Here is a 111987-nt window from a genome sequence, read left to right as displayed (position 1 = left end):
ACCGATGATCACGAGGCGGCTGTAGGGCAGCACCAGGTTGGGCAGTACCTGCAGGCCGCCGGAGAGCCAGGCCGGGTTGGCCACCTCGACGTTCTGCGCGCCGAACAGCAGGCGGATGGCCTGGATCAGGATCAGGCTGATGCCCCAGGTGGCCAGCAGGGTTTCCAGCGGGCGCCCGTACAGGTGGCGGATCACCGTGCGTTCGAGCAGCATGCCGACCCCGGCACTCACACCGAAGGCCACCGGCAGTGCCAGCAGCGGGTAGAAGTCCAGCGCGCCGGGGGCGTAGCGCTGCACCAGCACTTGCACCACGTAGGTGCTGTAGGCGCCGAGCATCAGCATTTCGCCGTGGGCCATGTTGATCACCCCCAGCAGGCCGAAGGTGATCGCCAGGCCCAGGGCTGCCAGCAGCAGGATCGAACCCAGCGACAGCCCGCTGAAGGCCTGGCCGAGCAGCTCGCCGATCAGCAGCTTGCGCTTGACCTGGGCCAGGCTGGTTTCGGCGGCGGTGCGCACCGTGGGGTCGGTTTCCACACTGGGGTCGAGCAGGCTTTCGAGGCGGGTGCGGGCCATCGGGTCGCCGGTTTCGCCCAGCAGGCGCACGGCGGCCAGGCGTACGGCGGGGTCTGTCGCGACCAGTTGCAGGTTGGCCAGGGCCAGGCCCAGGGCTGCGTGCACGGCGGCGTCGGGCTCGCTGGCAAAGCGCCGGTCGAGGAAGGCGACCTGAGCGGGCTGCGCGCTTTTCTGCAGTTGCTGGGCGGCGGCCAGGCGGACCCTGGCGTCATCGCTGAGCAGTTGATGGCTGGCCAGGGCGTTGTCCACCAGGCCGCGCAGGCGGTTGTTCAGGCGCAGCTTGCGGCTGTCGTCCGGGCCCAGGCGGCCTTGCTGCAGCGAACTCAGCAGTTCGAGGCGCGCGGGGTCGGGTTGCGCCGCCCAGCCCTGCAGCAGGCTGGCCTGTTCGTTGGGCTTGGCGGCGATGAAGTAGTCGGCGTCGCCAGCGGCCCGGGCTGCCAGAGGCAGCAGCAGGAGCAAGGCGAGCAACAGTCGGTGGAGGACCTTGGGCATATCGGTGTCCTGGAGTCGGCATTCGCCGGCAAGGCCGGCTCCTACAACGGCAAGGAAGCGCCTTGCCGGCGAATGGGCCGCACGGCGGCCCCCTGCCTCAGTTGCCTTTCACGGCATAATCCGGCCGCTTGTCGTTGCCCGGAATGAACGGGCTCCACGGCTGCGCGCGCAGCGGCTGCTCGGTCTGCCACACCACGCTGAACTGCCCGTCATCCTGGATCTCGCCGATCATCACCGGCTTGTGCAGGTGGTGGTTGGTCTTGTCCATGGTCAGGGTGAAGCCCGACGGCGCCTTGAACGTCTGCCCAGCCAGCGCCTCGCGCACCTTGTCCACATCGGTGCTCTTGGCCTTTTCCACCGCCTGGGCCCACATATGGATGCCCACATAGGTGGCCTCCATCGGGTCGTTGGTCACTGCCTTGTCGGCGCCCGGCAGGTTCTTCGCCTTGGCATAGGCCTTCCAGTCGGCCACGAACTGCGTGTTGACCGGGTTGTCCACCGACTCGAAGTAGTTCCACGCCGCCAGGTGCCCCACCAGCGGCTTGGTATCGATGCCGCGAAGCTCCTCTTCACCCACCGAGAACGCCACCACCGGTACGTCGGTGGCCTTCAGGCCCTGGTTGGCCAGTTCCTTGTAGAACGGCACGTTGGAGTCGCCGTTGACGGTGGAGATCACCGCCGTCTTGCCCCCGGCCGAGAACTTCTTGATGTTGGCCACGATGGTCTGGTAATCGCTGTGGCCGAACGGGGTGTACACCTCCTCGATGTCCTTGTCGGCCACGCCCTTGCTGTGCAGGAACGCACGCAGAATCTTGTTGGTGGTGCGTGGGTAGACGTAGTCGGTGCCCAGCAGGAAGAAGCGCTTGGCCGCGCCACCGTCCTCGCTCATCAGGTATTCCACCGCCGGGATCGCCTGCTGGTTGGGCGCTGCCCCGGTATAGAACACGTTGGGCGACATCTCTTCACCTTCGTACTGCACCGGGTAGAACAGCAGCCCGTTGAGTTCCTCGAACACCGGCAGCACCGACTTGCGCGACACCGAGGTCCAGCAGCCGAACACCACCGCGACCTTGTCCTGGGTCAGCAACTGGCGGCTCTTCTCGGCGAACAGCGGCCAGTTGGAGGCCGGGTCGACCACCACCGGCTCCAGCAGCTTGCCGTTGACCCCGCCCTTGGCGTTGATCTGCTCGATGGTCATCAGGGCCATGTCCTTGAGCGAGGTCTCGGAGATCGCCATGGTGCCCGACAGCGAATGCAGGATGCCGACCTTGATGGTCTCGGCGGCCTGGACCGTCCAGCTCAGGCCCATCGCGGCAATCGACGCGCTGAGGGTGAATGCCTTGATCAGACTGCGACGCTTCATAGTGCTCTCTCCATGGGATCGAATGGTTCTGCTGGGCAGACGGCGACTTTGTGCAGAGAGCTTTAGCAAGGGCTGTGCCGATGTCTTACACAGGCTTGCCAGCGGCGTGTTCACAAGGTGCAGGGCAGGCTGGGTGCACCGGGATGGCGCTTGCCGTGGTGCAGTACGCGCAAGACTGCACAGCAATAGTTCACGGCGATGCCTTATGCTTGCGCCCTCACTTCAACTCGGCTCAAGGATTTTCGCCATGGAAGCGTCATCGCTGTACTTTCGCTGCAACATCACCCCGGCCCAGTACCAGGCCGCGATTACCTCACCTGCGGCGAGCGCTGGCGAGTTTGATGACTGGCAGCAATGGCTGGACGCCGCCGAGGTGCACGGGGTACGTGATCTTGACCAGAAGGCGCCTGAAAATGCGGTGGCGCTGGGCGATTTGCTTCAGGGCTGGGTCGACTGCATGTACGGCAGCCTGATGCAGTACGACGAGGCGTCGCAGGTCTGGCAGTTCGCGTTGGTGGAGTTCACCAACAATTATGGCGAGATGATCCAGCTGCTGGCCCCTCTGCGTCAGATGGCGAAGTACGCCAAGCCGGAGTCGGACAGCTTCCTGCTGGTCTATTCGTATATCTGGGGTGATGGCGACAATGCGTTCCTCACCCTGGGCCAGCAGCGCAGCCAGTTTGCCAGCGGCCCTTCGCCCGAACAGCGGGCCGAGGCCGATGGCGTGCTGGAAGGGCTTGCCCAAGCCCTCCAGCAGCAGGAGTACGACTACGACTGACGCGGCGTGGTAGCGGGCACCGGCACACGCGCCTGGCGCTTGCGGCGCACGGTCTGGTAGGTCACGGCCAGCAGCACGAACCACAGCGGCGTCACCAGCAGGGCCTGGCGGGTATCGCTCTCCAGGCACAGCAACACCAGGATGAAGGCGAAGAACGTCAGGCATACCCAGCACATGAAGCGCCCGCCCGGCATCTTGTACTTCGAGGCCTGGTGCAGCGGCGCACGCTCCTTGCGGTAGGTGAGGTACGACAGCAGGATCAGCGTCCACACGAACATGAACAGGATCGCCGACACCGTGGTCACCAGGGTGAAGGCCTCGATCAGGTCGGGGATCACGTACATCAGGGCCGCGCCCAGCAGCAGGCAGGTGCACGAGAAGTACAGGCCGTTGGCCGGCACCTTGCGGCTGGACAGGGTCTCGAAGCTTTTCGGCGCATCGCCCTGCTGGGCCAGGCCGAACAGCATGCGGCTGGTGGAAAACACCCCGCTGTTGGCCGAGGAGGCCGCCGAGGTCAGCACCACGAAGTTGATGATGCTCGCCGCCGCCGGCAGCCCGGCCAGCACGAACAGCTCGACGAACGGGCTCTTGCCCGGCACCACGTCGCGCCACGGGGTTACGGCCATGATCGCGATCAGCGCCAGCACGTAGAACATGATGATGCGGATCGGGATCGAGTTGATCGCCCGCGGCAGGGTGCGCTCGGGGTTCTTCGCCTCGGCGGCGGTGGTGCCCACCAGTTCGATGCCGACGAAGGCGAACACGGCAATCTGGAAGCCCGCGAAAAAGCCCATCAGGCCATGGGGGAACATGCCCGCGTCATTCCACAGGTTGCTCAGCTGTGCACTGGTGCCGGTGGGTGACTGGAAGCCGACGAACACCATGTACAGGCCGGTGCACACCAGCGCCATGATCGCGATGATCTTGATCAGGGCGAACCAGAACTCGATTTCGCCGAACAGCTTCACCGTGATCAGGTTCAGCGACAGCAGCACGCCGACGCAGGCCAGGGCCGGCGCCCATTGCGGCAGGTCAGGGAACCAGAACTGCGAGTAGGCGGCGATCGCGATCACGTCGGCAATGCCGGTGATGATCCAGCAGAACCAGTAGGTCCAGCCGGTGAAGTAGCCGGCCCAGGGGCCGAGCAGGTCGGCGGAGAAATCGATGAACGACTTGTAGTTGAGGTTCGACAGCAGCAGTTCGCCCATGGCACGCATGACGAAGAACAGCATGAAACCGATGATCATGTAGACGAAGATGATCGACGGGCCAGCCAGGCTGATGGTCTTGCCCGAGCCCATGAACAGGCCGGTGCCGATGGCCCCGCCAATCGCGATGAGCTGGATATGGCGGTTGGTGAGGTTGCGTTGCAGGTCGTGGGCCGGGGTGTCCGGCGGTTGCTGGTTGGTCATGGGTGGCATTCCATTGAGAAGTCAGTCTTCTTGTGCGTGAAGCGCTCGCTAGGCTATCACGGGCTTTTGCCCTGGCGAGGTGGCAATACGTCTCAAGTTGGTACGTTCGCACCGCTTTGTTGATCGCGGTCAAGGCAGGATTTCCGGGCCAGGCAAGGGCTCAGCGCCAGGCAGCAGTTCAGCGCCGGCGCATCATGCCGATGAAGAACAGCCCGCCGATGGCCGCCGTGGCGATGCCGATGGGCAGGTCTTCAGGGGCGATCAGGGTGCGTGCGGCCACATCCACCCAGATCAGGAACAGGCTGCCCAGCAGCAGCGACACCGGCAGCAGCCGGCGGTGCTCGGCGCCCACCAGGCGCCGCGCAATGTGCGGCACCATCAGGCCGACAAAGCCGATGGAGCCGCTGATCGCCACCAGCACGCCAGTCAGCAGCGAGCAGATCAGAAACGCCAGCAGGCGCACCGAGCGTGCGTTCAGGCCCAGGGTCACGGCGGTCTGCTCGCCGGCCATCAGCGCATTGAGCGCGCGTGCCATGCCTAGCAGCAGGCCCAGCCCCAGCAGCACGCTGGCTGCCGGCACCGCCAGCAGCTCCCAGCGCGCCAGGCCCAGGCCGCCGAGCATCCAGAACATCACCGCCGAGCTTGCACGATGATCGCCCATGAACAGCAGCAGGTTGGCCAGCGCCATCATCACGAAGGCCACGGCCACCCCGCACAGCAACAGGCGGTCGCTGTCCAGGCGGCCATGCCGGCTGGCAATCGCCAGCACCAGCAGCATGCTGCACAGCGCGCCGACAAAGGCTGCCAGCGGCAGGGTCAGCACGCCGATCAGTTCACCCACATGCAGCACCACCAGCACCGCACCCAGGGTGGCGCCGGAGGTCACGCCGAGCAGGTGCGGGTCGGCCAGCGGGTTGCGCGTGACCGCCTGCAGCACCGCGCCGATCATCGCCAGGCCGCCGCCCACCAGCGCGCCCAGGAGCATGCGCGGCACCCGGATCAGCCACACGATATGTTCCTGGCCGGCGGTCCAGGCGGGCACCTCGGGGGCAATACCGAACACCTTGAACAGCAGCACCCGGGCGACCACCTCGACCGGCACCGGGGCCGAACCGAACCCCAGCGAGAGCACGCACGACACCAGCAGCAGGCCGCTCAGCGCCAGCAGCATCAGGCGATAGCGAGTGTTCATGCGCCGTGCAGGCCCTTGGCGATGGCCTCGATCGCTTCGACGTTTTCCAGGCTCGGCGTGGCGGCCACATAGGGGATGACCACGAAGCGCCGGTTACGCACCGCGTCGACCGATTGCAGGGCCGGGTGCTGTTCCAGAAACTGCTGCTTCTGCGCGGCGGTGATCTCGCCATAGTCGACGATCACGATCACCTCGGGGTTGCGTTCGACCACGCTTTCCCAGTTCACGCGGGTCCAGCTGGCCTCGATGTCATCGAGGATGTTGCGCCCGCCGGCGGCGTTGATCAGCGCCTCGGGCATGCCCAGGCGCCCGGAGGTCATGGCGCGGTCTTCGCCGCTGTCATACAGGAACACCCGCGGGCGCTGCGCCGGCAGGTGCTGCTGCACGCTGGCCACGCGCTGCTGCATCTGCTCGATCAGCTGGCTGGCGCGGGCCTGCACGTCGAAGATCCGGCCCAGGTTGCGCAGGTCGGTGTAGGTGTCGTCCAGGCTCGCCGGCGGGCGCTTCATCACGAACGCGCACGACTCGGTCAGCTCGTACACCGCGATGCCCAGCGGTGCCAGGCTCTGCGGGGTGAGGTCGCCGCCCACGCGCATGCCGTAGTCCCAGCCGGCGAAGAAGAAGTCGACGTTGGCGTTGAGCAGGGTTTCCACCGAAGGGTACTTGCTGGCCAGCTCCGGCAGGCCGTCGAGTTCCTTGCGCAGCGCCGGGGTCACTGCCTTCCAGCCGCTGACGCCGCTGTAGCCGACCATCTTCGTGCGCAGGCCCAGGGCGAGCATCATCTGGGTCATGTTGATGTCGTGGCTCAGGGCGCGTTCGGGGGCCTTGGCGAAGGTCACCTCGCGGTTGCAGCTGTGCACCGTGAGCGGGTAGCGCGTGGCCTCGGCCAGGGCCGGGCCGGCGACCAGCAGCAGCGCGGCAAGCAGGGCGGATCGAATCATTGGGGGGCTATCCAGGTGATGCGTGGATGGTCGGCCAGCGGGTGGCGGTCGATCAGCGCCTGAACGCCGAACACCTCGCGCAGCAGCTCGGCGGTGAGGACCTGGTGCGGTGTGCCGCTGGCCACGATGCGGCCGTGGTCGAGCACGTACAGGCGGTCGCAGAAGGCGGCGGCCAGGTTCAGGTCGTGGATGCTGGCCAGGGTGGCGATGCGCAGCTGGCGCACCTGGTGCAGCAGGGCCAGTTGGTAACGCGGGTCGAGGTGGTTGGTCGGCTCGTCGAGGATCAGTACGCGCGGTTGCTGCACCAGGGCGCGGGCCAGGATCACGCGCTGCTTTTCACCGCCCGAGAGGGTGGCGAAGGCGTGGTCGTCGAAGCCGTGCAGGCCGACATCGAGCAGCGCCTGCTGCACACGCTGGCGGTCTTGGCGGCTGTCGCCGTCGAACAGGCCCTGGTGCGGAATGCGCCCCATGGCGACCACTTCGGCCACGCTCAGGCCAAACGCGTCGGGAAACTCCTGCAGCACCACCGCGATGCGCTGGGCACACCAGCGCGGCGATTGTTGCCAGAGGTTGTGGTCGTCGAGGGTGATGTGCCCGCGTTCGGGGGCGTTGAAGCGGTAGGCGCACCGCAGCAGGCTGGTCTTGCCGCTGCCGTTGGGGCCAATGAGGCCGACGAATTCGCCGGGGCGCACCTGCAGGTCGACGCCACGCAGCTGGAACTGGTGGTGGCAGTGGCCGTGGCCTTTGGGGGACCAGTGCAGGTTGTGGATGTTCAGGGTGGTCATGTGTCGTCTATTCGGGCCTCTTCGCCGGCAAGGCCGGCTCCTGCAGGACCGGTGTGGTGTGTAGGAGCCGGCCTTGCCGGCGAATGGGGCGACGCGGTCAGAAGGTGTAGTCGGCCGTCACGAAGAACGAGCGCGGCTCACCCAGGATCCATTGCTGGCCGTCATTGTACTGACTTTGCGCGTACCGACGGTCGAACAGGTTGTTCAACTGCAGGCCCAGCGTGGTATCGCTGAGCACCTGCCACGCCACCGAGGCATCCACCACCGTGTAGCTCGGCAGCCGGGTAGTGTTGCCCATGTCGGCATAGCGCCCGTCCACATAGCGCACCCCGGCGCCGGCGCGCAGGCTGTCGGTCAGGCCCTTGCTCAGCCACAGGTTGGCGGTGCGCCCCGGTACGTCGGTGGGGCGGTTGCCGGCCCGCGATACCATCACGCCGTTCACCTCCTGCTCGAATTCGTCATAGCGTGCACGCACGAACGCGGCGTTGGCCTGTACCTGCCAGTCGTGCGGCAGCTGCAGGTCCAGGCTGGCCTCGATGCCGTCGGAAGACTGCTTGCCCACCTGCAGTTGCCGGCCGGTGCCGATCTGCGACGGGTCGTCGGTGAGCAGGTCCTTCTTGACGATGTGGTACGCCGCCAGGGTCCATTCGCCACGCTGCTGCCAGAACTGCTGCTTGACCCCGACCTCGGTCTGGCGCGCCTTGGCCAGGCCGTACTGCTGCTGGTCGGGGCTCAGCGAGATCAAGCCGCCAACGCCATCGGTGCTGGTGGCGTGCTGGGCGTACAGCGACGTTTCGGGGGTGAGGGCGAACACCAGCCCGGCCTTCCAGTTGTTGCCGTCCAGGCTGGTGTCGCTGCGTGTGTTGCCGGTCACTTCGCTGCGCAGGTCGTTGCGGTCCAGGTGCACCACGTCGCGGCGCACGCCCGTCACCAGCGACAGGCGCTCGGTGAGCTGCAGGCGGTTTTCGGCGAACAGCGCGAACTGGTGGGTCAGGCTGTCGAACTGCGGACGGTACGCCGAATCGCTGGCAAAGCCGCTGCGCTGCGGGTGGCGCAGGTCGATCGGCTCGCCGCCGACGATGCTGTCGTTGAACGGCGCGTTGCTGTTGAGCTGGAAGCGGATGCGGTTGTAGTCGGCGCCCACCAGGGTCTGGCTGTCGAGGCCGAACAGGCTGTGCCTGAAGGTGAAGGTCTGGCGATCACCCACCTGCTCCTGCTGGTGCTTGATGCCGAAGTTGCCACTGCGCAGCAGTTGCTGGCTGGCCGCATCCCAGGTGTAGTTCTCGGCGTTCTGCCAGCGGCGGTTGGCCTTGAGGTAGTACAGCTCGTTGGTGGAGCTGACGCTGTCGCTGATCTGCCACTCGGTGGTCAGGCGCGTCCACTGGTCGTTGTAGTGCTGCTTGTCGTTGCTGATGTTGTAGTTCTTGTCGCGCAGGCTCTCGCGCAGGTGGCCGTTGATCAGCGGCGTGCCGAAGTAGTTCATCGGCTTCTGGTCGCCATAGTCGTGCGCCAGGGTGAAGGCCAGGTCGTCATTGGCCTGCCAGCGCAGCGCCGCACTGATGGCGGTGCTGCTGGAGTCGCCGTGGTCGATCCAGCCGTTGCTGCGCAGCTGGTTGATGTTCAGGCGGTAGCTCAGGCTGTCGGTGAGCGAGCCGCCGCTGTCGAGGGCGGTCTGCTGGCTGTCGTGGCTGCCGTAGCCCAGGCGCAGGTGGTTGACGATCTCGCCCTCGAAGGGCTTTTTCGGCACCACGTTGACCACCGCACCGGTGGCGCCTTCGCCATACAGCACCGAGGCCGGGCCGCGCAGAACGTCGATGCGTTCCACCGACCAGGTGTCCACCGGGAAGGTCACGGTGCCCATGCCGGTGTACATGCGGTTGCCGTCGAACAGCTGCATAACCGAGCTCTGCCCGGTGAAGCCGCGGGCCTGCAGCGAGGTGCCGCCATCGCCCGGGGTGCCGGTGCGGCTGATGCCGGTACTGCGCGACACGCCGTCCTGTACGCTGCGATCGCCACGTGCACGTACCTGCTCGCCGCTCAGGCTCTCGACGCTGCCCGGGGTTTGCAGGGCGTTCAGGTTCAGGCGCGAACCGGCGCTGGTCGGGGTATCGAGGCTGACCCGCTGTTCGGCGTCGGCCGTGGCGGTGATGGTGCCGGCTGGCAGGGTCAGGGTGTTGGCCAGGGCGCAATCGCACGCGGCCAGCAGGCTCAGGGAGCCGATCAGGTACTTGTTCATCGGAAGGGGAATCGCTTGTCCATAAGGCCCGGGCGCGTCGGTGCGCCGGGTTCGAGGCGGGTGTTTTCCGGGGCGTATAATGTAACATTTTGCCGATTGGCGGTAGCGCAGCGTGCTCATGTGCTGCATGAGCAGGGCTCAGGTTGGCGCCGCCGGTCTGCCAGAGGGCGCGGCCAGTGGCCGCGCCCGGGTGGTGCATCAGAAGCTCAGGTCGACCTTGGTCCAGAGGGTACGCCCTGGCTCGTTGATCGCCTGCGGATCACTGGCCGGGTAGCCGAAGCCGGCGTTGCCCGCCAGGTTCAGGTGCTCGGCGTAGGCCTTGTCGAACAGGTTGTCGACGCCGGCACTGAGCTTGATGTTCTTGCTCACGCGGTAGGCGCCGTTGAGCGAGAACACGCCGAAGCCTGCGCTTTTCTCGTAGTCCTTGCCCACCACGTTGCCGGAACCCTCGGCGATGCGGTTCTGCGCCGAGACCAGGCGCCACAGCGCACCGGCGCTCCAGGCGTCGCGGCTGTAGGTCAGGCCCAGGCGGCTTTCCAGCGGCGGCATCTGCGGCAGCGCCTTGCCATCGCTGCTGTTCTTGCCCCAGGCGTAGGCCAGGGTGGCGTCGGCTTTCCAGTTGGGCGCGAACTGATAGGCCGCGCCCAGCTCGCCGCCCATGATACGGGCATCGATGTTCTGCGCCTGGGAGCTGAGCATGCCCATCATGCCGGGACGGTAGTCGAACAGGATGTAGTCGCGCACCTGGCCGACATAGCCCGAGGCCCAGGCTTCGAGCTGCTCGGTCTTGTACTGGATGCCCACGTCCAGCTGGGTGGTCTTCTCCGGCTTGATCGAGTCGAACGCATTGAGCGAGCCGGCCGGGCCCGACTTGGGCGAGAACAGCTCCCAGTAGTCGGGGAAGCGCTGGGCATGGCCCAGGCCCACATAGGTGGTGGCCGGGAGGTCGAGCAGGTCGTGCTCGTAGCGCACGAACCCGCTGGGCAGGGTGTCGGCGCGGGTGTTGCCGCGGGTGGCGCTGGCTTCACGAAAATCCTTGGCCGAGGCGCGGTCCAGGCGCGCGCCGCTGACCAGGCGGTCCTGGCTGGAGGTTTCCCAGGTCAGCTCGCCGAACACGCCATAGTTGTGAAAGTCCGCGTCCTTGGTCCAGGGCTCGGCCTTGTGCGCATCCACGCCCATGCCGCCGCGCTGGCGATGTTCGTTGGTCTGCGCATCGACACCGCTGACCAGGGTCACGTCCTCCCAGCGCCAGGTGGCCTTGAGCCGCCCGCCGAGGGTGCGGCGGTCGACGTTGCTGACCATCGGCCCGGCCATCATGCCGCTGGTGGGCGAGGTGCGCAGGCTGTAGTTGTCCATCACGTGGTCGGCGTAGTTGTAGTAGACCTGGGCTTCGAGCTTGTCGAGCACCCCGCCCAGGTTGGATTTCTCAAAGCGCAGGCCCAGGCTTTCGCGCTTGAACTGCGAACCGTCCATGCCGCGCCCGGCATAGCGCGCCTCGCCATCGCCCTTGCCGGCAGTGAGTTCGAGCAGGGTGTCGGCATCCGGGGTCCAGCCCAGGGCCACGTCACCGTTCCACTTGTCCCAGCGCGAGGGCACGGTGTCGCCGTTGCCGTCCTTGTAGTCGTCGGAGCGCGACTGGTTGCCGACAAAGCGTGCATAGCCCTGTGCGTTGCCTGCCGCAGCATCCAGCACCTTGTCGAAGCGCCCGTTGGAGCCGGCCAGCAGGCTTGCGTTGACGCGGCTGCCGAGCTCGCCGAACTGTTCGGGCTCGCGGTCGAAGAGGATGGTGCCGGCCGAGGCGCCGGGGCCCCACTGCACGCTCTGCGGGCCCTTGATCACGGTGAGGCGGTCGTAGGTTTCCGGCGAGATGTACGAGGTGGGTGCGTCCATGCGGTTGGGGCAGGCGCCGAGCATCACGCCGCCGTTGGTAAGGATGTTCAGGCGCGAGCCGAACATGCCGCGCAGCACCGGGTCGCCGTTGGTGCCACCGGCGCGGATGGCCGAGAAGCCCGGGATGGTCTTGAGGTAGTCGGCGCCGTCGCTGGCCGGTACCGGCTGGCGTGGGTCCTTGGGGTTGGTGACGATGGTCAGCGGCGAGCTGGGCGCCACGGCAGTGATCACCGTGGGGCTCAGTTCGGCGTGGTCGTGGCCTTCGTGGCCGCTGTCGGCGGCCAGGGCCACGTGGCTGAACAGGGTGCCGCACAGCAGGGCGATGGTGCCTTGCAGCGACAGGCGCAGGGTAACGGTAGAGCCGGACATAGTATTTCCAACATCGTGTGGTCGTGAGGGTGCGCAAGAGCCTCGGCAGCAAGCCGGGCCCTGGGGCGCATGCAAAGTGGGTTCAGACGACGATGTGGGCAGGTGGCGCGCGGCTGCGGGCGCCGGGGAAGATGGCCTGGCGCGCATGGCCCTGGCGCGGCTGGGCGCGCAGGGTGGTGTGGGGCGAGACGGCCTCGGTGTCGAGCAGGCTGAGCGTCTGCGGCAGCGCCGGGCAGTGGAAGAACAGGCTGCAGTAGCCGCACTTTTCCCAGATGACGTGCAGCGCTGCCGGGTTGTCGGCCGGGCTGCTGGCGTGGCTGCCTGAGTGGCAGTCCATGGCCATGTCCATGCCGGGCATGGAGGCACGGTGATCCATCGGCATCGACTGGGAGACCAGTGGGCCGATGAAGATCATCAACATGGCGAACAGGCTCAGCCAGCTGCCGCGTGCTCGTTGGAGGTCAGCGGGGCGGGCGAGCCTGCTGCGGGGCAGGCGCATGGCGTGCAGCCGTCAGCGAATCAATGGCTGTGGGCGGTGCCCTCGGGGGCCTGTTTCTGCACGGCCACTTCGACCGTGATGTTGCCGGCCTTCTGGAAATGCAGGGTCAGCGGGAAGCGCTTGCCGTCGCTGAGCAGGCTGCGGTCCTTGGGCTGCATCAGCATCACGTGGTAGGCGCCGGGGGCGAACACCAGGTCGGCGCCGGCGGGGATGTCGACACCCTGCACCTGCTGCATCTTCATCAGGCCGTCCTTGTGCACATGCTCGTGCAGTTCGGCGTTGTCGGTGATCGGGCTGTCGACGCCGAGCAGGCGGTCGGCGCTCTTGCCGTTGTTGTGCACGATGAAATAGGCGGCCACGTTGGGGGCGTTGGGCGGCAGCTCCTGCGACCACGGGTGGGCGATATGCAGGTCGCCCACGGTGTATTCATGGGCGTTGGCAAAGGTGGCGGGCAGCAGCAGGGCGGCCAGCAGCAGGGCGTTCTTGAGCATGGTCAATCTCCGTTCGGGTCAGGTTCGCAACTGGTAGCGTAGTGAACTCAGGCCTGGGGGGAGGCACGGGGATTGAGCGCGGGCCATTGCTGGCGTGGCGTGGGGTGGTAGCTGGCGAGTAGCGGTGACGGGGTGTTGAGGGTGTGCTCGGACGTCACCAGCCGTGGCGGGTGGCCGGGCAGGGCCAGCAGCGGGGCAGTGCCGGAGCAGCACCAGCAGTGCTGCATGGTGGAGTGGTCGTCGTTCTGCTGTTGGCCGTCGGGGGCATTCAGCGAGATGGCGATCATCTTGGTCACGCCGCTGGAGCAGAAGGTGCCCCACAGCAGTTGTTCGGGTTGGGCTTTTGCAGCGGCGGCGGACAACGGCATGGCCAGCAGATTGAACAGCACTGCGAAGCAGGCGATCCAGGCGTAGGCGAGCCGGTGTGCGGGCATGGGGAGATCCGGTCAGGAATCGAGTGGGGCTATTTAGCCAGATGTCGAAGTATATGTAAAAAAGCCGGGGTGTGATGGAGTGTCGCAGGTGGGGCGTCAGGGTCAGCCTCGTTGCCCGAGCCAGTCTTCGGTGCGCAGCCCGGGCACACGAGCGAATTCGCGAAGATTGTTGGATACCAGGATCAGGCCGCGTGAGCGGGCATGTCCGGCGATCATCTGGTCATAAGGGCCGATAGGTGTCCCCAGCCTGGCCAGCTCTGCTCGCAGTTGCCCGCAGTGCGCAGCGGCGGGTACGTCGTAGTCGAGTACTTCAAGGCGAGCGGCGAAGCCTTCCACCACGGCGAGGTTCTTTCCGGGAGCGGAGGATTTTTCTGCACCGAACATCAGTTCCATCAGGGTGATCGTGCTGATGCACATTTGCCCATGATGCAGGTTGAAGGCTTCACGTACTTCCTGAGGCTTGTTCTTCAGCGTGAAGATGCAGATGTTGGTGTCGAGCATGTACTTGAGCATCAGAAGTCTTCTCGCTCCTGATCGGCGGGCTGCTCGCGGCCGGCCATGAAGTCGGCGGTGACGCTGTCACCGTCGAACCAGCTGTCCCAGCACTCGCCGGCCGGGGTGATGATTCGAGCCCTGCCCACTGCAACGATATCCACGCGCTTCACCTCTGGTGGCAGAGCGACCGATTTTGGCAGGCGTATGGCCTGGCTGCGGTTGCTCTTGAAAACGGCACCTTGCTCCATGATCCGCCCCTTGTATATGCCAAATGTATATCCAAGTTTAAGCGCGTGGGCAAAGGCGTCAACGGGAATTGGAAGGCTTGGCTTCAGAGCTGTGCCAACAACTCGGCCACCCCCTCGAACTCCCGATCCACCCCCGCCAGCGCCGGCCGCTTCAGGATCAGTACCGGCACACCCCGCTCGCGCGCCACTTCGAGCTTGGGTTCGGTCGCGGCGCTGCCACTGTTCTTGCTGATCAGCACATCCACCCGGCAACGCTCGAACAACGCCCGTTCATCCTCCAGGCGAAACGGCCCTCGCGCGCCGATCACTTCGCATCGCGCATTCCCCTCGCACGCCTCCAGCGCGCGCAAGGTCCAGAACTGCTGCGCAGGTATCTCGTGCAGGTGCTGCAACGGCTCGCGCCCCAGGGTGAACAAGGGCCGGCGAAACGGTTTCAATGCCTCGATCAACTGCGTCCAGTCTGCCACTTCCCGCCAGTCGTCACCGGCCTGCGCCTGCCACGCCGGGCGCCGCAACGCCCAGCATTCAACCCCGGCCAGGCGCGCTGCCTGTGCCGCATTGCGGCTGATCTGCGCCGCATACGGGTGGGTCGCGTCGATCACCAGCCCGATGCCTTCGGCCCGCAGGTAAGCGGCCAGGCCCTCGGCCCCACCATAGCCGCCCACCCGCACCTGGCACGCCAGGTCGCTGGGCACCCGGCCGATACCGGCCAGGCTGTAGACGTGCTGCGGGCCCAGTTGACGGGCTATCAACAGCGCCTCGGTCACGCCGCCCAGCAACAGGATGCGCCGGCTCATCGAACACCCGCCCGGCCGACGATGCCGCCCTGGCGGTCGATGGCGAACACCTCCACCTGTACCTGCGCCGGCACCACGCTGCGGGCGAAAGCCAGCGCGTGCTCGCACACCGCATCCCCCAGCCCGACCCCCGCCGCACTGGCCAGGGCCAACGCCTGCTGGCTGGTGTTGGCGCCGATGATCGCCGCCTGCAACGCGGCGTCGGCACCCACCGCCGCCGCCCAGCCAGCCAGTTGCGGCAGGTCGATGCTCGAATGCCGGCTGTGCAGGTCCATGTGCCCGGCCGCCAGTTTGCTGATCTTGCCAAAGCCGCCGCAGATGCTCAGCTTGCCAACCGGCACCTTGCGCAGGTGCTTGAGCACCGCGCCGACAAAATCGCCCATCTCGATCAGGGCGATGTCGGGAATGCCGTAGACCCGGCGCATGGTGTCTTCGCTGGCATTGCCGGTACACGCGGCAATGTGTTCGTAGCCATTGGTCTTGGCCACGTCGATGCCCTGGTGGATCGAGGCAATGTAGGCCGCGCAGGAAAACGGCCGCACGATGCCGCTGGTGCCCAGTATCGACAGCCCGCCGAGGATGCCCAGGCGCGGGTTCATGGTCTTGAGGGCCAGGCTGTCGCCGTCCTGCACGTTCACGGTGACCTCGAAGCCCCCCGCGTAATCGCACTCCAGGGCCAGACGCTGCAGGTGCTCGGTCATCATGCGCCGCGGCACCGGGTTGATCGCCGGCTCGCCCACCCCCAGCACCAGCCCGGGGCGGGTCACGGTGCCCACGCCGATGCCGGCGACAAAGCGCACGCCCGGCTCGGCCAGCAGCCGCACCTGGCTGTAGAGCAGCGCGCCATGGGTCACGTCGGGGTCGTCGCCGGCATCCTTGAGGGTGCCGGCTTCGGCGCCTGGCCCGGCCAGCCGGCAGAACTCCAGGCGCATCTGCACCTGTCTGCCCTTGGGCAGGGTGATCTGCACCGCGTCGTCGCATTGCCCGCTCAACAGCAGGCGCGCCGCCGCCAGGCTGGTGGCAGTGGCGCAGCTGCCCGTGGTCAGGCCGCTGCGCAGCGGCGCCGGCTGTTCTGCGGTTTCGTCACGCATCGAGGGGCTTTACCACATCAAGCAGGGTGATCGGCAGCGCCTGGCGCCAGGTGTCGAACTCGCCCAGCGGCTGCGCCTGGGCCACATGGATACGGGTGAGCTCGCCGCCATGACGTTCGCGCCAGCTCATCAGCAGGGTCTCGCTCTGCAGGGTCACGGCATTGGCCACCAGTCGGCCACCGGGGCGCAGGTGCGCCCAGCATTCGTCCAGCACGCCCTCGCGGGTCACGCCGCCGCCGATGAAGATCGCGTGGGGCCGCTCCAGGCCCTGCAACGCCTGCGGGGCGCGCCCGCGCACCAGTTGCAGGCCAGGCACGCCCAGGGCGTCGCGGTTGTGTTCGATCAGTTGCTGGCGGCCGGCGTCGGCCTCGATGGCCAGCGCCCGGCAGCTGGGGTGGGCGCGCATCCATTCGATGCCGATCGAGCCGCTGCCGGCGCCCACGTCCCACAGCAGCTCGCCCGGCTGCGGGGCCAGGCGGGCGAGGGTGATGGCGCGCACGTCGCGCTTGGTGATCTGCCCGTCGTGCGCGAAGGCCGAATCGGGCAGGCCGGCCAGCGGCGACAGGCGCGGTGCATCGGCGCCGGCCCGGCAGTCGATGGCCACCAGGTTGAGGTCGGCGAAGTCGGCGTCCTGCCAGCCATCGGCACGGGCATCGATGCGCCGTTCGTCGGCGCCGCCCAGGTGCTCCAGCACGCTCAGGTGGCTGGGGCCGAAGCCGCGCTCGCACAACAGGGCGGCCAGGGCGGCGGGGCTGCTGCGGTCATTGCTCAGCACCAGCAGGCGCTGGCCGCTGTACAGGTGGGCGGCCACGGCGGCGACCGGGCGCGCTACCACCGACAGCGTGACCACGTCCTGCAGGGGCCAGCCCAGGCAGGCGGCGGCCAGCGAGTAGGAGGACGGTGCAGGCAGCACCCGCATGGCCTCGGCCGGCAGCTGGCGCGCCAGGCTGGCGCCTACGCCGTAGAGCATCGGGTCGCCGCTGGCCAGCACGCACACCGGCTCGCCACGTTCGGCCAGCAGTGGCGCCAGGGAAAACGGGCTGGGCCAGGCGACCCGTTCGGCGCGCGAGCAGTGGGGCAGCAGGGCCAGCTGGCGCGGGCTGCCGAACACCTTGGTGGCTCGCAGCAGGGCATGCCGAGCCTGTTTGCCCAGGCCCGTGAAGCCGTCTTCGCCAATACCTACTACCGTCAACCAGGGCGCCATGCCGTTCCTCTTCGCTTGCCTATCCGACCGGCTGGCTTAGCCTGCCGACGGACAAAGCAGGCATAATACCGCGCCTTTGTGCTACCAGCGCCTTTTGACGATTGCCGGGTGATCCCTTGCCGCAACCCCTGCCCACTCCAGCTCTTCGCCCCTCGGCCTGCCCGGGGTTGTGGCGTATCGTGCAGGCGCTGGACGGCGGCATTTCACGCATCAAGCTCGACGCCGGCACCCTGAGCGCGGCCCAGGCACACGCAGTGGCCGACGCAGCCGAGCGCTTTGCCGGCGGCGTGATCGAGGTAACCAACCGCAGCAACCTGCAGATTCGCGGCATCGGTGCCGACCACGCCGGGCTGGTGGCATGCCTGCTCGACGCCGGCCTGGGCCCGCGCCAGGCGGCGGGCGACGATGTGCGCAACCTGATGCTCAGCCCGGCGGCCGGTCTCGACCCGGCCATGCTGTTCGACAGCCGGGCGCTGGCGGGGCAGATCCTCGAATCGCTGCAGACCTGCGAGCGCTTTCATCAGTTGTCTGCCAAGTTCGCCGTGCAACTGGACGCTGGCGAAGACCTGGCCATGCTCACCCACCCCCACGACCTGTGGCTGTCGGCACTGCGCCTGGACGGCGAGGTGTGGCTGGCCTTCGGCCTGGCCGGCTGCCCGGCCGAGGAGGGTGCGCTGGGCGCGGTGCCGCTGGCCGATGGGCACGCGCTGGTGCTGGCGGTGTTGCAGCGGTTTCTCGACCTGGCCACTGCGCAGCAGGCGCGCATGCGCCAGTTGCTGGCCGAATGCGGCAGCGAGGCGTTCGTGCAGGGCCTTGGCGTGGCGCTGCGCCGCGACCACGCGGTGCTGGGCTGGCGCCGGCCGCGACGTGACCAGGCCCGCCATCTGGGTGTCTACCCACAGCGCCAGACGGGCAGGGTCGCGGTGGGCGCCGCCGCACCGCTGGGGCGCCTGAGCGCCGCGCAGTTGCGTGGCGCCGCGCACCTGGCCAGCAGCCTGGGCGACGCCAGCCTGCGCATGACGCCCTGGCAAAGCCTGCTGCTGCCCAATCTTGCCGCCACCGACGCCGAGCTGGCACTGGCCGGGCTGGCAGCGCTGGGCTTGCTGTGCGACCCGGCGCAGCCGCTGGCGCGCATGGTGGCCTGCACCGGTTCGGCCGGCTGCGCCAAGGCCCTGGCCGACACCAAGGCCGACGCCGTGCAGCTGGCGGCGCTGCTGCGCGAGCCGGGCCCGGTGGCCGGCATTCACCTGAGCGGCTGCGCGCGTTCCTGCGCGCTGGCCCACCGTGCACCGGCCACCCTGCTGGCGGTCGGGCCCGGGCATTACGACCTGTATTTTCACGACCCGGCGCAGCCGGGCCTGGGCGCCCCTGGCGGGCGCAACCTGACATTGAAAGAAGCGGGCGCGCAACTCGACGCCCGCCTACGGAGCAACCCCGATGATTGATTACATCCGCGACGGCCAGGAGATCTACCGCAACTCCTTCGCCATCATTCGCCAGGAGGCTCGCCTGGAGCGGATCCCGGCCGACCTGGAAAAACTCGCGGTGCGGGTCATCCATGCCTGCGGCATGGTCGAGGTGGTCGACAAGCTGCGCTTCAGCGAAGGCGCCGGCAAGGCCGGGCGCGAGGCGCTGGCCAACGGTGCGCCGATCCTGTGCGATGCGCGCATGGTCGCCGAAGGCATCACCCGTGCACGCCTGCCGGCCAACAACGAGGTGATCTGCACCCTGCGCGACGACAGCGTGCCGGGCCTGGCCAAGGAGCTGGGCAACACCCGCTCGGCGGTGGCCCTGGAGCTGTGGCGCCCGCACCTGGAAGGCAGCGTGGTGGTGATCGGCAATGCGCCGACCGCATTGTTCTACCTGCTCGAGATGATCGATGCGGGGGCGCCGAAGCCTGCGCTGATCCTCGGCTTCCCGGTCGGTTTCGTCGGTGCGGCCGAGTCCAAGGCGATGCTCGCGGCCGACAGCCGTGGCGTGCCGTTCGTGATCGTCGAGGGCCGCCTGGGCGGCAGCGCGATGGCAGCAGCGGCGGTCAATGCCCTGGCCACGGAGGTCGAATGATGCAGCCACGCGGACGACTGCTTGGCCTGGGCGTGGGCCCCGGCGACCCCGAACTGATCACGGTCAAGGCGCTGCGCCTGCTGCGCGAGGCGCCAGTGGTGGCGTATTTCGTGGCCAAGGGCAAGCGCGGCAATGCCTTCGGCATCATCGAGGCGCACCTGCAGCAGGCGCAGACATTGCTGCCGCTGGTGTACCCGGTGACCACCGAGGCGCTGCCGGCGCCGCTGTCGTATGAGCAGGTGATCAGCGACTTCTACGACGGCGCCAGCCTGGAAGTGGCCGCGCACCTGGATGCCGGCCGCGACGTGGCGGTGATCTGCGAAGGCGACCCGTTCTTCTATGGCTCCTACATGTACCTGCACGACCGCCTGGCCGAGCGCTACGAGGCCCAGGTGATCCCCGGCGTGTGCTCGATGCTCGGTGGCGCCTCGGTACTCGGCGCGCCACTGGTGTACCGCAACCAGAGCCTGTCGGTGCTGTCGGGCGTGCTGCCGGCCGACGAGCTCAAGCGCCGCCTGGCCGATGCCGACGCGGCGGTGATCATGAAGCTGGGGCGCAATTTCCCCAAGGTGCGCCAGGTGCTGGCCGAACTGGGCCTGGCCGAGCGAGCGCTGTACGTGGAGCGCGCGACCATGGCCAACCAGAAGATCGTGGCGCTGGATGCGGTCGACCCGCAGTCCTCGCCATACTTCTCGCTGATCATCGTGCCGGGTGAACGGTGGCAAGGGTGATGACATCTCACGCACCGGCCATCGTGATCCTGGGCAAGGGCAGCCTGGCCACTGCCCGCAGGCTCCAGCAGCTGTACCCCGATGCATTGATCCACGGCCTGGCCGGGCGGGTCGAGGGCACGGACCGCAGCTACCAGGACTTCGGCGCCACCCTGCGCCAGTTGTACCAGCAGGACACACCGATCATTGCCCTGTGCGCCGCCGGCATCGTGATTCGCAGCCTGGCCAGCGTGCTGCTGGAGAAGGGCGCCGAACCGCCGGTACTGGCCGTGGCCGAAGACGGCAGCGCCGTGGTGCCGCTGCTGGGCGGGCTGGGCGGGGTCAACGGGCTGGCCCGCGAGATCGCCGCCGGCCTCGGCGTGGCGCCGGCCATCACCACCAGCGGCGAGCTGCGCTTCGGCACCTGCCTGCTCAACCCGCCCAGTGGTTATGCGCTGGCCGACCTGGAGCTGGGCAAGCGTTTCGTGTCCGACCTGCTGGCCGGTGAAAGCGTGCGCATCGATGGCGCCGCACCGTGGCTCGAACAGGCGCAACTGCCGCAGAGCGAGCAGGCGCAGCTGGCCATTCACGTGGGCTGCGATGCTCGTGAGGCCGACGCCAACGAGCTGGTGATCTACCCGCGCTGCGTGCTGGTGGCCGTGAGTGCCCAGGTGCCGGAGCTGGCTGCAGCGGTGCGTGCGGCGCTGCACCGCGCGAAGATCGCCGAGCCGGCATTGGCCTGCCTGCTGGCGGCCGACAGCGAGATGGCCAGCCCGGCGTTGCACGCGGCAGCAGCCGAGCTGGGCGTGCCGTTGCGCTTCGCCCCGGCCGCCGGCAGCGTTGCCGAGCTGGCCGCGCAGGCCTGGCCGCAGTTGCTGGCGCCGCAGTGCGCAGGCGAGGGCGTGGCGATTGCGGTGGCCGGCCAGCCGATCGACCCGCAACGGATCGGGCGCGCCCGTGGCCGCCTGGCGGTGATCGGCCTGGGCCCGGGCGCCGCCGACCTGATGGTGCCGGCGGTCAAGGCCGAGCTGGCACGCGCCAATGACGTGCTGGGTTATGAAACCTATGTGCGCATGGCCGGCCCGTTCCGCGCCGATCAGGTGCTGCACTGCACCGACAACCGCGAAGAAATGCAGCGCGCACGGCATGCCTTCGAGCTGGCCGCGCAAGGCCGCTCGGTGGTGGTGGTGTCGTCGGGCGACCCGGGCGTGTTCGCCATGGCAGCGGCGGTGCTCGAAGCCTTGCACGAGTCGACGGACCCGCAGTGGCACAGCGTCGAGCTGCAGATGCTGCCGGGCGTCTCGGCCTCGCTGGCCACCGCCGCGCAGGCCGGTGCGCCGCTGGGGCATGACTTCTGCGTGCTGTCGCTGTCGGACAACCTCAAGCCCTGGGACATCATCGAGAAACGCCTGGACCTCGCCTGCCAGGCCGACCTGGCGCTGGCCTTCTACAACCCGATCTCGCGCTCGCGGCCCTGGCAGCTGGGGCGTGCCCTGGAGATCGTGCGCCAGCACCGAACGCCAGCCACCCCGGTGGTGCTGGGCCGTGACATCGGTCGCCCCGGCCAGACCCTGCGCACCCTGACCCTGGGCGAGCTGACGCCAGAGCAGGTGGACATGCGCACCATGGTGCTGGTGGGGTCGTCCACCACCTGCACCTTCGCGCGTGCCGACGGTGGCGAGTGGGTGTACACGCCGCGTTGGTATGGCGCCGGCCGCCCTGGATAGCCACAGGGTGTCGTAGGGAAAAAAAGGTGCGCCTGGAAACGGGCGCACCTTTTTTCATGCAGGCCCGGTGATAGTTTGCAGTGGCCTGGCTGTGCCGCGGCAAACCAAAACTGAACAAGGATGATGTTATGGATAACTCGACTGTGTTTCCCTGCGCGGAAAAAAGCGCTGAATTCTTCAGCAACCTGGAAGTACCGGATCTTCAGCATTCGCCGCTGTCCATGCGCAGGCTGCTGGCCAGTGAAGGGCTCGATGACGAAACGGGCGAAGTGGCACTGATGACCAGCGAAGGCCCGACGATTCTGACCTTTGCCGACAAGCTGTCGGCGGACAAGCGCCAGATGGCCAAGGACGCCACCCTGTTCGCCGAGATGGTGGCCAACACCTCGGGCAGTATCCAGGAGCAGCCCCTGCAATGGCTGGCAGCCTACCGGGAGGCCATGCTGCACGCCGGCTGGTTCATGACCAGTTCGGACCGTCAGAGCTACAACACCAGCAAGCGCGACATCACCATGGACAGCGTGGTGCTGGAAATCGTCGCCTCGGTGGCCGGTGGCAACGCAGCCGCCATGATCCCGCTGGTTTCCAGGGCCCTCGACAAGCTCAAGGGCGACGAGGACATGATCACCCTGTTCAACAACAACAGCACCGGCGCGAGCAAGGACAGTTGCCGCATTCTGCCGTGCCTTGAAACGGATAACGGCGAAGCCGTGACACTGTTCATCGGGCTTGAATACAACAAGCGTACCGACAAGGGCGGCGCACTGTTCTGGAAGTGGGACAACGAAACCATGGACATCACTCAGGTGGCCACCATGGTCAACTGGAACGAACGTGTCTATCAGCGCAACAAAGACGACATCCACGACTACATGGGTATTTCCTCGGATAACTTCTTCAGGAAAATCAAGAAGAAGTAATTCTACCGGCACCGGTGTCAAGGCGCCGGTGCCGCTATCCTCAAGGAGTCGAGGCATGGCAATGCAGTACGAGACATGGGTCAATGGTGCGCAGCTGATTTCATTTCCCGGCGGGTTGAGCGCACCGGACAGGGATGATGTATTGAACTCCCACCTGCTGGCGCAGGTGTCGGCCAACCAGGACGGCCTGGTCACCGCCAACCCCCGGGCCTGGTTCAAGCGCAATGTGGACGGCCTGGGCCAGCTCATGTGGAGCACCCAGACCGTGCAGTCCGATGTGTCCAGGTTCGCCGGCCTGGATGACCTGAGCATCGTCGCGCTGGTGACCAGGCACCTGAAGAAGAAGTTGCCTGCGGCCATCGTGCGGCAGATGACCGACATGCTGGAGCAGATTTGCGAACTGGCCTACGAGCACCCGGCGCGCCAGCTGTTTCGTGCCCAGGTGCTCGCGCACAGCCAGGCCAGCCAGCGCACGGCGATCAACTTCCAGCTCAGTGCGTGTACTGCGCCAGACCAGGTGTTCAGCCTGTTTGTGAGCCTGGCGCTGGTGGTGCCGCTTCAGCAGGACTTTCTGCACCAGACGTTCTGCGGGGTCGACAGCCCGGGCGACGCGCTGTTCTTCTACAGCCACAAGCAGTTGTCGGTTGCGCGCTATGCGCGACTGCGCGACATGACGGTGGCAGCCCTGGAGGACGATGCCGTTGTGCTCAGGCGGGTGGTGCCGCAGGCCAAGGCCAAGGCCGACGGCTCGCTGCAAGGGGGCACCCATGACCTCCACTGAACGTTCGCAGGTGATCGGCGACAACCGGGTGTCGTTCGGTGATGGCATGGACCCTGCCGACATGCAGGACATGATGGACCTGATGGTGTACGCCGAGATGTACGCCAGCAAAGCGGTTGGTCAGCATGCCTCGCCGCAGGCCTGGAATGAGTTCCACCATGCCTGCCTGCTGCGGCATGGTTGCCGTCTGATCAGCTTTCTGTCGTCGGTGTCCACGGCTGCCCACGACCTGGCGCAGGTGCGTGCCTTCGAGGTCACGGTGGTACAGCGGGACGCCGAGGTGCTGTTTCACCAGGTGATCAGCCAGTCGCTGCGCGACCTCGACCTGGAGACCAAGGCCCGACGCCACTTCGAGTCTTCGGCCATGCCCAGGCGCGACGTGGAGAAGGCCATGCACTGCAAGGTCACGCCCTGTTTCACCGATCGACGCAACCAGCCCATGCTGTGTTTCTGCGGGCTGGTGATGCGCTTTGAAGTGGACGTCGAACACGGCTTTCTGACCGATACCTACCGGCGCTACGTGACCCTGACGCCCCATGGTGGCTGCTACCTGTTCGATCGCCAGGCGTACGCGAGCCATCGCACGTTCGTACTGGCCCAGACCCGGGCACTCTCGGAAGGTTTCTTCCAGGACCGGTAGGGGCTAGAGCACCAGGTAGCCCTTGATCCCGGTGAAGATGATCTGCGCCGCCAGGGCGCACACGAACAGGCCCATCAGCCGGCTGACGATCTGCAGGCCCTGGTCGCCAAGCAGCCGTTCGATGCGGTGCGACAGAAACAGCACCAGGCCAACGGTGAAGCTGGCCAGGGCGATACTCACGATGGCCAGCAGCTTGTCGTCCCAGTGCGGCTGGCTGACGCCCATCACCAGCAGCGCACCGATGGTGCCGGGGCCGACGGTCAGCGGGATGGTCAACGGCACGATGGTCACGTCCTGCTGCACGTTGTCGGTGTTGACCGCCGACTTGCCCTGGGCCATGCCCAGCGCCGAGATGAACAGCACGCTGCCGGCGCCGATGCGAAACGCGTCGGGGGTGATGCCGAAGATGCCGAAGATTGCCCGCCCGAACAGGTACAGCAGCACGCTGGCGATCAGTACCGCCAGCGCCACGCGCCAGGCCAGCTGCTTGCGCTCCTTGCTGGAGTGGCCGCGGGTCAGGCTGATGAAGCAGGACAGGACGAAGAACGGGCTGTAGAGCACGAGCATCTTCAGGTAGACGCTGAACAACTCATGGAGCATGGCGTGGGCTCGCGGCAAAGGGGGCGTTGGGCAAGTGTATCAGTGGGGGACGGGCGCGTTGTCGGGCTGCTCGTGGGGCTTGCGGTGGGCCACCCAGTATTCGATCAGTTCGCGCAGTTGCGACAGCTCCACCGGCTTGGCCATGTGCCCGTCCATGCCGGCCTGGCGAGCGCGCTCCTTGTGCTCGGCCAGGATGTGCGCGGTCAGCGCCACCACCGGCGTGCGCGGGCGCAGGCTGACCGCCTCCCAGGCGCGCAGCTGCTGGGTGGCCGAGAAGCCGTCCAGCACCGGCATCTCGCAGTCCATCAGCACCAGGTCGTAGCGCTGCGCCTTCATGGCCTGCAGGGCTTCCTCGCCGTTGCTGGCGGTGTCGGGCTCCAGGTTGAGCTTGCCGAGCATGCCGCGGATCACCTTGGTGGAGATGTTGTTGTCTTCGGCCACCAGGATGCGGAAGTCGGCGGGCACGTCCAGCGGGGTGGCCAGGCTGGGCGGCTGCATGCCGAGCATCTGGCCCTTGCTGCGCTGGGCCAGCTCTTCGGCCAGGGTGGTCTTGAGGGTGTAGCCGGCCACGGGCTTGGCCAGGATGCGCTTGACCCCGGCGTTGCGGGCGATGACCTTGCTCGGCGCATTGGTGATGCCGGTGAGCATGATGATCAGGATGTCGTGGTTCAGGCTCGGATCTTCCTTGATCTTGGCGGCCAGTTGCATGCCGGTCATGCCGGGCATGTTCTGGTCGAGCAGCACGGCATCGAAGTAGTCGCGCAGGTGCGCCTTGGTGCGCAGCAGTGCCAGGGCTTCCTTGCCCGAGGGCACGGCGCTCACGTTCATGCCCCAGGCGCTACACTGCTGCACCAGCACCTTGCGGCAGGTGTCGTTGTCGTCCACCACCAGCACCCGGGCATCGCGCAGCGGGCCGTCGAGGTCGGCGGCGGGCTGTTCGAGGCGCTGCGGGTCCAGCGGCAGGGTCATCCACAGGGTGTTGCCCTGGTTGTGGCTGGTCTTGATGCCGAACTCGCCCTGCATCAGGGCGATCAGTTGCTTGGCGATCACCAGGCCCAGCAGGCCGCCGAGCTTGTTGCTCGACAGCACGTGCTCGCTGTGCAACTCGGCCTGCAGCAGTGCCTCGCGCTCGCTGGGCGGGATCGGTTCGCCGCTGTCCTGCACGGCCAGGCGCAGGCGCGGGCTGCTGCCGCGCTGGTCCAGTGCCACCACCAGCAGGATCTCGCCCTGCTCGGTCTTTTTCAGAGCGTTTTCCAGCAGGCTCAGCAGGGCCTGGCGCAGGCGCGTGGGGTCACCGCTGATGACCCGCGGCACCTGCGGCTGGGTGAAACTGATCAGTTCGATGTTCTGCTGTTCGGCCTTGGCCCTGAAGATGCTCAGGCAGTCCTCGATCAGGGCGTTGAGGTCGAACTGCACGTCATCCAGCTCGATCTGGCCGGACTCGAGCTTGGAGATGTCGAGGATCTCGTTGATCAGGGTCAGCAGCTCGTTGCCGGCACTGTGGATGGTCTGCACGTAGTCGCGCTGCTTGACCGACAGCGGGGTGCCCAGCAGCAGTTCGGTCATGCCCAGCACACCGTTCATCGGGGTGCGGATCTCGTGGCTGATGCGCGCCAGAAACTCTGCCTTGGCGTTGATTTCGGCGGTGCTGGCGGCCAGCTCGCGGCTGGCGCTGAAGCGCGCCTCGCTGATGCTGCGCAGGCGCTCGCCCAGGGCCATGTTGAGCAGAAGGCCGGTGAAGGCGGTGAACCCCAGCAGGATGAACAGCAGCCATTCGGTGGGGGTGCGGGTAAGGCCCAGCAGCGCCGGCAGCACCACCAGGCAGCCCAGGTTGAACACCAGCATGGCCAGGCTGAACAGGCGCGCCGGGGCGAAGCCGCGCACCCAGTGGCAAACGGCCGTGATCAGCATGCTCAGGCTGGCCAGGGCCACCAGCGCGTAGGTGGCCAGGTTCAACGGCAAGGTATCGACGAACAGCAGCAACAGGCCGCCGATGGCGATCAGCAGGATCTCGCCTTGCAGCAGACGGGCCAGGCGCGGCTGCTGCAGGGGGGCGAAGAAGCGCAGGGTGAAGGCCAGCCCGCAGAGGCTGGCGAGCAGGGCGGTGAGGTAGGCGGCCGGGGTCTGCGAGGTCTGCCAGAGGTTCCACGGCCCGCTCAGGTTGAGCAGGATCAGCGCGCTGAGCAGCATCAGGCTGTGGTAGCCGGCCAGCCACAGGCTGCTGGTGGAGCGCGAATAGCCGAAGCGCACCAGGTTGTGCAGGATCAGCATGCCCATGCAGCCGAACAGCAACCCGAACAGCAGTGGCTGGCGCTGGTCGGCGGCGGCGCTCACGGCGGGCATCAGGCTGATGCCGGGCCGCAGCTGGTGCTCGGAGACCAGCCGCAGGTAGAGGTCCTGGGCCTGGTCGCTGCTCGGCACCGCCAGCAGGTGATCGTTGGTGGTCAGGCTCACCGGGCCGTTGGTGTCCGGGCGGCCGTTGTGGGACTGCTCGATCAGCCGGGCGCCGTCGACCACATACAGGTTCAGGTGCGACAGGTCCGGGGCGAACAGGCGCAGTACCTGTTCGGGCTGGTGTGGGGGCAGGTGGTAATGCAGCCAGAGCGCCTGCTGGGGCTCGGCGGCATCGAGCTGGTTGAGCTCGATGGGACTGAACTGGTTACGGTAACGCTCGGAACGGATGTCGCTCAGTTGCAGGTTGGCCTGATCGTCGAGCAATACCGACCACCCACTGCCCGAATCGGCCGTGGCCGGGAACAGGCAGAGCAGAGTCAGCAGGCTGACGGTGAGTCCAATGGCAATCCTGAGCCAACGCACGAGATATCCCTTCCTAGCCAAATGCCGGTTTGCAACTATGCGCGGCGTGCCAAGCCGAAGGCAAGGCCCCTTTGGAGCCTTGCCGTGTCAGCTTACTCCTGGTGCTCGCCACGTTCACGGGCGATGGCGCGGTAGCCGATGTCGGTGCGGTAGAAACTGCCGTCCCACTCGATTTCGGCGGCCAGGCGGTAGGCCTGCTGCTGCGCGGCTTCGACGGTCTCACCCAGGGCAGTGGCACACAGTACGCGGCCACCGCTGGTGACCACCTGGCCGTCCTTGAGGGCGGTACCGGCATGGAACACCTTGCCGGTGAGCTTGGCTGCGGCGTCCAGGCCGCTGATCGGTGCACCCTTGGCGTAGTCGCCCGGGTAGCCGCCGGCGGCCAGTACAACGCCCAGGCTCGGCTGCGGGTTCCACTGCGCTTCGACCTTGTTCAGGGCTTTGGCGAACGCCGCTTCGATCAGCAGCACCAGGCTCGATTCCAGGCGCAGCATCACCGGCTGGGTTTCCGGGTCGCCGAAGCGGCAGTTGAACTCGATGACCTTGGGGTTGCCGGCCTTGTCGATCATCAGCCCGGCATACAGGAAGCCGGTGTACACGTTGCCTTCGGCAGCCATGCCGTTGACGGTCGGCCAGATCACCTGGTCCATCACGCGCTGGTGGACTTCGGCAGTGACCACCGGGGCTGGCGAGTAGGCGCCCATGCCGCCGGTGTTGGGGCCGGTGTCGGCGTTGCCGACGCGCTTGTGGTCCTGGCTGGTGGCCATCGGCAGCACGTTCTGCCCGTCGACCATGACGATGAAGCTGGCTTCCTCGCCGTCGAGGAACTCTTCGATGACCACGCGCGAACCGGCGTCGCCGAAGGCATTGCCGGCGAGCATGTCGCGTACCGCGTCCTCGGCTTCAGCCAGGGTCATGGCGACGATCACGCCCTTGCCCGCGGCCAGGCCGTCGGCCTTGATCACGATCGGTGCGCCTTTTTCGCGCAGGTAGGCCAGGGCCGGCTCCACTTCGGTGAAGTTCTGGTAGTCGGCGGTCGGGATCTTGTGACGGGCCAGAAAGTCCTTGGTGAACGCCTTGGAGCCTTCCAACTGCGCCGCGCCCTTGGTGGGGCCGAAGCAGTCCAGGCCGCGGCTGCGGAACAGGTCGACCACGCCGGCCACCAACGGGCCCTCGGGGCCGACGATGGTCAGGGCGACGTTCTTCTCGGCAAAGTCGGCCAGTTGGTCCAGGGCGGTGACGTCGATGTCGACGTTCTTGCACTTGGCTTCGGTGGCGGTGCCGGCGTTGCCGGGGGCGACGAAGACAGTCTCGACGCGAGGGTCCTGGGCAACTTTCCAGGCCAGGGCGTGTTCGCGGCCGCCGCTACCGATGATCAAAACGTTCATGTCAAAACCTCGATGACGCTAATTCGGAGAGTAACTGTAGGAGCCGGCGTTGCCGGCGAAGGTCGCACCGCGTTGACCGGGCGGGCCCATTCGCCGGCAACGCCGGCTCCTACACGCAGTGGATCAGTGACGGAAGTGGCGCATGCCGGTGAACACCATGGCAATGCCGGCTTCGTCGGCCGCGGCAATCACCTCGGCATCACGCATCGAACCGCCCGGCTGGATCACCGCAGTGATACCCACCTTGGCCGCGTTGTCGATACCGTCGCGGAACGGGAAGAACGCATCCGAGGCCATGACCGCACCCTGTACCTGCAGGCCGGCATGCTCGGCCTTGATCGCGGCGATGCGCGCCGAGTTCACGCGGCTCATCTGGCCGGCGCCGACACCGATGGTCTGGCGGTTCTTGGCGTAGACGATGGCGTTGGACTTGACGTACTTGGCCACTTTCCAGGCGAAGATCAGGTCGTGGATTTCCTGCTCGGTCGGCGCACGCTTGGTCACCACCTTCAGGTCGCCCTCGGTGATCATGCCGATGTCGCGGCTCTGTACCAGCAGGCCGCCGGTGACGCGCTTGTAGTCCCAGGCAGCGGCACGCTCGGCCGACCACTGGCCGCACGCCAGCAGGCGCACGTTGGCCTTGGCGGCCACCACGGCGCGGGCTTCTTCGCTCACGCTCGGGGCGATGATCACTTCGACGAACTGACGCTCGACGATGGCCTTGGCGGTTTCGGCATCCAGCTCGCGGTTGAACGCGATGATGCCGCCGAAGGCTGATTCGGTATCGGTGGCGTAGGCCAGCTCGTAGGCCTGGCGGATGCCGCCCTCGGCGTCCGGGCTGACGGCCACGCCGCACGGGTTGGCGTGCTTGACGATCACGCAGGCCGGCTTGACGAAGCTCTTGACGCATTCCAGCGCGGCGTCGGTGTCGGCCACGTTGTTGTACGACAGCTCCTTGCCCTGCAGCTGGGTGGCGGTGGCGATGCCGGCCTCGCTCGGCTTGGCCTCGACGTAGAACGCCGCGCTCTGGTGCGGGTTCTCGCCGTAGCGCATTTCCTGGGCCTTGATGAACTGGCTGTTGAAGGTGCGCGGGAACTGGCTGCGGTCTTCGGTGCTCAGGGTGTCGGCCGCCTGGTTCACGGTGCCCATGTAGTTGGCGATCATGCCGTCGTAGGCGGCGGTGTGCTCGAACGCCTTGAGCATCAGGTCGAAGCGCTGGGCGTAGGTCAGGCCACCGGCCTTGAGGCTCTCGAGCACCTGGCCGTAGTCGCTGGCGTTGACCACGATGGCCACGTCCTTGTGGTTCTTGGCCGCCGAGCGAACCATGGTCGGGCCGCCGATGTCGATGTTCTCGATGGCGGTCGGCAGGTCGCAGCCCGGCTTGGAGATGGTGGCTTCGAAGGGGTACAGGTTGACGGCGACCAGGTCGATCGGCTTGATCCCGTGCTCGGCCATGATGGCGTCATCGGTGCCGCGACGGCCGAGGATGCCACCGTGGATCTTGGGGTGCAGGGTCTTGACCCGGCCGTCCATCATTTCGGCAAAGCCGGTGTAGTCGGCAACTTCCACCGCGGCGACGCCATTGTCCTGGAGCAACTTGAAGGTGCCACCGGTGGACAGGATCTCGACGCCGAGCTGTTGCAGCTCACGGGCGAATTCGAGGATTCCGGTCTTGTCGGAAACGCTGATCAAGGCGCGGCGGATCGGCAGGCGGGTAGTCTGGTCGGTCATTTCAGATTCCATAACGCGGTGGAGTCAGCAAAAAAGGCGACCTCATCGAATGGGAGCCGCCTTTTCTGGTGTGGATTCGTTGTTACAGCAGATCGTACTGCTTGAGCTTCTTGCGCAAGGTGCCCCGGTTGAGCCCCAGCAGCTCGCTGGCCTTGGTCTGGTTGCCCTTGACGTAGTTCATCACGCTTTCGAGCAAGGGTGCCTCGACTTCAGAGAGCACCAGGTTGTACACGTCCGTGACAGCAGCGCCCTCGAGGTGCGCAAAGTAGTTGTGCAGCGCCTTCTCCACGCTCCCGCGAAGGGTCTGGCCCTCTTCGCTCGGGGTGTTCAGGTGCTGTTTCAGGTTGACGTTGTCGCTCACGGGCGTTGTTCCACTCACTAAAGTCTCGGTCATCATCGTCATGCGGCCACCCCTTGTCCGTCCTCTGTCTCAAGGCTCTGTTCACGTTCGCGGAAAAACTCGCGAACGTCGGCGCACTGCGCGTGTGTTTCTTCCAAACCATTGAAGCGGGCGCGAAACTCCCTGGCGCCCGGTAACGTTGCCAGGTACCAGCCCACATGCTTGCGGGCGATACGCACACCCATCACATCGCCATAGAAGGCGTGCAGCGCGGCCAGGTGCTCCAGCAGAATTCGTTCCACTTCAGCCAACTGCGGTGCCGGCAACAGTTCGCCGGTGCGCAGGTAGTGCTCGACCTCGCGAAAGATCCACGGCCGCCCCTGGGCGGCGCGGCCGATCAGCAGGCCGTCGGCGCCGGTGGCGTCGAGCACCTGTCGGGCCTTTTGCGGCGACGTGATGTCGCCATTGGCAAATACCGGTATCGACACCGCCTGCTTGATGGCGGCGATGGTGTCGTACTCGGCGTCGCCGGTGTACAGGTCGGCACGGGTGCGGCCATGTACGGCCAGTGCCTGAATGCCTGCCTGCTCGGCGATCTTCGCCACGGTCAGGCCATTCTTGTTGTCCCGGTCCCAGCCGGTGCGGATCTTGAGGGTAACGGGTACGTCCACGGCGGCGACCACCGCCTGGAGGATCTCGTTGACCAGCACTTCATCCTTCAATAAAGCAGAGCCTGCAGCTTTGTTGCAGACTTTTTTTGCCGGGCAGCCCATGTTGATATCGATGATCTGCGCGCCGGCCTCGACATTGGCCCGGGCCGCGGCCGCGAGCATCTGCGCGTCACCGCCGGCGATCTGCACCGAGCGGGGCTCGGGATCGCCATCGTGAATCATGCGCAGGCGCGACTTGCGGCTGTTCCACAGGCTCATGTCGCTGCTGACCATTTCGGACACCACCAGGCCTGCGCCCATTCGTCGGCACAGCTGACGAAAAGGCTGGTCCGTGACCCCGGCCATCGGGGCAAGGATCAGGGCGTTCTGCAGTGTGTATGGGCCGATGCGTACCGCCGACATAGGAGTTCCCTGTTGTGGGGGCCGATCTTAGAGTTCGAAAAAGGGTGGGCATGATACCCGCTCTCGGTGACCGGATAAAGGTCGATCTGGATAAAATATGAACAGTTTGAGCGGCAAGCGACAAGCTTCAAGCCCCAGCCAAAAGCAGGAGTGGCGTGATACCGCGCTTTTCTCCTGCCGCCTGAAGCTTGCCGCTGGTCGCTGGGTTTACTCCGGCGAGCGGAAGCTCAGGCTGTAGTTGACCGCCTTCGGGCCCGGATCGAGGATGTCCAGGGCGATGTGGATCGGGGTCTGGCTGGGCATTTCGGCCTTGCCGGCCAGCTCGCCGCTCAGGTACTCGCCGGGCTTGAAGCGACGGCTGGCGATCAGTTGGCCGTTGAGGTCGGCAAACCGCAGCTCCAGCAGCGGGAATGGCTGCGAGAAGGGCGCACGATTGTAGATGATCGCGTCCACGATCAACGCGCCGGCAAAGTCCGGGTGGCTGCGGACCACCAGGTTGCTGCTCTTGATGCGGGCGATGTCGACCTTGGAAGGCACTTCGCAACCCAGTTGCGGGCACAGTTGCTGGAACCAGGGGCGGTACTGGTCCTGGCGGGCCAGTTCGTCGAAGTGATAGGCGATGTACTGGCCAGCCAGTGCCGCGCCAGCCAGCAGAGTCAGCAGCGCCCACAGCAGGCGCCGGCCCCAGTGGCTGCGCGGCTTCTGCCAGTCGAGCTGCAGCGGGTCGTCGACGATGTCGACCAGCGCCGGCTTGCGTGGCGAGCGTGCAGCCATCGGGCCAAGGTCGGGTTCGTGGCGGGTATTCGGGGCGTCGTCGAACGCCGGGTCCGGCGCGTCGGGCTCATCGCCCGGGTCGCGTGCCGACAGGTGCTCGGCCACCACGTCGGGGTCGTGGAGGGGCTGCTCGCGCAGCGGGGGCTCGTCATCCAGGCCGTCCAGGTCCAGCGACAGCGAGGGTTCGGTGCGCTCGCCCGGCAGCGCCACGGTAGCCGGGACGGGTTCGTCGACCAGCGGCGGCTGCGGCGTTGCCTGGGCTTCGCGTTCGTCGGCCGGGCTGCTGAACAGGCTGTCGGTGTACGAGGTGTCGTCCGGGCCGTCGCGCTGGGCGCTGAGGCTGTCCTCGCGGCGTGGCGCCAGGTCGAAGTCTTCGGCCTGGCTGCGCTTGAACTCGCTGATCGGCTGGATTTCGCGTTGCTCCAGGCGGGCGAGTTCCTGGTCGAGGTCCAGTTGGTCGAGGTCGACGTCCAGCGCGCTGGCCGTCCATTCGCGCTGGCTGATCGGCGCGGCGGCCGGCGGCGCTGGCTGCGGTGCATGTTCGGGTTCGGCCACCGGCGCAGGCAACGGCATTGCCGGCGGCAGCGCGGGGGCGACCTGCAGCGCCTGTTGCGCTGCACTCTGCTCCAGCAGCTGCTTGGCGGCGTTGAATACCTGCAGGCAATTGCCGCAGCGCACTACCCCGCGGGCCACACTCAATTGAGTGTGGCTGACGCGAAAGCTGGTCTGGCAATGCGGGCACTGGGTGACGAAACTGTCGGTCATGCGGCGGTCCGGGTTGTGCAGAGTTGTAGTCTAGGCGCAGTTAGCGCCGGCGACCACTGATGCGTACCCAGCCATCGCGCACGGCGATCGGGTCCAGGTCGAAGTCCTTGGCGTAGGCGGCGGCCACTTCATCGCCCTGTTCGGCGAGGATGCCCGACAGCGCCAGCAGGCCGCCGGGGCGTACCAGGCCGGACAGCTGCGGGGCCAGCGAGACCAGCGGGCCGGCGAGGATGTTGGCTACCAGCACGTCGGCCTGCATGGCCGGCATGTCCTGGGGCAGGTACAGGTCGAACAGCGCGTCGGCGATGCCGTTGCGCCCGGCATTGTCGCGCGAGGCCTCGATGGCCTGCACGTCGATGTCGGTGCCCACCGCCTTGCGTGCGCCCAGCAGCAGCGCGGCGATGGCGAGGATGCCCGAGCCGCAGCCGAAGTCGAGTACTTCAGTGCCGTTCAGGTCCTGGCCGTCGAGCCATTCCAGGCACAGGGCGGTGGTCGGGTGGGTGCCGGTGCCGAACGCCAGGCCCGGGTCGAGCAGCAGGTTGACGGCGTCCGGCTCGGGGGCGGCGTGCCAGCTGGGCACGATCCACAGGCGCTGGCCGAAGCGCATGGGCTGGAAGTTGTCCATCCAGCTGCGTTCCCAGTCCTGGTCTTCGATCACTTCGGCCTGGTGCTCGGGCAGGGCGGCCCCGGTCAGCAGTTGCAGGTGGGCAAACACTGCCTCGGGTTCGGCGTCGGCTTCGAACAGGGCCAGCAGGTGGGTGTGCGACCACAGCGGGGTGGTGTTGAGGTCCGGTTCGAAGATCGGCTGGTCTTCGGCGTCCATGAAGGTGACGGAGACGGCGCCGACTTCGAGCAGGGCATCTTCGTAGGTTTCGGCTTGTTCCGGGCTGATGGCCAGACGTACTTGCAGCCAGGGCATGGCGGGCACCTTTGGGTAATTCGTGGAGGGCAGCCGCTGGGGGCTGCGCGAAGCGCGCCAGTTTACTTGAGTGCGAGGGGTTTGTATCGGGGGCGCTGCAGTGTCTGTACTGGCGTGATCGCGGGTCAAGCCCGCTCCCACAGAGACGGCAGTGATCCCTGTGGGAGCGGGCTTGACCCGCGATCGGGCTGCAGAGCAGCCCTCGAGACACAAACCGGTGCTGGTCAGTGCCCGCGCAAAAACGCCAGCAGCCGCGCATTGACCTGCTCGGCCGCTTCCAACTGCACCATGTGCCCCTGGCCCGGCAGTATCGCCACCTCGGCTGGCAGGCCGTCCACATGGGTGGCCGGGATGATCGCGTCATCGCTGCCCCACAGCACCAGCGTCGGCTGCTGCGCCACCACCGGGCGCAGATCGTGACGTTGCACGCCGTCGCTGGCCAGTGCGTCGGCCAGTTGTCGCAGGGCCTCGTCCACCCCCTCCAGGCGCTTGAACCTGAGCATGTCCTCGAGCATCTGCCGGGTCACCAGCCCGGGGTCGGAGAACAGCTGCGTCATCTGCGGCTTCAGGGCGTTGCGGTTGGCCGCCGCAACGATGCCCTGCAGGTAGCCGCCATTGATTTCGCGCCCCAGCCCGGCGCTGGCGATCAGGCTCAGCGACTGCACCCGCGCAGGTGCCAGCCGCGCCAGGTTCAAGGCCACCGCACCGCCCATGGAGTGCCCGGCCAGGTGCACGCGCCCCAGGTTCAGGTGATCGAGCAGGGCCAGCACGCTCTGGCTCAGCTCATCCAGGTCGCCGCGTTGCAGGTGCTTGCCCGACTCGCCATGCCCGGGCAGGTCGAGGGCGATCACCCGGCGCTCGGCGGCCAGCGCCGGGTGGTTGAACATCCAGTTGTTAAGGTCGCCGCAGAAGCCGTGGATCAACACCAGCGGCGTACCGCCTTCGCCGAGGTCGAAGTAGCGCACCCGGTGCCCGTCCAGCTCGACTTTCTGCGGCGCCGGGCCGCTGTCCTGCTCGGCGCCGTCACCAGGCACGAAATCGGCCTGAAAGCGCTGCATCACCGCATCGATCTGCGCGTCGCTGGCCTCGCCCTCGACCACCACGGCCAGCAGCGCCCCCACTGCCAGGGTCTCGTCGGGCCTGGCGATCTGACGGCGCAGCACGCCGCTGAACGGGGCCTCGACGCTGCTGGAGATCTTGTCGGTCTCCACGTCCAGCACCTCGTCGCCCTTGCTGATGTGCTCGCCTTCCTGCTTGAGCCAGGTGTCGATGCGCCCCTCGGTCATCGACAGGCCCCACTTGGGCATGGTCAGGGTATGGATCTGGCTCATGCCGCGTTCCTCCCTTTCATCACTGTGTGCACGGCAGCCTCGATCTTGGCGGCGGTGGGGATGTAGAGGTCTTCCAGCGCGTCGGAGAACGGCACCGGGGTGTGTGGCGCAGTGACCATCTCGATCGGGCCCTTGAGTGCGCCGAAGGCTTTCTGCGCCACCAGCGCACTGATGTCGGTGGCCATCGAGCAGCGCGGGTTGGCTTCGTCGATCACCACCAGGCGGCCGGTCTTTTCCACGCTTTCGAGAATGCTGTCTTCATCCATCGGGCTGGTGGTGCGCAGGTCGAGCACCTCGCAGTCGATGCCCTGGCGCGCCAGGTTGGCCGCCGCCTCCATGGCCAGGTGGACCATGCGCCCGTAGGTCACCAGGGTGATGTCGTCGCCGTCACGCAAGAAGTTGGCCTCGCCGAACGGCACGGTGTAGACCTCTTCCGGCACTTCGCCCTGCAGGCTGTAGAGCAGCTTGTGCTCGCAGAAAATCACCGGGTCGTTGTCGCGGATCGCCTGGATCAGCAGGCCCTTGGCGTCATACGGCGACGACGGGCACACCACCTTCAGGCCCGGGATGTGGGTCCACAGCGAGGTGAGCATCTGCGAGTGCTGGGCGGCGGCGCGCAGGCCGGCGCCGACCATGGTGCGCATCACCAGCGGGGTGACCGCCTTGCCGCCGTACATGTAGCGAAACTTGGCTGCCTGGTTGAGGATCTGGTCCAGGCAGCAGCCGGCAAAGTCGACGAACATCAGTTCGCACACCGGGCGCAGGCCCTGGGTGGCGGCGCCGACCGCTGCGCCCACATAGCCGATTTCCGATAGCGGCGCGTCCAGCACGCGGCCGGGGAACTGCCCGTAAAGGCCCTTGGTGACGCCGAGCACACCGCCCCAGGCGTCATTCTCGCCCGGTGCACCGGCACCGCCGGCGACGTCCTCGCCAATGATGAACACCGTGGGGTCGCGGCGCATTTCCTGGGCCAGGGCTTCGTTGATGGCCTGCTGGTAGCTGATTTTTCTCGCCATGATGATTCTCCGATTGTTCTTGTTGTAAGGGCAGCGTGCTCAGGGGTAGGCGACGTACACGTCGCTGAGCAGGTCGGCAGGCTGGGGCTTGGGGTCGGACTTGGCGCGGCGCACGGCGTCTTCGATCAGGTCCTCGACCTGGGCATCCACCAGGTCCAGTTGGGCGTCGCCGAGCAGCCCGGCGCGGGTGGTGCGCTGGCGGAACTGCATCAGGCAGTCGCGGGTTTCGCGCAGGTTCTTCACCTCGTCCGGGGCGCGGTAGGTTTGCGCGTCGCCTTCGAAGTGGCCGTAGTAGCGGGTCAGCTTGACCTCCACCAGCGACGGGCCCTGGCCGCTGCGGGCACGCTCGATGGCGGCGCCGGCCGCCTCGTGCACGGCAAAGAAGTCGTAGCCGTCGATGGTCACCCCGGGCATGCCGAAGCCGGCGGCGCGGTCGGCGATGTGGTCGCACGCCACCGACCAGTTGGAGGCGGTGGCCTCGGCGTAGCCGTTGTTCTCGGCCACGAAGATGCACGGCAGGTTCATGATGGCGGCCAGGTTCATGGCCTCGAACACCGCACCCTCGTTGGAGCCGCCGTCGCCGAAGAACACCACGGCCACGTCATCGGTGCCCTTGAGCTTGGCCGCCAGGGCAGCGCCGGCCACCAGGGGCGCGCCGGCGCCGACGATGCCGTTGGCGCCGAGCATGCCCTTTTCCAGGTCGGCGATATGCATCGAGCCGCCCTTGCCGCCGCACACGCCGGTCTTCTTGCCGTAGATCTCGGCCATCATGCCGTGCACGTCCACGCCCTTGGCGATGCAGTGGCCGTGGCCGCGGTGGTTGGAGGCGATGCAGTCGCTGTCGCGCAGGTGCGCCATGACCCCGGCGGCTGACGCCTCTTCGCCGGCATACAGGTGCACGAAGCCTGGGATCTCGCCGGTGGCGAACTCGATGTGCAGGCGCTCTTCGAAGGCGCGGATGGTGCGCATGACCCGGTAGGCATGCAGGAGTTGCTCGGTGTTCAGGTGAGTGGACATCTTGTTGTTCTCCAGGGTTGTCTCAGCACTGAGGGTGCGCAGGGTGTTGCGGGTGTTCGCGGCCTACCGCCAGCAGGCGATGGCGGGCGGCGAAGGCCAGTACGGCCTCCACGTCGATGCTCAGGGGGCCGTGGGCGTCGAGGGTGACGGTGGGGCGGTCGTGCTCGCTGAACTCGATCTCGCGCTCGCCGTCCAGCGCCAGGGTGCCGCTGGACAGGCTCAGGGAGTAGGCGACGCCCGGTGCCAGCGGGCCGGCGGCGGTGATGCCGCAGCCTTGCACCAGGCCAGGGGCCAGCGGCGCCAGCAGCGCCTGTTCGGCCTGGCCGTTAAGACGCACCCAGGCGCCTTCGGCGGCGTGGCGCGACACCGGGCACCACAGCCCGCACAGCGCCGAGAGGCCGATGGCATGGGGTTCGGCGAAGGTGGCGAAGACTTCGGCAAGGTCTTCGGCGCGGCTCAGGGCGCGGGCGCCGATGAAGCGCTGCGGCGACACCGCGACTTCCACCAGCGCCCATTCGCACAGCTCCCGCGCCGGGTCGCGCACCAGCAGGCGCTTGTTGCGGCGCAGGCCCACCTGGGCCGGGATGCGCCCGGCGGCGAACAGCCCGCCGGCCAGCCCGGCGCTGGTGGCTTCGCGCAATTCGGGGAAGGCGTTGTTGGTACCGGTGGAAAGGGTCAGCAGCGGAATGTCGCCGACCTCGGCGGCCACCGCCTTGTGGGTGCCGTCGCCGCCGAGCACGGCGATCAGTGCGACCCCGCGGGCGAGCATCTGGCGCGCGGCCAGGCGGGTGTCCTCCACGGTCTGGTGCAGCGGCATGTCGAGGATGTCCAGTTGCGGCCAGCGCTGGCCGGCGGCCTGCGGGCCGTTGCTGGCCTTGAGCACGGCGGCGGCGATGCCGGTCATGTCCGGCGGCAGCAGCACGCGCCGGATGCCGGTGGCGGCGAAGGCGGCCAGCAGGCGTTGCACGGCCGAGGCCTTGTCGGTGCTGGAGTACAGGCCGGCGCTGGCGGTAAGCCTGCGCAGGTCGCGGCCCGAGGCCGGGTTGACGATGATGCCCACGGTGGGGGCGGGATGGCTCATGGCGCACCTCTGGTTCTTGTGTACCAGGGCTGGAGCAAGGGTGGTGCCAGGTTAGGTGAAAGGCTTGACCCAGAGCCTTTGCGCAGCATTCCAAGGGCGTACTCGCGGGGTGTCGGCAAGACGCTGCGTTGCAGTGCAGGCAGCGCCGCGGCGAGACGCCGAGACGCTGCGTCTCACGGCGCCGCTTGCCCAGGCGGTGCTTGTGGGGGCCTGGCAAACGGCGCTTAATGGGCCGCATAACGACAAGAACACGAGAACCGGAGGCCCCATGCTTGCCGCGAACTCCAGAGCCCACGTCGACTGTGTCAGCCGTGTGCTCAAGAATGCCGACCGCCAGCCCCAGGCGCCGGTACCGCCGTTGATCCTCGACTCCTGGCGCCGCTCGATGGAGCAGCACCGCCTCGACCCTTCCTCGCAGCAAGGGCCGCGCATCCTGTCGCAAACCCTGCTCAACGAATGCCGCGAACGCGCCGAGCTGTTCATGCGCATTGCCAGTGATGCGGTGGCGCGCCTGCACGAGCGGGTGCGCGGTGCCGACTACTGCGTGCTGCTGACCGACGCGCAGGGCCGCACCATCGACTACCGCGTCGACGCCGCGCTGCGCAACGACTGCCGCAAGGCCGGCCTGTACCTGGGCACCTGCTGGTCGGAAGGCGAGGAGGGCACCTGCGGGGTGGCGGCGGTACTGACCAGCCAGGTGCCGGTCACGGTGCACAAGCGCGATCACTTTCGCGCCGCGTTCATCGGCCTGACCTGCTCGGCGGCGCCGGTGTTCGACCCGCAGGGCAAGCTGCTGGGGGTGGTCGACGTGTCGGCGCTGCAGTCGCCGGACGACCGGCGCAGCCAGCACCTGATCCGCCAACTGGTGGTGCAGACCGCGCGGGAGATCGAGAACGCGTTTTTCATGCACAACGCCCAGGCGCATTGGGTGCTGCGGGCGCACAGCGCGCCGGGGTACGTGGACAGCCAGCCGGACTTTCTGCTGGCCTGGGATGCCGACGGACGCCTGCAGGCGCTCAACAGCCTGGCGCGCTCGGCATTGCTCTCGCGCTACGGCGAGCTGCCGGCGCATATCGGCCAGCTGTTCGACCTGGACCAGTTGCGCGCGGTGACCGACGAGTCGGCCCAGCGCCTGAGCTGGAGCGCCGATGGCGATGCGCTGCATGTGCGGGTCAGCTCGCCACAGCGTCCGGCGCGGGTGGTGCCGGTGCCGGGCGGGGTGGATGCACGGGTGGAGGAAAGCCTGCGTCTGGCGGTGCGGGTCAAGAACTGCAACCTGGCGGTGCTGGTGGTGGGCGAGACCGGTGCGGGCAAGGAGGTGTTCGCGCGCCAGTTGCATGAACGCAGCGCGCGGGCCGGCAAGCCGTTCGTGGCGCTCAACTGCGCGGCGATTCCCGAGAGCCTGATCGAGAGCGAGCTGTTCGGCTATGTGGCCGGGGCGTTTACCGGGGCTTCCAGCAAGGGCATGCGCGGGCTGCTGCAGCAGGCCGATGGCGGCACGCTGTTTCTCGACGAGATCGGCGACATGCCGCTGGCCTTGCAGACCCGCCTGCTGCGGGTGCTGGCCGAAGGCGAGGTGGCACCGCTGGGTGCGGCCAGGCGCGAGCGTGTGGATATCCAGGTGATCTGCGCCACGCACCGCGACCTGGCGGCGCGGGTGGCCGACGGGCGCTTTCGCGAAGACCTGTACTTTCGCCTGGCCAATGCGCGCTTCGAGCTGCCGCCGCTGCGCGAGCGCAGTGACCGGCTGGCCTTGATCAACCGCTTGCTGGCCGAGGAGGCGGCCGGTTGCGGGGTGGACGTGGGCTTGAGCGAGGCAGCGCTGGAGTGCCTGCTGGGGTATCGCTGGCCGGGTAACCTGCGCCAGTTGCGCCAGGTGCTGCGTTACGCCTGCGCGGTGTGCGCCGGTGGCACGCTGCAGTTGCAGGACCTGCCGACGGATGTGCGCGGGGCGCAGGTGCAGGGGCAGGTGCAGGCCAGCATGAGCCCGCAGCGCCAGGTGCTGCTGGAGGCGCTGGTACGCCATCGCTGGAAACCGGGGGAGGCGGCCAAGGCACTGGGTATTTCGCGGGCCACCTTGTACCGGCGGGTGCATGCGCATGGCATCGAGATGCCGCGCATGGGGCAGCATTAGGCGGCGCGCCTTCGCCGGCAAGGCCGGCTCCTACAGATTCGACGTTCCCCTGTAGGAGCCGGCCTTGCCGGCGAAGAAGGCAACACAAAAAAAAGACCCCGGCACCAGGCCGGGGTCTTTTTCATATCACACCTGCATCACTCGTCGTTGGCGAGCTTGTGTTCCAGGTAGTGAATGTTCACGCCACCTTTGCAGAAACCTTCATCGCGCACCAGTTCGCGGTGCAGCGGGATGTTGGTCTTGATGCCGTCGACGACGATCTCGTCCAGCGCATTGCGCATGCGCGCCATGGCTTCGTCACGGTCCTTGCCGTAGGTGATCAGCTTGCCGATCAGCGAGTCGTAGTTCGGCGGTACCGCATAGCCACTGTACAGGTGCGAGTCGACGCGAACGCCGTTGCCGCCCGGTGCGTGGAAATGCTTGACGGTACCCGGGCTCGGAATGAACTTCTTCGGGTCTTCGGCGTTGATCCGGCACTCCAGCGAGTGACCGCGAATCACCACGTCATCCTGGGTGAACGACAGCTTGTTGCCAGCGGCGATGCTGAGCATCTCCTTGACGATGTCGATACCGGTGACCATCTCCGAAACCGGGTGCTCCACCTGAACACGGGTGTTCATTTCGATGAAGTAGAACGCGCCGTTCTCGTAGAGGAACTCGAAGGTGCCGGCACCACGGTAGCCGATGTCGATGCACGCCTTGACGCAGCGGGCGAAGACTTCCTGGCGGGCCTTTTCGTCGATACCCGGGGCTGGCGCTTCTTCCAGCACCTTCTGGTGGCGGCGCTGCAGCGAGCAGTCGCGGTCACCCAGGTGCACGGCGTTGCCCTGGCCGTCGGACAGTACCTGGACTTCCACGTGACGCGGGTTGGTCAGGAACTTCTCCAGGTACACCATCGGGTTGCCGAAGGCGGCGCCGGCTTCGCTGCGGGTCAGCTTGGCCGAGGCGATCAGGTCCTCTTCCTTGTGCACCACGCGCATGCCGCGACCACCACCGCCACCGGCGGCCTTGATGATCACCGGGTAGCCGACTTCACGGCCGATGCGCAGGGCTTCTTCCTCGTCTTCCGGCAGCGGGCCGTCGGAACCCGGAACGGTCGGTACGCCGGCCTTGATCATCGCGTCCTTGGCCGACACCTTGTCGCCCATCAGGCGGATGGTGTCGGCCTTGGGGCCGATGAAGGCGAAGCCGGAGTTCTCGACCTGCTCGGCGAAATCGGCGTTTTCCGCGAGGAAACCGTAGCCTGGGTGAATGGCGGTGGCGCCGGTCACTTCAGCGGCTGCGATGATCGCCGGGATGTGCAGGTAGGAGTGGGTGGCCGAAGCCGGGCCAATGCATACCGATTCGTCGGCCAGGCCCAGGTGCATCAGCTCGCGGTCGGCGGTGGAGTGCACGGCGACGGTCTTGATGCCCATCTCTTTGCAGGCGCGCAGGATCCGCAGGGCAATTTCCCCGCGGTTGGCGATCAGGACTTTTTCCAACTTGGCTGGCATCGTTGGTTCTCCGCGGTTCAAACGATGGTGAACAGCGGCTGGTCGTACTCAACCGGCTGGCCGTCTTCTACCAGAATGGATTCGATCACACCGCTGGTTTCAGCTTCGATGTGGTTCATCATTTTCATGGCTTCGACGATGCACAGGGTGTCGCCTTTCTTCACGGTCTGGCCGACTTCGACGAAGGCAGGCGAGGTAGGCGAGGCTTTGCGGTAGAAGGTACCGACCATTGGCGAGCGGGCCACGGTGCCGTTGAGCTTCGGCGCGGCTGGCGCTTCGGCGGCAGCCGGGGCAGCGGCGGCCACAGGGGCGGCGGCCGGTGCGGCAGCCATCGGGGCTGGCGCGTAGTACTGCTGGGCCGGGGTCTTGCTGTGGCGGCTGATACGGACGGACTCTTCGCCTTCCTTGATCTCCAGCTCGTCGATGCCAGACTCTTCCAGCAGTTCGATCAGTTTCTTGACTTTACGGATATCCATTAATCATCAACTCCCAAGGGTCGGTCAGGGTCGTATAAACGTGAATGTTAACGTTCGTACACGGCCCGGCCTGCGGCCAGGCTTCGGTTATTCAGGGTTTGGCGTGCGCTGCCAGGTGTTCCAGGGCGGACTCCAGGGCCAGGCGATAGCCGGTGGCGCCCAGGCCGCAGATCACCCCTACGGCGACGTCTGAAAAGTAGGAGTGGTGGCGAAACGGCTCGCGCTTGTGCACGTTGGACAGATGCACTTCGATGAATGGGATGCTCACCGCCAGCAATGCGTCACGTAATGCGACGCTTGTGTGCGTGAAAGCCGCCGGATTGATCAGGATGAAGTCCACCCCTTCGTTGCGTGCGGCGTGGATGCGATCGATCAGTTCGTACTCGGCATTGCTTTGCAGGTATTGCAGATGGTGGCCGGCGGCGCGTGCACGCTGCTCCAGGTCCTGGTTGATCTGGGCCAGGGTCACGGCCCCGTAGACGCCCGGTTCGCGGGTGCCTAGCAGGTTCAGGTTGGGGCCATGCAGCACCAGTAGCGTTGCCATCTGCGGTTCCTTTTATTGTCGGGCAAAAACGTAGCGCGGCGACTATGCCGCAAACTGCCGAGCACTGTCCAGTTACCTGCAATAGCCAGCACGATGACCGAGATTCGCGCGAAATTTATGACTATCTTGCCAATTTCGGTCATCCGTGGCGCTTTTCAAGCGGCCCCAGCAGTTATAGACCCACTTCGCTGCGAATGCGCGCCAGGTGTTCGGCAAATTCGCCGGCTTTTACCTCGCCTATCACCCTGCTGTCGGTTTTTTCGCTGCCGTTCGCGGCAAACACCAGGAAGCCCGGCGGGCCGAACAGCTGGTAGCGGTCCAGCAGCGCGCGTTGCTCGGCGTTGCTTTCGGTGATGTCGAACCGTACCAGGCGGTAGCCCTGCAGTTGCGCCTGCACGGCCGGGTCGCCGAGCACGTCATGCTCGATCACCTTGCAACTGATGCACCAGTCGGCGTACCAGTCCAGCAGCAGCGGTTGCCCGGCCGCCCTGGCTTCGGCCAGCAGGCCATCCAGGGCGGCGGGGGTGTTCACCGTCTGCCAGGCGCTGACCGGTGCGGCCGAGGGGGTGCTGGCGGGGGCGGGGAGTGGCCGCAGCGGGTCGGCCTGGCCACTGAAGGCGCCGTACCAGCAGGCCAGCGCGTAGGCCAGCAGCAACAGGCCGAGCAGCTGCGCCAGGCGCTGGCCGGTGGTCTTCACGCCGAATTCCAGGGCGCCGAGGAACAGCGCCACGCCGGCTGCCAGCAGGCCGATCAGCAGCAGGGTGAGCGGGCCGGGCAGCACGCGGCTGAGCAGGCCGATGGCCAGGCCCAGCAGCAGCACGCCGATGGCGTTCTTCACCGTGACCAGCCACGGCCCGCTTTTGGGCAGCCAGGCCGCACCGCCGGTGGCCACCAGCAGCAGCGGCGCGCCCATGCCCAGGCCCAGGGCGAAGAGTTTCAGCGCCCCGCCGATGGCATCGCCGCTGGCGCTTATATATAGCAGCGCACCGGCCAGTGGCGCCGACACGCAGGGCGAGACCAGCAGGCTGGAAACCACCCCGAGTACGGCGGCGCCCAGCAGCGAGCCGCCCTTGGTCTGCCCGGCTACGCGGTCCAGGCGGCTGCTGATGAACTGCGGCAGCTTCAGTTCGAACAGGCCGAACATGGCCAGGGCGAATACCACGAAGAATGCCGCGAAGGGCACCAGCACCCAGGCCGATTGCAGGCGTGCCTGCAAATTGAGCTGAGCGCCGAACAGGCCCATCAGCGCGCCGAGCAGGGCGAAGCAGGCGGCCATCGGCAGCACGTAGGCCAGCGAAAGGGCCAGGCCGCGCCCGCCACCGACCTGGCCACGCAGCACCACCCCGGAAAGGATCGGCAGCATCGGCAACACGCAGGGGGTGAAGGTCAGGCCGACGCCGGCAAGAAAGAACAGCAGCATTTCCTTCCAGCTCCAGGCGTTGCTGCTGGCCGGGGCGGCGGCGGTGGACCCGGCGCCGACGCCGTCGATGCTCAGGCGCTCGGTTTCCGGCGGGTAGCACAGGCCCTTGTCGGCGCAGCCCTGATAGCTCACCACCAGGGTGAAGGGGCGCTGGTCGGCAGTGCGCGGCAGGTCGATGTCGAGGATGCCGTGGTACACCTCGACGTCGCCGAAGTACTCGTCGTGCTTGGCCTCGCCGGCAGGTAGCTGCGCGGTGCCCAGGGCGATGTCGGCAGGTTCGGTACGGAACTGGAAGCGGTGGCGATAGAGGTAGTAACCCTCGGTGGTGACGAAGCGCAGCTTGATGGCCTGGGCGTCGCCCTGGATCAGGTTGAGCTTGAAGGCTTCGCGCACGGGCAGGAAGTCGGCGCTGTTGTTCAGGCCCGGTGCGCCGAGAGTGGCGCTGGGGCGGTTGTCGAGCAGCCCGGCGCCCATGGCGGGCAGGGCCAGGACCAGAAGCAGGAGGCAAAGCAGGCGACGCATGAGCGGTCTCGCTGGGGGGGAACGTGGGGGCAATGATAACGGAGTTTGCCTGCTGCGGCCCCTTCGCCGGCAAGGCCGGCTCCTACAGGTACGCAACAGGCAGGAGCCGGGCTTGCCGGCGAAGACACCCCTGGATCAGACCCGGAACGCCTGCACGGCGGTGTTCAGTTCCCCGCCCAGGCGCAGCAGATGCTCACCCTGCTCGCGCCCCTCGCCAATGCGCTCCAGGTTGTCCGCGCCCAGTTCGTGGATCCGTTCGCTATGGTCGCGAATCTCGCTCACCGCACCGCTCTGCTGCGCGGTCACGTCGGCGATGCGTACGGCGGTCTGCGCAATGGTCTGGATCGCCGCGACAATCTCGTCCAGCGCTCCATCGGCCGACTGCGCCTGCTGGGCAGTGGCCTCGGCGTGCTCCAGTTGCGCGCGCATGCCTTCCACCGATTCGCGTGCCGCCTGCTGCAGGCGCGCGATCAGGGTCTGGATTTCGCCGGTGGCTCCGGTGGTGCGCTGAGCCAGCGAACGCACCTCCTCGGCCACCACCGCAAAGCCGCGGCCCATCTCGCCGGCCCTTGCCGCCTCGATGGCCGCATTCAGGGCCAGCAGGTTGGTCTGTTCGGCAATCGAGCGGATCACTGTGAGCACGCCGCCAATGGTCGCCGACTCCTGGGCCAGGCCCTCGATCATCTGTGCATTGCCCTGCACCTCGTCCACCAGCAGGCGCAGCCCGCTCAGGCTCTGGCCGATCACCGCCTGGCCCTGTTCCACCGCCAGCCCCGCGTGGCGGCTGGCGTCGGCGGCCTGGCTGGCATCGCCGGCCACCTGGGTGATGGTGGCCTCCAGTTCGCCCAGCGCATCGCGGATCTGCGCGGTGTCGCCGGCCTGGCGCTCGGCGCCGTCGTGCAGCGCGCTGCTCATGCCGGCCAGGGCGTGGCTGCTGCCGGCCACCTGCTCGGCGTTGCTGCGGATGGTGCCCACCAGGTCCACCAGATAGGCACGCAGGCGGTTGAGCGAGTCCTGGATGTCGTGCATTTCGCGGTTGCTGCGCCCCAGCGCAATGGCCTGGCTGAAGTCGCCGCCGGCCCACTGCGAGAGCGCCGGCGCCAGGTTGCCCAGCACCCGCGCCAGGCGCCGCTGCAAGGTGTCGATGAGCAGGGCGATCAGCAGGATCAACCCGATCATAAGGCCCTGGATCACCCGCACTTCGCCCTGGATCTGCCCGTGCTGCGCGCGCACCCCCGGTTCCAGGTCGGCGATGGCCTGCTGCACGGCGGCCATGCGCGCCTGGGTGGTGGTGGCCAGTTCGGTACGGCGCTCGATCTGCGCGCGGGTGCGCTGCAGTTCTGCCGGGTAGCGCGCCAGCAAACTGCCCAGCTCGCGCTTGAGGGCCACGCCGACGTCTTCGGCGCTGGTGGTGGCCTCGCTCTGCAGGCCCATCATCGCGGCGAAGTCGTCGGCGCCGGATTCCACCGCCGCGGTCACGCCCAGCAATGGCAGGGCGTCGAGGGCTTTGGCCTGGGTGATGATCAGTTGCAGTTCGCGCTCCACCTCGTCGGCCAGCTCGCTGCGCCCGCTGCTCACCAGCTTGTCACGCGCCAGCGACAGGCGGCCCAGGTGCAGGCTGGCTTCCAGCAGTGCCGACTGGTAGTGCGCCGCCTCGGGGTGGCCGCTGTCGTGGGCGTAGCGGGCGAGCTGTTCGAGGTTGGCGCCCAGTTCGCGTTCGGCCTGCAGCAACAGGGCCTGGGGGTCGCCGGCGAGCTTGCCGGCGGCCAGCAGCTCATTGGTGGTGAATGCCTGCAGGGTGTCGAGGCTGGGGCGCAGTTGCGCGGCCAGCTCATCGGGCAGCTGGGCCAGTTCCTGTTGCAGGTCCTGGGTGCTTTGCAGGGCGGTGGCGTGGCGCAGGGCATCGCCACTGTTCAGGTAATCCTGGGTGTTGCGGGCCACCTGGTTCTGGAACTGCTGGGACAGCGCCAGGTAACGCTCCATCAACAGGTAGGGCTGTTCCAGGGCACGTTGCGACCACCACAGGGTCGCCCCCAGGGCCAGGCACACGGTTACCAGCAGCAGGGTGTTCAGATTGGTCAGCAACTTCAGGCGCATGAGCGGGCTCTACCAACGGCGGGATGGCAAGTGCCTGAAGTTATTGCGTTTTTATGACGTGGTTATGACGCTGGCAGGGGTGTTGCGAAATAAAGTGGCTATATGGTGGCCCTTTCGCCGGCAACGCCGGCTCCTACAGGGGCCGGGTTGCTGGCGAAAAGGCTCAGGCCTCGACCCGCTGTACGCAGTTGCGCCCCGCACCCTTGGCCAGGTACAGCGCCTCGTCCGCCGCAGTAGCCATGCTCAGCGCATCCAGCCCGTCGCTCAGTTGCACCACCCCGGCACTGAAGGTGCACGACAGGTCACGCGGCTGCGCCGGGTAGTGGATCTCGGCAAAGCGCCGACGAATCTCGTCCAGCACCTTGTGCGCCGCGTGCAGGTCGGTGTTGGGCATCACGATGGCGAACTCTTCGCCGCCATAACGGCCGATGAAGTCGGTCTTGCGCAGGCGCTGCTTGAGAAACAGCGCCAGGCTCTTGATCACCCGGTCGCCCATGGGGTGGCCGTGGCTGTCGTTGACCTTCTTGAAGTGGTCGATGTCGAGCATGGCAAAGCTCAGCGGGCGGTCTTCGCGCCGCGCCCGGAAGCTGCAGTCTTCGAGCAGTTGCAGGATGTGCGTGTGGTTGTACAGCCCGGTGAGGCTGTCGCGCACCATGCGCGCCTTGAGGTTGCGCGCCCTGGCCGCACGGTTGCGCACGGTGGTGATCAGGTGGCGCGAACGGATCGGCTTGGTGAGGAAGTCGTCGCCACCCTCGCTCATGGCATCGAGCTGCTTGTCCAGGTCGTCCTCGGCCGACAGGTAGATGATCGGCACGCTCACATAGCGGTCGTTGTGGCGGATTACCTTGGCCAGCTCGGTGCCGGTGCAGGCGGGCATGTACATGTCGAGGATGATCAGGTCGGGCTGAAAGTCGGCCAGCTCGGCCATGGTCTGGATCGGATCGGTGAGGGTGCGGGTGACGATGCCGGCATTGTTGAGCAGGCGCTCGGTGTGCAGTGCCTGGGCCCGCGAGTCGTCGATCACCAGCACCTTGAACGGTTCGTACTGGGTCACGCTGGTGAGCAGCTCGACCTTTTCCAGCAGGCTGGAGGCCTCCAGGGTACCGGTAAGAAATTCCTGGCCGCCGGCGCGTACCGCGGCAAGCCGGGTGGGGGTGTCGGTTTCGTGCAGGCTGAAGAACAGCAGCGGTACGCGCTGCTCCAGGCCCTGCTGGGCCTGGGCGGCCAGCTGCAGGCCCTGGCCCTGGCCGCCGAAGTCGACATCCATGACGATCGCCGCCGGCAGGCGCTCGGCCATCGAGGCCTGGAACGCCTCGGGGCTGTACAGCGGCTCGACCCCCAGGCCGAAGAACTCCAGCTGCTTGGCCAGGCGCTCGGCGCGCTCGTGGTCCTGCAGCATCACGTAGATGGGCTTGCGCAGCGGCGGCAGCGGGGTGCGCTCGAGCTGGTCGCCCTGGCGCAGGCCGGTACGCGACAGGCGCTGCATCAGGCGGTTGAGTTCGTTGATCAGGCTGCTGCTCAGGCGCGCGCTGTTGGCCTCCACCGCCGCCAGGGTCTGGCCGATGGCATCGGCCAGCAGGCTGTGCTCGGGCTGCTCGAAGCGTTCGGCGTAGCGCTGCAGGCGCAGGTTGGCCTCGCCCAGCTCGCTCAGGTCGCAGCTGGTCCACTCGCTGCGCTGCAGGCGCTGCCAGATCTCGAGAATTTGCCGGGCCTGGTGAATGACCCGCTGGGCAAAGTGTTGCTTGAGGCGCGCACGATTCGGGTCTTCTGGCTCGGTCATGTCCTGACTACTTGTAAGGGGTGAGGCAATTCGAGTGATGGCTCTATGCTAGCACCACTTTTCCGGCAATCGAGTGTGCTGCATCAATTAACTGGGGTGGCGCTAAATTCCTTTCCTGACCCGTTAGTCACTTATGCGAAGCGGCGCGCTTGATTTATAGTGCAGGCTTGGCTGGCGCCCCGGCCGCGCACGCTGGCACACAATGCTGGCCGGCGTGGGCACGAAGCGGGGGCCGCGCGGTCGAACCCTGGACACGACCTGACAGAAAGGACAACGCCATGCTGGACTGGAAAAACCGTACAGGCAAAGCCGAGGCACGCGAGCGGGTGGACGCCCGTGGCTCGGGCACCCGCAGCTACTTCGGCGGGCTGTTGTTCAGCCGGGCGCTGGGCACCCTGATCGGTCTGTACCTGCTGGTGACCATCGCCCTGGGCTGGTACTGGAGCCAGGAGCCCGACCTGTTCCCGGTGCAGCAGAACGCCCAGGCCGCCGCCGAGCGCAATGGCCAGCAGATGGTCGTCGGCTACACCACCGTCGAAACCCTCAAGACCGTGGTTGCCACCCTGCTCGACAAGCCAGGCGGCTACATCTCCAACGACCGCTTCCCGCCGGGCCTGTGGATGGACAACATGCCCAGCTGGGAATATGGCGTGCTGGTGCAGGTACGTGACCTCAGCCGTGCCCTGCGCAAGGACTTCGCCCGTTCGCAGTCGCAGTCGGCCGAAGACGCCGACCTTGCCAAGGCCGAGCCGCGCTTCAACTTCGACAACAAGAGCTGGATCCTGCCGTCGAGCGAGTCGGAGTACCAGGAAGGCATCAATTCGCTGAACCGCTACCAGAAGCGCCTGGCTTCGCCAGACCAGCAGGGCGCGCTGTTCTACACCCGTGCCGACAACCTCAACAACTGGCTGGGCGACGTGGCCACGCGCCTGGGCTCGCTGTCCCAGCGCCTGTCGGCCAGCGTGGGCCGGGTCAAGCTCAACACCACCCTCAAGACCGAATCGGTGGTGCCGGGCCAGGTGCCGCAGCTGGACGAGGAAGTGGTCGAGACGCCGTGGCTGCAGATCGACAACGTGTTCTATGAAGCCCGTGGCCAGGCCTGGGCGCTGTCGCACCTGCTGCGCGCCATCGAGGTCGACTTCGCCGACGTGCTGGCCAAGAAGAACGCCACCGTCAGCGTGCGCCAGATCATCCGTGAGCTGGAAGCCTCGCAGGAGCCGCTGTGGAGCCCGATGGTACTCAACGGCAGCGGCTTCGGCATGTGGGCCAACCACTCGCTGGTGATGGCCAACTACATTTCCCGCGCCAACGCCGCAGTGATCGACCTGCGCCAGCTGCTGTCTCAGGGCTGATGCTGTTCAGCCAGAGCGAGGCGGCGCACCGCGCCGCCTCGGATGCCGAGCGCATCGCCTGGGTCGACGAGCAGGACAACCTGCTCGGCGCCAAGCCGCGGGCCGAGCTGCGCGAGCAGGGGCTGATCGGGCGGGGCACCTACATCCTGCTGTTCAACAGTGCCGGCGAGCTGTGCGTGCACCAGCGTACCCTGAGCAAGGCGATCTACCCCGGCTACTGGGATGTGGCCGCCGGCGGCATGGTCGACGAGCACGAAAGCTACGAGCGCTGCGCCGCGCGCGAGCTGGCCGAGGAGCTGGGGGTGAGCGGCGTGTCGCTGAGCTTCCACGAGCGCTTCTTCTTCGACCAGCCTGGCAACCGGCTCTGGTGCGCGGTGTTCTCGGCGGTCTGGGACGGGCCTTTGCGCCTGCAGCCCGAGGAGGTCAGCCAGGCCCGCTTCATGCCCCTGCAGGCAGCCCTGGACGACAGCCTGAGCACCCCCTACTGCCCCGACTCGCTGGCGGCGCTGAACCGTTTCGTGGCGCGGCGCGGCTGACGTCGCGAAAGCCAAGCAAAATGGCGCAGTTTTGCACTTAGCATTCGGCGCAATTGTGGTTACACTGCGCGGCCTTTTCACCCTGCCACGGCTTGCCGCGGCAGGTGCGCTGCCCCTGCCAGAGTGGGGCTTCGCGGTCGGTACCTCGCCCCGGGGCATCGACCAGTTTTTGTCCTCAACGCAGAGGATCAAAAGTGGCCAAGAAAGCCGCATCATTCGCCGCCCTCGGTGGCCTGGTGTTCTCCACCGATGCAGGCCGGCATTGCCCGGACTGCAGCAAACCCGTCGATGCCTGCATCTGCAAGCAGACACTCATCCCCGAAGGCGACGGCATTGCCCGTGTGCGTCGTGAAAGCAAAGGCCGTGGCGGCAAGACGGTGACCACCATCAGTGGCGTACCGCTCCCCCTGGATCAACTCAAGGAACTGGCCACCACGCTCAAGCGGCGTTGTGGTACGGGCGGCGCGTTGAAAGACGGCGTCATCGAGATCCAGGGCGACCACGTCGAGTTGTTGCTGGCCGAGCTGATCAAGCAAGGCTTCAAGGCGAAAAAGTCCGGCGGCTGATGGCCGCTGCGAGGTTTTTCCTGCAGCACTTCTAAACTCGTTCCCTGGGCAGGGGTCTATGCCTGAACAGGGAGAATCGTCATCTTCATTTTCTACACTGGCCAGCACGCCCTGGCCGGTGTTCACGACTTTCTTTATAGGGGACTTCGATGTCCGTACGACGCACACGCAAAGACGATGGCAGCCAATGGACCGTGGCCGACAGCCGCAGTGTTTACGGCATTCGCCATTGGGGCGCGGGTTACTTCGCGATCAACGAGGCCGGGCGCGTCGAAGTACGCCCCAACGGGCCGGACAGTGCGCCGATCGACCTGTACGAGCAGGTCGACGAGCTGCGCCAGAGCGGCCTGTCGCTGCCGCTGCTGGTACGTTTCCCCGACATCCTGCAACACCGCGTGCGCCAGCTGACCGGCGCATTCGACGCCAACATCGCGCGCCTGGAGTACCAGAGCCAGTACACCGCGCTGTACCCGATCAAGGTCAACCAGCAGGAAGCGGTGGTGGAGAACATCATCGCCACGCAGAACGTGTCCATCGGCCTTGAGGCCGGCTCCAAGCCCGAGCTGCTGGCGGTGCTGGCGCTGGCGCCCAAGGGCGGCACCATCGTCTGCAACGGCTACAAGGACCGCGAGTTCATCCGCCTGGCGCTGATGGGGCAGAAACTGGGTCACAACGTGTTGATCGTGATCGAGAAAGAATCCGAAGTGGCACTGGTGATCGAGGAAGCCGCCGACCTCAAGGTCAAGCCGCAGGTCGGCCTGCGCGTGCGCCTGTCGTCGCTGGCTTCGAGCAAGTGGGCCGATACCGGCGGCGAGAAGTCCAAGTTCGGCCTGTCGGCTGCGCAACTGATTTCGGTAGTGCAGCGCTTTCGCGATGCCGGCCTGGACCAGAGCATTCGCCTGCTGCACTTTCACATGGGCTCGCAGATCGCCAACCTGGCGGACTACCAGCACGGCTTCAAGGAAGCCATCCGCTACTACGGCGAGCTGCGTGCGCTGGGCCTGCCAGTGGACCACATCGACGTGGGCGGCGGCCTGGGCGTGGACTACGACGGCACCCACTCGCGCAATGCCAGCTCGATCAACTACGACATGGACGATTACGCCGGCGTGGTGGTGGGCATGCTCAAGGAGTTCTGCGACGCGCAGGGTCTGCCGCACCCGCACATCTTCTCCGAGAGCGGCCGCGCGCTGACCGCGCACCACGCGATGCTGGTGGTGCAGGTAACCGACGTCGAGAAGCACAACGACGAAGTACCCGAGATCGAGGACAAGCAGAGCCTGCCCGAAACCGTGCAGTGGCTGGCCGACCTGCTGGGCCCGACCGACATCGAGATGGTCACCGAGACCTACTGGCGTGCCACCCACTACATGAGCGACGTGGCCGCGCAATACGCCGACGGCAAGATCACCCTCGCGCAGAAGGCCCTGGCCGAGCAGTGCTACTTTGCCGTGTGCCGCCGGTTGCACAACTCGCTCAAGGCACGCCAGCGCTCGCACCGCCAGGTGCTGGACGAACTCAACGACAAGCTGGCCGACAAGTACATCTGCAACTTCTCGGTGTTCCAGAGCCTGCCCGACACCTGGGCCATCGGCCAGGTGCTGCCGATCCTGCCGCTGCATCGCCTGGGCGAAGAGCCGCTGCGCCGTGCGGTGCTGCAGGACCTGACCTGCGACTCGGACGGTAAGATCAACCAGTACGTCGACGAGCAGAGCATCGAGACCAGCCTGCCGGTACACGCCATCAACGAGGGCGAGGACTACCTGCTGGGGATCTTCCTGGTGGGCGCGTACCAGGAAATCCTCGGGGACATGCACAACCTGTTCGGTGACACCGACTCGGTGAACATCTACCAGAACCCCAACGGCAGCGTGTACCACGCCGGCATCGAGACCCACGACACCATCGAGGACATGCTGCGCTACGTGCACCTGTCGCCCGAAGAGCTGATGACCCACTACCGCGACAAATGCGCCAGCGCGAAGATCACGGCGCGTGAGCGTACCCAGTTCCTGGATGCCTTGCGCCTTGGGCTGACCCGCTCGTCCTACCTGTCCTCCTGACCGCTTTCGCCGGCAAGGCCGGCTCCTACAGGTTCATGCAATACCCTGTAGGAGCCGGCCTTGCCGGCGAAGAGGCCGTCATTCACGCCACAAACCACCCATCCCTACGCTGCAACCGCCACCCCATCACCCCCAGCGTCACCGCCCGCAGCCCCATGAACAGCAGAAAGCCCAGCCAGAGCCCGTGGTTGCCCAGCCCGCTGGCCGCATAGGCGAACGGCAGTGCTATCGCCACGCTCAGCAGCATGCCGTTGCGCATCTCCCGTGCCCTTGTCGCGCCGATGAACAACCCGTCGAGCAGGTAGCTCCACACCGCCACCAGTGGCAGCAGCGCCAGGTATGGCAGGTACTCGAACGCCGTCTCGCGCACGCTGGGGATATCCGTCTGCAACTGGATGAACCAGTGCCCGCCCAGCAGGAACACCCCGGCAAACACCAGGCTGACGATCAACGACCAGCCACACGCCACCGTCATTGAACGGCGCAATGCGCCGCGGTCCCCGGCGCCGATCGCATGTCCGCACAGTGCCTCCACCGCATGCGCCAGGCCGTCCAGTGCATACGCGGTCAGCAGCAGGCCGTTGAGCAGCAGCGCATTGGCCGCCACCGTCGCCTCGCCCAGGCGCGCACCCTGCACGGTGATCAGGAAGAACACCCCCTGCAACGCCAGGCTGCGAATGAAGATGTCGCGGTTCACGCTCAGCAGCGGGCGCCAGCTCTGCCAGCGCCTGAGCAGCGCCCAGGCCACCTGCCCGGGGTAGGCGCGCAGGGCCGGGCGCGTGAGCGCCAGGCCGAGCAGCGCGGCCGACCATTCGGCGATCACCGACGCCCGCGCCGAGCCCAGCACACCCCAGTCCAGCCCCAGCACGAACCACAGGTTGAGCACGATGTTGAGCAGGTTGGTGGTCAGCAGGATCGCCAGCGGGGCACGGGCGTTCTGCGTACCCAGAAACCACCCCACCAGGGCAAAGCTGGCCAGCGCTGCCGGCAGGCCGAGCAAGCGCGTGTGGAAGAACGCCAGGGTGTTTTCCTGCAGCGCGGCACTCGGTTGCATCAGGCCCAGTGCCAGGTGGCTGAAGGGAATCGCCAGTGCCCCCAGCAGCACGGCGAACAGCAACGCCAGCAGCAGCCCCTGCACCAGCACCTGGCGCAGCGCGGCGCCGTCGGCGCGCCCGGCCGCCTGGGCGGCAAAGCCGGTGGAGCCCATGCGCAGGAAGCCCATCAGAAACGCCAGGAAGGTATACAGGCTGGCGCCCACCGCCACGGCGCCGAGCTGGTGCGCGTGGGGCAGGTGGCCGATCACGGCGCTGTCCACCAGTGCCACCATGGGCACGGAAATGTTGGAAAGAATCATCGGCGCGGCCAGCGCCCAGACCCTGTGGTGGGTCGGGCGGTCGCGCCAGTCGCTGAGTAGTCGGGACATGCAGGCTCCTTGAGAACCGGCATTGTAGCCGCCCCCGGCACTAAAACTGGTGAACGCTGTCTCACGCCGGGCGCCTCGATCAGCGATGCCCGCGAGCTTGCTATATAGTGCTCGTCTCAGACCCTGCTACCGGAAGAGTTACCCTCCATGCTCAACAAAGGATTGTGGCTGGCGTGCGCCATGGCGCTGCTCAGTGCTTGCGACTCGTCTTCTGATAAACCGGCCCCGGCCCCCGCGCCAACGGAACAGGCCGCCCCGGTAGCCCCGGCGCCGGCCCCCGCCGAACCGGCCGCGCCCGCAGCTGCACCGGCCCCGGCGGCGACCCCGGCGCCCACCCAGGCGAGCCTGGGCGAGCGCTACGCCGGTCGCGAGCTGACGGTGGTAGACGTTTCCGAAGTGCAGGTCGACGGTGCCAGCGCCTTGTCGGTGACCTTCTCGGTGCCGCTGGACAAGGACCAGAACCTTGCCGAGCGCGTGCACCTGGTGGACACCACCCGGGGCAAGCTCGACGGCGCCTGGGAGCTCAGCGAAAACCAGATGGAGCTGCGCCTGCGTCACCTGGAGCCGCAGCGCAAGCTGGTGCTGACCGTGGATGCCGGCCTGCTCGGGGTGAACGGCAAGAAGCTCCCCAGCGAGTACGTCAGCCGCCTCGAAACCCGCGACATGCAGCCCACCGTGGGCTTCGCCAGCCGCGGCTCTCTGCTGCCCACGCGCCTGGCCGAAGGCCTGCCGGTGATCGCGCTGAACATCGACAAGGTGGACGTCGAGTTCTTCCGCATCAAGCCCGAGTCGATGTCCAGCTTCCTGGCCAGCTGGGGCCGCAACACCTCGCTCGAGTACTACAACTCCGAAGAGCTGTTGAGCAAGGCCGACCTGGTGTATGCCGGCCGCTTCGACCTGAACCCGGTGCGCAACACCCGCGAAACCCTGTTGCTGCCGATTGCCGGGATCAAGCCGTTGCAGGAACCGGGGGTGTACCTGGCGGTGATGCGCGCCTCGGGCCGCTACAACTATTCGCAGCCGGCCACCCTGTTCACCCTGAGTGACATCGGGCTGTCGGCGCATCGCTACACCAACCGCCTGGACGTGTTCACCCAGGCGCTGGACGGCGGCAAGGCCCTGGACGGGGTCAACCTCGAACTGCTCGACCGCGAAGGCAAGCTGCTGGCCCAGGCCAAGACCGACGGCGATGGCCATGCGCAATTGCCGATGCCGCCCAAGGCCGACGTACTGCTGGCCAAGCAGGGCGTGCACACCACCTTGCTGCGCCTGAACAGCGCCGCGCTCGACCTCTCCGAATTCGCGCTGACCGGGCCGCAGGCCAACCCGCTGCAGTTTTTCGTGTTCGGCCCGCGCGACCTCTATCGCCCGGGTGAAACCGTGCTGCTCAACGGCCTGCTGCGCGACCAGGATGGCAAGCCGGTGAAAGCCCAGCCGGTCAGTGTCGAGGTGCGTCGTCCGGATGAACAGGTCAGCCGCAAGTTCGTGTGGGAGGCCGATGCCAACGGCTTCTACCAGTACCAGTTGCAACTGGCCAGCGAAGCCCCGACCGGGCGCTGGCAGCTGGTGTTCGACCTGGGCGGCGGCAAGAAGCAGGTGTTCGAGTTCCTTGTCGAAGACTTCATGCCCGAGCGCCTGGCCCTGGAACTCAAGGGCAGCGCGACCCCGCTGAGCCCGGGCGAAACCGCTGAAATCCATGTCAATGGCCGCTACCTCTACGGCGCCCCGGCCTCGGGCAACCGCCTCAGCGGCCAGGCCTACGTGCGCCCGCTGCGCGAAGCGGTGCCGGCCTTGCCGGGCTACCAGTTCGGCTCGATCACCGAGGAAGACCTGAGCCACGACCTGGAACTGGACGAAACCACCCTGGACGCGTCGGGCGATGCCACGTTGCAGATCGAAAGCCGCTGGTCCGAGGCGCATTCGCCGCTGCAACTGAGCGTGCAGGCCAGCCTGCAGGAGTCCGGTGGCCGGCCGATCACCCGGCGCCTGGAGCAGCCGATCTGGCCGGCCGAGCGCATGCCCGGCCTGCGTGGGTTGTTCGACGGCGAAGAGGTCGACGGCAACACCCCGGTCGAGTTCGAACTACTGATGGCCGACCGTGATGGCCACAAACTGGCCGCCGACAACCTCAAGGTGCGCCTGATTCAGGAGCGCCGCGACTACTACTGGAACTATTCCTCCAGCGATGGCTGGGATTACAACTACAACGAGAAATTCCTGCTGCAGTCCGAGCAGCCGGTCAGCATCAAGGCCGGCAGCACTGCCAAGCTGAGCTTCCCGGTGGAATGGGGCCCGTACCGTGTCGAGGTCGAAGACCCGAGCACCGGCGTGACCAGCAGCGTGCGCTTCTGGGCTGGCTGGCGTGCCCAGGACAACACCGACGGCGGCGCCGTGCGCCCCGACCAGGTCAAGCTGGCGCTGGACAAGCCGGCCTACGCCGATGGCGCCACCGCGCAGATCACCGTGACCCCGCCGGCTGCCGGCAAGGGCTACCTGATCGTCGAGGGCAATGACGGCCCGCTGTGGTGGGAAGAAATCGACGTGCCTGCCGAAGGCAAGACCTACGCGGTCAAGCTCGACCCCAAATGGGCCCGCCACGACCTGTACGTCAGCGCCCTGGTGATCCGCCCCGGCGAGCGCAAGGCCAATGCCACGCCCAAACGTGCCGTGGGCGTGCTGCACCTGCCGCTGGATCGCGCCGAGCGCAAGCTGGCGCTGACCCTCAAGGCCCCGGAAAAGATGCGTCCCAAGCAGCCGCTCACCGTCAAGGTGCAGGCGCGCAATGCCGATGGCAGCATCCCCAAGCAGGTGCAGGTGCTGCTGGCCGCGGTGGACGTGGGCATTCTCAACATCACCAGCTACGCCACCCCCGACCCGTTCACCGGCATGTTCGGCCGCAAGGCCTACGGCGCCGACCAGCTGGATATCTACGGCCAGCTGATCGAAGCCGGGCAGGGCCGCCTGGCCAGCCTGGCATTCGGCGGTGACGCGGCCATGGCCAAGGGCGGCAAGCGTCCCAGCACCAGCGTGACCATCGTGGCCCTGCAGAGCGCCCCGGTGACCCTGGACGCCAAGGGCGAAGGTCAGGCGACGGTGAACATCCCCGACTTCAACGGCGAGCTTCGGGTGATGGCCCAGGCCTGGACCGACGAGCGCTTCGGCATGGCCGAGGCCAAGACCGTGGTCGCCGCGCCGCTGATCGCCGAACTGTCGGCCCCGCGTTTTCTGGCCGGCGGCGACCGTACCGAGCTGGCGCTGGACCTGTCCAACCTGTCGGGCAAGGCGCAGAAGTTCACGGTCAAGGTGACCACCGAGGGCCAGTTGAACCTGCTGACCCCGTCCGAGCAGCCACTGAGCCTGCGTGACGGCCAGCGCGTGACCTCGCTGCTGGGCGTGCAGGCCGTGGGTGGCCTGGGCCAGGGCAAGGTCAAGGTGCAGGTCAGCGGCCTGGTGCTGCCGGGCGAACCGAACACCGCCTTCACCCGCGAGTGGACCCTGGGCATTCGCCCGGCCTACCCGGCGCAGCTCAGGCACTACCGCGCCGCGCTCAAGGACCAGCCATGGACCTTGCCCGCCGAGGACCTGGCCGCGTTCGAACCCCAGGGCCTGGAGGCGATGCTGTCGCTGTCGAGCCGCCCGCCGCTGAACATCGCCGAGCAGATCCGTGCCCTCGAGGCCTATCCCTATGGCTGCCTGGAGCAGACCACCAGCGGGCTGTACCCGTCGCTGTACGCCGATGCCGAGACGCTCAAGCGCCTGGGCATCAAGGGTGAAGAGCCCAAGGTGCGCCAGCGCAAGATCGAGATGGGCATCGAGCACCTGCTCGGCATGCAGCGCTACAACGGCAGCTTCGGCCTGTGGAGCGCGGACGACAGCGAGGAGTACTGGCTGACTGCCTATGTCACCGACTTCCTGCAGCGTGCCCGCGAGCAAGGCTATGCGGTGCCGCCCGAGGCGCTGAAAAAGGCCAACGAACGCCTGCTGCGCTACCTGCAGGAACGCAACCTGATCGAGCCGTACTACACCAGCAACGCCGAGCACAGCCGCTTCGCGGTACAGGCGTATGCGGCGCTGGTGCTGGCGCGTACCCAGCAGGCCCCGCTGGGTGCCCTGCGCAGCCTGTTCGAGCGCCGCGCCGATGCACGCTCGGGCCTGCCGCTGGTACAGCTGTCGATCGCACTGGACAAGATGGGCGACAAGCCGCGCTCGGCGCAGGCCCTGCAGGCGGGCCTGGCGGTCAAGCGCCAGGACGTGTGGCTGAGCGACTATGGCAGCCCGGTACGTGACGAGGCGCTGATCCTGGCCCTGCTCGAAGAGAACAAGCTGGCCACCGACCAGCTCGACCAGCGCCTGTTCGAGCTGTCGGACAAGATGGCCAGCAGCTCGTACCTGTCCACCCAGGAGCGCAATGCGCTGTTCATGGCCGGGCGTGGCATGCTCAAGCAGCCTGAAGGCCGCTGGAGTGCACGCCTGGACAGCGCGGGCGAGCTGCGCGACCTGGGCCCGACCCAGGCCGGGCTCAAGCTGGAGGGGCCGTTGCTGGCCTCGCCGCTGACCGTGACCAACACCAGCGACAAGACCGTGTACCAGCAGTTGACCGTGTCGGGCTACCCGCGCTTCGCACCCCGTGCGGTGGGCACCAACATGAGCATCTACCGCGAGTACCTGGGCATGAATGGCCGGGCACTGAACATCAAGTCGCTCAAGAGTGGCGACCTGGTGCTGGTGCACATTGGTATCCGCGCCAACGAGCGGGTGCCGGACGCGCTGATCGTCGACCTGCTGCCGGCGGGCCTGGAGCTGGAAAACCAGAACCTGGCGCAAAGTGCGGCCAGCCTGGACAACGCCAGCAGTGCGGTGAAGGAATGGCGTGAAGCTATGCAGAACGCCAACGTGGTGCACCAGGAGTTTCGCGATGACCGCTACGTGGCGGCGATGAACGTCGACCCGTATGGCGTGACGCACCTGCTGTACCTGGCCCGTGCCGTCACACCGGGCACCTATCGCGTGCCGCCGGTGCAGGTGGAGTCGATGTACCGGCCCAACTGGCAGGCGGTGGGCGAGAGCCCGGGTGACATGGTGATTCTGGGGCGCTAGCAGTTGCCCCTTCGCCGGCAAGGCCGGCTCCTGCAGACGCCTGTAGGAGCCGGCCTTGCCGGCGAAGCTTCTAGCGCACCACCCAGCTCAACACCCACAACCCCAGCATCAGCCAGATGATCCCCATGATGATCGAGGCGCGCATGAACGCGCGCACCGCCGAGTACAGCAACAGCAGGCCGATCACCAGCATCAGGATGCTGACCAGCGAGGTGTCCATGCCCAGTGTGCGTGCCAGGCCGTCGATGAAGTTGCCGCCGGCATTGGCCAGCAGATTGAACAACCCGCTCAGGGCATCCACCACGAAGCGGATCACCGCGCCGAGCGCTTGCCCCAGCCATTCGAAAAAACCTTCTACATGCATAATCGCTTCCTGATCGACACTACGGCGCAGTCGCCGTGCCCAGAGCTTTGGCCATCATCCTGGCGGCTCGGTTCCTCACCCACGCAAAAAGGTGTCCGCGCCTGATGTTCAGCTTAGCCCGACCCCGCTCGCGCATCGCCCGGCTGCTGTGCGCCGCCTTTGCCGGCGTGCTGTTGCTGTGGCTGGCTGATCGCCTGTGGCCATTGCCGATGCCGGCCGACGATCTGGCGCGGGTGGTGCTGGCCGAAGACGGCACGCCGCTGTGGCGCTTTGCCGATGCCGAGGGCGTGTGGCGCTACCCGGTCACCCTCGATCAGGTGTCGCCTTACTACCTCGAAGCCTTGCTCACCTACGAGGACCGCTGGTTCTACCGGCACCCCGGGGTCAACCCGCTGGCCCTGGGCCGTGCCGCCTGGCAGAACCTCACGGGCGGGCGCGTGCTGTCGGGCGGCAGCACGCTGTCGATGCAGGTGGCGCGCCTGCTCGACCCGCACTCGCGCACGCTGCCAGGCAAATTGCGCCAGGTGTGGCGCACCGCGCAGCTGGAATGGCACCTGTCCAAACGCCAGATCCTGGAGCTGTACCTCAACCGCGCACCGTTCGGCGGCACCCTGCAGGGTGTGGCGGCAGCCAGCTGGGCGTACCTGGGCAAGTCGCCCTTGCAACTGACCCCGGCCGAGGCCGCGCTGCTCGCAGTGTTGCCCCAGGCGCCCAGCCGTCTGCGCCCCGACCGCCACCCGGAGCGCGCGCGCCTGGCCCGGGACAAGGTGCTGCAACGCCTGGGCGAGTACCAGGTGTGGCCGCAGCAGCGCATCGCCGAAGCGCAGGAAGAACCGCTGCTGCTGGCACCACGCCAGGAGCCGGCGTTGGCTCCGCTGCTGGCTCGCCGGCTGAACCGTGCCGACAGCCCGCCGCTGATCCACACCACCCTCGACGCTGCGCTGCAACGGCGCCTGGAAGACCTGCTGCTGGGTTGGCGCGCACGCCTGCCCGAGCGCACTTCGGCGGCGATCCTGGTGGTGGAGTCGCAGACCATGGCAGTGCGCGCCTACCTGGGGTCGGTGGACCTTGGCGATGAGCGCCGTTTCGGCCACGTCGACATGATCACTGCCCTGCGTTCGCCGGGCTCGACCCTCAAGCCGTTTCTGTACGGCATGGCCATGGATGACGGCCTGATCCATTCGGAGTCGTTGCTGCAGGATGTGCCACGCCGCTATGGCGACTATCGCCCCGGCAATTTCTCGATGGGTTTCAGTGGCCCGGTGGCGGCCAGCTCGGCATTGGCGTTGTCGCTCAACCTGCCGGCGGTGCAGTTGCTCGAAGCCTACGGGCCCAAGCGCTTTGCCGCGCAGATGCGCATGGGCGGCATGCCGCTGAGCCTACCGATGGCGGCCGAGCCGAACCTGTCGCTGATCCTGGGCGGCGCCGGCAGCCGCCTCGAAGACCTGGTCAGTGGCTACAGTGCGTTCGCCCGCGACGGCATGAGCGCGCCGCTGCGCCTGCAACCGGATGCGCCGCTGGTCGAGCGCCGGCTGCTGTCGCCGGGCTCGGCGTGGATCATCCGGCGCATCCTCAGTGGCCAGGCGCGTCCCGACCGCGACCCGCACGCCGAACTGGTGCAGCGCCCGCAGCTGGCCTGGAAGACCGGCACCAGCTACGGCTTTCGCGATGCCTGGTCGATCGGCGTGGGGCCGCGCTACCTGATCGGCATCTGGATCGGCCGCCCCGACGGCACCCCGGTGCCGGGGCAGTTCGGCCTGGCCTCGGCCGCGCCGCTGATGCTGCAGGTGCATGACGTGCTGAGCAACCGCGACAGCCAGCGCGGCATTGCCCCCCCGGTGCCGGCAGTGCCGGGCAACGTCGGGGTGGCGGCGGTCTGCTGGCCGCTGGGCCAGCCCATGGCACGCACCGACCCCAACTGCCGGCGCCAGCGCTTTGCCTGGACCCTGGACAACACCACGCCGCCGACCCTGCTCGCGCAGGACCAGCCCCTGGGTGTGGGGCTGCTGGAGAAGGTGTGGGTGAATGCCCGGGGCCTGCGGGTGGATGCAGCCTGTGCGGGGGCCGCGCCACGCGACATCGCGCTGTGGCCGGCACCACTGGACCCGTGGTTGCCGCGCCTGGAGCGGCGCGAGGCGCGCTTGCCGGCCATCGACCCGAGCTGCCCGCCGCAGGTACCGGCCAGTGCCGCGCCGTTGTCGGTGGTGGGTATACGCCCGGGCGACCAGTTGCGTCGTCCCGCCACCAGCCGCGATGCCCTGCACCTGAGCGTTTCGGCGCTGGGTGGCGAAGGCCAGCGCTGGTGGTTCCTCAACGGCGCACCCTTGGGCGAGACCACAGCCCAGGCGGCGCTGGCCGTGAACCTGGAGGAGGTGGGGCGCTACGAGCTCAGCGTGCTGGATGCCAGCGGGCAGACCGCGCGGGTCGAGTTCCAGGTCAACGACTGACCCCGCACCCGTAAGATGGATATAACGCGAAAGGGGAAGGGCTGCCAAAGCACCTTCCCCTTGCTTTCAAGTGCCTGAAGCAAAAGGGCTTTTGCTGGTGCTGCGACTGTATATATCGGGTTAATACCAAGCTCAGAATTGTTCCCCTTGCGCCTGCGCGCTCAGATAGCTGCAACGGACGTGGAGTGGCCGGAAACCCGGTGCTTCACACCTATAAAAGCAGCGGCAGCAGTAGCAGGGAGTCGCCATGAAAACTCAAGCGTGGATCAAAGCAAGTACGGCAGTGATGTTGATCTTGACCGTGAGCCTGGCCGGTTGCAGCAGCGGCGGTGGCGGTCACAAGAGTCACGTAAGCAGTTCCACACCCGATTCGGGTACCGATGGCGGCAGTGGTGGTGGCGGTACCGGCGGCGGTACTGACGGTGGTGGCGGCACAGGTGGTGGCGGTACGGACGGCGGTGGTGGTACTGGCGGTGGCGGTACGGACGGCGGTGGTGGTACTGGCGGTGGCGGTACGGACGGCGGAGGTGGCACTGGCGGTGGCGGTACGGATGGCGGCGGTGGCAACAACGGCGGTGGCGGTAACAATGGCGGCGGTGGCAACAATGGTGGTGGCGGCAACAACGGTGGTGGCGGCAACAACGGTGGTGGCACGACCTCGACCACGGTCGTCGGCCAGGTGGTGGCCCAGGTTGGCAGCGGCGTGTCGGGCGTGGGCACGGGCGTGTCCGGCGTGGGCAACGCCGTCAGCGGCGTACCGGTAGTGGGCAGCACCGGTGCCGGCGACCTGGTGACGGCCACCGGCAACGCCGTCACCAGCATCGGCGATGGCCTGGGCAAGGGCCTGGGTACGCTTGGCACTGGCAGCAATGCCCTGGGCGAGACGGTCAAGGGCGTGGGCAACGGGGTGTCGGATATCGGCGGCGGGGTCAAGTCGGTGGCCAGCAGCCAGTTGATCGAACAGATACCCGTGGTCAACGGTGTGGTGGACAAGGTCGGCGACGTGGTGGTGATGCTTGGCGATACCCTCAGCACCCAGAGCACCACCGGCAAGCTGGGCAACCTGAACCAGCAATTGAGCAACCAGGTGGTCAAGGTGGTGTCGCTGGTGGAAGGCGCCACCGGCAAGGTGGGTGATGCCACCGGGGTGGGTGCACCGGTCAGCGGCCTGTTGAACAAGGTTGGCAGCGCAGTCGACGGGGTGGGCGACAAGGTCGCCAGTGCCGGCAACGGCAACCCGCTGACCACCGCCGTCGGCGGGCTGGTAAGCCATGTCGGCACAGCGGTCGGCACCAGCGGTGGCCTGGTCAACACCGGCACCGGCAGCGGTGGCAGCGCCCCCGGTGCGGGGCTGCTGGAAACCGCCGGTGGCGCCGTGGCGGGCCTGGGCAGCGGGCTCGGCGCCGGCAGCAGCAACGGCCTGCTCGACGCCGCAGGCAGCACGGTCAACAAGGTGGGCCAGACCGTGGCCTCGCTGGGGCCGGTACTGGGCGGCAATGGCGTGGCCAGCGTGCCGGCCGGGGTGCCCACCGCTGCGCTGGGCAACAGCGTGGGCGCCGGCCTCACCCCGGTGGTGAGCGGTGTGACCAGCGTTACCCAGCAGGTAGGCGCGGCAACCGGCATCGGTGCGCCGGTCAACGGCCTGGTCACCCAGGTGGGCAGCGCAGTCAGCGGGGTGGGCAATCAGATTGCCGCGGCCGGCAACAACCCGGTCACCACCCAGCTGGGTGCGACGGTCAATGCCGTGGGCGGCACCGTGGGCCAGGTCGGTACCCTGGTCAACGGCAACGGGCAAGGGGGCGGCGGCGTGGGCGGTCTGCTCAATGGCCTGACCACCGGCCTGAAAGGCGGCCTCGGGGGTAACAAGTAACTAAATGGCCATCATCGATTAGACGATTTTACGGGCAACACCTACGCTTGAGGCTGACGAGGGAACCGTCTTTGGTTCCCTCGTATTTTTCAGGATCATGGAGTGTCCTATGCGATCGATGTTCGTCGCGTTATTGGGTCTGTCCTGGGTGGCTTCGCTGCATGCCGAGCCCCTGCCGAGCTTCCTCAACAGCAACGAGACCGAGCGCAAGCTGCCAGCGCCCAACCTGCCCGCCGATGCCTTTCGCCCCGTCACTCCCCAACTGAACCTGCCCGCACCGGATGCCGGCCAGCAGCCACAGCCGCTGCTGATGGGCACGCGGGTGCGCGTGCAGCGGGTGCGCATCGAAGGCGGCACCATCTACCCGCTTAGCGAACTGCGCGACAACTACCAGGGCCTGCTCGACCGCGAGGTGACCCTGGGCGAGCTGATCGAGGCCACCCGCCGCCTCACCCAGCGCTACCAGCAGGATGGCTACCTGTTGTCGTATGCCTACCTGCCGCCGCAGGACTTCGCCGAAGGCCGTCTGCGCGTGGTGCTGGTGGAAGGCTACATACGTGATTACGAACTGCAGGGCGATGTGGGGCCGGTGTCGGCCTACCTCGACAAGCTGGTGGGCAAGCTCAAGGCCGAGCGCCCGCTCACCCGCAAGACCTTCGAACGCTACACCGCGCTGATGAGCCGGGTGCCGGGCCTGACCTTGCAGGCCCAGGTGCCGCCGCCGGGTACCACCGACGGCGCCACGCGGCTGATCGCGCAGGCCTCGCGCAAGCCGTTCACCAGTACCTTGAGCCTTACCGACGGCAGCCGCGACGACACCCAGGCGCTGCTCGGCCTGAACAGCAACGCCCAGACCGCGGTGGCCGAGCAGTTGAGCTTCAGCGCGCTGTTCCCGCCGGGGCAGGATGACGAACGCTACTACCGTCTCGACTACTCGCAGTACGTGGACGCCGAAGGCACCCAGCTCAATCTTTCGGCCTCGACCTACCGCAGCAACCCGGCGGCGCGGGTGCGCCTGGAGAACGGCATAGACCTCAAGCAGCACCGCGAGAACGACCGTTACTCCATCGGCCTGAGCCAGGCGCTGATCGCCTCGAGCAACGAATGGCTGAACGTGGCAGCGCGCTTCTATGCGGTGAACGACAGCACCGACTACCGGGTGATCGGCCTGCCATTGAAGGTCAGTACCCGCACCGATGTGCGCGCCTTTGCCTTCGAGGCAGACTGGAGCAAGTCGGACGCGCAGCAGCTGCGCATCCTCAGTGCCGGTGTGTACCAGGGCCTCGATCACTTCGGTGCCAAGACCGACAGCGACTACGACCTGGACTTTTTGCGCCTGCGCCTGTCGGGGGTGCAGAGCGACCGGTTCTTGCAGAACTGGCAGGGGGTGGCATCGGCGGCGCTGTACTGGACCGACGACAGCCTGCCCGACAGCGAGCGCGCGGTGTTCGGCGGGCAGAACTTCGGCCGCGGCTACCCCAGCGATCAGGCTTCCGGCGACAAGGGCTGGGGTGCGGCATACGAGGTCAACTACAGTTTCAAGCGCGATGGCAGCTGGCTCAAGGTACTGCAGCCGTACGTGGTGGTGGACGCCGCGCGTACCTGGTTCAACGAGCTGGCGGTGCGTGATTCACGATTGTCGTCGGCGGCGCTGGGGCTGCGCTTTGGCGATGCGCGCTACTACAACATCTCGCTGGAGGCGGCCAAGCCGATGTCGGATATCGCGCTGGACAGCTTCAATCGGCGGCCACGGTATACGTTGAGTTTCAGTTACCAGCTGTGACGACCGATCGCGGGTCAAGCCCGCTCCCACAAGGTATGCGCACTACCTGTGGGAGCGGGCTTGACCCGCGATGGCCGCGTGGCGGCCAGGCGTTACTGAACCAGTTGCAGGCGGGGCTTGGGGAACAGGTTGTCCAGGGTCTCCAGCAGGCGCAGGTGGTAGATCGGCTTGCGGAACAGGTCGAGTACCTGCAGGCGCAGCAGATCGCTGACCGCATCCATGTCGGCATGCCCCGAGGTGACGATCACCGGCAGGTGCTGACGCGCCGTGTGCTCGCGCAGGCGCCTGATCAGCGAGATGCCGCTCTCTTCCGGCATGTTCAGGTCGGTGATCACCAGGGCAATGTCGGGATGTCGCGTCAACTGCTGCAGGGCGAGCTTGACCGAGGTTGCCGTGTGACAACAGAAGCCCTCGCCCTCCAGCAGCTCGGCCAGCTCCAGCAGTGCGTCTTCTTCGTCATCCACCAGCAGCAGCTGTTGACGTGAGTGGGAAGCCGGCATGTTCAGGTCCTGTCATCAGGCTGAGGGCAGGGCGGCGACGATGTCGTCGAAGACCTTTTTCACCCCGCCCCCCACATCGGTCGAGACCCCGATGATCACCACGGCCACCATGGCGGCCACGATGGCATATTCGATACCGGACGCGCCGTCCTTGCGATGGAAGAACAGCTTGCAGTGCTTGAGGATGCGGGAAAGGACCATGGTACTTCTCCTTGCGCCACAGGCGCGGGTAATGGGGCCCGGAAACGGTGATTCCCCTTTGCCATCACAGCATCGTCAAGCGGTTCGAAACCGGCAAATGTAAGAAGGCATTAATACCAAAGTAAGGGTGTCAACGCTGGCGCCAATAAGCTGTTGTTTTCAGGGGGTGTCGGGTTTCGGACCGAAAAAAAACTGACGGGTAATGGCGTTTTGTCCTAGCTGCGCTACCGTCAAATAGCGAAATAGTTACTTGCAACTTCATGTTTGCGGGCCAGTTCGCACACCGCGCGGCCGAAGGGATGTTCAGGCAGAGGGAGCGCCGACATGAGCAGTCGCATCACCATGATCCTTGCCGTGCTGTTCCTGATCGGTGCCGTGCTGGCAGGTTACTGGGGGCTGGTGCTCAGCCGTGCATCCGAGGCACCGGAGCCCCCGCAAGCGGCGGCGCCAGGGCCGGCCGGCCCGGCTCAGCCGGTGGACCAGGCCACGGAGGCTGGCACCGACGCATTGCGCAAGCCCGTGCTGGTGCTGCGCCGCGACGTACCCGCCTACACCGTGCTGACAGCCGAGGATCTGAGTGTCGAGCGCCTGCTGGTGGCCCCGGCCGGCAGCTTCCAGCGCCCCGAGCAGGTGCTGGGCCGCACCAACTGGCGGGCCCTGCCTGCAGGTACCTGGCTGGAGGAGAGCAGTTTCGAGGCCGGTGGGCCACTGGCGCGCATGATCCACCCCGGCGAGCGCGCCCTGGCGGTGGCGGTGGACGAAGTGGTCGGCGCCGCCGGACAACTGCGCCCCGGCGACTACGTGGATGTGCTGCTGTACCTGCGCGAAGACAACCTCAACCCGCAGGCCTCGGCCCAGGTGGCCGTGCCGGCCTTGCGCCTGCTCAGCGTGGGCGAGCAACTGGGGCTGGCCAACGATGGCCGCCCGCCGGAGGCCGACACCGATGCCAAGGCGGCCCAGGAACAGCGTCGCGCCATGGCGCGCACCGTGGTGCTGGCGGTACCTGAAGCCCTGGCCAGCCGCCTGTTGCTGGCCGCCCAGGCAGGCAGCCTGCGCCTGGCGGTACGCAGTGCCGAAGAGAAACGCCTGGCCAGCTACTGGGCCGACCCGCAGGCCGCTGCACCGCAACTGGACAACGCCAACCGCGACCTCTTTCGCTTCAGTCAACTGGCCATGACCCCGGCCGCAACCCCGGTTGCAGGCCAGGCGCCCAGGCACCAGATGCAGATCATTCGAGGCCCCCAGGCTTCAACGCCCACCCCCTGATCGAAGCAAGGATGCCCGTTGATGAGCAGTCGTTCCGAGCTGATGTTCAAGCGTTCCATCCTGACCCTGTTGTTGCTGGGGGGGCCGGCTGCCCATGCCCTGGCGGCGCCGTCGGGTTGTGCCGGGCTGAGCCCGGTGCCGGCCAGCATCGAGCTGGACCAGGGCCTGCAGCAGGAGATCCGCCTGCCGGTGCCGATCACCCGGGCGGCAGTGGGCGACCCCAACATCGCCGATGTGCAGGCCAGTGGCGAGCGCGGCGTGGTGGTCAGCGCCGTGGGCCCCGGCGCCACCAGCCTGATGCTGTGGACCGCATGCGCCAGCGTGCCGCGCCAGAGCATGCTGTTCATCAAGGGCCGGGCCACTGCCGAGATGGCCGACAGCGCCTTGCCGCCCAGCCTCGACCCGTTGCTGCCGAGCCAGGTGCAGGCCGATATCCGCTTTGTCGAGGTCAGCCGCACCAAACTCAAGGAGGCCGGTACGCGGCTGTTCTTCAAGGGCTCCAACAACTCGCTGTTCGGTTCGCCGGGCAGCGTGCCCAACACCACGGTGTCGCCGGGCTACGTGCCGGGTGCGGTGACCAGCCCCGACGGTGGCGGCGTTGGCGGGCTGGTCAAGGTGCGCCCGAGCATCCCGCTGAACAACGATGTGTTCAATATCGTGTGGGGCGGCGGCAGCAGCCGCTTCCTGGCGGCCATCGATGCGCTGGAGAGCAGCGGCTTCGCCTACACCCTGGCGCGCCCCAGCCTGGTGGTACTCAGCGGCCTGACCGCGAGCTTTCTGGCCGGCGGCGAAATCCCCATTCCGGTGCCCAGCACCGGCAGCGACACGGTGACCATCGAGTACAAGGAGTTCGGCATTCGCCTGGCGTTGTCACCCACGGTGGTCAGCCGCGACCGCATCACCCTCAAGGTGGCGCCGGAGGTCAGCGAGCTGGACTACAACAACGCGGTGCGCATCGCCGGCGTCACCGTGCCGGGCCTGACGGTGCGGCGCACCGACACCAGCGTGTCGCTGGCCGATGGCGAGAGCTTCATCATCAGCGGCCTGATCAGCAGCAGTGCGCGCTCGGCGGTGGACAAGTTTCCGGGCCTGGGCGACGTGCCGATCCTGGGCGCGTTCTTTCGCCAGTCGTCGATCAGCCGTGAGGAGACCGAACTGCTGATGATCGTGACCCCGCGCCTGGTGCAGCCGCTGGCGGCCAATGCCAAGTTGCCCGAGCTGCCCGGCGAGCGCCTGCGCACCTACGACCCGAGCTGGGGGCGCCTGTTCTTTCTCGAGAACGGCAATTTCGAACAGCGCAGTGGATTGAGCCAATGAGCCAGAGCCTGAGCCAGACCTTCCTTGCGATCACCCGTGACGACGGTGACCTGCAATGGCTGAAAACCGCCCTGGCGCCGCTGGGCCAGGTGGTGGGGGCCGGCAGCGGCAGCCTCGACGAACTGCTCGCACTGGTGGATGTGACCTTCGCCAACCTGGTGTTCGTGGGCCTGGACCGCGAGCAGGTGGTGAGCCAGTGCGCGCTGATCGAAGGGGTGCTGGAGGCCAAGCCGATGCTGGCGATCGTTGCCCTGGGCGATGGCATGGACAACCAGCTGGTGCTCAATGCGATGCGCGCCGGTGCGCGGGACTTCGTCGCCTACGGCTCGCGCTCAAGCGAAGTGGCCGGGTTGGTGCGCCGCCTGAGCAAGCGCCTGCCACCGGTGACCAGCAACCCGCACCTGGGCGGCCTGACGGTGCTGTACGGCACCCAGTGCGCCAGCGACGGCGCCCTGCTCACCAGTCACCTGGCGCGGGTGGTACAGGGCAGTGGTCAGCAGACCCTGTTGCTGGACCTGGGCCTGCCCCGTGGCGACAGCCTGGCGCTGCTGGGGCTGGAGGCCTCGTTTCACTTCGGTGATGCGCTGCGCCACCTGCGCCGCCTGGATGCCACCCTGATCGACAGCGCGTTCGCCCGCGAACCCTCGGGCCTGCGCCTGCTGGCCTATACCGACAGCGACGAGGCATTGGAGCGCACCAGCGCGGCCGAGCTGTACATGCTGCTCAGCGCGCTGCGCCAGCACTTCCAGCACATCGTGGTGAACCTGGCCGGGCAGCCCGACAGCGAGCCCTTGCGCACCTTCGTCAGCCATTGCGACAAGCTGATCTGGTACACCGACCAGAACGTGCTGGACTGCCGGCGCAACCTGGAGGTGCTGACCCTGTGGCGCGAGAAGGGCATGAAACTGGAACACGCGAGCCTGCTGGTGGACCGCTACCTGCGCAGCGTGGCGCCCGACTCCGACGCGCTGGGCAAGCGCTATGGCCTGCCGGTGCTGGTGGTGCTGCCCTACAGCCCCGAGGTGCGCCTGAACGCCAAGAACCAGGGGCTGTCGCTGTTCGAGGTGGCCCCGCGCGAGGCCTTGACCCAGGCGCTCAAGGCCTTGGGCGAGCGGCTGGCACGACGTTCGGAAAGCCTGCAACCGAAGGCGGGCAACTGGATGAAGCGCCTGTGGGGGCACAAGTAGATGAGCGGCGACGAGCTGTTCGGCGGCCCACGGCAAAACCCGGGCAGCGACCCGCAGGGGCTCAAGCGGGCCTTGCACCGGCACATCATCGATGCCATCGAGGACACCGGCCTCAACCTGCTGGAGGGCGCCCGCCCGGCGCTGGCGCAGTTCGTGGTGGAGCAGGTGGGCGACTACATCGCGCGTCAGCACCTGGCCGTGTCGCGCTACGAGATGGAGCGCCTGGCCGAGGAGATCGTCGACGAGCTCACCGGCTTCGGCCCGCTTGAGGTACTGCTGCGCGATGCGGGCGTCACCGAGATCCTGGTCAACGGCCCGCACCGGGTGTTCATCGAGCGCGCGGGCGTGCTGCAGCAGACCGACCTGCGCTTTATCGACGCGCATCACGTGGAGCGTGTGATGCAGCGCATCCTCGCGCCGTTGGGGCGGCGCCTGGACGAGTCGTCGCCGATGGTCGATGCGCGCATGCCCGACGGCAGCCGGGTGAATGCGATCATCCCGCCGGTGGCGCTGGACGGGCCGTGCCTGTCGATCCGCAAGTTTCGCAAGGACATGCTCAAGAGCGCCGACCTGCTGGCCACCCGGGCCATCGACCAGGCGATCCTCGACTTTCTGCAACGAGCCGTGGGCAAGCGCTGCAACATCCTGGTCAGCGGCGGCACCGGCACCGGCAAGACCACCTTGCTGAACATCCTCAGCCAATTGATCAGCCCCCGTGAACGCCTGGTGACCATCGAGGACGTGGCCGAGCTGCAGCTGGATCACCCGCACGTGGTACGCCTGGAAACCCGTCCGCCCAATGCCGAGGGGCATGGCGAGATCAAGGCCAGCGAGCTTATTCGCAACGCCCTGCGCATGCGTCCGGACCGCATCATCCTGGGCGAGATCCGCGGGGTCGAGGTGCTCGATGTACTGACCGCGATGAACACCGGCCACGACGGTTCGATGAGCACGGTGCACGCCAACAGCGCGCAGGACGCGCTGCTGCGCCTGGAGACTCTGGTGGGCCTGACCGGTCGCCAGGTGGCCGAGAAGACCTTGCGCCAGATGATCTGCGCCGCGCTCGACGTGGTGATCCAGCTGGCCCGCCTGCCCGATGGCCGTCGCTGCGTGAGCGAGGTGCTGGAGGTGGTGGGGGTGCGCGACGACGTGTATGTCACCAACACGCTGTTTCGCCTCGACCGGCGCGGCGGCGACACCTTCCTGCGCGAGGCGGTCAACCCGGCCAGCGACAAGCTGCGCCGTGACCTCAACGATGCGGAGCCCGGGCCGTGAGCGGCGCGGTGTGGTTGTGGCTGGTGAGCCTGGTCATGTTCGGCATCTCGATGCGCCTGTTCTATATCAGCCTGCACCGCTCGGGCAACGAGCGCATTCTGCAGCGCCTGGGCCAGCACCAGCAGGCCGCCGACAATAGCGGGCCACGTGGCCCCGACTGGCTCGAGCTGATGCTGTTGCGTGCAGGTTTCGACCGCCGCAATGATCGGCTGATGGCGTGGGTGGCAGGCTGGCTGCTGCTGGCCGTGTGCGCCGGGCTGTACGGCGGCTGGCCTGGCCTGCTGCTGGTGCTGCTGGCGGGGCCGTTGCTGTTGCGCCTGTTCCTGGCCTGGCGCTACCAACACCGGGTACGCCGCCTCATCGATCAGTTGCCGGTGCTGCTCGACCATTGCGTGCGCAGCCTGAAGGCCGGGCGCACGCTGAGCGATGCGGTGCTGGGGGCCATCGATGCTTCGCGCGAGCCGTTGCTGGGGGCCATGCAGCGGGTCAAGCGCAACGTGCAGTTGGGGGTGAGCCTGGACGATGCGATGTCGGATCTGGCCGAACTGTATGCGCGCGAAGAGCTGCGCCTGTTCGCCCTGGGCCTGCGCATCAACCACCGCTATGGCGGCAATGCCAGCGAGTTGCTGGAGAACCTGATCAAGGTGATTCGCGAGCGCGAGCAGGGCGCGCGGCAACTGCGCGCGATGACCGGTGAAACCCGCATCACTGCCGTGGTGCTGGCGGTGCTGCCGGTCAGCGTGGCCGGCTACTTCATGTTCAGCAACCCCAATTACCTGCTGACCATGTGGCATGACAGTGTCGGGCAGCGCCTGCTGTTCAGTGCCTTCGTGCTGCAGGCGCTGGGGTGTCTGGCGCTGTGGCGCATGTTGCGAAGTATCTGAGATGGCCTTGTTGCTCAGTGCGGTGTTGTTGTTTGGCGCGTTCGCCCTGCTGCTGGGTCAGTGGCTGCGTCAGCGGCGCAGCCAGCGCCTGGTGGAGCAACGCCTGCAGGGGCGTGCGCCGGACGAGCCGGCACTGCGCGGCTGGTTGCAGCGCATGGGCGACAGCCGGCTGGGGCAGCGTTCGCTGAACCTGGACGGCGAGACCCGCCAGTTGCTCGACCGGGTGGGTTGGCGGCGTTCGCGCCAGCGCTCGCTGTTCGCGGCCTGCCAGGTGGGCTTGCCGCTATGCCTGATGGGGGCGGCGGTGCTGGTGCAGGAGGTGTTCTTTCGCGAGAGCCGTTCGCCCTGGTTGTTCCCGCTGATGGGGCTGGGGTTGGGCTACCTGCTGCCCAAGCGGTTGCTGGCGCTGCTGGCGGCACGCCGTCAGCGCCAGGTGGCGCAGGAGGTGTCGACCTTCATACCGCTGCTGCGCATCATGTTCGAGTCGGGCCTGGCGGTGGAGCAGAGCCTGCGCCTGCTGAGCCTGGAGGGGCTGCGCCTGCTGCCGGTGCTGAGCGAGGAGTTGCGGCTGTTGTTGGCACGGGTCGATTCGGGGCTGGCGCTGGCCCCGGAGCTGGAGAAGAGCGCGCAGTTGCTGGGGGTGGAGGCGTTCAGCGACACCTGCATCATCCTGCGCCAGTTGCTGACCCAGGGGGGCGGGGCGATGAAGTCGCTGCTGGCGCTCAAGCAACTGCTCGATGACCGGCGCCTGACCACCTTGCAGGAACGGATTTCGAAGATGTCGGGAAAGATGTCGGCAGTGATGATGCTGTTTCTGTTCCCGGCGTTGCTGATCGTACTCGCCGGCCCGGGCTTCACCGCCCTGGCCAGGGCATTCGGGGCTTGAGAGGAGTGGACGCAATGAAGGCATGCATCGCGGCGTTGGGGTTGTTGTTGCTCGGTGGTTGCGCCACGGATGGCTCGGCGCCGTGGCTGGCCATGCCGGGCTCGACGGCCAGTTGTGCCAAGCCCGATTCGAGCCAGGAGCTGTCGCTGAACATGGCCGACGAGATGCTTGCCGACGGGCGCCCGCATGCCAGCCTTGCGCACCTGGAGGCGCTGCCGGCCGATCTGGCCCAGGTGCGGGTGCGCAAGGCCAAGGTGCTGCGCCTGCTTGGACGCAGCGAGGCCGAGCCGCTGTACCGCAGCCTGCTTGGCGGGTGCCTGGCGGCCGAGGGTGAGCATGGGCTGGGGCAGATGGCGGCGGCCCGCGGCGACAACGCGCAGGCGCTGCAGCATCTGCAACGGGCCATGCAACTGGCCCCCACCGACGAGAAGATCCGCAACGACCTGGGGGTGGTGTACCTGAACCAGGGCAAGCTGGAGCAGGCGCGCTTCGAGTTTCTGACCGCAATCGAACTCAAGGACAGCGACCGTCTGGCGGCGGTCAACCTGGTGACCTTGCTGCTGTACCAGGACAAGTGGCAGCAGGCGGCCGACCTGGTGAGCCGGCTGGGCCTGAGTGCGGCGCAATTCAACGAAGCGCAGGCGCGCGCCCAACAACTCAAACCTGGCAGTGTGGCTGCCGTGCAGAGGTCGTCATGAACAGTCGGATACTGGTGATGCTGGTAGTGCTGCCGGGCCTGGCCCAGGCGATCGAGCCCGGGCCTTCGTCCAGGGCACAGTCGGCCACCGAGGCGTGGTTGCAGGTGCAGGCCAGCGGCGCGCAGGCCTCCAAGACCCCGCAGAGCGCCACGCCCAAGGAGCGCGACCAGAGCATGCAACGATGGCTGGATACCTACAAATACGTGATCCCGGATTTCTTCCGGTGGGAGAAGACCAGCAATAGCGACAAGTGAGTCATGCCCAAGAAAAAGCCCAGCGTCGGCTGGGCTTCATTCACGATTTTGGCTTGGCTGAGAAGTTTCTGAGCACCATGCTCTTGAGGGCTTCCCGGGTTTGCTCGGAGGAGCGCTTGCTGGGGCTCTCTTCCTTGTATCTGGTTTTTAGTACTTTTAGGGAGGTCATCTACGGCTCCTGAAAGTAATGATAATATACGCTGAGTGTCATGTTTCAGGTTCTATTTGCGCTAGGGATACTAGCATTTTCCCGAAATGATAGCAAATCGGCTCCAGAAGTTGAGCAAAGTTCATCGCGCTGTCTTCATCGCGGAAAATCCCCTTTTTGTTGCGGTATATATTCATTACGGCGATGGTTTCATAGACAGGGAGTTGTTCCGCATCCGCCTCGCGTCGAACCTGAATGGGAATGGAGAGTATCGACTGGGCTTCTTCTATATCGTTGTAATACTCCAGTACATCATGTTTGAAGCGATTGCAGAACTCGCGGTTCTTGTATGCAAGATTGTCCAGAAACAGAGATATTTCGCTTTGGGTATGGTGCAGGTATTGCGCCATACCGAAACTGGCGCACATGGGGGCGCCGGGGATGATGGGTTGCGTTGTGACACCGGCATAACCCTGTTCGACATAAGGGAAGCAAATCGGCTCTTTTATGAAGTCGTCCCGCTCGCCGAACTCGACTTTGGTAGACACCGTGAAAGTCGTATCTTCAAGCACCAGGATGCCACTGCACTTTGCAAGTTTGCCAAGTGTTGAGTTGTTGTACAGAAATAGCTTGCTGGAATCGATGATGCGGGCAATGTTGTCCATGCTGCCGTCGGCAAGCGTTACCGTATCGAGAAAACCCGATGGCACCAGGGTCATGATGTTGGCTCGATAGACCGACGACTTGCCTTCATTGCCATCCCAGTCCTTGGCCAGCGACAACACACCGTGCAGGCACTCGCGCATCAGCTTGTGGACCACGTCGGGTTTGGGCGCCTCGCTGTTGAGCTCCGCTTTGATTTCCAGACGCCGGGCGCCGAGGATACGCATGTAGGCAGAGTAGTTTCCGAGAAACGACTTTGACGGAGTGCTTTTTATGTAACTGTGCAGTTGGCTGCGCGCCGAGTTGTTTTCCCGGTTGACGGCTATTTCCCGTAGCAACAGGAACAGGCCGAGGTAGAGCAACAGCCTGAATGCCGTGGACGCTTCATTCAGCGGCGCCCCCTCGCAGGTGGGTAACAGCCCAAGGCACAGGTTGTTGAACTGTCCTGTTATTGCCGAGCTGTAAAGGGAGATGTAAGCACCCACCAGAACGGTAGCGAAAATGGCAATAGAGCCGAAGAACGCACCGCTGGGGGCAAACAGCCCTTTGAGAAATGAAGTCATGCTTGAGCAGGCCACACATCGACGAGAAGTGGCCCGGATTCTTGCATAGCCCAAGGGGGCTGGCATATCCAATTTGTTTCAGGTTTCACCGCTGCCTTCGAAGGCTCGAAGGCAGCGGCGACCTGTTCAATGCGCCGTGATGCGCTGACGCAGCGCCGAGGGGTTGGGCGCCAGCGCCAGGGCCAGCTGGGTGCGGTTGTGCATGTGGGTCAGGCGCAGCACCTGCGACACATACAGCTTCACCGTGTTCTCGGTAATGCCCAGCTCGCAGGCGATCTGATAGTTGGTCTGGCCCTTGCCCACCAGCCGCGCGACGTCCAGCTGGCGCGGTGACAGCTGGTCGAAGATCGCCGGCATGCTCTCGGCTGCCGTTGCATCCTCGCCACCCAGGCCCGTGCCCACCACCTGCTCGCGGGCCTTGCCCAGGTCCTGGTAGAGGTCGTCGATGGACTCGGCCAGGTACTGCAGCTTCTGGTTGAGGTGGCCCAGGTGCTGGAAGTTCTTCTGACGCTCCAGCAACGCGGTCTCCTGGCGCTTGAGCCCCTCGAGCAATTCGGGGAGGTCCACCGGCTTCTGGTAGTAGTCGGCGAACCCTTCGCGCAGCGCCTTGATCACATCCTGCTTCTCGGCCCGCCCGGTGAGCATGATCGCCTCGAAGATCCGCTGCTTGCCGGCAATGGCCTTGAGCGCTTTGACCAGCTCGATGCCGTCACGCTCGGGCATGTGCAGGTCGCACAGCACCAGGCCGATTGCCGGGTCTTCGGTAAACCGCTCGATGGCCTGCTGGCTGCTGTGGCACGGTACGCACCGGTACCCGCTGCCCTCGATGAATTCACACAGCTCTTCGACGATCAACGGCTGGTCGTCGACGATCAACACCTTGAATGGACTCACTGGCTTGTTCACACGCAACTCCCTGCTGACGTGCCCTTCCTGGTACGGCCATGACGCTTGTGGTATCGAGGGGCAGTGACTAGAAAAATAGACGCAGTTGGCGACTATGTACAACGTATGTACAGCAGGTTAGACGGGTTGTTCGATCAATGGATCCATACCGCAGCCAATAAAAAACCGGCCAGCACGAAGGGGGCGAAGGGCTGTTTTTTTGACGCTTCTTCGATCACCTGCCTGAAGCGTTGCTTAACCTTCTGACTCAGAAGGGACCACAGCCAGCGGCGGCTGAGCAACCAGATCACCACCGCCACCCCGGCACCGATGAAGGTGCCCAGCAGGTACATCCGATCAGTGGCAAGCGCCAACGCACCCAGCAGTTTCACATCGGCGGCGCCCAGGCGCCCGAGCATGTAGCCGGGCAGGGTCAGCAGCATCACGATCAGCAGCGCCCAGCCGCCTTCGCTGGCATCGGCGCCGATCCAGGTGTGCCCGGTGATGAAGAGATAGGCCAGGGCGCAGGCTGCGGCGCCAAGGGTCAAGGTGTTGTTGATCTGCCTTTCTCGGGCATCCTGTTCGGCACACAATGCGAGCCACAGCAGCAGGACGATGCTTTGCATAGGCGAAATGCCATCCCTTGGTCGTGATTGATTCTATGCTTGATTGCGGGTGTCATTGTCAGGGTAGACGCGATCATGAAAGCAGGCCTTGCAAGACGGCAAAAAGGTGCGGCGGCGATCGAATTCGCCGCCGTGTTCGTGGTGTTCTTCGCGGTGTTCTACGGGGTGGTCAGCTACGCCCTGCCACTGCTGATGCTGCAGTCGTTCCACCAGGCCAGCAGCGAGGCGGTGCGTCGCTGCATGGCGCTGGACCCGACCAGCGCCACCTACCGCACCGATGTGCCGGCACTGGCCCGCGAGGTACTGGCCCAGCAGCTGGCGTGGATGCCGGGAACGCTGAAGTTCCAGCCCGGCACCGACGCGGTCGTGACCCTGAGCAACACCAACCTGCTGACCGTGCGCATCAACTACGCCAAGGCCCGGCTCACGACGGTGCTGCCGGTGCTCGACCTGCCGGTGGTGGGCGAGGTGCCACGCCTGCCGGCAACCCTTGGCGCCACCGCGAGCCTTCAGCTTTGAGCGGTGGCCACGGCCTGTTCGATCGCTGGCGCGGGCGCCCGGCCGCCGCGGTGGCCGCACCGCAGGCCCCGGTACCGGCGGCGGTGGGCCTGCAGCTGTGGCTCGATGACAAGGGCCGCGTGCTGCGTCTGGGCGGCCCGCTGCGCAGTGCCCTGGCGCTGCCCGCGCAGACTGCTGCGCGGGTGCAGGACTACGTGCAGGCGCACAGCCTGCTGGTGCTCGAAGGCGACCCCGCCGACTGGCAGGCACAACCGCTGGACCTGGACTTCAGAACCGCCAATGGCAGCACCCTGCACACCCGCGGCTGGTTGCTGGCCCAGGGCGAGGACTGGCTGTTGCAGTTGTTCGATGTGGGCGATCTGCTGCAGCAGCACCAGCAGGGCCAGGATGCCCGGCGCCAGCAGCAACTGGCCCGCCAGGTGGGCGCAGCACTGCGCGATTGCAGCCTGGAGCGCCTGCCCCAGGTGGCCGCCGAGCAGTTGCAGCGCCTGGCCTGGCACTGGCGCATGGGCTGGGCGGCGCTGCTGCTGCGCACCCCCGGCGGCTGGCACACCTTCGCGCGGGACGCATCGAGCGTGCCCTGGGCCGACGATGCACGCCTGAGCGCGGTACTCGACCGCCTGCCGTCGGGGCGCGTGCTGTGCAGCGCCGAGTTTCCGGCCTTGCAGGTGCTCTGCCCGACTCACCCGCTGTATGTGGTGGGCCATGCGCAGCAGCATCAGGCCCAGGCCTGGCTGCTGTGCGCGGACGAGGGCGGGCAGGCCCGGCCCGAGGCGGCCCCCCTGCTGCTCGATGCCATGGCCGAGCCGCTGCTGGCGCGCCTGGCCGGCGACCGGCTGCAGGCCAGCCAGCAGCGCCTGAACAATGTACAGGGGTTGCTCGGTGCGGGCTGGTGGGAGTGGTCGCTGCACGAGCCCTACCTGCACCTGGCACCGGGGCTGGCGGCCAGTTTCGGCGTGAGTGCGCAACTGGCGCTGCCGGCCTGGTGGGCGCTGCTGCACCCGGCCGACCGGGAGGCGGCGCAACTGGCGTTCGAGGCGCTGCAGCGCGAGGGCTGCAGCCTGCAACTGTGCGTGCGCCTGCAGGCCGCGTCGCTGCGCTGGTACCGCATCTGTGGCGATGTGCACGGGCAGGGGCAGCAGCGACGTCTGCAGGGTTTCATGCTCGACATCAGCGATATCAAGGCCCAGGAGCAGCAGGCCAGGGCCGCGCACGCACGGCTGGACAACCTGATCGCCAGCTCGCCGGCAGTGATCTATATCCAGCGCTATGACGCCGGCGCGCTGCAGGCCGAATTCTTCAGTGCCAGCCTGCAGCCGCTGCTTGGCTGGACGCCCGCTGCCGACCTGCAACCGGCGCACTGGGTACACCCCGACGACCAGGCGCTGTGGCTGCAACGTACCCGCGACCTGCTGCGCGAGGGCCAGGTGCGCAGCCGCTACCGCCTGCGCGATGCGCAGGGCATCTACCACTGGGTGCTGGATGAAGCGCGCCTGCTGCGTGACGACCTGGGCCTGCCGGTGGAGGCCGTGGGTATCTGGCTCGACGTGACCGAGGCGACCCTGGCCGCCGAGCGGGTGCGCGAGAGCGAGGAACGTTACCGGGTGCTGGTGGAGGACTCGCCGGCGATGATCTGCCGCTACCGGCCCGACCTGACTGTGTTGTTCGGCAACCGCCCGCTAGCCGACTACCTGGAGTGCCGACCTGACCAGTTGCCCGGGAGCGACCTGGGGCAGTGGATGTCGCCGGCCCAGCGCGAGGCGTTCGTGCAGCGCCTGGCCGGCCTGACCCCGCAGCAGCCGGTGAGCAGTGCCGAAATCTGCCTGGAGCTGCCGGGGCGCGAACATGCCTGGTGGGTGTGGTCCGACCGCGGCCTGTTCGATGAACAGGGCCGTCTGCTGGAGGTACAGGCGGTGGGGCGCGACAACACCGCGCTGCGGCGCAGCCAGCAGCAGCTGTTGCAGAGCGCGAAGATGGCCACCCTGGGCGAAATGGCCACCGGCCTGGCCCACGAGATCAATCAGCCGTTGAACGTGATGCGCATGGCGGTGGTCAACGCGCTCAAGCGCCTGGAGAACGGCGACGTGCAGGTTGAATACCTGCAGGACAAGCTCAGGCGCATCGATGCGCAGGTGCTGCGGGCCTCGAAGGTGGTAGACCACATGCGCGTGTTCGGGCGGCGTTCGGAGGTCGAACAGCAACTGTTCGAGCCCTGGCAAGCGGTTGAGGGTGCCGTGTCGTTGCTGGCCGACGGCCTGGCCGGCAAGGGCGTGGCGCTGAACCTGGGCCCGGCGCTGAGCGGCTGCCATGTGCGCGGCCATGCCGATCAGCTGGAGCAGGTGCTGATCAACCTGGTGGTGAATGCCCGCGACGCCTTGCTGGGCCGGCGTGAGGCCGACCCGCAGTTGCGCCCCTGGATCGCGGTGGAGGCCGAGCCGGTGGCGGGTGGGGTGCGCCTGCAGGTGCGCGACAATGCCGGCGGCATCGACCCGCGCCTGCTGGAGCGGATCTTCGAGCCGTTCTTCACCACCAAGCCCAGCGGCGTGGGGACCGGGCTGGGCCTGTCGGTGAGTGGCGGGATCATCGAGGGCATGGGTGGGTTGCTCAGCGCACACAATGGCGCCGAGGGTGCGTGTTTCGTGATCGAGCTGCCGGTTCAGAGCATCAGCTGAGCGCGGTTGCCGTCACAGGTAAGGTTGGCACCGACCTCGACGTTCACCAGGTCCAGCCCCAGTGCCTTGAGCAGTGCGTTGACCAGCGGGTCGACCAACTTGCCGAGCAGGTTCCTGATCACTGGCTGCAGCAGCGCCTTGACGTCATCGAGCAGGTTGCCGGCCACCAACAGCACGTTGCCGAGCAGGTTGCCGTTGAGCGGGCGGTACACCTGCAGCTCGATGCCATTGATGGTGTTGTTCAGGCTCTGCACGATATCGCTGGCCGAGGTGGCCATGTAGGCCGGTGGCAGGTCGATGTCCGGTGGCGCGCTGGCGTTGCGAAACAGCAGGTCGGTGGCAGGCCCGGTGGAGTTGCTGCCCAGCAGCGGCGCATTGACCTTGAGCCCTACGCCACCGCCAGCGAAGGCGGTGCGCGCGCCGCAGGTGGACGGCAGTATCAGGAAGCGCGTGCAGTATTTGCTGCCGATGTCGATCAGCGGCAGCGGCGAGATGGCGGTGTTGCCCGTGCTGAAAAAGGCCTGGGGATCGCTGAACATGCCCACCGAAACGTTGAGCGCCGAACTGCGGGTGCTGGCGGTCAGGGTCTTGTCCGGCTTGCAGCTGTAGCGGGTGACCTGGCTGCTGGCGCTGGCGACTTCCAGGCCGATGTCCAGGTGCACCACCCCAGGCAGCAACAGGACGTCGCTGACCTTGCACGGGATCGCCAGCAGGCAGAACACCGACTCCAGCGTGGCCACCAGATTGAGGCTGAGCAGGTTGCTGACCACGTTGGTCAGCGGTTCGGCCAGGTCGAGCACGGCGTTGAGCAGGCCGGTGATGCTGTTGAGCAGCGGCAGCTCCAGGCTGACCAGCGCACGGACCTGAGCGGTGTGCACCTTGATGGTGTCGTACTGCGGGTTGCCCACGGCGGAGATCTGTTCGGGTTCTATGACCTTGAGGCGCAGGTTGGCCTTGACCAGCGGCGGGATGTTGAGCGGCACCTCGGCGGTGGCCGCAGTGTTCTTGTTGGCCAGCATCACCGAGGCCTTGAGCAGTTGCAGCAGTTGCATCTGGGCATCCAGGCCGGACTGGACCGCGCCGTTCTGGATGTCGAGGATATCGCCCAGCTTGACCAGCGGGTTGTTGCCGGCACCGAGTACCAGCTTGCCGAGGTCGGTCACCACCTGGGCCGCCGCGCCGCCGCGCCGGGCGAGATCGACGGCGACATCGAGCAGGTCGGTCAGGTGCAGCTGTTTGCCCAGCAGTTCATCGTAATTACCCACCTGCACCCCGGCCTTGATGGCCAGGGCATCGAGAAAGCTCAGCAGGTCGACGTTGACGTCGGCGATGCCCTGCCAGCCCAGTACGTCGAGGTTGACGTTGCCGCCAAGGGCCTTGAACAGGGCGTTGAGCACATCGGACTTGCGTGTGTCGATGGTCAGCAGGGTGCTCTTGAGACGCAGCATCGCCTGTGGCGGCTTGGGCAGCGAGGCCACCGCACTGGCGTGCAGGGTGGTGGTGGCCGGCACGGCGACGCCGCTCAGCAGGGCCTGTACACCGGCGGCAATGCTGGTGGCCACGGTGCTGCTGGCACTGACCCGGATCGCTTCGCTCTTGCTCGGGTTGACGGTATAGGTGCGCCGGCTGCCGGCACCGGTCTGCAAGGTGCCGCAGGTGGTGGCCAGGGTATGCTTGGCGCCGGGCGCGAAGCCGTTGCGTGCGGCGCTGGCCTGGGCCACGGTCGCCGCCTGCGGGCCGCTGCCGGTGCACACCGCACTTTGCCCAGCCGCTTCGAGGGCGGCCATGTCGACCACCCGCTGCAGCGAACGCTGTTCCAGATAGAGCCGCCCGCTATCGATCACCAACAGGGCGAACACCAGCGCCAGGGCCAGTGTCAGGGCGGCCATCAGGCCGATCGCGCCACGCTGCCGGGTTGGGAATCGGGTAGCCACGAGCACTCCTTTGCCGGCACCAGGCCGTGCGCGAACGCATGCGTCAAAGAAGTGTAGTCAAGATAATGGCCAGTCGCCTTGAGGTGGCGACCGGCCATCGCCGGCTCAGTGGGGCGGGTAGTTGGCCAGTACCTTGGCCACGGTATTCTGGATCGCGGTGTTGCGCTCGGTGGGGCCGGGCGGGTAGTTGTTCATGATCTGCTCGGCGCTGCCGCGCCATACCAGCTTGCCGTCGCGGCTGTCGAACAGGTCGACCTGGATGGTGGCGACCTTGTAGTCGACGCTGCGGGTCTCGTTGTAGGCCGGGCCGCCCCAGTAGCCACCCCAGTAACCGCCCCAGGCACCGCCGTAGTTGGTGGTGATCTGCTGCTGGCGGTTTTCGACGATCAGGTAGGTCTGCACCTTGAGGTCACCCCTGGCGTTGCCCTGGGCCGGGCGCAGGCCACGCTGGTCGAGCTGTTCGCTGACGGCCTGGCGGATGCGCTGCTCGGTGAGGTCGCTCTTGATTCGCGGGTCGTCCGGGCGATATTGCAGGGCCGGCTCCTGCCAGCTCCAGCTGCGGTAGGCCGCAAAGTCGCGGCTGGCATCGAAGTCCTGGGTGACGTTGTTGCTCTGGCAGGCGCCGAGCAGCGCCAGCAGGGCCAACAGGGGGAGTAGAGCGAGACGGCGCAGCATGATGATTCTCCGGTTGCCTTCAGCTTGGGGGGTAGCCATCCAGGGCCTTGTGCACGGCATCGCGCAGGGCGCGGGCGCGCTCGCTCGGTGAGCCCTGGCTGGTGGTTTCTGCGCTGGCGCTCCAGACCGGCTGGCCGCTGCCGGCATCGAACAGGTCCAGGCGCACCACCATCACGTCGACCTGGTAGGTGCGTATGATCGGCACGCTGCCATACACACCATAGCCGTTGCGATAGCCACCGTAGCGGTTGTAGCCGATGCCCCCGTAGCCGTAGTCGTCATAGGGGTAGTAATCGTCGCGTACCTGGCGCAGGCGCCGTTCCATGCGCAGGTCGGCACTGACCAGCAGGTCGCTGCGGGTGTTGCGCGCAGGACGCAGGCCGCGCTGGTCGAGGGCGGCGCTGACTGCGTCGGCAAGCTCGGCCGGGTCGCTGGAGGCGCTGCCGGCCGGGAGCTGGCCGTTGCGCCATGACCAGCTGCGGTAACGGCCATAGTCACGGGCTGGTGCCGGGTAGGCGCTGGCGTCGAAGGTGGTGGCCGCCTGGGGCGGGGCCGGCGGCAGCGGTCGGGAGCTGGCCACATACGGGTTGCTGCCCTGGCAGGCGGCCAGGGCCAGGCACAGCAGGCCCAGGATCAAACGGTACGGCATGGCAGTCTCCCGGCAGACACGGCTCGGTACTCAGCGTGGGTGGCACATCCAGTGCAGGTAGCGGCCCAGGCCGGCAAAGGCCGGGTGGCGGCGGTGCGCCAGTTCCATTTCGAGCAGGTCGAGCAGTTCTGCCTTGGCCTGGAACTCGACGGGCATGTAGTCGTGGAACACCCGTACACCGCTCTCGCTGTGTATATCCCACAGACCTTCAAGGTGCGCCCGGAGTTCGCGCGGATCAAGTGGTTTTTGCGGGGTCAGGCTCTGCTTTTCACCGGCCAGGCTGGCCCCGCGCAGTTTGCGGAAATGGCCCTTGAGCAGGTTGCGATACACCAGTGCGTCGCGGTTGTAGAAGGCCAGCGACAGCAGGCCGTCGGCGCGGGTGAGCTGGTGCAGCACCGGCAGGATGGTCTCGGGTTCGGCCAGCCATTCGAGCACGGCGTGGCACAGCACCAGGTCGTAGGGTTCGGTGAGCTGGCCGAGCAGTTCCTGCCAGGGCGCCTGGATGAAGGTGGCCGGCTGGCCGGCGGCGGCGAAGCGTTCGCGGGCGCCCTCGAGCATCGGCGCGGCGGGTTCGGCCAGGGTCACCTGGTGGCCACGCTCGGCCAGCCACAGGGCCATGTGGCCCAGGCCCGCGCCGATGTCGAGCACGCGCAGGGGGCGGTCGGGCAGGGCTTCGGCGAGGTCGGCCTGGAGCACCGCGAGGCGGATGGCGCCCTTGGCGCCGCCGTAGATCTTTTCGGCGAAGCGGGTCGCCAGGGCGTCGAAGTGGCGGTCTTTCATCGGGCGAAGCGCCGTTCGCTGTCGGCCAGCTTGCTGCGCACCACCTGGTCCATGTCCAGGCCCAGTTCACTGCACAGCAGCAACAGGTAGAGCACCACGTCGCCGACTTCCTGGCCGGCGTGTTCGAGCTGCTCGGGGGACAGCTGGCGCGACTGGTCCTCGCTGAGCCACTGGAAGATCTCCACCAGCTCGGCCATTTCCACGCTGGCGGCCATGGCCAGGTTCTTGGGGCTGTGGAAGCCGCGCCAGTCGTTATTGTCGCGGATGGTGTGCAGGCGGGTGGTGAGTTCTTGCAGGTTCATGGGTGGGGGCTCTCCTCGTGCGGCGTAGCTTAGCGCGGGTCGGCGGGTTTTTCAGGGGATTGTGCTGGCCTGTTCGCCGGCAACGCCGGCTCCTGCAAGCCCTGTGTCAGGTGCATGGGGCCTCACTGCCAGAGGCTGGCCCAGGCCGACACCAGCAACAGCAGCGCCAGCCCCTGGTTGACCCGGCGCAGCACCACCGGCGAACCGCTCAGGCGCCGCGCCCCGCTGCCTAGCAAGGCCCAGCCACCCAGGCACGGCAGCGCGATCACGAAGAACACCAGGCTCAGGTGCGTCACCTGCAGCAGGCGGTCGCTGGCTGCGGCATCGATGAACACGCTGGCCACCGCCAGCGCCATCATCCACGTCTTGGGGTTGATCACCTGCAACGCCGCCGCGCCCCACAGGCCGAGCCTTGCCGACGTCGCGCCCGATTGCTGCACCTGCACTGGGCTGCGAAAGATCTTCCAGGCCAGCCAGGTCAGCCAGGCCACGCCCAGCCCGTTGAGCAGCGGCTGTACCGCCGGGGCCCGGAACAGCACCTCGCCCATACCGCTGCCCACCAGCCAGACGATCAGCGCGGCCCCTGCACCGGCCCCCAGGATGATTGGCAATGCAGCGCGCAGGCCATGGCTGGCGCTGTTGCTCAGTACCAGGAAATTGGTCGGCCCGGGGGTGATGGACGCAACGAAGGCAAACAGCATGAAGGCCAGCATGGGCAGGCTCCTTGGTAGAGGGGCTTGCATGCTCGCGTGTTGGCGCGCGTCAGTCTGGAAGCTTTGTGCAGCGCCTGCGGTACTGTGCAGGGGTCATGCCATAGGCGCGCAGGAACCAGCGCCCCAGGTGGCTCTGGTCGGCAAAGCCCAGCGCTGGCGCCACCTGTGCCGGGCTCGACCCTGCCGCCAGCAGCCGGCGTGCATGGGCCAGGCGCAGTTGCACCAGGTAGGCGTGGGGCGCCAGGCCGAACGCGGCCTTGAAGGCGCGGCTCAGGCGAAAGCGGTCGATGTTGCAAGCTGCGGCCAGTTGCTCGAGGCCGATGTCGTGGTGCAGGTGTGCATGCAGGTAGTCGCGCGCCCTTTGTGCCACCAGCGGCAGGCGCGGGTCGGGGTCGAGCCGGCGGCGCCATTGCAGATGCCCGCTCAGGTGCTCCAGCAACTGGTCCAGTGCCGCCTGGCGCACCATGCGCAGCTCCGGTTCGTGCAGCGACTGGAAGGCGCAAGCGGTGGCCGCTGCCAGGCGCGGGTCGCTGGCCAGGGTGTGGGCAAAACCGGGTTGGCTGGCGGGCGGGGCATGCTCGGTAAAGCCGCGCAGCTCGCGCTCCAGCCATTGCGGGTCGAGGTAGAGCATGCGGTAGGTGAAGCCCTCGGGGCTGGGCGCATCGCCGTCGTGCAACTCGCCGGGTTCGAGCAGAAACACCTTGCCCGGTGTGCTCTGGTGGCGGGCGCGGCGACAGGTGAACTGCTGGACGCCCTGTTCGGTCACGCCCACCAGGTAGCTGTCGTGCCAGTGCGGATCATAGGCATGCCCGCGAAAATGCGCGCGCAAGGTCTCGATGCCGGTATCGGGCTCCTGGCGCAGGTCTATCCAGTTGCTGTTCATCGTGTGCTACCGGCAAAGAAAACCGTTATCGCCCGGTCCGTCAGGCAGGTCTAGAAGATTCGTGCAGCGTGTGCCAACTGCCGGTCATGTGCACCAGGTCGCCGTGGCCTACCAGGCGGAACTGGCCGTCGGGTGCGACTGCGCTGCCCTCCAGCACCACTTCGCTGGGCAGGCGCACGGGCTTGTGAAAGGCCACATCCACCTCGTAGCCGCTGAGCGGCAGGTGCCCGCGCAGCGCGGCCAGCGCCATGGCCTTGCTCCACATGCCATGGGCGATGGCCTGGGGAAACCCGAACAGGCGAGCGCTGAGCGCACTCAGGTGGATGGGGTTGTAGTCGCCGCAGACCTTGGCGTAGCGCCGGCCGATGTCGCTGTCGGCATACCAGCGGGTCAGCTCGCCCAGAGGCAGCGGTTCAGGGGTGTCGACGGCGGGTGGCTCGCCTTCGAGCTTGACGCCGCGACACAGCATGCGACTGCGCTCGTGCCAGAGCAGCCCCAGGCTGTCTTCGGCTTCGGTCATCAGGTCGAAGGTCGCGCCCTTGGCGTGGGGCTGCAGGTTGTCGACGAACACGCTGAAGCGCAGCGTGCCGATGCCACCCAGCGGGCGCACCACGCGGATGCGGTTGTTCAGGTGCACCAGGCCCAGCAGCGGGAACGGGAAGTCGTCGGCGGTCAGCAGTTGCAATTGCAGGGCGAACGCCATCACATGGGGGAAGGTCGGCGGCAGGTGGCTGTCGTCGCCGAAGTGGCAGAGCTTGCGGTAGGCCTGCAGGCGCTGTGGATTCACGCCGATGGCGCAGTGCAGGCCGCTGGCGGGCAGGCTGTCGCCGGTGATGCTGCGCTTGCGCGCAGCCTTCAGGTACAGCCCGCTCAGCCCTTGCGTGCGGTGCAGATCGTGCCAGTGTCGGTCCATGCTCATGCCCCCATCACGGCCTGGCCGCATACGCGCAGCACCTGGCCGTTGACCGCGCCACTGCCGGGCTGTCCCAGCCAGGCCACGGCTTCGGCAACGTCCTGCGGCAGGCCGCCCTGGCCCAGGGAACTCATGCGTCGCCCGGCTTCGCGCAGGGCGAAGGGGATGGCCGCCGTCATGCGTGTTTCGATGAAGCCGGGGGCCACGGCATTGATGCTGGCACCCCGCTTGGCCAGCAGCGGCGCCCAGGCCTGGGCCAGGCCGATCAGGCCGGCCTTGCTGGCGGCATAGTTGGCTTGCCCGCGGTTGCCGGCGATACCGCTGATCGAGGCCAGCAGCACGATGCGTGCGTTGTCGTGCAGCGCGCCGCCGTCGAGCAGCGCCTGGGTCAGCACCTGGGGGGCCTTGAGGTTGACCGCGAGCACGGCGTCCCAGTACTCGGGGGTCATGTTGGCCAGGGTCTTGTCGCGGGTGATGCCGGCGTTGTGCACGACGATGTCGATGCCCTCGGGGAGCGCTTCGAGCAGGTGCGCCGATGCATCGCTGGCGCAGATGTCCAGCGCCACGCTGCGCCCACCCAGGCGCGCGGCCAGGGCGTCGAGGTCGGCCTTGGCCTGGGGCACGTCGAGCAGCACCACCTCGGCGCCGTCACGGGCCAGGGTTTCGGCGATGGCGGCGCCGATGCCGCGGGCCGCACCGGTGACCAGCGCCTTGCGCCCGGCCAGCGGGCGCGACCAGTCCTGTACCTGGGTGGCGCAGGCGGTCAGGCGCAGCACCTGGCCGCTGATGAAGGCGCTCTTGGGCGAGAGGAAGAAGCGCAGCGCGCCTTCGAGCTGGTCCTGCGCGGCCTGGTCCACATACAGCAGTTGCAGGGTGGCGCCGTTGCGCAGTTCCTTGGCCAGCGAACGGCTGAAACCTTCCAGGGCCCGCTGCGCCACGCTGGCCAGCGGGTCGTCCAGCGATTCGGGCGCGCGCCCCAGGATCACGATGTGCGCACTGGCAGCCAGGCTGCGCAGCAGCGGCTGGAAGAACTCGCGCAGTTGCTTGAGCTGGTCGCTGTCGGTCAGGTGGCTGGCGTCGAACACCACGGCCTTGAGCTTGGGCCCCAGGCCCGCGACCCAGGCCGGCAGTTCGAGGCTTTCATCGGCATAGCTGTAGACCTCGTCGGTCAGGCGCCTGGCAAAGGCGGCCACGTTCGTCACCAGCGGCCCGCCGCCGAGCAGCAGGGCGCCTTCGACCGGGCGCAGCCTGCCGGCTTCCCAGCGCTCCAGGCGGGCGGGGGTGGGCAGGCCGACGGCACCGGCCACGCGCCGACCGAATGAAGAGTTGGCGAAGTCGATATAGCGGTCGCTCATGTGAACGTCTCCCGGAAATTAAGCACCAAAGTGTGGACCATGTTTCGCCTTCGGTCGTTCGACTGGCGAAAAAACACCTACGCTATAGCGGGTCTATCCCGTCTCGGAATAAGGAAGTCTGTGCATGCGCGCTTTACGTCGGGTCGCGATCATCGGCGGCAATCGAATCCCGTTCGCCCGCTCCAACGGGCCCTACGCCACGGCCAGCAACCAGGCGATGCTGACTGCGGCAATCGAAGGACTGGTGGAGCGTTTCGGCCTGCATGGCCTGCAACTGGGCGAAGTGGCGGCGGGCGCGGTGCTCAAGCACTCGCGCGACATGAACCTGACCCGCGAATGCGTGCTGGGCTCGCGGCTGTCGCCGCAGACCCCGGCCTATGACCTGCAGCAGGCCTGCGCCACGGGGCTGGAAACCGCGCTGATGGTGGCCAACAAGATCGCCCTGGGGCAGATCGACAGCGGCATTGCCGGCGGTGTGGACACCACCTCCGATGCGCCGATTGCGGTCAACGAGGGGCTGCGCAAGTTGCTGCTGCAGGCCAATCGGGCCAAGACCACGGGCGACAAGCTCAAGGTGTTCCTGCAACTGAGGCCCTGGCACCTCAAGCCCGAGCTGCCGCGCAATGGCGAGCCGCGTACCGGGCTGTCGATGGGCGAGCACTGCGAGCTGATGGCGCAGACCTGGCAGATAGGGCGTGCCGAGCAGGACGAGCTGGCCTTGCGCAGCCACCAGAACCTGGCCCGGGCGTTTGCCGAAGGCTGGCAGGATGACCTGCTCACGCCCTTTCTGGGCCTGACCCGCGATCACAACCTGCGCCCGGACCTGACCCTGGAGAAACTTGCCAGCCTCAAGCCGGTGTTCGAGCGCAGCGCCAAGGGCACGCTGACGGCGGGCAACTCCACGCCACTGACCGATGGCGCTTCGGTGGTACTGCTGGCCAGCGAAGAGTGGGCCCGCGAGCGCGGCCTGCCGATCAAGGCGTATTTTCTCGATGGTCAGAATGCTGCGGTGGATTTCGTCAAAGGCCAGGAGGGGCTGCTGATGGCGCCGGCCTATGCGGTACCTCGACTGCTGGAGCGCAACGGCCTGACCCTGCAGGACTTCGACTTCTACGAGATCCACGAAGCCTTCGCCGCCCAGGTGCTGTGCACGCTGAAGGCCTGGGAAGACGCCGACTACTGCCAGAGCCGGCTGGGCCTGAGCGAGCCGTTGGGTGCCATCGACCGCGACAGGCTCAACGTCAAGGGCAGTTCGCTGGCTGCAGGGCACCCGTTCGCCGCCACCGGCGGGCGCATTCTGGCCAACCTGGCCAAGCTGCTGGACGAGGCCGGCCAGGGCCGCGGGCTGATTTCGATCTGCGCCGCGGGCGGGCAGGGCGTGACCGCGATCATCGAGCGCTGACCAGCGGCGCCTCCTTGGCCAGGGGCGCCGGGCGGTTGGCGTAGTGTTCGGCCATGATCGAGCACACGATCAACTGCAGCGGGTGATAGATCATGATCGGCAGCAGAATCAGCCCCAGCCCGGGATGGGCGCCGAAGATCAATGCGGCCATCGGTGCGCCGGCGGCCAGGGATTTCTTGCTGGCGCAGAACACTGTGGCGATCTCGTCGGCCGGGCTGAACCTGAGCAGCCGCGCGCTGCGGGTGGTCAGCCACAGGATCAGCGCCAGCAGCAACGCGCTGCCCAGAACGGCGGTGAGCAGTACCGAGCCACCCTGCTGCTGCCACAGCCCCGAGATCATCGAGTTGCAGAACGCCGCGTACACCAGTAGCAGGATCACCACCTTGTCCATCACGTTGGTGTAGCGCTTGTGGCGGGCAAAGAAGCGGCCCAGCCACGGGCGCAGCAACTGCCCCAGCACCAGCGGCAGCAGGAGCATGGCGCACAGGTCGAGCAGGGTGGCGCCCAGGTCGATGCCATCGCTGCCGTTGCCCACCACCAGGCTCACCAGCCACGGGGTCAGGAAGATGCCCAGCACGCTGGACAGGCTGGCGTTGAGGATCGCGGCGGGCACGTTGCCGCCGGCGCTGCCGGTCAGCGCCACCGACGAGGAGATGGTCGAGGGCAGGGCGCACAGGTACAGGAAACCCAGCATCAGCAGCGCCGGCACATGGCTGCCCAGCACGCTGTTGCCCAGCCACCACAGCAGCGGGAACACCACGAAGGTGAAGCCCTGCACCATCAGGTGCAGGCGCCAGTTCTTCAGGCCATGGCGGATCTGTTCGCTGGACAGGTTGATGCCGTGCAGGAAGAACACCACGAACACGCCGATGTTGATCACGTATTCGGCCTGCATCGAGCCGCCGCTGGCACCGAAGTGCGGGAACAGCCAGGCGAGGAAGGTGGCGAGAAACATGCCGCACAGAAACCAGTCGGTTACCACGCGCTTGAGGTGAGCTTGCATAGGCGGGCCTGCGAATCATCTTGTAATAACGAAGCGGCAGGCTAACCTGTGGCCATTCTTCCGTCTCGCGACACAAGGCCAAGCGATGCCGAGTAACGGACAAAATCTGCTGCCACGCCCAATCCCGCTGCTCGATGCCCTGCCGCGGCCACTGTATGCGCGTGCCGAAAGCCTGGGGGCCGGCTCGTGGACGCCGCGTCATCGACACGACTGGATACAGTTTTCCTATGCGATCAGCGGGGTGCTGGGGGTGTACACCGCCGAGGGCAGTTTTTTTGCGCCGCCGCAGTGGGGCGTGTGGATACCGGCCGGGGTGGAGCATGAGGTGATTACCTCGACCCGTGCCGAAATGCGCAGCCTGTATGTGCGTCAGGCCGATGCGGCGTGGGCCGGGCCGCGCTGCCGGGTGCTGGAGGTGACGCCGCTGGCCCGTGAGCTGATCAAGCAGTTCTGCCTGTTCCCGGTGGATTACGCCGAAGGCGAGAGCCCCGAGGCACATCTGGTGCAGGTGCTGCTGGAGCAGTTGCAGGGGCTGCCGGAGGTGGGTTTTTCGTTGCCGCTGCCGCAGCACCCGCGCCTGCTCGAGGTGTGCAATGCATTGCTGGCGCACCCGGAGCAGGACGCCGGCCTGGCCTACTGGGCCGAGCGCCTGGGGCGTTCGCAGAAGACCCTGATGCGGTTGTTTCAGCGCGAGACGGGGCTAAGCTTTCGCGGCTGGCGCCAGCGCATGCGCCTGCTGTCGTCGCTGCAGGCGCTGGAGCAGGGGCAGAGCGTGACCCAGGCGGCGCTGGGTTGCGGCTATGAGTCGACGTCGGCGTTCATCGTGGCGTTCAAGGGCTTGTTCGGGGCGACGCCGGGGGAACTGTTCAGGCAGTGAGTGTCTGCCATGTTCGGGAAGCCACGAGGCACTCGGTGCAGGCGGGATTAAATTATTTGGACATTATCGGGTCCACTTCCTTTGAGGGCCTTGTTGTATCGTGAGCGCGCATCTGGCTCATGGCTGTGAGACGATGGCCGGCAACCCGTGATACCCGTGTGTTTGGCAAAACAGGACCCAGAACAAAAGCCGATGAAGACTCCAAAACGCATAGAACCACTGATAGAAGACGGGCTGGTCGATGAAGTCATCCGACCCCTGATGAGTGGCAAGGAAGCCGCGGTGTACGTGGTGCGGTGCGGTACCGAGCTGCGCTGCGCCAAGGTCTACAAAGAGGCCAACAAGCGCAGCTTCCGTCAGGCCGCCGAATACCAGGAGGGCCGCAAGGTGCGCAACAGCCGCCAGGCGCGGGCCATGGCCAAGGGCTCCAAGTATGGGCGCAAGGAGGCCGAGGAGGCCTGGCAGAATGCCGAGGTGGCAGCCCTGTTTCGCCTGGCCAGTGCCGGCGTGCGGGTACCCAAGCCGTTCGACTTTCTCGATGGCGTGCTGTTGATGGAGCTGGTGTCCGATGCCCATGGCGATGCGGCGCCACGCCTGAACGACGTGCACCTGGAGGCCGATCAGGCCCGCGAGTACCACGACTTCGTGATCCGCCAGATCGTGCTGATGCTGTGCACCGGCCTGGTGCATGGCGACCTGTCGGAATTCAACGTGCTGCTCGGCCCTGACGGCCCGGTGATCATCGACCTGCCCCAGGCGGTGGATGCGGCCGGCAACAACCATGCGTTCAGCATGCTCGAGCGCGACGTGGGGAACATGGCCGGGTACTTCGGCCAGTTTGCCCCGGAGCTCAAGGCCACCCGCTATGCCAAGGAAATGTGGGCGTTGTACGAGGCCGGCGAGCTGACTCCGGAAAGCCCGCTGAGCGGGCAGTTCGCGGAGGACGAGCACAGCGCCGATGTCGACGGGGTGATGCGCGAGATCGAAGCGGCGCGCCTGGACGAGGCGCGCCGGCAGGCTGCACGCGCCGAGGCGGAGAACGGCCCGGCCAAGGCCGAGGAACCTCCACCGCCGTGGATGCAGTAACGCGCTAGTGACAGCAGCTGCCGGCTGCCAGGTCCTTGAGGATCGGGCAGTCGGGGCGATCGTCCCCCTGGCAGTGGGCGACCAGCTCGCTCAGCGTATCGCGCAGGCTCACCAGCTCGTCGATGCGCCGGTTCAGGTCAGCGATATGCTCGTTGGCCAGGGCTTTCACGTCGGCGCTGGCGCGCTGGCGGTCCTGCCACAAGGTCAGCAGTTTGGCCACTTCCTCCAATGAAAACCCCAGGTCTCGCGAGCGCTTGATGAATGCCAGCGCGTGCAGGTCGTCCTGCTGGTAGAGGCGGTAGCCACTGTCGCTGCGCGAGGCCGGCTTGAGCAGGCCGATGGACTCGTAGTAGCGGATCATCTTGGCGCTCAGGCCGGTACGTTTGGCGGCTTGTCCGATGTTCATGGGGCATCGTCCTGTGGCGGCGTTTGCGGTTTCCAGGTTTTGAGCAGCAAGGCGTTGCTGACCACGCTGACGCTCGACAGGGCCATGGCCGCACCGGCCAGCACCGGGTTGAGCAGGCCGAAGGCCGCCAGCGGAATACCGATCAGGTTATAGATGAAGGCCCAGAACAGGTTCTGGCGGATCTTGGCGTAGGTCTTGCGGCTGATCTCCAGGGCGGCTGGTACCAGGCGCGGGTCGCCGCGCATCAGGGTGATGCCGGCGGCCTGCATGGCCACATCGGTGCCGCCACCCATGGCGATGCCGATGTCGGCGGCGGCCAGGGCCGGTGCGTCGTTGATGCCGTCACCGACCATCGCTACCACACCCGATTTCTTCAGTTCGAGAACAGTGGCGGCCTTGTCGGCCGGCAGCACCTCGGCGTATACGTCATTGATGCCAAGGGCCTGGGCCACCACCTTGGCGCTACCGCGGTTGTCGCCGGTCAGCAGGTGGCTGCTGATGCCCTGTTGGCTCAGCTGGCGTACGGCGGCGTCTGCGCCAGGTTTGAGGCTGTCGCCGAAGGCGAACAGGCCCAGCACCCGTGGTTGCGCACCGCGCTCGATCAGCCACGACAAGGTGCGCCCCTCGGCCTCCCAGGCCTGGGCGCTGGTGGCGAGTTCACCCGGTTGCAGGCCGCTTTCTTCCAGCAGGCGACGGTTGCCCAGGGCCAGGTCGCGGCCATTGAGGTGGCCGGCGATGCCGCGGCCGGTCAGCGATTGGCTGTCGTCGATGTCGGGTACGGTCAGGCCCTGCTCCTGGCAGGCATCCAGCACCGCCTTGGCCAGCGGGTGTTCGCTGCCGCGTTGCAGGGCGCCGGCCAGTTGCAGCAGTTCGCCTGCCTCGATGCCCTGGGCCTTGCTGTGAACGATGCGCGGGCTGCCGGAAGTGAGGGTGCCGGTCTTGTCGAACACCACGCGGTTGACTGCATGGGCACGCTCCAGCGCTTCGGCGTCCTTGATCAGGATGCCGTGGCGCGCGGCCACGCCGGTACCGGCCATGATCGCGGTGGGTGTGGCCAGGCCCAGGGCACAGGGGCAGGCGATGACCAGCACGGCCACGGCATTGATCAGCGCGGTTTCGATTGGCGCGCCGGCAAGCCACCAGCCGACCAGGGTTGCCAGGGCCAGCACCAGCACGGCTGGCACGAACACCTGGCTGACCCGGTCCACCAGTTTCTGGATGGGGGCCTTGGCGGCCTGGGCGTCTTCGACCAGGCGGATGATGCGCGCCAGCACGGTTTCAGTACCCAGAGCCAGCACACTTACCAGCAGGCGGCCTTCGCCGTTGATGGCGCCGCCGGTCACGCGGTCGCCCGGCTGCTTGGGCACGGGCAGGCTTTCGCCGCTGATCAGGGCTTCGTCGGCATGGCTCTGGCCCTCGATCACCTCACCGTCCACCGGGAAGCGTTCGCCAGGCAGCACGCGCACCAGGTCATGCAGGCGCAGGGCGCTGATGGGTACGTCGCGCTCCTGGCCGTCGATCACCTGCAGGGCGCGCTCAGGGCGCAGAGCTTCTAGGGCGCGGATGGCACTGGCGGTCTGGCGCTTGGCGCGGCTTTCCAGGTACTTACCCAGCAGCACCAGGGCGATGACCACCGCCGAGGCTTCGAAATACAGGTGCGGCATGCTGCCTGCGGTGGCCCGCGCCCATTCGTACAGGCTCAGGCCGTAACCAGCGCTGGTGCCCAGGGCTACCAGCAGGTCCATGTTACCGGCCCCGGCGCGTACCGCCTTCCAGGCCGCGACATAGAAGCGTGCGCCCAGGATGAACTGCACGGGGGTGGCCAGCACGAACTGTGCCCAGGCCGGCAGCATCCAGTGGATGCCGAAGGGCTGCAGCAGCATCGGCAGCACCAGCGGTAGGGCCAGCAGTATGGCCAGGCCGACCGACCAGCGCTCCTTGCGCAGGCGTCGCTCGGCGTCGGCCTGGTCGGCCTTGCCCGCTTGCGGCAGGCTGGCCGTGTAACCTGCCTGGGTCACCGCGTCGATCAGCAGCGCGCTGTCGACCTGCCCCAGCAGCTCGATGTGCGCGCGCTCGTTGGCCAGGTTGACGCTGACCCGCTGTACGCCGGGCACCTTGTTCAAGGCCCGCTCCACGCGCCCGGCACAGCTGGCGCAGGTCATGCCGCCAATCTGCAGTTCGAGGCTCTGGGCGGGCACGCTGTAACCGGCCTGGCTGACGGCGTCGACCAGTGCCGGCAGGGCGTCGGCAGGGGCTTGCACCCGGGCGTGTTCGGTAGCGAGGTTGACGCTGACGTGTTCGGCGCCGGCGACTTTGCGCAGGGCGCGCTCGACACGACCGGCGCAGCTGGCGCAGGTCATGCCTTGAATCGGCAGATCGAAGGTGGTTGATGCGGACATGGGGCTCTCCTCCTTGGACAGGCGCCAAGCATCAACCTTACCCCATTGGCAAGGTCAATAGCCCAGAGCGGCCTTCTTCAGGCTGAGGCCATTGTTGTCCATGACGATGCGGTACTTGTTGACCTGGCCCGCCAGTACGTTGATTCGCGTGCTGCGCTGGTTCTCGATGCCGTTGTTGCAACCCGGTGCCTGCCCGGGAAGCAGGCGCAGGCGCACGTTCACCGGGCCGCCCGGCAGGTTGAACGAGGTGGAGTGTTCCTGGAACAGTCGCGCCGACAGCTGGTCGTTGAGATAGATGCCGATCTCGCAGGACGTGGCGACCTCCAGACGCTCGCGGGAAATGATCAACACGCTGTAGTCCGACGGCCCTTCGGCGCTGGCCAGGGGCACGATGCTGCACAACCCGAGCAAACCGATAAGGCCCAATGCTGCCCTGCCCATGAATGAATCTCCTGCTGATCGTTCGACAAGGGCGCAGCTTGGCCGAGCTTGGCGCGGATTTCCAGTTCGGCATGCACTTGACCTTGCCCCGATGGCAAGCTTGAGACTTCGCTCAAATCCCAAGGAGGTAGTTCCCATGCAAGTATTCACTGTTCAAGGCATGACCTGTGGCCACTGTGTGAAGGCCGTGACCCGTGCGGTACAGAGCCAGGATGCACAGGCCATCGTAGAGGTGGACCTGGCCAGCAAGCAGGTGCGCGTCGACAGTTCGCTGCAGGCGCCGCAGATCGTGCAGGCGATTGTCGATGAGGGTTACAAGGCCGAGCTTGTGGCCTGAACAAGCCGGTAGCCGCTTCGCCTGTAGGAGCCAGCCTTGCTGGCGAACCGGCGCGAAGCGGCTACCGACCCTGCATGGGCGGTGTGTCTGCTGCACTGTGCATTCCGGTGTGCGAGCGCTGCGCGCTCGATTGCCGGCAAGGCCGGCTCCAACAAGGGGCGCACGTGCCAGCGAATTCGGCAAAAGATTCGCGGCTTATCCATGGCAGCCCGGTTAGACTAAGGCACTTGCTTAGCCTGCTATGGATTCCCGATGAACCTGCGCACCATCCTGATCCTCGGCGCACTCAGTGCGTTCGGGCCGTTGGCGATCGATTTCTACTTGCCCGGCTTCCCGGCAATGGCCCTGGCCTTTGCGACCGACGAAAAACACATCCAAACCACTCTGGCGGCCTATTTCCTGGGCCTGTCGCTGGGGCAGCTGGCCTATGGCCCGGTGGCCGACCGCTTCGGTCGACGCATTCCGCTGCTGGTCGGGGTGACCCTGTTTACCCTGGCGTCGCTGGCCTGTGCCTTTGCACCGAGCCTGGACGCCCTGATCGCCGCGCGTTTTGTACAGGCCCTGGGTGGTTGCGCAGGGATGGTGCTGTCGCGGGCCATCGTCAGCGACAAGTGTGATGCAGTGGCTTCGGCCAAGGTGTTCTCGCAACTGATGCTGGTGATGGGCCTGGCGCCGATCCTTGCCCCGATGCTGGGCGGGGTGCTGGTCAACCTGTATGGCTGGCAGTCGATCTTCCTCGCGCTCACCCTGTTCAGCGCCGGCTGTACGCTGGCCGTTGCCCTGGGCCTGCCGGAGAGCCTGCCTTCCAACCAACCACGCCAGCCGCTGTCGGGGGCGTTGCGCCAATACGGGCGCCTGCTCAAGGACCGCGTGTTCATGGGGCATGCACTGACCGGCGGCATCGCGATTGCCGGCATGTTCGCCTATATCGCCGGGTCGCCCTTCGTGTTCATCAAGCTTTACGGGGTGCCGGCCGAACATTACGGCTGGCTGTTCGGCAGCAATGCGGCGGGCTTCATCCTGGTGGCGCAGGTGAATGCGCGATTGCTGGCCAAGCGTGGGCCTGCCTTTTTGCTGGCCCGCACGGTGTGGGTATACCTGGCGGCCGGGCTGGTGCTGCTGGGAATCAGCGCGCTGCATACGCAGGCGCTGTGGCCGTTGCTGGTGCCGCTGTTCGTGTGCATTGCCAGCCTTGGCTGCATCATCCCCAACGCCTCGGCCTGCGCCATGAGCGGGCAGGGTGCCCGCGCCGGCAGTGCCTCGGCGTTGCTGGGGTGCGTGCAGTTCAGCGTGGCGGCGGGTGCGGCTGCCCTGGTGGGAGTGCTGCATGACGGCAGCGCGCTGCCGATGGCGCTGGTCATCAGCCTGTGCGGTGCGGCGGCGGTGGGCGTGGCTATGTTGACCCGACGCCTGCAGCTCAGCCGACCTGCTTGAGCGGGTGCGGGGCCCGCAAGCGTTGTTGCAGGGTGTCGACAAAGGCGCGAGCCTCGGCCTCGCTGCGAAAGCTGACCACATGCTGGTCGAGCTGAACCTGCCACGGGCACCCGGGTTTGCGGGCTGATGCACTGACGATAATCTTCATCGCTGCCTACCTGTGTGGTTGGGTAAATGCAGCAGCATTGTAGCGCCGCGACCGGGCCCCGGCATGACCGGCGTCAGTGTACTGACTGACGGTCATGCCGGGGCCCGGAGGGGCTCAGAACCCTTCCAGCACGATCTTGCCCTTGGCTGCACCGCTTTCGAGCAGCGCATGGGCCCGGCGCAGGTTGGCTGCATTGATCGGGCCGAAATGCTCGCCCAGGGTGGTCTTGAGGGTGCCTGCGTCGATCAGCTCGGCCACGCGGTTGAGCAGCGTGTGCTGCGCCTGCATGTCGGCGGTTTCGAACAGCGAGCGGGTGTACATGAATTCCCAGTGCAGCGACAGGCTCTTGCGCTTGAGCTTGGTCACGTCCAACTGCTTGGGGTCGTCGATCAGCGCCAGCTTGCCCTGCGGGGCGATTGCCTCGACCAGCTGGTCCAGGTGCTGGTCGGTCTGGGTGAGGCTGGCAACGTGGGTAACGCTATCGATACCCTGCGCCTTCAGGGCCTGGGCCAGTGGCTGACGGTGATCGACTACCACATCGGCGCCCAGCTCCCTTACCCAGGCCTGGGTTTCGGGACGTGAAGCGCTGGCGATGACCTTGAGCCCGGTCAGTTGGCTGGCCAGTTGAGTCAGGATCGAACCGACGCCGCCGGCGCCACCGACGATCAGCAGGCTCTGGCCCAGGTCGGCCTTGCCTTCGGCGATCTGCAGGCGTTCGAACAGCAGCTCCCAGGCGGTAATGGCGGTCAGCGGCAATGCGGCGGCTTCGGCGAAACCCAGGGTTCGGGGCATGTGCCCGACGATGCGCTCGTCGACCACGTGCAGCTCGCTGTTGCCCCCGGCGCGGGCGATGGAGCCTGCGTAGTAGACCTTGTCGCCAGGCTGGAACAGGCTGACCTCGCTGCCCACCGCCTTGACCACACCGGCAACGTCCCACCCCAGCACTTTGGCCACGCCGGCCTCGGGTTGCACGTTCTGGCGCACCTTGGTGTCGACCGGGTTGACCGAGATGGCGTGCACCTGCACCAGCAGGTCGCGCGGGCCAGGCTGCGGGGCGGGCAGCTCGATGTCCTGTAGCGCGGCGGGGTCGGCGATCGGCAACGATTGATAGTAGGCAATGGCTTTCATGAAGAGGTCCTTGAGGGGGGAGTGCCGCCATCATCAGTGCTTTCACTTGGGGTTAAAACCCGATAAAACGGCAGATACTTTCAATTTTTTTTTGATAATGAGGCCGACAAGTGCTGCGTACCGATGATCTGCAACTGTTCGTGCGCGCCGCGGAACTGGGCAGCCTGTCGGCCGCTGCGCGCCAGCTCGACCTTTCGCCGGCAGTGGCGAGCGCAGCGCTCAAGCGCCTTGAGGCGCAATTGAAGGTGCGCCTGCTGGCCCGTTCGACGCGCAGTCTGCGTCTGACCGCTGAAGGCGAGGGGTTCCTCAACCACGCCCGGGTAGCCTTGGCCAGCCTCGAGGAGGGACGGCGAGCGTTGGCTCAGGGCCAGGCCGAGGTGAGCGGCGTGCTGCAGTTGTCGGCACCGTCGGATTTCGGACGCAATGTGCTGTTGCCCTGGCTGGACCAGTTGCAGCAGGCGCACCCGTTGCTGAACGTGCGCCTGCTGCTGGGCGATCGCAATGCCGACCTGTTTCGCCAGCCGGTGGATGTGGCGCTGCGCTACGGCACCCCCGAAGACTCGAGCCTGGTGGCGTTGTCCCTGTGCCCCGACAACCGCCGGGTGCTGTGCGCCGCACCTGATTATCTGGCGCGCCATGGCCAACCGGCGACGGTTGCACAGCTGGCCGAGCACAACTGCCTGCTGTACCAGTTGGGTGGCCGTGTGCATGACCAGTGGCGCTTCAGTGACGGGGCCGCGACACAGACGGTGCTGGTGCGTGGCGACCGCTTTTGCGACGACGCCGACGTGGTACGGCGCTGGGCCGTGGCAGGTGTGGGCATTGCCTACAAGTCCTGGCTGGATGTGGCAGCCGATGTGAAGGCCGGGCGCCTCGAAGTGCTGCTGCCCGGGGTGCGGGGTGAAGCTGCGCCGCTGAATCTGCTGTGCACCCACCGGGCGCAGCTCGGCAAGCCGGTACAGCTGCTGCGCGACGAACTCAAGGCCAGATGCCGGCACCTGCTGGAGCCGCTGCTGGCGATGACCGGCTAGGCAGGGCCGGCTGTCGGGCGCTGGATCAGGGTCATACATTTCATTTTAGGTTGAATGACTTGTTTACCTTGGATGTAGGGCGTTGCGCGCTCATCGGCCCTTGAGCGCAACCCTCGCTCTGCAGGGAAAGCCGCCCCCATGCGGCTGTGGTGTCAGGGGCGGAAGGCCCGCCACCCGAAAGTGACCTTTGCAGAAGGCCACATGGTTGCCCAAAACGGGCAATTTTGCCGGAGATAGAGGCCGTTTAAGTGCTTACAGGCCGGCATATACTTGCCCCCGCAGTCGTTACCAGCAAGAGACGTTTCCATTGCAGGGGCGGGCAAGTTACGTCTTCGGAATCCGCAGGGAGTGCAGATATGAAACCTGTAGCAAGTATCAGTGTGATCGCCAGCCTGCTGGCTGACCCCAAGCGCAGCGCCATGCTGTGGGCCTTGATCGACGGTCTGGCCCGCCCCTCCGACGAGTTGGCCAGGATGACCGGCCTGACACCTTCTTCCACCTGCGCTCACCTTGGGCGCCTGCTGGCAGGGGGGTTGCTGAAGATAGAGGCGCGCGGGCGCAAACGGTATTTTCGGCTGGCAGCCCCGGAGGTGGGCGCCGCTGTGGAGGCGCTGGCCAGTGTGCCGGTGCGCGAGCATTTTCGTCAGGGCGTGCGTGTCAGCCGGGAGGCGCCGGGGATCCCGCTGGCGATGCGCCGCGCACGCTTGTGCCGTGACCACCTGGGCGGTGAGCTGGCGGCCGACCTTTACCAGCGCTTGCAGGAGGCCAAGTGGCTGGAGCTCTGCGACCGCCAGTTGGAGGTCAGCTCGCTGGGGCGCCTGCACTTTGCCGACTTTGGCATCTTCGTCGAGGCATTGGCACTGCGCGAGGGCAGAGCCTGCAGCGCGTGCAGTTGCTGCAGCGAGTGGAGCGAGCAGCGCCCGCACCTGGGCGGGGCTCTGGGCAGCAGCCTGCTCAGGCTTTTCGTGCAGTCGGGCTGGGTGCGCATGAACGGTGACTCGCGCGCCTTGCACGTCACCCCCGCCGGGTTGCGTGAAATCCCGCTGATTGCACAGTCGCCCATGCCGTTGGCGGTGGGGGAGTAGCCGCAGGTGGCGGGCAAGGCCGACCCACCGGTGATGGGTCGACCTGACCGCGCAGAGGTCAGGGCTTGAGCAGGCGCGCATCCAGGCTGTTCTGCGCCAGACGCCTGGCCTGGTCCTGGGTCATGCCGAGGTGGGTATGCAGGGCATGGAAGTTCTCGGTCACGTAGCCACCGAAATAGGCTGGGTCGTCCGAGTTCACCGTGACCTTCACGCCACGCTCGAGCATCTCGAGGATGTTGTGTTCGCGCATGTGGTCGAACACGCACAGCTTGGTGTTGGACAGAGGGCAGACGGTCAGCGGGATCTGTTCGTCGATGATGCGCTGCATCAGGCGCTCGTCCTCGATGGCGCGCACGCCGTGGTCGATACGCTGGATCTTGAGCAGGTCCAGGGCTTCCCAGATGTACTCGGGCGGGCCTTCCTCGCCGGCGTGCGCGACCGTCAGGAAGCCTTCGCTACGGGCGCGGTCGAACACGCGCTGGAACTTGCTGGGCGGGTGGCCTTGCTCCGAGCTGTCCAGCCCCACGGCGATGAAGGCATCGCGAAAGGGCAGGGCCTGATCGAGGGTGGCGTGGGCTTCATCTTCGCTCAGGTGGCGCAGGAAGCTCAGGATCAGGCCACTGCTGATGCCCAGCTTGCGCTGGCCATCCTTGAGGGCTGCGCTGATGCCGGCCAGTACCACCTCGAACGGGATGCCCCGGTCGGTATGGGTCTGGGGGTCGAAGAACGGTTCGGTGTGGATCACGTTCTGTGCCTTGCAGCGCAGCAGGTAGGCCCAGGTAAGATCGTAGAAGTCCTGCTCGGTGCGCAGCACGTCGGCGCCCTGGTAGTACAGGTCGAGGAACTCCTGCAGGTTGTTGAACGCATAGGCCGCGCGCAGGGCCTCCACATCGTTCCAGGGCAGGGCGATGCCATTGCGTTCGGCCAGAGCGAACAGCAGTTCGGGCTCGAGCGATCCCTCCAGGTGCAGGTGCAATTCTGCCTTGGGCAGCGCGTTAAGCCAGTCGTACATAGCGTGTTCTCATCAAGGTGCGGTTGCGCGCCATTCTACAGCGGTTGACGAGGGGCGGCGCGAAACCTGGCCGGATGGTCCGGCAGCAGGAAACCTTCCACAGCAGCTACAGTCTCTAGCCACACCCCTTCTGTTCAAGGCCGCCGATGCTCAAGCTACTGACCCAGGAAAAGCTCTTGCTGCTGGCCGTGGTGACCGCCCTGTTGGCCTGGCCATTGGAGCCGTTGTTGCTGGGGCACGGCCATGGCGTGGCGTTGTTGGCCGGGTTCGCGCTGGTGGGGGCGATCGTGTGCGCCTCGATGCGGGTTGCACAGCATGCCGAGCTGCTGGCGGAAAAGGTCGGCGACCCCTACGGCACCATGATCCTGACCCTGTCGGCGGTCTTGGTGGAGGTGGTGATCCTGGCCATCATGATGAGCAATGAGGCCTCGCCGACGCTGGTGCGCGATACCATCTACTCGGCGGTGATGCTCGATATCAACGGGATCCTGGGCCTGGCCGCGTTGATGGGCGGGCTCAAGCACGGCGAACAGAGCTACAACGACGATTCGGCACGCACCTACAGCGTGATGATCATGACCGCGATGGGCGTGTCGATGGTGGTGCCCGAGTTCATCCCCGAAGCCCAGTGGCATCTGTATTCGGCCTTCACCATCGGCGCGATGGTGGTGCTGTATACGCTGTTTCTGCGCATGCAGGTGGGGCCGCACAGCTACTTTTTCAGCTACAGCTACCCGCAGAAGAAACGCCGCGACCCGGTGGCAGGGACGCCGGGCGGCCACAAGGCGCGATCGATCGCGATTCTGATTTCGGGGGTGGTGGTGATCGGCCTGCTGGCCGAAGTCATGTCCAAGACCCTGGACTATGGCCTGGAGGGCAGCGGAGCACCGCCGGTACTGACGGCAATCGTGGTGGCGGCCATCTCTGCCGCGCCGGAGATTCTCACCGCATTGCGCGCGGCGCTGGCCAACCGCATGCAATCGGTGGTCAACATCGCCCTGGGGGCCTCGCTGTCGACGGTGATCCTCACCGTGCCGCTGATGGAGGCCATGGCCCTGTACACCGGTCAGCCGTTCCAGATGGCCATGACCCCGGTGCAGACGGTGATGATCTTCATCACGCTGATCGTCAGCGCCATCAACCTGAACGATGGCGAAACCAACGCGATCGAGGGCATGACCCACTTCGTGCTGTTCGCCACGTTCATCATGCTGGCGCTGCTGGGCCTGTAGCTGCCTAGCCGGCGATCAGTTGCGCGGCGGCCTGGCGGTGATCGGCGATCAGGCCCTTCACGTCCAGCCCTTCGATCTGGCCATCGATCACTCGCCACCGGCCGCCGACCATCACCCGGTCGGCTCGGTCGGCACCGCACAGCAGCAGAGCGGAGAGCGGATCATGGCTGCCGGAAAAACGCAGTTCATCCAGCTTGAACAGGGCCAGGTCGGCCTGCTTGCCCACGGCCAGCTCGCCGATGTCGTCGCGCCCCAGCAGTTGCGCCGAACCTCGTGTGGCCCAGCCCAGCACGCGCTCGGGGGTGATGGCCTCGGCACCGTAGCGCAGGCGCTGCAGGTACAGGGCCTGGCGGGTTTCGAGGATCATGTTGGACGCATCGTTGGAGGCCGAGCCATCCACACCCAGGCCCACTGGCGCACCCGCGTCGGTCAGATCCACGGTGGGGCAGATGCCCGATGCCAGGCGCATGTTGGAGCTGGGGCAATGGCAGATGCCGGTGCCGGCAGCGCCCAGGCGGGCAATCTCGTCGGGGTTGAAGTGGATGCCGTGGGCCAGCCAGGTGCGCGGGCCGAGCCAGCCGACACTGTCCAGATAGTCGACGGTACGCAGGCCAAAGCGCTGCAGGCAGAAGTCCTCCTCGTCGAGGGTTTCGGCCAGGTGCGTGTGCAGGCGCACGTCCAGCTCTTGGGCCAGGGTCGCGCTGGCGCGCATGATTTCGGGCGTGACCGAGAACGGTGAGCAGGGGGCCAGGGCGATCTGGATCTGCGCGCCCGCGTCACGCTCGTGGTAACTGTGGATAAGTCGTTGGCTGTCGGCCAGGATCACCTCGCCCTGCTGCACCGTCTGCTGCGGTGGCAGGCCACCATCGGCTTCACCCAGGCTCATGGAACCGCGGGTGAGCATGGCGCGCATGCCGAGTTTGCGCACACTCTCCACTTGTACGTCGATGGCGTTTTCCAGGCCGTCGGGGAACAGGTAGTGGTGGTCGGCTGCGGTGGTGCAGCCCGACAGCAGCAGTTCGGCCAGGGCTACCTGGGTCGCCAGCTCCAGCTTGGCCGGGGTGAGCCGGGCCCACACCGGGTACAGCGTCTTGAGCCAGGGGAACAGCGGCTGGTTGACCACCGGAGCCCAGGCACGGGTAAGGGTCTGGTAGAAGTGGTGATGGGTGTTGATCAGGCCTGGCAGTACCACGTGCTCACGGGCATCGAAGGTTTGCTGGCAAGGTGTGGTGGGGGTTTGGCCGAGGCCGAGGACTTCGCGGATGATGCCGCCTTCGAGCACCAGGCCGCCACGGGCGTCGAGGGTGTTGGCGGTAAAGATGGCAAGCGGGTTTTTCAACCAGATACGGGTCGCAGGCATGGTGCCGGCTCCTCTGAAAGTGGGTTCAGGTTAGCCAGCTCAGTGTTGCCCTGTCTGCTGATCCAGGTCCGCCGCGGTGGGCGAAGGGCCGAGTCTACACCCACCGCGCGTCAGATCACCAGATCAGTTTTTCGCCCTTGTAGTTGATGAAATGCAGGCCACCCTTGCCGCTGTTGAGGGTGACCTGTTCAACCATCCCGCCGGTGCTGGTAGGCACGTCGATTTCAGCGCCTTCGCCGCCCATGTCGGTCTGGACCCAGCCCGGGTGCATGGCCAGCACGGTCAGGCCGGTGTCGCCCAGCTGCACGACGAAGCTGTTGATCATGGAATTGAGCGCAGCCTTGCTGGCCTTGTACAGGGCCAGGTCGGGCGCGTCGGGGATGCTCACGCTGCCCAGCACCGAGCTCATGAAGGCGATCACCCCACCCTTGTCGTTGAGCTGCGGGCTCAAGCGCTGCGCCACGCGAATCGGCGCGACGCCGTTGGTCATGAACAGTTCGCCGATATCCGCCAGTTGTACCCGCTCCGGGTTCTGGTCATCAGGGCCCTTGACCCCCGCATTGACGAACAGCAGGTCGAAGGTCTGACCCTTGAGGCGCGCCTGCAGTGCATCGAGCTGATCGGTGCTGTTCATTTCCAGGGTCTCGACCTGTACGCCGGGCACCGCGGCCAGCGCAGGGGCCCTGGCAGGGTCCCGAACGGTGGCGGTCACGTTCCAGCCCTGCTCGCGCAGGCGCTGCACAAGGCCAAGGCCCAGGCCACGGGATGCGCCAATGATCAGTGCGGTTTTGGGGGCGGTCATGGAATAACTCCGTACAGGTGGGCAGAGGATACGCAGCGTAGCACGGCCTGGAGGCTGCTCATAAAATGATCAATCGGCGCCGAGCATTGGCCGGCAGGCCTTTGGCGCAGGCGCTCACGGTTTATCCACAGCCTGCTCCACAGTATTTGTGTGCAAGCGCCAGGCACGGTTTTGTGGCCATGGAGCCGGCCCTCGAGGGCACCTGGCTGGGGATAAGTCACTGATTCGACGCCGCTTGATGGCCTGTCATCAAATCTTGATCAAAATATGATCGTTTCTCTGCGAGCCTTGATCCAGAAGGGCTGCAGCCGAGTGCTAAGAGGTTATCCACAGCCGGGCCCACAGTGGATGTGGGCAAGTGTCAGCGCCGTTCGAGCAGAATGCGCCCGCGGCTCAGGTCGGCCAGTTGTCGTTGCACCGGTTCGATCTGCTCCTCGCCAAGCGCCAGCAACAGGTCGACACCGTTGGCGGTGAACTGCTCGTCCATTACCAGGCCGTCGGCTTCGGCGACGCGTAGCTTGAGCAGGGCCAGTTCGCTGAATGCGCAACTGCAGTGCAGCTCGACACGGCTTACCAGCAGGCGCTTTTCGGCCTGTTGCAGGCACTTGTTGGCGCCACCGCCATAGGCCCGGGCCAGGCCACCGGTGCCCAGCTGAATGCCGCCGTACCAGCGAATCACCAGCACCACTACCTGGTCGCAGTCCTGCGCCTCGATGGCCGCCAGGATCGGGCGCCCGGCCGTACCGCCGGGTTCGCCGTCGTCGCTGCTGCGGTACTGCGCCCCCAGTTTCCAGGCCCAGCAGTTGTGGGTGGCGGCCAGGTCGCTGTGCCGTTCGATGAAGGCCTGGGCCTCGGCCGGGCTGCTGATGGGGCCGGCCAGGGTGATGAAGCGGCTCTTGCGGATCTCTTCGCGAAACTCGCAAGTGTCCAACAGGGTAAAAGGCATAAGCAGGGTTCAGTTCGGTGGGGTCAGGCCACAGCCTTTGAGGATGATGTGGATAAGGTTGTTGCTGGCGTCTTCCATGTCCTGCTTGGTCAGGCGGCTGCGGCCGGTTACCTGGCAGATCTGTGTGGAGAAGTCGGCATAGTGCTGGGTGCTGCCCCAGAGCAGGAAGATCAGGTGTACCGGGTCGAGGCGGTCCATCTTGCCGGCATTCATCCAGCTTTCGAACACGGCGGCCCGGCCCTTGAACCAGTCGCGGTAGTCCTGGCTGAAGTAGTCGGTCAGGCACTGGCCGCCGCTGATGATCTCCATGGCGAAGATCCGCGAGGCCTGCGGGTTGCGCCGCGAGAATTCCATCTTGGCGCGAATGTAGCGGCTCAGCGCCTCGGCCGGGTCGTCGTCGGCACTCAGGGTATTGAAGGTGCTGTCCCACAACTCGATGATGTTGCTCAGCACCGCCACGTACAGGCCCAGCTTGTTGGTGAAGTAATAGTGCAGGTTGGCCTTGGGCAGCCCGGCGTTCAGCGCGATGGTGTTCATGCTGGTGCCCTTGAAGCCGTGACGGGCGAACTCGTCTTCGGCAGCCTGGATGATGGCCTGCTCGTTCTTCTGGCGGATACGGCCGGCAGGCCTGGCAGCCTGGAGGCGGTGTGCGGGGACTTCGAAGGTCATGGGCGATTCCGGACAGAGCGGGGTAGTGTGGCACATGCACTGATAACCCAGCCGTGGCAGGCGGGCAAGCGCTCATCGGCGAAAAAGCCTATAAACCGCATCAGCGGGTGGCCGCCAGACTGTCCAGGAAGCTCTCGAGCACCAGGTGCGGGCGCCGTCCCTTGCGGGTAACCCAGCACAGGCTCAGGTCATAGAAGCGTTCGTCGGGTTTGAGGGCGCGCAGGCGCCCCTGCTGTACCCAGGCGTTGGCGTAGTGGTCGGGCAGGTAGCCGATGTAGCGCCCGGTAAGAATCAGGAACGCCATGCCTTCGCGGTCCGAGGCGCTGGCGGTGCAGTGCAGGTCCTGATACTGGGCCTGGATCTCGGCCGGCAGGCGGAAGGTGGGGGCGATCGCGTCCTGGCTGTTGAGGCGGTCGTCGTCCAGCTGGCGGTCATCGGCATAGAACAGCGGGTGCCCGACCGCGCAATAGAGCAGTGAGCGCTCACTGTACAGTGGCTGGTACTCGAGCCCCGACAGCGGGCTGGTCTGGGGGACCACGCCGACGTGCAGGCTGCCGTCGAGCACGCCCTGTTCGACCTGGCTGGGAGCGATCATGCGGATCTGAATGCGTACCTCTGGCCCCCGGTCCTTGAGCTGCGCCAGGGCATGGGTGATGCGCATGTGCGGCAGGGTCACCAGGTTGTCGGTGAGGCCGATGTTCAGCTCGCCGCGCAAGTGCTGGTGCAGGCCGTTGACCTCGGTGCGAAAGCTTTCCAGCGCGCCGAGCAGTTGCAGGGCGCTCTGGTACACCTCGCGGCCCTCTTCGGTCAGCGAGAACCCGGCACGGCCGCGCTGACACAGGCGCAGGCCCAGGCGTTGCTCCAGGTCGCTCATCTGCTGGCTGATGGCCGAGCGGCCGATGCCCAGCACGTTCTCGGCTGCGGAGAAGCCGCCGCATTCCACCACGCTGCGGTAGATTTTCAACAGACGGATGTCGAAATCACTGACCTGCGCAAGCGGCTCCGGGCGACGGCTCATAGTTTAGTGTCCAGCTAACTGAAGATTAGAAAAGTAGGCTTTTTCAGACTTTATCCCCGTGACAACTTAGCTGCAACAACGTTTGCCTCCCTCATGTTGCTCATTGCCTTGCGAGGTTTGTCCCATGAATCTGCCTGAAAACGCTCCCCTCGGCCTTGCCAGCCAGCTCAAGCTGGATGCGCACTGGATGCCCTATACCGCCAACCGCAACTTTCAGCGCGACCCGCGCCTGATCGTCGCCGCCGAAGGCAGCTACCTGACGGATGACAAGGGGCGCAAGATCTATGATGCGCTGTCGGGGCTGTGGACCTGCGGCGCCGGGCATACCCGCAAGCAGATTCAGGAAGCGGTGTCGCGTCAGCTGGGTGTGCTGGATTATTCGCCGGCCTTCCAGTTCGGCCACCCGCTGTCGTTCCAGCTGGCCGAGAAGATCACCGACCTGACCCCGGGCAACCTGAACCACGTCTTCTATACCAACTCCGGTTCCGAATGCGCCGATACCGCGCTGAAGATGGTGCGTGCCTACTGGCGCCTCAAAGGCCAGGCGACCAAGACCAAGCTGATCGGCCGTGCCCGTGGCTACCACGGCGTGAACATCGCCGGCACCAGCCTGGGCGGCGTCAACGGCAACCGCAAGATGTTCGGCCAGTTGCTGGATGTGGACCATATCCCGCACACCCTGCTGCCGGGCAACGCATTCAGCAAGGGGATGCCGGAGGAGGGCGGTATCGCCCTGGCCGACGAGATGCTCAAGCTGATCGAGCTGCACGATGCGTCGAACATCGCGGCACTGATCGTCGAGCCGCTGGCCGGCTCCGCCGGTGTACTGCCACCGCCCAAGGGCTACCTCAAGCGCCTGCGCGAGATCTGCGACCAGCACAACATTCTGCTGATCTTCGACGAAGTGATCACCGGTTTTGGCCGTATGGGTGCCATGTTCGGTGCCGACGCCTTTGGTGTGACGCCCGACCTGATGTGTATCGCCAAGCAGGTTACCAACGGCGCCATCCCGATGGGCGCGGTGATCGCCAGCAGCGAGATCTACCAGACCTTCATGAACCAGCCGACCCCGGAATACGCGGTCGAATTCCCGCACGGCTACACCTACTCCGCGCACCCGGTTGCCTGCGCTGCCGGCCTGGCTGCACTCGACCTGCTGGAGAAGGAGAACCTGGTGCAGTCGGCTGCCGACCTGGCACCGCATTTCGAACGTGTGCTGCACGGAGTCAAGGGCGCGAAGAACATCGTCGACATTCGCAACTACGGCCTGGCCGGTGCCATCCAGATTGCCGCGCGGGACGGGGATGCCATCGTGCGTCCGTTCGAGATCGCCATGAAGCTGTGGAACGCCGGCTTCTATGTTCGCTACGGCGGCGACACCCTGCAGTTCGGCCCGACTTTCAACACCACCCCGCAAGAGCTGGATCGCCTGTTCGATGCGGTGGGCGAAGCGATCAACCAGGTCGGCTGATCCCTTTCTTTATATAAGCAGGCGCGCGGTGCCGCGCCTGAACCCCCTTTCTGGAGTTCTGCATGAGCATTGTTCAGCATCTGATCCACGGTGAAATGGTTTCCAGCGGTGAGCGCACCGCCGATGTGTTCAACCCGTCCACCGGCCAGGCGGTACGCAAGGTGGCGCTGGCCAGCCGGGAAACCGTGCAGCAGGCCATCGATTCGGCCAAGTCGGCATTCCCGGCCTGGCGCAATACCCCGCCGGCCAAGCGGGCCCAGGTGATGTTTCGCTTCAAGCAACTGCTTGAGCAGAACGAGTCGCGCATTGCGCAGATGATCAGCGAAGAGCATGGCAAGACCCTCGAGGATGCGGCGGGTGAACTCAAGCGCGGTATCGAGAACGTCGAGTTCGCCTGCGCTGCCCCCGAAGTGCTCAAAGGCGAATACAGCCGCAACGTGGGCCCGAACATCGATGCATGGTCCGACTTCCAGCCGCTGGGCATCGTTGCGGGGATCACCCCGTTCAACTTCCCGGCCATGGTGCCGCTGTGGATGTACCCGCTGGCGATTGCCTGTGGCAACTGCTTCATTCTCAAACCGTCCGAGCGCGATCCGAGCTCGTCGCTGTTCATTGCCCAGCTGTTGCTGGAAGCCGGCTTGCCCAAGGGCGTGCTGAACGTGGTGCATGGCGACAAGGTGGCGGTGGACGCGCTGATCGAAGCCCCAGAGGTCAAGGCGCTGAGCTTTGTGGGCTCCACGCCGATTGCCGAGTACATCTATGCCGAGGGCACTCGTCGTGGCAAGCGTGTGCAGGCGCTGGGTGGTGCGAAGAACCACGCGGTGCTGATGCCCGATGCCGACCTGGACAACGCGGTCAGCGCACTGATGGGCGCGGCGTACGGTTCGTGCGGTGAGCGCTGCATGGCAATCTCGGTAGCGGTGTGCGTGGGTGACCAGGTGGCCGATGCACTGGTGGCCAAGCTGGTGCCGCAGATCAAGGCGCTGAAGATCGGTGCCGGT

Annotated in this window: 100 protein-coding genes (2 of these 100 running past the window's edge); 37 read left to right on the top strand and 63 right to left on the bottom strand. The window is 66.5% G+C overall.

What is annotated here, in order from left to right:
* Together urtB and urtA are read right to left on the bottom strand one after the other, a co-directional pair.
* On the bottom strand, positions 1 to 1065 hold the 5' portion of the coding sequence (urtB, locus tag V9K84_RS19230) for an urea ABC transporter permease subunit UrtB (RefSeq protein WP_088514154.1). The gene continues 438 nt to the left of window position 1, outside the view; the window shows 1065 of its 1503 coding nt (coding positions 1–1065); the start codon lies at positions 1063 to 1065; its stop codon lies beyond the left edge, outside the window.
* A 97-nt stretch (positions 1066 to 1162) separates the two neighbouring features.
* Positions 1163 to 2428, bottom strand: coding sequence for an urea ABC transporter substrate-binding protein (gene urtA / locus V9K84_RS19225; protein ID WP_043863487.1), 1266 nt, complete (start codon positions 2426 to 2428; stop codon positions 1163 to 1165).
* Positions 2429 to 2675: 247 nt separating this feature from the next.
* Here urtA and V9K84_RS19220 point away from each other — a divergent pair, with 247 nt between their 5' ends.
* Complete coding sequence (locus V9K84_RS19220) at positions 2676 to 3206, top strand: hypothetical protein (protein WP_088514155.1); 531 nt, start codon at positions 2676 to 2678, stop codon at positions 3204 to 3206.
* Here V9K84_RS19220 and cycA read toward each other — a convergent pair.
* The 14 genes from cycA to V9K84_RS19150 form a co-directional block, all read right to left on the bottom strand.
* Positions 3197 to 4618 carry a D-serine/D-alanine/glycine transporter gene (gene cycA / locus V9K84_RS19215; RefSeq protein ID WP_054916158.1) on the bottom strand — a complete coding sequence of 474 codons (1422 nt, stop codon included), beginning with the start codon at positions 4616 to 4618 and terminating at the stop codon, positions 3197 to 3199. The two genes, V9K84_RS19220 and cycA, sit on opposite strands and share 10 nt — an antisense overlap.
* Positions 4619 to 4796: 178 nt before the next feature.
* On the bottom strand, positions 4797 to 5810 hold the full coding sequence (locus V9K84_RS19210; protein ID WP_043863484.1) for an iron ABC transporter permease: 1014 nt from the start codon (positions 5808 to 5810) through the stop codon (positions 4797 to 4799).
* Positions 5807 to 6751 (bottom strand): ABC transporter substrate-binding protein, encoded by a 945-nt coding sequence (locus V9K84_RS19205; protein WP_058541574.1) that lies wholly within the window; start codon positions 6749 to 6751, stop codon positions 5807 to 5809. The genes V9K84_RS19210 and V9K84_RS19205 overlap by 4 nt, the downstream gene beginning before the upstream one ends.
* Entirely contained in the window at positions 6748 to 7536 is a 789-nt protein-coding gene (locus V9K84_RS19200) for an ABC transporter ATP-binding protein (RefSeq protein WP_043863482.1), read from the bottom strand. Before V9K84_RS19200 ends, V9K84_RS19205 begins: the two co-directional genes overlap by 4 nt.
* Positions 7537 to 7633: 97 nt before the next feature.
* Positions 7634 to 9772 carry a TonB-dependent receptor gene (locus V9K84_RS19195; protein ID WP_088514156.1) on the bottom strand — a complete coding sequence of 713 codons (2139 nt, stop codon included), beginning with the start codon at positions 9770 to 9772 and terminating at the stop codon, positions 7634 to 7636.
* A 198-nt stretch (positions 9773 to 9970) separates the two neighbouring features.
* Entirely contained in the window at positions 9971 to 12031 is a 2061-nt protein-coding gene (locus tag V9K84_RS19190) for a TonB-dependent copper receptor (protein WP_043863480.1), read from the bottom strand.
* 82 nt (positions 12032 to 12113) lie between these two features.
* Positions 12114 to 12530, bottom strand: coding sequence for a DUF2946 domain-containing protein (locus V9K84_RS19185; RefSeq protein WP_088514157.1), 417 nt, complete (start codon positions 12528 to 12530; stop codon positions 12114 to 12116).
* Positions 12531 to 12550: 20 nt separating this feature from the next.
* Positions 12551 to 13021: a copper chaperone PCu(A)C gene (locus tag V9K84_RS19180; RefSeq protein ID WP_043863478.1), complete on the bottom strand. Its 471-nt coding sequence runs from the start codon at positions 13019 to 13021 to the stop codon at positions 12551 to 12553.
* A gap of 47 nt (positions 13022 to 13068) precedes the next feature.
* Positions 13069 to 13455 carry a DUF2946 domain-containing protein gene (locus V9K84_RS19175; RefSeq protein WP_054916153.1) on the bottom strand — a complete coding sequence of 129 codons (387 nt, stop codon included), beginning with the start codon at positions 13453 to 13455 and terminating at the stop codon, positions 13069 to 13071.
* Between the two features lie 102 nt (positions 13456 to 13557).
* Positions 13558 to 13968: a tRNA(fMet)-specific endonuclease VapC gene (gene vapC, locus V9K84_RS19170; RefSeq protein ID WP_088514158.1), complete on the bottom strand. Its 411-nt coding sequence runs from the start codon at positions 13966 to 13968 to the stop codon at positions 13558 to 13560.
* Entirely contained in the window at positions 13968 to 14198 is a 231-nt protein-coding gene (gene vapB, locus V9K84_RS19165; RefSeq protein WP_088514159.1) for a type II toxin-antitoxin system VapB family antitoxin, read from the bottom strand. Before vapB ends, vapC begins: the two co-directional genes overlap by 1 nt.
* A gap of 83 nt (positions 14199 to 14281) precedes the next feature.
* The gene (locus V9K84_RS19160; protein WP_088514160.1) at positions 14282 to 14995 is read right to left on the bottom strand and encodes a cobalt-precorrin-6A reductase; all 714 of its coding nucleotides are present in this window, start codon (positions 14993 to 14995) and stop codon (positions 14282 to 14284) included.
* Positions 14992 to 16086, bottom strand: coding sequence for a cobalt-precorrin-5B (C(1))-methyltransferase (locus tag V9K84_RS19155; protein WP_043863475.1), 1095 nt, complete (start codon positions 16084 to 16086; stop codon positions 14992 to 14994). Before V9K84_RS19155 ends, V9K84_RS19160 begins: the two co-directional genes overlap by 4 nt.
* Positions 16079 to 17290 carry a bifunctional cobalt-precorrin-7 (C(5))-methyltransferase/cobalt-precorrin-6B (C(15))-methyltransferase gene (locus tag V9K84_RS19150; protein WP_058541568.1) on the bottom strand — a complete coding sequence of 404 codons (1212 nt, stop codon included), beginning with the start codon at positions 17288 to 17290 and terminating at the stop codon, positions 16079 to 16081. Before V9K84_RS19150 ends, V9K84_RS19155 begins: the two co-directional genes overlap by 8 nt.
* A gap of 116 nt (positions 17291 to 17406) precedes the next feature.
* Here V9K84_RS19150 and cobG point away from each other — a divergent pair, with 116 nt between their 5' ends.
* The 7 genes from cobG (at position 17407) to V9K84_RS19115 (ending at position 24132) form a co-directional block, all read left to right on the top strand.
* Entirely contained in the window at positions 17407 to 18735 is a 1329-nt protein-coding gene (gene cobG / locus V9K84_RS19145; protein WP_256582767.1) for a precorrin-3B synthase, read from the top strand.
* Positions 18728 to 19354, top strand: a complete 627-nt coding sequence (locus V9K84_RS19140) for a precorrin-8X methylmutase (RefSeq protein ID WP_054916150.1) — start codon at positions 18728 to 18730, stop codon at positions 19352 to 19354. The genes cobG and V9K84_RS19140 overlap by 8 nt, the downstream gene beginning before the upstream one ends.
* The gene (locus V9K84_RS19135) at positions 19354 to 20085 is read left to right on the top strand and encodes a precorrin-2 C(20)-methyltransferase (RefSeq protein WP_054916149.1); all 732 of its coding nucleotides are present in this window, start codon (positions 19354 to 19356) and stop codon (positions 20083 to 20085) included. The genes V9K84_RS19140 and V9K84_RS19135 overlap by 1 nt, the downstream gene beginning before the upstream one ends.
* Positions 20085 to 21791 carry a precorrin-3B C(17)-methyltransferase gene (cobJ, locus tag V9K84_RS19130; protein WP_088514162.1) on the top strand — a complete coding sequence of 569 codons (1707 nt, stop codon included), beginning with the start codon at positions 20085 to 20087 and terminating at the stop codon, positions 21789 to 21791. Before V9K84_RS19135 ends, cobJ begins: the two co-directional genes overlap by 1 nt.
* Before the next feature lie 128 nt (positions 21792 to 21919).
* Positions 21920 to 22711: a hypothetical protein gene (locus V9K84_RS19125; RefSeq protein ID WP_088514163.1), complete on the top strand. Its 792-nt coding sequence runs from the start codon at positions 21920 to 21922 to the stop codon at positions 22709 to 22711.
* 55 nt (positions 22712 to 22766) lie between these two features.
* Positions 22767 to 23492: a hypothetical protein gene (locus V9K84_RS19120; RefSeq protein ID WP_078481543.1), complete on the top strand. Its 726-nt coding sequence runs from the start codon at positions 22767 to 22769 to the stop codon at positions 23490 to 23492.
* Positions 23479 to 24132, top strand: a complete 654-nt coding sequence (locus V9K84_RS19115) for a hypothetical protein (protein ID WP_054916146.1) — start codon at positions 23479 to 23481, stop codon at positions 24130 to 24132. The genes V9K84_RS19120 and V9K84_RS19115 overlap by 14 nt, the downstream gene beginning before the upstream one ends.
* A gap of 3 nt (positions 24133 to 24135) precedes the next feature.
* On the opposite strand, the gene V9K84_RS19110 is transcribed toward V9K84_RS19115, so the two are convergent.
* The 12 genes from V9K84_RS19110 to V9K84_RS19055 form a co-directional block, all read right to left on the bottom strand.
* Entirely contained in the window at positions 24136 to 24732 is a 597-nt protein-coding gene (locus tag V9K84_RS19110) for a MarC family protein (protein ID WP_043860475.1), read from the bottom strand.
* 39 nt (positions 24733 to 24771) lie between these two features.
* Positions 24772 to 27549 carry a hybrid sensor histidine kinase/response regulator gene (locus tag V9K84_RS19105; protein ID WP_043860474.1) on the bottom strand — a complete coding sequence of 926 codons (2778 nt, stop codon included), beginning with the start codon at positions 27547 to 27549 and terminating at the stop codon, positions 24772 to 24774.
* 92 nt (positions 27550 to 27641) lie between these two features.
* Positions 27642 to 28937 (bottom strand): phosphoribosylamine--glycine ligase, encoded by a 1296-nt coding sequence (purD, locus tag V9K84_RS19100; RefSeq protein ID WP_043860473.1) that lies wholly within the window; start codon positions 28935 to 28937, stop codon positions 27642 to 27644.
* Positions 28938 to 29060: 123 nt separating this feature from the next.
* Complete coding sequence (gene purH / locus V9K84_RS19095; RefSeq protein ID WP_088514164.1) at positions 29061 to 30668, bottom strand: bifunctional phosphoribosylaminoimidazolecarboxamide formyltransferase/IMP cyclohydrolase; 1608 nt, start codon at positions 30666 to 30668, stop codon at positions 29061 to 29063.
* Positions 30669 to 30750: 82 nt separating this feature from the next.
* Entirely contained in the window at positions 30751 to 31071 is a 321-nt protein-coding gene (gene fis, locus V9K84_RS19090) for a DNA-binding transcriptional regulator Fis (protein WP_003186237.1), read from the bottom strand.
* Positions 31068 to 32081, bottom strand: a complete 1014-nt coding sequence (gene dusB, locus V9K84_RS19085) for a tRNA dihydrouridine synthase DusB (RefSeq protein WP_043860471.1) — start codon at positions 32079 to 32081, stop codon at positions 31068 to 31070. Before dusB ends, fis begins: the two co-directional genes overlap by 4 nt.
* A 207-nt stretch (positions 32082 to 32288) precedes the next feature.
* Entirely contained in the window at positions 32289 to 33620 is a 1332-nt protein-coding gene (locus V9K84_RS19080; protein ID WP_088514165.1) for a DUF3426 domain-containing protein, read from the bottom strand.
* A 40-nt stretch (positions 33621 to 33660) separates the two neighbouring features.
* Positions 33661 to 34539 carry a 50S ribosomal protein L11 methyltransferase gene (gene prmA, locus V9K84_RS19075; protein WP_043860469.1) on the bottom strand — a complete coding sequence of 293 codons (879 nt, stop codon included), beginning with the start codon at positions 34537 to 34539 and terminating at the stop codon, positions 33661 to 33663.
* Positions 34540 to 34763: 224 nt separating this feature from the next.
* The gene (locus tag V9K84_RS19070; RefSeq protein WP_088514166.1) at positions 34764 to 35870 is read right to left on the bottom strand and encodes an acetoin dehydrogenase dihydrolipoyllysine-residue acetyltransferase subunit; all 1107 of its coding nucleotides are present in this window, start codon (positions 35868 to 35870) and stop codon (positions 34764 to 34766) included.
* Entirely contained in the window at positions 35867 to 36886 is a 1020-nt protein-coding gene (locus V9K84_RS19065) for an alpha-ketoacid dehydrogenase subunit beta (RefSeq protein WP_088514167.1), read from the bottom strand. The genes V9K84_RS19070 and V9K84_RS19065 overlap by 4 nt, the downstream gene beginning before the upstream one ends.
* Positions 36887 to 36925: 39 nt before the next feature.
* Positions 36926 to 37903, bottom strand: a complete 978-nt coding sequence (locus V9K84_RS19060) for a thiamine pyrophosphate-dependent dehydrogenase E1 component subunit alpha (RefSeq protein ID WP_043860466.1) — start codon at positions 37901 to 37903, stop codon at positions 36926 to 36928.
* 22 nt (positions 37904 to 37925) lie between these two features.
* A complete protein-coding gene (locus V9K84_RS19055) occupies positions 37926 to 38984 on the bottom strand; it encodes an NAD(+)/NADH kinase (protein ID WP_088514168.1) in 1059 nt (352 codons plus the stop codon).
* A 268-nt stretch (positions 38985 to 39252) separates the two neighbouring features.
* On the opposite strand from V9K84_RS19055, the gene V9K84_RS19050 reads away from it, so the two are divergent.
* Positions 39253 to 41118: a sigma-54-dependent Fis family transcriptional regulator gene (locus V9K84_RS19050; protein WP_088514169.1), complete on the top strand. Its 1866-nt coding sequence runs from the start codon at positions 39253 to 39255 to the stop codon at positions 41116 to 41118.
* Positions 41119 to 41255: 137 nt separating this feature from the next.
* On the opposite strand, the gene accC is transcribed toward V9K84_RS19050, so the two are convergent.
* The 6 genes from accC to V9K84_RS19020 form a co-directional block, all read right to left on the bottom strand.
* Positions 41256 to 42611, bottom strand: a complete 1356-nt coding sequence (accC, locus tag V9K84_RS19045) for an acetyl-CoA carboxylase biotin carboxylase subunit (RefSeq protein ID WP_043860463.1) — start codon at positions 42609 to 42611, stop codon at positions 41256 to 41258.
* 17 nt (positions 42612 to 42628) lie between these two features.
* Positions 42629 to 43087: an acetyl-CoA carboxylase biotin carboxyl carrier protein gene (accB, locus tag V9K84_RS19040; protein WP_043860462.1), complete on the bottom strand. Its 459-nt coding sequence runs from the start codon at positions 43085 to 43087 to the stop codon at positions 42629 to 42631.
* A gap of 91 nt (positions 43088 to 43178) precedes the next feature.
* A complete protein-coding gene (aroQ, locus tag V9K84_RS19035; RefSeq protein WP_043860461.1) occupies positions 43179 to 43631 on the bottom strand; it encodes a type II 3-dehydroquinate dehydratase in 453 nt (150 codons plus the stop codon).
* A gap of 172 nt (positions 43632 to 43803) precedes the next feature.
* Complete coding sequence (locus V9K84_RS19030) at positions 43804 to 45573, bottom strand: protein-disulfide reductase DsbD (RefSeq protein WP_088514170.1); 1770 nt, start codon at positions 45571 to 45573, stop codon at positions 43804 to 43806.
* Positions 45574 to 45708: 135 nt separating this feature from the next.
* Positions 45709 to 47670, bottom strand: coding sequence for a methyl-accepting chemotaxis protein (locus V9K84_RS19025; protein WP_088514171.1), 1962 nt, complete (start codon positions 47668 to 47670; stop codon positions 45709 to 45711).
* Between the two features lie 163 nt (positions 47671 to 47833).
* Positions 47834 to 49450 (bottom strand): PleD family two-component system response regulator, encoded by a 1617-nt coding sequence (locus V9K84_RS19020; protein WP_043860458.1) that lies wholly within the window; start codon positions 49448 to 49450, stop codon positions 47834 to 47836.
* A 278-nt stretch (positions 49451 to 49728) separates the two neighbouring features.
* Here V9K84_RS19020 and V9K84_RS19015 point away from each other — a divergent pair, with 278 nt between their 5' ends.
* The 4 genes from V9K84_RS19015 (at position 49729) to speA (ending at position 53967) form a co-directional block, all read left to right on the top strand.
* Entirely contained in the window at positions 49729 to 50802 is a 1074-nt protein-coding gene (locus V9K84_RS19015) for a DUF2333 family protein (protein ID WP_043860457.1), read from the top strand.
* Positions 50802 to 51338 carry an NUDIX hydrolase gene (locus V9K84_RS19010; RefSeq protein ID WP_043860456.1) on the top strand — a complete coding sequence of 179 codons (537 nt, stop codon included), beginning with the start codon at positions 50802 to 50804 and terminating at the stop codon, positions 51336 to 51338. The genes V9K84_RS19015 and V9K84_RS19010 overlap by 1 nt, the downstream gene beginning before the upstream one ends.
* Positions 51339 to 51532: 194 nt before the next feature.
* Positions 51533 to 51904 (top strand): translation initiation factor Sui1, encoded by a 372-nt coding sequence (locus V9K84_RS19005; protein WP_043860455.1) that lies wholly within the window; start codon positions 51533 to 51535, stop codon positions 51902 to 51904.
* A 149-nt stretch (positions 51905 to 52053) separates the two neighbouring features.
* Positions 52054 to 53967, top strand: a complete 1914-nt coding sequence (gene speA, locus V9K84_RS19000; RefSeq protein WP_338791988.1) for an arginine decarboxylase — start codon at positions 52054 to 52056, stop codon at positions 53965 to 53967.
* A gap of 82 nt (positions 53968 to 54049) precedes the next feature.
* On the opposite strand, the gene V9K84_RS18995 is transcribed toward speA, so the two are convergent.
* Positions 54050 to 55390 (bottom strand): MATE family efflux transporter, encoded by a 1341-nt coding sequence (locus V9K84_RS18995; protein WP_058541556.1) that lies wholly within the window; start codon positions 55388 to 55390, stop codon positions 54050 to 54052.
* A 147-nt stretch (positions 55391 to 55537) separates the two neighbouring features.
* On the opposite strand from V9K84_RS18995, the gene V9K84_RS18990 reads away from it, so the two are divergent.
* A complete protein-coding gene (locus tag V9K84_RS18990; protein WP_088514172.1) occupies positions 55538 to 60487 on the top strand; it encodes an alpha-2-macroglobulin in 4950 nt (1649 codons plus the stop codon).
* Between the two features lie 70 nt (positions 60488 to 60557).
* Here the strand turns inward: V9K84_RS18990 and V9K84_RS18985 are convergent, their stop codons facing one another.
* The gene (locus V9K84_RS18985; protein ID WP_043860925.1) at positions 60558 to 60851 is read right to left on the bottom strand and encodes a hypothetical protein; all 294 of its coding nucleotides are present in this window, start codon (positions 60849 to 60851) and stop codon (positions 60558 to 60560) included.
* Positions 60852 to 60955: 104 nt separating this feature from the next.
* Between V9K84_RS18985 and pbpC the strand changes: the two genes are divergently transcribed.
* The 3 genes from pbpC (at position 60956) to V9K84_RS18970 (ending at position 66951) form a co-directional block, all read left to right on the top strand.
* The gene (pbpC, locus tag V9K84_RS18980) at positions 60956 to 63298 is read left to right on the top strand and encodes a peptidoglycan glycosyltransferase PbpC (protein ID WP_088514173.1); all 2343 of its coding nucleotides are present in this window, start codon (positions 60956 to 60958) and stop codon (positions 63296 to 63298) included.
* A gap of 286 nt (positions 63299 to 63584) precedes the next feature.
* Positions 63585 to 65168, top strand: coding sequence for a collagen-like triple helix repeat-containing protein (locus tag V9K84_RS18975; RefSeq protein ID WP_338791984.1), 1584 nt, complete (start codon positions 63585 to 63587; stop codon positions 65166 to 65168).
* Between the two features lie 109 nt (positions 65169 to 65277).
* Positions 65278 to 66951, top strand: a complete 1674-nt coding sequence (locus tag V9K84_RS18970; RefSeq protein ID WP_058540792.1) for a POTRA domain-containing protein — start codon at positions 65278 to 65280, stop codon at positions 66949 to 66951.
* A 92-nt stretch (positions 66952 to 67043) separates the two neighbouring features.
* On the opposite strand, the gene V9K84_RS18965 is transcribed toward V9K84_RS18970, so the two are convergent.
* Both V9K84_RS18965 and V9K84_RS18960 read right to left on the bottom strand, forming a co-directional pair.
* Entirely contained in the window at positions 67044 to 67451 is a 408-nt protein-coding gene (locus V9K84_RS18965; RefSeq protein ID WP_043860929.1) for a response regulator, read from the bottom strand.
* A 15-nt stretch (positions 67452 to 67466) separates the two neighbouring features.
* Positions 67467 to 67652, bottom strand: a complete 186-nt coding sequence (locus V9K84_RS18960) for a Flp family type IVb pilin (RefSeq protein WP_043860930.1) — start codon at positions 67650 to 67652, stop codon at positions 67467 to 67469.
* Between the two features lie 324 nt (positions 67653 to 67976).
* Here V9K84_RS18960 and cpaB point away from each other — a divergent pair, with 324 nt between their 5' ends.
* From cpaB to V9K84_RS18920, 8 genes are read left to right on the top strand one after another with little or no spacing between them, the layout of a single operon-like run.
* Positions 67977 to 68918: a Flp pilus assembly protein CpaB gene (cpaB, locus tag V9K84_RS18955; RefSeq protein ID WP_088514175.1), complete on the top strand. Its 942-nt coding sequence runs from the start codon at positions 67977 to 67979 to the stop codon at positions 68916 to 68918.
* A gap of 21 nt (positions 68919 to 68939) precedes the next feature.
* On the top strand, positions 68940 to 70235 hold the full coding sequence (locus V9K84_RS18950) for a type II and III secretion system protein family protein (protein ID WP_054916708.1): 1296 nt from the start codon (positions 68940 to 68942) through the stop codon (positions 70233 to 70235).
* Positions 70232 to 71422, top strand: a complete 1191-nt coding sequence (locus V9K84_RS18945) for a pilus assembly protein (protein WP_043860933.1) — start codon at positions 70232 to 70234, stop codon at positions 71420 to 71422. The genes V9K84_RS18950 and V9K84_RS18945 overlap by 4 nt, the downstream gene beginning before the upstream one ends.
* Entirely contained in the window at positions 71423 to 72697 is a 1275-nt protein-coding gene (locus V9K84_RS18940; RefSeq protein ID WP_088514176.1) for a CpaF family protein, read from the top strand. It abuts the gene before it with no gap.
* A complete protein-coding gene (locus V9K84_RS18935; protein WP_088514177.1) occupies positions 72694 to 73581 on the top strand; it encodes a type II secretion system F family protein in 888 nt (295 codons plus the stop codon). Before V9K84_RS18940 ends, V9K84_RS18935 begins: the two co-directional genes overlap by 4 nt.
* Position 73582: 1 nt before the next feature.
* Entirely contained in the window at positions 73583 to 74467 is an 885-nt protein-coding gene (locus tag V9K84_RS18930) for a type II secretion system F family protein (RefSeq protein ID WP_088514178.1), read from the top strand.
* A gap of 14 nt (positions 74468 to 74481) precedes the next feature.
* Entirely contained in the window at positions 74482 to 75165 is a 684-nt protein-coding gene (locus V9K84_RS18925; RefSeq protein ID WP_043860936.1) for a tetratricopeptide repeat protein, read from the top strand.
* Entirely contained in the window at positions 75162 to 75419 is a 258-nt protein-coding gene (locus V9K84_RS18920) for a DUF3613 domain-containing protein (protein ID WP_088514179.1), read from the top strand. The genes V9K84_RS18925 and V9K84_RS18920 overlap by 4 nt, the downstream gene beginning before the upstream one ends.
* 40 nt (positions 75420 to 75459) lie before the next feature.
* Here V9K84_RS18920 and V9K84_RS18915 read toward each other — a convergent pair whose 3' ends face one another.
* The 4 genes from V9K84_RS18915 to V9K84_RS18900 form a co-directional block, all read right to left on the bottom strand.
* Complete coding sequence (locus V9K84_RS18915; RefSeq protein ID WP_256582768.1) at positions 75460 to 75588, bottom strand: hypothetical protein; 129 nt, start codon at positions 75586 to 75588, stop codon at positions 75460 to 75462.
* 38 nt (positions 75589 to 75626) lie between these two features.
* A complete protein-coding gene (locus V9K84_RS18910) occupies positions 75627 to 76793 on the bottom strand; it encodes a hypothetical protein (protein ID WP_058540787.1) in 1167 nt (388 codons plus the stop codon).
* 126 nt (positions 76794 to 76919) lie between these two features.
* On the bottom strand, positions 76920 to 77699 hold the full coding sequence (locus tag V9K84_RS18905) for a response regulator transcription factor (protein WP_043860938.1): 780 nt from the start codon (positions 77697 to 77699) through the stop codon (positions 76920 to 76922).
* 134 nt (positions 77700 to 77833) lie between these two features.
* Positions 77834 to 78304 (bottom strand): prepilin peptidase, encoded by a 471-nt coding sequence (locus tag V9K84_RS18900; protein ID WP_043860939.1) that lies wholly within the window; start codon positions 78302 to 78304, stop codon positions 77834 to 77836.
* Positions 78305 to 78379: 75 nt separating this feature from the next.
* On the opposite strand from V9K84_RS18900, the gene V9K84_RS18895 reads away from it, so the two are divergent.
* On the top strand, positions 78380 to 78823 hold the full coding sequence (locus V9K84_RS18895) for a TadE/TadG family type IV pilus assembly protein (RefSeq protein ID WP_043860940.1): 444 nt from the start codon (positions 78380 to 78382) through the stop codon (positions 78821 to 78823).
* The gene (locus V9K84_RS18890; RefSeq protein WP_088514181.1) at positions 78820 to 81495 is read left to right on the top strand and encodes an ATP-binding protein; all 2676 of its coding nucleotides are present in this window, start codon (positions 78820 to 78822) and stop codon (positions 81493 to 81495) included. The genes V9K84_RS18895 and V9K84_RS18890 overlap by 4 nt, the downstream gene beginning before the upstream one ends.
* Here the strand turns inward: V9K84_RS18890 and V9K84_RS18885 are convergent.
* The 9 genes from V9K84_RS18885 to V9K84_RS18845 form a co-directional block, all read right to left on the bottom strand.
* Complete coding sequence (locus tag V9K84_RS18885) at positions 81480 to 83429, bottom strand: pilus assembly protein TadG-related protein (RefSeq protein ID WP_256582769.1); 1950 nt, start codon at positions 83427 to 83429, stop codon at positions 81480 to 81482. The two genes, V9K84_RS18890 and V9K84_RS18885, sit on opposite strands and share 16 nt — an antisense overlap.
* Before the next feature lie 105 nt (positions 83430 to 83534).
* On the bottom strand, positions 83535 to 84104 hold the full coding sequence (locus V9K84_RS18880) for a DUF4136 domain-containing protein (protein ID WP_043860942.1): 570 nt from the start codon (positions 84102 to 84104) through the stop codon (positions 83535 to 83537).
* A gap of 19 nt (positions 84105 to 84123) precedes the next feature.
* The gene (locus V9K84_RS18875) at positions 84124 to 84753 is read right to left on the bottom strand and encodes a DUF4136 domain-containing protein (protein WP_043860943.1); all 630 of its coding nucleotides are present in this window, start codon (positions 84751 to 84753) and stop codon (positions 84124 to 84126) included.
* A gap of 30 nt (positions 84754 to 84783) precedes the next feature.
* Positions 84784 to 85533 (bottom strand): methyltransferase domain-containing protein, encoded by a 750-nt coding sequence (locus V9K84_RS18870; RefSeq protein ID WP_054916639.1) that lies wholly within the window; start codon positions 85531 to 85533, stop codon positions 84784 to 84786.
* Complete coding sequence (locus V9K84_RS18865) at positions 85530 to 85835, bottom strand: MazG-like family protein (RefSeq protein WP_043860945.1); 306 nt, start codon at positions 85833 to 85835, stop codon at positions 85530 to 85532. Before V9K84_RS18865 ends, V9K84_RS18870 begins: the two co-directional genes overlap by 4 nt.
* 122 nt (positions 85836 to 85957) lie before the next feature.
* Complete coding sequence (locus V9K84_RS18860) at positions 85958 to 86548, bottom strand: LysE family translocator (RefSeq protein ID WP_088514182.1); 591 nt, start codon at positions 86546 to 86548, stop codon at positions 85958 to 85960.
* A 49-nt stretch (positions 86549 to 86597) separates the two neighbouring features.
* Positions 86598 to 87431, bottom strand: coding sequence for an AraC family transcriptional regulator (locus tag V9K84_RS18855; protein ID WP_043860947.1), 834 nt, complete (start codon positions 87429 to 87431; stop codon positions 86598 to 86600).
* A gap of 40 nt (positions 87432 to 87471) precedes the next feature.
* Positions 87472 to 88344, bottom strand: a complete 873-nt coding sequence (locus V9K84_RS18850; RefSeq protein WP_088514183.1) for a MaoC/PaaZ C-terminal domain-containing protein — start codon at positions 88342 to 88344, stop codon at positions 87472 to 87474.
* A 2-nt stretch (positions 88345 to 88346) separates the two neighbouring features.
* Positions 88347 to 89699: a 3-oxoacyl-ACP reductase gene (locus V9K84_RS18845; RefSeq protein WP_043860949.1), complete on the bottom strand. Its 1353-nt coding sequence runs from the start codon at positions 89697 to 89699 to the stop codon at positions 88347 to 88349.
* A 124-nt stretch (positions 89700 to 89823) separates the two neighbouring features.
* On the opposite strand from V9K84_RS18845, the gene V9K84_RS18840 reads away from it, so the two are divergent.
* Positions 89824 to 91101 carry an acetyl-CoA C-acetyltransferase gene (locus tag V9K84_RS18840; protein ID WP_043860950.1) on the top strand — a complete coding sequence of 426 codons (1278 nt, stop codon included), beginning with the start codon at positions 89824 to 89826 and terminating at the stop codon, positions 91099 to 91101.
* Here the strand turns inward: V9K84_RS18840 and V9K84_RS18835 are convergent.
* Complete coding sequence (locus V9K84_RS18835) at positions 91088 to 92104, bottom strand: bile acid:sodium symporter family protein (RefSeq protein WP_338791952.1); 1017 nt, start codon at positions 92102 to 92104, stop codon at positions 91088 to 91090. The genes V9K84_RS18840 and V9K84_RS18835 overlap by 14 nt on opposite strands.
* An 85-nt stretch (positions 92105 to 92189) precedes the next feature.
* On the opposite strand from V9K84_RS18835, the gene V9K84_RS18830 reads away from it, so the two are divergent.
* Both V9K84_RS18830 and V9K84_RS18825 read left to right on the top strand, forming a co-directional pair.
* Positions 92190 to 92981, top strand: coding sequence for a helix-turn-helix transcriptional regulator (locus tag V9K84_RS18830; RefSeq protein WP_088514185.1), 792 nt, complete (start codon positions 92190 to 92192; stop codon positions 92979 to 92981).
* 192 nt (positions 92982 to 93173) lie between these two features.
* Complete coding sequence (locus V9K84_RS18825; protein ID WP_043860953.1) at positions 93174 to 94067, top strand: PA4780 family RIO1-like protein kinase; 894 nt, start codon at positions 93174 to 93176, stop codon at positions 94065 to 94067.
* 4 nt (positions 94068 to 94071) lie between these two features.
* On the opposite strand, the gene cueR is transcribed toward V9K84_RS18825, so the two are convergent.
* The 3 genes from cueR to V9K84_RS18810 are packed head-to-tail and all read right to left on the bottom strand — an operon-like array spanning position 94072 to position 97313.
* Positions 94072 to 94473: a Cu(I)-responsive transcriptional regulator gene (cueR, locus tag V9K84_RS18820; protein ID WP_043860954.1), complete on the bottom strand. Its 402-nt coding sequence runs from the start codon at positions 94471 to 94473 to the stop codon at positions 94072 to 94074.
* Positions 94470 to 96872 carry a heavy metal translocating P-type ATPase gene (locus V9K84_RS18815; protein ID WP_058540777.1) on the bottom strand — a complete coding sequence of 801 codons (2403 nt, stop codon included), beginning with the start codon at positions 96870 to 96872 and terminating at the stop codon, positions 94470 to 94472. The genes cueR and V9K84_RS18815 overlap by 4 nt, the downstream gene beginning before the upstream one ends.
* Positions 96873 to 96926: 54 nt before the next feature.
* Entirely contained in the window at positions 96927 to 97313 is a 387-nt protein-coding gene (locus V9K84_RS18810; RefSeq protein ID WP_054916634.1) for a hypothetical protein, read from the bottom strand.
* Positions 97314 to 97449: 136 nt separating this feature from the next.
* Here V9K84_RS18810 and V9K84_RS18805 point away from each other — a divergent pair, with 136 nt between their 5' ends.
* Positions 97450 to 97650 carry a cation transporter gene (locus tag V9K84_RS18805; protein ID WP_043860957.1) on the top strand — a complete coding sequence of 67 codons (201 nt, stop codon included), beginning with the start codon at positions 97450 to 97452 and terminating at the stop codon, positions 97648 to 97650.
* 252 nt (positions 97651 to 97902) lie between these two features.
* Positions 97903 to 99084, top strand: a complete 1182-nt coding sequence (locus V9K84_RS18800) for a multidrug effflux MFS transporter (protein ID WP_088514186.1) — start codon at positions 97903 to 97905, stop codon at positions 99082 to 99084.
* Here V9K84_RS18800 and V9K84_RS18795 read toward each other — a convergent pair.
* Both V9K84_RS18795 and V9K84_RS18790 read right to left on the bottom strand, forming a co-directional pair.
* Positions 99068 to 99232, bottom strand: a complete 165-nt coding sequence (locus V9K84_RS18795) for a sensor domain-containing protein (RefSeq protein WP_116052671.1) — start codon at positions 99230 to 99232, stop codon at positions 99068 to 99070. The two genes, V9K84_RS18800 and V9K84_RS18795, sit on opposite strands and share 17 nt — an antisense overlap.
* Positions 99233 to 99346: 114 nt before the next feature.
* A complete protein-coding gene (locus V9K84_RS18790) occupies positions 99347 to 100360 on the bottom strand; it encodes a zinc-binding alcohol dehydrogenase family protein (RefSeq protein ID WP_088514187.1) in 1014 nt (337 codons plus the stop codon).
* 110 nt (positions 100361 to 100470) lie between these two features.
* Between V9K84_RS18790 and V9K84_RS18785 the strand changes: the two genes are divergently transcribed.
* Positions 100471 to 101391 (top strand): LysR family transcriptional regulator, encoded by a 921-nt coding sequence (locus V9K84_RS18785; RefSeq protein ID WP_088514188.1) that lies wholly within the window; start codon positions 100471 to 100473, stop codon positions 101389 to 101391.
* Positions 101392 to 101747: 356 nt separating this feature from the next.
* Positions 101748 to 102476 carry a helix-turn-helix transcriptional regulator gene (locus tag V9K84_RS18780; protein ID WP_043860961.1) on the top strand — a complete coding sequence of 243 codons (729 nt, stop codon included), beginning with the start codon at positions 101748 to 101750 and terminating at the stop codon, positions 102474 to 102476.
* A 58-nt stretch (positions 102477 to 102534) separates the two neighbouring features.
* Here V9K84_RS18780 and V9K84_RS18775 read toward each other — a convergent pair whose 3' ends face one another.
* Positions 102535 to 103488, bottom strand: coding sequence for an adenosine deaminase (locus V9K84_RS18775; protein ID WP_054916632.1), 954 nt, complete (start codon positions 103486 to 103488; stop codon positions 102535 to 102537).
* Between the two features lie 146 nt (positions 103489 to 103634).
* Between V9K84_RS18775 and V9K84_RS18770 the strand changes: the two genes are divergently transcribed.
* Entirely contained in the window at positions 103635 to 104720 is a 1086-nt protein-coding gene (locus tag V9K84_RS18770; RefSeq protein WP_043860963.1) for a calcium:proton antiporter, read from the top strand.
* A 4-nt stretch (positions 104721 to 104724) separates the two neighbouring features.
* Here the strand turns inward: V9K84_RS18770 and V9K84_RS18765 are convergent, their stop codons facing one another.
* The 5 genes from V9K84_RS18765 to V9K84_RS18745 form a co-directional block, all read right to left on the bottom strand.
* Positions 104725 to 106080: an 8-oxoguanine deaminase gene (locus V9K84_RS18765; protein WP_088514189.1), complete on the bottom strand. Its 1356-nt coding sequence runs from the start codon at positions 106078 to 106080 to the stop codon at positions 104725 to 104727.
* A gap of 115 nt (positions 106081 to 106195) precedes the next feature.
* Positions 106196 to 106882 carry an SDR family oxidoreductase gene (locus tag V9K84_RS18760; protein ID WP_088514190.1) on the bottom strand — a complete coding sequence of 229 codons (687 nt, stop codon included), beginning with the start codon at positions 106880 to 106882 and terminating at the stop codon, positions 106196 to 106198.
* Positions 106883 to 107243: 361 nt separating this feature from the next.
* Complete coding sequence (locus V9K84_RS18755; RefSeq protein ID WP_043860966.1) at positions 107244 to 107828, bottom strand: YigZ family protein; 585 nt, start codon at positions 107826 to 107828, stop codon at positions 107244 to 107246.
* Between the two features lie 9 nt (positions 107829 to 107837).
* A complete protein-coding gene (locus V9K84_RS18750) occupies positions 107838 to 108497 on the bottom strand; it encodes a TetR/AcrR family transcriptional regulator (protein WP_043860967.1) in 660 nt (219 codons plus the stop codon).
* 100 nt (positions 108498 to 108597) lie between these two features.
* The gene (locus V9K84_RS18745) at positions 108598 to 109515 is read right to left on the bottom strand and encodes a LysR family transcriptional regulator (protein ID WP_043860968.1); all 918 of its coding nucleotides are present in this window, start codon (positions 109513 to 109515) and stop codon (positions 108598 to 108600) included.
* Positions 109516 to 109639: 124 nt separating this feature from the next.
* On the opposite strand from V9K84_RS18745, the gene V9K84_RS18740 reads away from it, so the two are divergent.
* Positions 109640 to 110986 (top strand): aspartate aminotransferase family protein, encoded by a 1347-nt coding sequence (locus tag V9K84_RS18740; RefSeq protein WP_043860969.1) that lies wholly within the window; start codon positions 109640 to 109642, stop codon positions 110984 to 110986.
* A gap of 62 nt (positions 110987 to 111048) precedes the next feature.
* A protein-coding gene (locus V9K84_RS18735; RefSeq protein WP_043860970.1) for a CoA-acylating methylmalonate-semialdehyde dehydrogenase crosses the window boundary here: on the top strand, positions 111049 to 111987 show its 5' portion. The gene runs 555 nt beyond the window's last position; the window shows 939 of its 1494 coding nt (coding positions 1–939); its start codon is at positions 111049 to 111051; the stop codon falls past the right edge of the window.

Origin of the sequence: Pseudomonas sp. AE27 (genome assembly GCF_037113495.1) — a bacterium.
GTDB lineage: Bacteria > Pseudomonadota > Gammaproteobacteria > Pseudomonadales > Pseudomonadaceae > Aquipseudomonas > Aquipseudomonas palmensis.
The sequence above is the reverse complement of the archived record's forward strand: the minus strand, read 5'-3'. Positions and strand labels throughout refer to the sequence as shown.

What these genes read in the sequence shown, in the direction of transcription:
- V9K84_RS18780 (WP_043860961.1), top strand. Translation starts at nt 101,748, where the DNA reads ATGAAACCTGTAGCAAGTATCAGTGTGATCGCCAGCCTGCTGGCTGAC.
- purH (WP_088514164.1), bottom strand. Translation starts at nt 30,668, where the DNA reads ATGACCGACCAGACTACCCGCCTGCCGATCCGCCGCGCCTTGATCAGC.
- V9K84_RS18815 (WP_058540777.1), bottom strand. Translation starts at nt 96,872, where the DNA reads ATGTCCGCATCAACCACCTTCGATCTGCCGATTCAAGGCATGACCTGC.
- V9K84_RS18805 (WP_043860957.1), top strand. Translation starts at nt 97,450, where the DNA reads ATGCAAGTATTCACTGTTCAAGGCATGACCTGTGGCCACTGTGTGAAG.
- V9K84_RS18745 (WP_043860968.1), bottom strand. Translation starts at nt 109,515, where the DNA reads ATGAGCCGTCGCCCGGAGCCGCTTGCGCAGGTCAGTGATTTCGACATC.
- V9K84_RS18880 (WP_043860942.1), bottom strand. Translation starts at nt 84,104, where the DNA reads ATGCTGCGCCGTCTCGCTCTACTCCCCCTGTTGGCCCTGCTGGCGCTG.
- V9K84_RS18970 (WP_058540792.1), top strand. Translation starts at nt 65,278, where the DNA reads ATGCGATCGATGTTCGTCGCGTTATTGGGTCTGTCCTGGGTGGCTTCG.
- V9K84_RS18930 (WP_088514178.1), top strand. Translation starts at nt 73,583, where the DNA reads ATGGCCTTGTTGCTCAGTGCGGTGTTGTTGTTTGGCGCGTTCGCCCTG.
- V9K84_RS19195 (WP_088514156.1), bottom strand. Translation starts at nt 9,772, where the DNA reads ATGAACAAGTACCTGATCGGCTCCCTGAGCCTGCTGGCCGCGTGCGAT.
- vapC (WP_088514158.1), bottom strand. Translation starts at nt 13,968, where the DNA reads ATGCTCAAGTACATGCTCGACACCAACATCTGCATCTTCACGCTGAAG.
- V9K84_RS18860 (WP_088514182.1), bottom strand. Translation starts at nt 86,548, where the DNA reads ATGCTGGCCTTCATGCTGTTTGCCTTCGTTGCGTCCATCACCCCCGGG.
- V9K84_RS19160 (WP_088514160.1), bottom strand. Translation starts at nt 14,995, where the DNA reads ATGAGCCGGCGCATCCTGTTGCTGGGCGGCGTGACCGAGGCGCTGTTG.
- V9K84_RS19070 (WP_088514166.1), bottom strand. Translation starts at nt 35,870, where the DNA reads ATGAGCCAGATCCATACCCTGACCATGCCCAAGTGGGGCCTGTCGATG.
- V9K84_RS18760 (WP_088514190.1), bottom strand. Translation starts at nt 106,882, where the DNA reads ATGACCGCCCCCAAAACCGCACTGATCATTGGCGCATCCCGTGGCCTG.
- V9K84_RS18770 (WP_043860963.1), top strand. Translation starts at nt 103,635, where the DNA reads ATGCTCAAGCTACTGACCCAGGAAAAGCTCTTGCTGCTGGCCGTGGTG.
- V9K84_RS18775 (WP_054916632.1), bottom strand. Translation starts at nt 103,488, where the DNA reads ATGTACGACTGGCTTAACGCGCTGCCCAAGGCAGAATTGCACCTGCAC.
- V9K84_RS18755 (WP_043860966.1), bottom strand. Translation starts at nt 107,828, where the DNA reads ATGCCTTTTACCCTGTTGGACACTTGCGAGTTTCGCGAAGAGATCCGC.
- V9K84_RS18850 (WP_088514183.1), bottom strand. Translation starts at nt 88,344, where the DNA reads ATGGACCGACACTGGCACGATCTGCACCGCACGCAAGGGCTGAGCGGG.
- V9K84_RS19135 (WP_054916149.1), top strand. Translation starts at nt 19,354, where the DNA reads ATGCAGCCACGCGGACGACTGCTTGGCCTGGGCGTGGGCCCCGGCGAC.
- V9K84_RS18870 (WP_054916639.1), bottom strand. Translation starts at nt 85,533, where the DNA reads ATGAAAGACCGCCACTTCGACGCCCTGGCGACCCGCTTCGCCGAAAAG.
- V9K84_RS19200 (WP_043863482.1), bottom strand. Translation starts at nt 7,536, where the DNA reads ATGACCACCCTGAACATCCACAACCTGCACTGGTCCCCCAAAGGCCAC.
- V9K84_RS19180 (WP_043863478.1), bottom strand. Translation starts at nt 13,021, where the DNA reads ATGCTCAAGAACGCCCTGCTGCTGGCCGCCCTGCTGCTGCCCGCCACC.
- V9K84_RS18915 (WP_256582768.1), bottom strand. Translation starts at nt 75,588, where the DNA reads ATGACCTCCCTAAAAGTACTAAAAACCAGATACAAGGAAGAGAGCCCC.
- V9K84_RS19155 (WP_043863475.1), bottom strand. Translation starts at nt 16,086, where the DNA reads ATGCGTGACGAAACCGCAGAACAGCCGGCGCCGCTGCGCAGCGGCCTG.
- V9K84_RS19185 (WP_088514157.1), bottom strand. Translation starts at nt 12,530, where the DNA reads ATGCGCCTGCCCCGCAGCAGGCTCGCCCGCCCCGCTGACCTCCAACGA.
- V9K84_RS18900 (WP_043860939.1), bottom strand. Translation starts at nt 78,304, where the DNA reads ATGCAAAGCATCGTCCTGCTGCTGTGGCTCGCATTGTGTGCCGAACAG.
- aroQ (WP_043860461.1), bottom strand. Translation starts at nt 43,631, where the DNA reads ATGGCAACGCTACTGGTGCTGCATGGCCCCAACCTGAACCTGCTAGGC.
- V9K84_RS18830 (WP_088514185.1), top strand. Translation starts at nt 92,190, where the DNA reads ATGCCGAGTAACGGACAAAATCTGCTGCCACGCCCAATCCCGCTGCTC.
- V9K84_RS18950 (WP_054916708.1), top strand. Translation starts at nt 68,940, where the DNA reads ATGAGCAGTCGTTCCGAGCTGATGTTCAAGCGTTCCATCCTGACCCTG.
- pbpC (WP_088514173.1), top strand. Translation starts at nt 60,956, where the DNA reads ATGTTCAGCTTAGCCCGACCCCGCTCGCGCATCGCCCGGCTGCTGTGC.
- V9K84_RS18965 (WP_043860929.1), bottom strand. Translation starts at nt 67,451, where the DNA reads ATGCCGGCTTCCCACTCACGTCAACAGCTGCTGCTGGTGGATGACGAA.
- dusB (WP_043860471.1), bottom strand. Translation starts at nt 32,081, where the DNA reads ATGTCGGCGGTACGCATCGGCCCATACACACTGCAGAACGCCCTGATC.
- V9K84_RS19120 (WP_078481543.1), top strand. Translation starts at nt 22,767, where the DNA reads ATGGCAATGCAGTACGAGACATGGGTCAATGGTGCGCAGCTGATTTCA.
- V9K84_RS18800 (WP_088514186.1), top strand. Translation starts at nt 97,903, where the DNA reads ATGAACCTGCGCACCATCCTGATCCTCGGCGCACTCAGTGCGTTCGGG.
- V9K84_RS19050 (WP_088514169.1), top strand. Translation starts at nt 39,253, where the DNA reads ATGCTTGCCGCGAACTCCAGAGCCCACGTCGACTGTGTCAGCCGTGTG.
- speA (WP_338791988.1), top strand. Translation starts at nt 52,054, where the DNA reads ATGTCCGTACGACGCACACGCAAAGACGATGGCAGCCAATGGACCGTG.
- V9K84_RS18740 (WP_043860969.1), top strand. Translation starts at nt 109,640, where the DNA reads ATGAATCTGCCTGAAAACGCTCCCCTCGGCCTTGCCAGCCAGCTCAAG.
- V9K84_RS19055 (WP_088514168.1), bottom strand. Translation starts at nt 38,984, where the DNA reads ATGAGCCATCCCGCCCCCACCGTGGGCATCATCGTCAACCCGGCCTCG.
- V9K84_RS19175 (WP_054916153.1), bottom strand. Translation starts at nt 13,455, where the DNA reads ATGCCCGCACACCGGCTCGCCTACGCCTGGATCGCCTGCTTCGCAGTG.
- V9K84_RS19205 (WP_058541574.1), bottom strand. Translation starts at nt 6,751, where the DNA reads ATGATTCGATCCGCCCTGCTTGCCGCGCTGCTGCTGGTCGCCGGCCCG.
- V9K84_RS19060 (WP_043860466.1), bottom strand. Translation starts at nt 37,903, where the DNA reads ATGTCCACTCACCTGAACACCGAGCAACTCCTGCATGCCTACCGGGTC.
- V9K84_RS18895 (WP_043860940.1), top strand. Translation starts at nt 78,380, where the DNA reads ATGAAAGCAGGCCTTGCAAGACGGCAAAAAGGTGCGGCGGCGATCGAA.
- V9K84_RS18810 (WP_054916634.1), bottom strand. Translation starts at nt 97,313, where the DNA reads ATGGGCAGGGCAGCATTGGGCCTTATCGGTTTGCTCGGGTTGTGCAGC.
- cueR (WP_043860954.1), bottom strand. Translation starts at nt 94,473, where the DNA reads ATGAACATCGGACAAGCCGCCAAACGTACCGGCCTGAGCGCCAAGATG.
- V9K84_RS19140 (WP_054916150.1), top strand. Translation starts at nt 18,728, where the DNA reads ATGATTGATTACATCCGCGACGGCCAGGAGATCTACCGCAACTCCTTC.
- V9K84_RS18875 (WP_043860943.1), bottom strand. Translation starts at nt 84,753, where the DNA reads ATGCCGTACCGTTTGATCCTGGGCCTGCTGTGCCTGGCCCTGGCCGCC.
- V9K84_RS18795 (WP_116052671.1), bottom strand. Translation starts at nt 99,232, where the DNA reads ATGAAGATTATCGTCAGTGCATCAGCCCGCAAACCCGGGTGCCCGTGG.
- urtA (WP_043863487.1), bottom strand. Translation starts at nt 2,428, where the DNA reads ATGAAGCGTCGCAGTCTGATCAAGGCATTCACCCTCAGCGCGTCGATT.
- cycA (WP_054916158.1), bottom strand. Translation starts at nt 4,618, where the DNA reads ATGACCAACCAGCAACCGCCGGACACCCCGGCCCACGACCTGCAACGC.
- V9K84_RS19065 (WP_088514167.1), bottom strand. Translation starts at nt 36,886, where the DNA reads ATGGCGAGAAAAATCAGCTACCAGCAGGCCATCAACGAAGCCCTGGCC.
- cobJ (WP_088514162.1), top strand. Translation starts at nt 20,085, where the DNA reads ATGACATCTCACGCACCGGCCATCGTGATCCTGGGCAAGGGCAGCCTG.
- accC (WP_043860463.1), bottom strand. Translation starts at nt 42,611, where the DNA reads ATGCCAGCCAAGTTGGAAAAAGTCCTGATCGCCAACCGCGGGGAAATT.
- V9K84_RS18925 (WP_043860936.1), top strand. Translation starts at nt 74,482, where the DNA reads ATGAAGGCATGCATCGCGGCGTTGGGGTTGTTGTTGCTCGGTGGTTGC.
- V9K84_RS18910 (WP_058540787.1), bottom strand. Translation starts at nt 76,793, where the DNA reads ATGACTTCATTTCTCAAAGGGCTGTTTGCCCCCAGCGGTGCGTTCTTC.
- V9K84_RS19150 (WP_058541568.1), bottom strand. Translation starts at nt 17,290, where the DNA reads ATGGCGCCCTGGTTGACGGTAGTAGGTATTGGCGAAGACGGCTTCACG.
- V9K84_RS19190 (WP_043863480.1), bottom strand. Translation starts at nt 12,031, where the DNA reads ATGTCCGGCTCTACCGTTACCCTGCGCCTGTCGCTGCAAGGCACCATC.
- V9K84_RS18975 (WP_338791984.1), top strand. Translation starts at nt 63,585, where the DNA reads ATGTTGATCTTGACCGTGAGCCTGGCCGGTTGCAGCAGCGGCGGTGGC.
- V9K84_RS18750 (WP_043860967.1), bottom strand. Translation starts at nt 108,497, where the DNA reads ATGACCTTCGAAGTCCCCGCACACCGCCTCCAGGCTGCCAGGCCTGCC.
- V9K84_RS18825 (WP_043860953.1), top strand. Translation starts at nt 93,174, where the DNA reads ATGAAGACTCCAAAACGCATAGAACCACTGATAGAAGACGGGCTGGTC.
- vapB (WP_088514159.1), bottom strand. Translation starts at nt 14,198, where the DNA reads ATGGAGCAAGGTGCCGTTTTCAAGAGCAACCGCAGCCAGGCCATACGC.
- V9K84_RS18765 (WP_088514189.1), bottom strand. Translation starts at nt 106,080, where the DNA reads ATGCCTGCGACCCGTATCTGGTTGAAAAACCCGCTTGCCATCTTTACC.
- V9K84_RS18835 (WP_338791952.1), bottom strand. Translation starts at nt 92,104, where the DNA reads ATGCAAGCTCACCTCAAGCGCGTGGTAACCGACTGGTTTCTGTGCGGC.
- V9K84_RS18945 (WP_043860933.1), top strand. Translation starts at nt 70,232, where the DNA reads ATGAGCCAGAGCCTGAGCCAGACCTTCCTTGCGATCACCCGTGACGAC.
- V9K84_RS18940 (WP_088514176.1), top strand. Translation starts at nt 71,423, where the DNA reads ATGAGCGGCGACGAGCTGTTCGGCGGCCCACGGCAAAACCCGGGCAGC.
- purD (WP_043860473.1), bottom strand. Translation starts at nt 28,937, where the DNA reads ATGAACGTTTTGATCATCGGTAGCGGCGGCCGCGAACACGCCCTGGCC.
- V9K84_RS19025 (WP_088514171.1), bottom strand. Translation starts at nt 47,670, where the DNA reads ATGCGCCTGAAGTTGCTGACCAATCTGAACACCCTGCTGCTGGTAACC.
- fis (WP_003186237.1), bottom strand. Translation starts at nt 31,071, where the DNA reads ATGACGATGATGACCGAGACTTTAGTGAGTGGAACAACGCCCGTGAGC.
- V9K84_RS18920 (WP_088514179.1), top strand. Translation starts at nt 75,162, where the DNA reads ATGAACAGTCGGATACTGGTGATGCTGGTAGTGCTGCCGGGCCTGGCC.
- V9K84_RS18855 (WP_043860947.1), bottom strand. Translation starts at nt 87,431, where the DNA reads ATGAACAGCAACTGGATAGACCTGCGCCAGGAGCCCGATACCGGCATC.
- V9K84_RS19125 (WP_088514163.1), top strand. Translation starts at nt 21,920, where the DNA reads ATGGATAACTCGACTGTGTTTCCCTGCGCGGAAAAAAGCGCTGAATTC.
- cpaB (WP_088514175.1), top strand. Translation starts at nt 67,977, where the DNA reads ATGAGCAGTCGCATCACCATGATCCTTGCCGTGCTGTTCCTGATCGGT.
- V9K84_RS19220 (WP_088514155.1), top strand. Translation starts at nt 2,676, where the DNA reads ATGGAAGCGTCATCGCTGTACTTTCGCTGCAACATCACCCCGGCCCAG.
- V9K84_RS18990 (WP_088514172.1), top strand. Translation starts at nt 55,538, where the DNA reads ATGCTCAACAAAGGATTGTGGCTGGCGTGCGCCATGGCGCTGCTCAGT.
- accB (WP_043860462.1), bottom strand. Translation starts at nt 43,087, where the DNA reads ATGGATATCCGTAAAGTCAAGAAACTGATCGAACTGCTGGAAGAGTCT.
- V9K84_RS19030 (WP_088514170.1), bottom strand. Translation starts at nt 45,573, where the DNA reads ATGCGTCGCCTGCTTTGCCTCCTGCTTCTGGTCCTGGCCCTGCCCGCC.
- prmA (WP_043860469.1), bottom strand. Translation starts at nt 34,539, where the DNA reads ATGCCCTGGCTGCAAGTACGTCTGGCCATCAGCCCGGAACAAGCCGAA.
- V9K84_RS19010 (WP_043860456.1), top strand. Translation starts at nt 50,802, where the DNA reads ATGCTGTTCAGCCAGAGCGAGGCGGCGCACCGCGCCGCCTCGGATGCC.
- V9K84_RS19020 (WP_043860458.1), bottom strand. Translation starts at nt 49,450, where the DNA reads ATGACCGAGCCAGAAGACCCGAATCGTGCGCGCCTCAAGCAACACTTT.
- V9K84_RS19080 (WP_088514165.1), bottom strand. Translation starts at nt 33,620, where the DNA reads ATGACCGACAGTTTCGTCACCCAGTGCCCGCATTGCCAGACCAGCTTT.
- V9K84_RS18790 (WP_088514187.1), bottom strand. Translation starts at nt 100,360, where the DNA reads ATGAAAGCCATTGCCTACTATCAATCGTTGCCGATCGCCGACCCCGCC.
- V9K84_RS19115 (WP_054916146.1), top strand. Translation starts at nt 23,479, where the DNA reads ATGACCTCCACTGAACGTTCGCAGGTGATCGGCGACAACCGGGTGTCG.
- V9K84_RS18845 (WP_043860949.1), bottom strand. Translation starts at nt 89,699, where the DNA reads ATGAGCGACCGCTATATCGACTTCGCCAACTCTTCATTCGGTCGGCGC.
- V9K84_RS18995 (WP_058541556.1), bottom strand. Translation starts at nt 55,390, where the DNA reads ATGTCCCGACTACTCAGCGACTGGCGCGACCGCCCGACCCACCACAGG.
- V9K84_RS19015 (WP_043860457.1), top strand. Translation starts at nt 49,729, where the DNA reads ATGCTGGACTGGAAAAACCGTACAGGCAAAGCCGAGGCACGCGAGCGG.
- V9K84_RS18960 (WP_043860930.1), bottom strand. Translation starts at nt 67,652, where the DNA reads ATGGTCCTTTCCCGCATCCTCAAGCACTGCAAGCTGTTCTTCCATCGC.
- V9K84_RS18865 (WP_043860945.1), bottom strand. Translation starts at nt 85,835, where the DNA reads ATGAACCTGCAAGAACTCACCACCCGCCTGCACACCATCCGCGACAAT.
- V9K84_RS19210 (WP_043863484.1), bottom strand. Translation starts at nt 5,810, where the DNA reads ATGAACACTCGCTATCGCCTGATGCTGCTGGCGCTGAGCGGCCTGCTG.
- V9K84_RS18840 (WP_043860950.1), top strand. Translation starts at nt 89,824, where the DNA reads ATGCGCGCTTTACGTCGGGTCGCGATCATCGGCGGCAATCGAATCCCG.
- V9K84_RS18985 (WP_043860925.1), bottom strand. Translation starts at nt 60,851, where the DNA reads ATGCATGTAGAAGGTTTTTTCGAATGGCTGGGGCAAGCGCTCGGCGCG.
- V9K84_RS19110 (WP_043860475.1), bottom strand. Translation starts at nt 24,732, where the DNA reads ATGCTCCATGAGTTGTTCAGCGTCTACCTGAAGATGCTCGTGCTCTAC.